This is a genomic window from Mesopusillimonas faecipullorum, from assembly GCF_020539505.1.
GTDB lineage: Bacteria > Pseudomonadota > Gammaproteobacteria > Burkholderiales > Burkholderiaceae_B > Mesopusillimonas > Mesopusillimonas faecipullorum.
Genome location: NZ_JACDXW010000006.1, coordinates 113,113 through 228,455, shown reverse-complemented (window position 1 = coordinate 228,455; position 115,343 = coordinate 113,113). Strand labels below are relative to the sequence as shown.

Genomic DNA, 115,343 nt, shown 5'->3' with positions numbered 1-115,343 from the left:
TTTACCCAGCAAACCGCCCGAGGTGATGACTTCGTCGCCTTTGGTGAGGGCGGCAACGAGGTTGCGGTGCTCTTTCTGGCGCTTCATTTGGGGGCGGATCATCAGAAAGTACAAGATGACGAACATCAAGATGATGGGCAGCATGCCCATCAGCGCGCCGCCTTCGCCGCCGGCTGCTTGGGCGGGAATCAGCGTCAGAATATCGGTAACCTGCATGGTTGGAGCTCCTGGGTGGGATGTTTAAGATTTGTTGACTGGCTATTGACTATATGTACGGCGCCCCGCGGCGCCTGCATCGATGTATTTTTCGACTGCACAACCTGTCTATTGTAGCGATAGTTCGTGCTTGTCTCTTTACTCTATGCCTCGCGCCCGATCTGCCAGGAACTGCGCACGCCATGGTTCGAATCGGCCTTCGGCAATGGCAGCCCGCATTTCACTCATCAGGTTCAAATAAAAACGCAGATTATGAAGGGTGTTCAGGCGGGCGCCGGTGATCTCGTTTGCGCGCTGCAAATGATGCAGGTAGGCGCGTGAAAAATGTCCGCAGGTATGGCAGTCGCAACTGGGGTCTAATGGCCGGGTGTCGTTGCGATACCTGGCGTTACGTATCTTGATGTCGCCGTAACGGGTAAACAGCCAACCGTTGCGTGCGTTACGGGTGGGCATGACACAGTCGAACATGTCTATGCCGTTGCGTACGCCTTCCACCAGGTCTTCGGGGGTGCCTACGCCCATTAGATAGCGAGGCGCCTGTTGGGGCAGTCGCGGCGCAACATGCGCCAGAATGCGCAGCATGTCTTCTTTGGGCTCGCCAACCGAAAGCCCCCCTATGGCATATCCGTGAAAACCGATGTCCACCAGCCCGGCCAAGGACTCATCGCGCAGATGTTCGTACATGCCGCCCTGAACGATACCGAACAAAGCGTTGGGATTGCTTAGCTGCTCGAAAGCATCGCGCGAGCGGCGCGCCCAGCGCAAAGACATGCGCATGGACTGGGCGGCTTCTTCTACGGTGGCGGGGCGACCCTTGATAAGGTAGGGGGTGCACTCGTCGAACACCATCGCGATGTCGGAATTCAAGGCATGCTGGATGCGCATGGACTCTTCGGGCGTCAGAAAAAGTCTGGCGCCATCGATGGGCGAGGCGAACTTCACCCCTTCTTCGGTGATCTTGCGCAGGCCATCCAGACTGAACACCTGGAATCCGCCGGAGTCGGTCAGGATGGGTTTGTTCCATTGCATAAAACCATGCAGACCTTTGTGGGCGCTGATGACTTCGGTGCCTGGCCGCAGCCAGAGATGGAAGGTATTGCCCAGCACGATCTGGGCCTCAATGTCGTCCAGTTCATGAGGCAGCATGGCCTTGACGCTGCCATAGGTGCCAACAGGCATGAAAATAGGGGTTTCAACCACGCCGTGATTCAGCGTGATGCGACCACGGCGGGCTTGGCCGTCGGTGCGTAGCAATTCGAAAGAGAGACCGTTCATGGCTGAGAGGAGGGGGCTTCGATGAGCATGGCGTCACCATAGCTGAAGAATCGGTAGCAGCCCTGGACCGCGTGGGCGTAGGCCTGGCGTATGGGCTCTATACCGGCAAGGGCAGACACCAGCATCAGAAGCGTGGAACGAGGCAAGTGGAAGTTGGTGATGAGGGCGTCCACATAGTGGAAGCGGTAGCCCGGCGTAATGAACAGGCGAGTATCGCCTTCCAGAGGGTCTTGTGGGCCAGGTTGGGCGGCGGCAGACTCCAAGGCACGTACGCTGGTGGTACCCACGGCAATGACTCGCCCGCCTGCTGCGCGTGTGGCTTGGATGAGCGCGAGCGTGGATTGCGGCACGGCATACCATTCGGAATGCATTTGATGGGCGGAGAGATCCTCGGTACGCACAGGCTGAAATGTGCCCGCGCCTACGTGTAGGGTGACGAACGCTTGGCGTACCCCTAAGGCTTCGAGTTTGGCCAGCATGGCTTCGTCAAAGTGCAAGCCCGCCGTGGGGGCTGCGACTGCACCGGGTTTGTCGGCATACACCGTCTGGTAGCGTTCGGTGTCGTGAGCGTCAGGAGTATGTGTGATGTAGGGGGGGAGGGGCACTTGGCCGTGGGCCTCGAGTACGTCCATGACGCGTTCTGGAAAGCGCAACTCGAAAAGTGCGTCCTGGCGCCCGGTTACGGTGATGGAGCAGCCCTCACCCACCACAAGCGTGCTGCCTGCCTTGGGCGATTTGCTGGACTTGATATGGGCCAGGGCGGTGTCAGGGCCGGTGAGGCGCTCAATCAGGATCTCGATTTTTCCGCCAGAGGCTTTATGACCCAGCAAGCGCGCCTTGATGACCTTGGTATTGTTGAAAACAAGAAGGTCGCCGGCTCGCAGCAGCGAGGGCAGGTCGGCAAACTGACGGTCGTGCAACTGCGAAGCGGCATCAATATGCAATAGGCGGCTGGCGCCACGGGATGGCGCGGGCGACTGGGCAATCAGCTCAGCTGGCAGTTCGTAATCGAATTGGGAAAGCGTTAGCAAGGGCGTAGCCACGGAAAGAAAACGACCCGACGACCGGGGCGTGCAAAACTGACGAAACCAGCCATTGTAAAGCGTCGCCAATCCAACACTACTTTCCGGTATGCTGATAGGGTTTTTGACCGCCAGGGTGTAGCAAACCAAAGGCGCAGCGTGGGTATTTATATGGTTGGGGAGCGCGTGTGGGGCAAGTCGTAACGAAAGCGGGCAAGCAGTCGTGGCAAAAGCATTGGCAGCGTTTCGTCGTAGCTCTGACCATGACGCTGCTTGCCAACATGACATGGGCGCAAAACCTGCCTGAACCCTTACGTCAACCCTGGCGCCAAACCCGGTTGCAAGCCGCGGACGTTTCCCTACTCGTAAAAGAGGTCGGCGGCCCGACGCTGATTTCCCTCAATCCCGAAGTCCCGCGCAATCCTGCTTCAGTCATGAAGCTCGTAACCACGTGGGCAGGGTTGTCGGGGCTGGGACCCGCCTATCGCTGGCGCACCTCCCTGATGGCCCGGGCGGACGCTCAGATAGGTGCCGACGGAACCCTGCAAGGGCCTTTGTATGTCAAGGCTTCGGGCGACCCGTTTTTTACCGTCGAACAACTTTGGGCCTTGCTGCGCGAACTGCGTTTGCGCGGCGTTAAAAACCTCAATGAAGTGGTGGTTGACCGCTCCTTGTTTGGCAAAGTGGAAATCGACCCCGAAGCTTTCGACGCCTCTGGTGATCGCCCCTACAATGCCAGCCCTGATGCCATGATGGTGGGCTGGGGGGCGGTACGTGTGCTCTTCTTGCCCGATGAGGCTGCGCGCAAATGGGTGCCCGTTGTGGATCCCCCCGTGCCGGGCGTGCGCTTTGATGGGGAAGTCGCTTGGAGCCGCGGTCAATGTACGGGGTCTCCCACCGCTGGAATCCGTTTGTACAGCGAAGGTGAGCAATTGCGGGTGGCTTTGTCGGGGACGGCGCCCGGGGCCTGCGGCGAGTTCAGCGTGTATAGGCTGGCCCAGTCGCAAGGACAGCATTTCGAGACATTGTTTCGCATGCTTTGGAAAGAGCTGGGAGGCACGCTTGGGCGAGGGTTTACCGAGGGGCGGGTTCCCTCGCGTGGGCGTACCTTGGTTTGGCACGACTCGGTGCCGCTGGCCGATGTGATTCGTCTTATCAATAAGCAAAGCAACAATGTCATGGCGCGCATGCTGTTGTTGACCTTGGGTGCGGAAGTCAATGGTAGCGGTGCGACTGCATCCAGCGGAGCTAAGGCGGCAATGGCCCTGCTGCGACAGCAGGGCGTAGACCTTCGCGGATGGCAATTGGAAAATGGTTCTGGTTTGTCTCGTGAGGAAAGGCTGACGGCCTCGGGGTTGGCGGCCATGCTGGAGGCCGCCTGGAAATCGTCTTCCATGCCTGAGTATCTCTCATCCCTGGCGATTTCCGGCGTAGACGGAACCATGCGTCGCCGATTGCGCGATGAGGAAGTACGCGGGGCTGCGCATCTCAAGACCGGTACATTGCGTGATTCGCGTGCACTAGCCGGCTATGTGCTGGGCGCCAGCGGCAAGCGCTACATTGTTGTTAGCTTGGCCAATGGGCAGCAATCGGCTGGCATCAATCCATTTCATGACACATTGATCGCCTGGCTGGCCTCTCAATAACGCTGGGCTATCGACAACAGAATCTCATCATTGCTCGCACAACCTTTATTTTCCAATTGAACTTGCCATGCCTATTCATGAAATCCGCCACCCGCTCATTCGCCACAAGCTAGGTTTGATGCGTCGTGCCGAGCTAAGCACCAAAAATTTCCGCGAAATGTCACAGGAAATTGCGGCGCTTTTAACCTATGAAGCAACCAAAGACCTGCCGCTGGAGCCCGATGTGGCGCAAGGCTGGTGTGGCGATGTGCAGGTCGAAAAACTGGCCGGCAAGAAGGTTACCGTAGTGCCTATCTTGCGGGCTGGCATGGGCATGCTAGAGGGAGTGCTGATGCTGGTGCCGGGTGCCAAAGTCAGCGTGGTGGGTATTGCGCGTAACGAAGAAACCTTGCAAGCCCACACTTACGTAGAGAAATTGGTGGGTGGCCTGGACCAGCGCCTGGCTTTGATCATCGACCCAATGCTGGCGACTGGCGGCTCTATGGTTGCCACCATAGACATGCTCAAAAAAGCCGGTTGCAAGCACATACGCGCCTTGGTGCTGGTGGCCGCGCCCGTGGGCATAGAGGCCGTAGAAAAAGCGCACCCCGATGTGCACATCTATACCGCTTCGGTAGATAGCCACCTTGACGAAAACGGCTACATCGTACCGGGCCTTGGTGATGCCGGAGATCGTATTTTCGGTACCCGCCATCACAATGCGTAAACGTCTTTACTTACGGCTTGTTGCCGCGTTTTGCCCAGCCCGGGGTACAATTGAAACATCGTCTTTTTACTACCTTAGCAAGGAGCAGGAAAATGGCCAAAGCCCGAAATACACGTATTAACGATAGAGATGAAGACGGCTTGATGGAACAGCTTCGCTCCAGCCTCGACGAGGTCGAGAAGCTGTTGGGTGACGCGGCTCACGCTGGAGAAGATAAAGCAGGCGAGCTTCGCGAGAAAGCGATGGACGCCCTTCGCAACACCCGCCTTGCATTGCACGACACACAAGACGCCGTCATTGCCAGAAGCCGTCGTGCGGCTCGTGTCACCGATGAATACGTACACGATAACCCTTGGCAGGCCATAGGTTTGTCGGCGGTGGCAGGGCTGTTGCTCGGTGTGCTTATCAGCCGCCGCTAAACCCCTCTTTACTCAGCCACCTGAGACCCTGGATGTCCACCGCGTCAAGCGGTGGCTTCCTGTCACTTCAAGGAAGGCCGCATGGGTTTAAGACAATCTGCCGGAGAGCTCGGTGCCGCGTTATTGGCTACTATCAGTACGCGCCTCGAGCTGTTCTCTATCGAGCTGTCCGAACAGAAAGAAAGCATCATTAAAGTAATGTGCTTGTCATTTGGGGCTTTGCTCTGTCTGGCATTGGCTTTGCTTATCTTGACGCTAACGGTTGCCTTGATGTTCTGGCACACCGAGTATCGGTTTTTGGCGTTGCTGGTGGCCGTGCTGGTTTATGCCGTGGCTGGCGTGATAATGCTGCGTATTGTTTGGCGTACGCTCACGGCCGGGCCCCCGCCATTCGAGGCCAGTCTGGCAGAGCTGCGCAATGACATGGCTTGTCTGAAGCGTTTAGGCGACGATGATCCAGCCGAGGATGCCAGGCGCGGGGGGCCAGACCATGTCTAAGTCTCGACTTTCCGAAAAAGAGCTGCGCAGCCTCCGTAAAGACATGCTGCGCGCGCGCGTTCAGCTTGAGCGCCATAGCTTGGCGCGTGGTTCGCGGCACTTGGCTAACGATCTCAGCCCGGGCTCTTTATTGCGCAGTGTGTTGCCTGTGGGCCTAACCAGTAAAAGGCCTAGCGACTGGCTCTTCGAAGGGGTGGGGCTGGTGCGTCGTTACCCCTATTTGTTCTCTGCGGCGTCGGCAATATTCTCCGGGGTACGGCGCCGCCGTCGCTTGTGGCATATAGGCGCCGGCCTGGCGCTCAGTTGGGCGCTTACGCGAGCCAAACGCAAAGAGTACGACGACGAGCACGCTTGACTGCTTCGGCGTCAGCACATGAATGGCGCATGCGTTTACATGCGCCATTTCATGTGTGGGCTGTCACAGCCCCAATTCCTGCCACATCTGATCAACCTTATGCTTGACCTTTTCGTCCATGACGATGGGGCGCCCCCATTCCCGGTGGGTTTCACCCGGCCATTTATTGGTGGCGTCCATGCCTATTTTGCCGCCCAACCCAGATTCGGGTGAGGCAAAGTCCAGGTAATCGATGGGGGTGTTGTTAACCAACACGGTGTCACGCACTGGGTCCATACGTGTGGTCATGGCCCATACCACCTCCTTCCAATCGTAGGGGTCGATATCTTCGTCTACCACGATGATGAACTTGGTGTACATGAACTGCCGCAAAATGCTCCATAGGCCGAACATGACCCGTTTGGCGTGGCCGGCGTACTGTTTGCGTATCGAGACGATGGCCAGGCGGTAGCTGCAGCCTTCGGCGGGAAGATTGAAATCAACGATTTCGGGCAGTTGGCGCTTTAATAAAGGCACAAATACCTGATTCAATGCCACCCCTAAAACGGCGGGTTCGTCGGGTGGTTTGCCCGTGTAGGTGCTGTGATAAAGCGGATTGCGCCGCATGGTGATGCGGTTCACGGTAAAAACCGGGAACCAGTCTTGCTCGTTGTAATAGCCGGTGTGGTCGCCGTAAGGGCCTTCCAGTGCGACCTCGTAAGCGGTGTCGCGAGGGGGCGTGACACCTGGCGGCACATGGGGGGGGAGTGCGTGCGGGTCGCTGGAAGGCAGTATGTGGCCCTCAAGAATGATTTCGGCGCGCGCAGGCACCGAGAGCCCGCTGCCCAGTGCGGAGGCGACCTCGGTACGGCTGTCGCGTAGCAGCCCGGCAAATTGATATTCGGAAAGGCTGTCTGGCACAGGGGTGACGGCAGCCAAGGTGGTGGCGGGATCAGCACCGAGTGCTACGGCAATGGGAAAAGGCTGGCCAGGGTGCGCCAATGCATGATCGCGAAAATCCAGCGCGCCGCCCCTGTGCGACAGCCAGCGCATGATGAGTTTGTTGCGCCCCAGAAGTTGTTGACGATAAATGCCCAGGTTCTGTCGGCGCGCTTTGGGGCCACGGGTGATGACCAGGCCCCAAGTCAATAGCGGTGCGGCATCTTCAGGCCAGCAGGTCTGCAAAGGCAACTGGTTGAGGTCGACATCGTCGCCTTCTAGAACGATATCTTGGCAGGGGGGCGATTTGACTGTTTTGGGGCTCATATCCCATAAGGCCGACTTCAGCATGGAGACCTTGCTTAACGCGTCGCGCAGCCCTTGGGGCGGTTCGGGTTCTCGTAAAGAGGCAAGCAAGGTACCGATATCCCGCAAGGCCGACACATCGGGCGCTCCCATGCCGCGCGCCACGCGATCAGGCGTGCCAAAAAGGTTGGCCAGTACGGGCATGGAAGCGGGTTTGCCTTGATGGATGGCATTTTCAAATAGCAGCGCGGGCCCCGCCTTGCGCAGGACGCGGTCGCTGATTTCAGTCATTTCAAGCGTAGTGTCGACCGGGTGGGAGATGCGTTTGAGGTCGCCGGCTTGTTCCAGCTGAGCGATGAATTCGCGCAGGTCTTTGTATTTCAAGGAAACTCTCGCGGGTTGGTATTGTCAATGCAGTAAGGTTAACATCGACTTTCTCTTTCATAACATCGGATTCAACGGATGGCAGCAGACGCTGGCCCTACTCCGCCCGGTCGACCTCCAGACGACAAAACGCTCATTGGGGAGCAATCGGGCCGGGCTTATTCTTCTCGTGCGCGTCGTGCGACGCGGCAATTGGCGGCCGTAGCCCATGTGGCTGCCGCGTACATCGGTATTGCCGTACTGGTTGCTGTGGCATTTGGCGTATTGGTGCCGTCCATGCGAGATCAATCACGTCAGATGTACGACGTTCTTTTGTCCAGCCTGAAAACAGGCGATGTTCTGACCGAGGGTGAAGCGGTCGCAGTCGCACAACGCAACCCGGCGGCGCTAGGTCAATCTGTGGCTGAAACTGATGTATTCGTGGGCCTTGCCGGTGGTTTGGCTCGCTACGATGATTTTCGCGTGCCTGGCGTTACCCCTACTCAAGCGATAGCGCTGCGCAGCTATATCGCTCGCAAATACCGTATTGCCCATGATGTGGCGGGTACGCTGATTCAGACCACTTACGAAGTGGGGCGCGAGAAAGATCTCGACCCCTTGTTGTTGCTGGCGGTGATCGCCATTGAATCGCGTTACAACCCGTTTGCGGAAAGCCACGTGGGGGCTCAAGGGCTGATGCAGGTCATGACAAGAGTGCATCGTGATAAGTTCGAGGTTTTTGAGCTGGGCACAGACGCTGCCTTCCATCCTGTGGCCAACATCAAGGTTGGCACCCAAATCCTGCACGACTGCATACGTCGTCGCGGCTCTATTACGGGGGGGTTGGCCTGCTATGTCGGGGCTTCGGGCCCTTCCGATGGCGGATATGGTGCCAAGGTGCTTGCCGAGCGCAGGCGCATGTCTTTGGCCTCGGGTATTGCACCGGGTTCGCCCTGATCGAGTTTCCCCATGAATCAGCCTTCGCCATTTCGCCGTGCCTTCTTGATGGGCCGACGTGCCCGTCGTCACCCATGGGAAGCTTTTATCCGTAGTCTGCAAGGGCAAGTGCAGGGTGAGGTGCTGGATTTTGGCTGGCACGGCGGTTCGGGCCGTGCCAGTTGGACGCCCATCGATGATAGTGATGTGGCGACTGCAGCCGCACTATGCCGTGAGTACGGGATATTGTTGGCCTTGGATGGTTTGGATTACGTCAACACTTTGTCCAATGAGTCGGTGCTGTGGGTGGTGCCTCAGTCACCTATCGCGGCATGCCAGGTCATGCCCGGCCCCACTCGGCGGTGGTTGGTACAGCCCGGTTGCTTGGTCGCGCAGGCGCGTGCGGCGGGATTGATGCAGTTCGAAGCTCAGTACGATTATCTGACGGTGGCGGCCTGGCTGGCCGATCGTCGTATCTGTGCATGGCCGACTGGGCAAACCGCGCATTCGGGGTTGATGTTGGCCAATGTGCTTTTGGCTGATGGCAGCTCGGCGGTGCTGGGGCCCTTTGGGGCAAATAGCCAAGCAAGCCTGGACACCCTGTTTCTGCAGCGCGCCATTCCACAGTTGTTTCAATTGAGCAACGGCCTGCTCGCACAGACCTGCCAAGAAAACTCGACTTGGCCCGCTCGTTATCGGCTGGATGCCATGAAGCCGCAGGCGCCGCAGCAGGTTAACTTGGCTCACCTGCTGCTTGGGCATGGTGGTGACTTGGCCTGGGTGCAGTGGATGGTATTCGAGCCAGTACCGGTTTTGCCCCAAATCAACACCAGTGAACCGTTTCGGGCGCCCGAGACCCTGGCGGATGATGACGCCGTGGCACTTGCGGCAACTGAATTGGATGCTGCTGTTAAGGCCTTGTTTGACCCGGTAGGGCTGTTTCCGCATCCTGGCCAGCAACTGGATTAAGCCCGGATTTGCAGGGCGTGTGCGCTATGGCGCGGCGAGCCTGCTCCACCCATTAGCTGACCTGATCGTCGCTAAGCGATAGAATTGCTGCTTCTTCGGCATTATCCGGTATCGTCCGGTCAATCAGGCAGGCACCATGGAAGACAATCTTCGCAACTCGGCTTTGGCATATCACGCACAGGGCCGGCCCGGCAAAATCTCCGTCACTCCGACCAAGCAGCTTTCCAACCAGCGCGATCTGGCTTTAGCTTATTCTCCCGGCGTGGCGGCAGCTTGCGAGGAAATTGTCGCCGACCCCACTAACGCGTTCCGCTATACGGCGCGAGGCAATCTCGTGGGCGTGATCACCAACGGCACAGCGGTGCTGGGGCTGGGCAATATTGGCCCGCTGGCCTCCAAGCCGGTTATGGAAGGCAAAGGGGTATTGTTCAAGAAATTTGCCGACATAGATGTGTTCGATATTGAAATCAATGAAAACGACCCAGACAAGCTGGTCGACATCATTGCAGGCCTGGAGCCGACGTTTGGCGGTATCAACCTGGAAGACATCAAGGCGCCCGAGTGTTTCGAGGTCGAACGCAAGCTGCGCGAGCGCTTGAAGATTCCTGTCTTTCACGACGACCAGCATGGCACAGCCATTTGCGTAGCATCGGCATTTCTTAGCGCCTTGCAGGTGGTGGGCAAAGACATCACCCAGGTCAAGCTCGTGGTGTCCGGCGCCGGCGCTGCCGCGTTGGCCTGCTTGAATCTCTTGGTCGATTTCGGTTTGCCGCTGGCCAACATCTGGGTTTCCGACATTGAGGGTGTGGTCTACAAAGGCCGCCAAACCTTGATGGACCCGGCCAAAGATGTCTTCGCACAAGATACTGACGCACGTACGCTTTCCGACATCATCGCTGGGGCGGACGTCTTCCTAGGGCTTTCTGCCGGCGGTGTGCTCAAGCCCGAGATGGTGGCACGCATGGCGGCTCGTCCCGTCATCCTGGCATTGGCGAACCCTACGCCTGAAATTCTGCCGGAAGTCGCTCAGCAAGTGCGCGGCGACATCATTATGGCAACCGGGCGCTCGGATTACCCCAACCAAGTCAACAACGTCCTCTGTTTTCCTTACATTTTCCGCGGTGCACTTGACGTTGGCGCCACCACCATTACGCGTGGCATGGAAAAAGCCGCTGTCAAAGCCATCTCGCGTCTGGCCCAGGAAGAGCAAGACGAAACTGTGGCCGCTGCCTATGGCACGCTCAACCTGTCGTTTGGGCCCGAGTACCTGATCCCCAAGCCTTTCGACCCGCGCCTGATTTCGCGTATTGCACCCGCTGTGGCGCGTGCCGCCATGGAAGACGGTGTGGCGACTCGCCCCATCGAGGATTTCGATGCCTATGTCGAGAATCTGCAGCGCTTTATGTACCGCTCGGGTTCTTTCATGAGCCCCATGTTCGCTACGGCCAAGTCCATGGTGCGCGAAGGCGCTAAAACGCGCATTGTGTTCGGCGAAGGCGAAGAAGAGCGCGTGTTGCGAGCTGTGCAGATCGTGGTCGACGAGAAACTTGCCAAGCCTATCCTTATCGGGCGTCGCAAAGTGTTAGAGGCGCGCATCAAACGCTTTGGTTTGCGCCTGCGTTTGGGCGAGGATGTCGAAGTGACCGACCCCGAGTACGACGAGCGCTTTCACCAGTACTGGACCACCTACTGGGAACTCATGTGCCGACGTGGTATTAGCAAAGAAATGGCACGTGTTGAAATGCGCCGCCGCATGACCCTGATCGGTGCCATGATGATACGTCTTGGTGATGCCGACGGCATGATTTGCGGCACGGTGGGCTCGTATGCCGACCACCTGCGTTTTGTCGACGAAGTCATCGGTAAGGCCCCAGGTGCTCGCACGTATGCGGCTATGAATATTCTGTTGCTGGCCGAGCATAGCCTGGCGCTGGCCGACACGCACATCAACGATAATCCCGACGCGGAACAAGTCGCCGAGATAACGCTGGCGGCAGCCCGCGAAATGCGGCGCTTGAATATCGAACCCAAGGTAGCACTGCTGTCGCGTTCCAATTTCGGTGCCAGCGCGTCGTCATCGGGTCAGAAAATGCGTGATGCTCTGGCCATCGTGCGCGAGCGGGATCCCGAACTTGAAGTCGACGGGGAAATGCACGGCGACTGCGCCCTGGATGCGGCATTGCGTGAGCGTATCCTGCCAACGACCACGCTGAAGGGGTCAGCCAATTTGTTGATCTGCCCTAACGTGGACTCGGGAAACATCGCCTACAACCTGCTTAAAACGGCTGCGGGCGGTAATGTGGCGATCGGCCCGTTCTTGTTGGGCGTGAATGCACCCATCCACATTCTGACGTCCAGCTCCACGGTAAGGCGCATTGTGAACATGACGGCATTGACGGTGGTGGATGCCAACTTGCCGTCGCGGTAAACGTCGCGTCTACACAACAATCCCGGTGTCCGGCATGCGAAGTAAGCATTTGCCGGACACGACAGGCCCAGGCCGGCTTGCTTGAGCTTAATACCTGGGTTAAAAAAGCTGCCGCTTAGGCGTGTCGTTGTGGTTTTGCAGGTATATTTCCGTTAGCCTGATCCATGCATGCACACGCTTAGGTAAACATGGGCGCGGCCCGCCCGGTAGTTCAGGTCCCGGGGCATTGGATCCTGTATGCGTTTTTCAGGGAGACGCGAATCTTATGACTCAGGCATTGCAGAAAAAACTCCAGAAAGGTGGCTTGGTCGATGCCTCCAAGGCAAACTGGACCGAGCTGACAGAGCCGGCCCAGGCCTTGGAGCTGACAACGTTCGTCGTCGATTGCGACCGTGCGCGCAGTCGCTCGGCCATACTCCGGGCGGTGGTCAAAGCCGTCGACTTTCCTGAATTCTTTGGTGGTGATCTCGACGCTTTCTACGACTGTCTATGCGACACCATTCGCGACCAGAAGACCGGCGTTTTGATGTGCTTCGATAATCTGCACTCGGGCGACCCGGCCTTGGCAGACGATGCAGCTGCCATTATTGCGGTGTGTGAAGATGCGGCCGATTTTGCACGCAACAACGAAAAGATCTTTGCTTTTGTTGTCGAGCATGCTGGCAAGCATCCCGACCCCGAGCCTGGTTTGGCGCCTACGCCTTATTCGGGTAGCCGCGACGATATCTAAGTGTTCCAGCCTTGCAGCGCGGTGATCGCGCTAGCCAAGGCAATACCTGCGGTTTCGGTACGCAGCACGCGCGTACCGAAACGCACGGCCCGGGCGCCGTGTGCCAGGGCGTCGGTTTGCTCTTGCGGCGACCAGCCCCCTTCCGGCCCTACTAAAATCACGATATGAACGCCAGCTTGTGGCAGTAGACTGTGCAAGCTGTCTTTAGCGTCGGGGTCGCAGAACAGCACCAAGCTGTCTGTGGTTACATGCTGAGCAAGGCATTGGTTTAATGTCAGAGGGGCTTCGACCGGCATCAGCCGATTGCGCCCGCATTGTTCGCTGGCGGCGCGTGAAATGCGACGCCAATGTTGCAGGCGTTTTTCCAGTCGTGGGCCCGACAGCTGCAGCACACTGCGCTGAGCCGCGACGGGCAGTACGTTTGTTACGCCGATCTCTACCGCTTTTTCTACCACCCAGTCCATCTTGTCGCCTGAAGGCAGACCCTGAATCAAGGTGAGTTGCCCTGCCAACTCTGCTTCTATGGGGGCGTGGGCGATCACGGCGGCGGCGGGAGGCCCATCATCAAGCAAAAGCTGGGCGGCGAATTGCCCGCCGTTGCCGTTGAACAGGACGATATCGGTGCCGTGACGGAGTCGCAATACCCGCACGGCGTGATGAGCAATGTCGTCGGGTAAGACCATGCGTTGGCCGGCCTGGAGGTCAGAGGGGCAGAAAAAGCGTGGATGTGCCATGGCGGACGCGCGAGATGGGTGGGGTTGGTCTGCGTATAAGCGTGGGGGAGAAAACTGCTGGCAATGGTAAAATGCCAGGCTTTGTCATTTCTTCAGGAAATGGAATCAGTATATCCTGCCGATTCCTAGGCCTGCCGGCGCTAAAACGCCTAGCGGCCACCCCGATTCCGCGAGTGATCATGAGTTCAATGCCAGCCCAAGACCAAATTTTGGCAAACGCCGTCCGTGCGCTGTCCATGGATGCCGTTCAACAAGCCAATTCCGGCCACCCCGGCGCGCCCATGGGCATGGCCGATATTGCCGAAGCGCTATGGACGCGCCATCTGCGCCATAACCCCAGTGATCCTTCTTGGCCTGGGCGCGACCGCTTCGTGCTGTCGAATGGTCACGGGTCCATGTTGTTATACGCCGTACTGCATCTGTCGGGCTACGACCTGCCCATAGAAGAGCTCAAACGCTTCCGCCAATTGCATTCGCGCACGCCGGGGCATCCCGAGGTCGGCATCACCCCTGGTGTCGAGACCACCACCGGCCCCTTGGGGCAGGGGTTGGCCAATGCCGTTGGTATGGCGCTTGCCGAAGCACTGCTGGCCCAAGAGTTCAATCGTCCTGAGCACGAAGTGGTGCGTCACCACACCTATGCCTTTGTGGGCGACGGTTGCCTTATGGAAGGCATCTCGCACGAGGCATGTTCGTTGGCCGGCACGCTCAAGCTGTCTCGCCTTATTGTGCTTTACGACGACAACGGTATTTCCATAGACGGCAAGGTAGAGCACTGGTTTGGCGATGACACCCCCAAGCGCTTTGAAAGCTACGGCTGGAACGTGCTGCGGGATATCGATGGTCACGATGCCAATGCCGTAGACCAAGCCATTGCGCAGGCCAAGGCGCTGGCAGAAGAGGGCAAGGGCCCCACACTGATTTGCTGCCGCACCGTTATCGGCAAGGGCTCGCCGGGCATGGCGGGTACCGAAAAAGTGCATGGCGCCCCTCTGGGTGCCAAAGAGATCGAAGCTACACGTGCTCAATTGGCTTGGGCACACCCGGCTTTCGAAGTGCCTCAAGAGGTCTATGAGGGCTGGGATGCGCGCGAACGAGGCGGGCAGTACCAGGCCGAATGGCAAGCCCGTTTTGACGCCTATGCCAGCGCTTATCCCGCTGAGGCCGCCGAGTTGACGCGCCGTTTGGCGGGTGAATTGCCGGCTGACTTTGGCGCGCGTATGCAAGCCTATGTCGAGTCTACCGTGCAAAAGGCCGAAACCGTGGCCAGCCGCAAGGCTTCGCAGCACGCACTGACCGCACTGGCTGATATCCTGCCCGAATTGCTAGGCGGGTCGGCTGACCTGACCGGCTCCAACTTCACCGACTGGCCCGGCGTTGGCGCGGTGCGTGCCGGTGAAAACGGCTTGCAGTTTGGTCGTCACATCAACTATGGTGTGCGCGAGTTCGCGATGGCTGCAATTATGAACGGCATGGCCCTGCACGGCGGCTACCTGCCATTTGGCGGTACCTTCCTGACGTTCTCCGATTATTCGCGCAATGCCTTGCGCATGGCGGCGCTGATGAAGCAACGTGTTGTGCACGTTTTCACGCACGACTCCATCGGCCTGGGCGAAGACGGCCCCACGCACCAATCCATAGAGCATGCGGCCAGCCTCAGGCTGATTCCTAATCTTCATGTCTGGCGTCCTTGCGACACCACAGAAACTGCGGTTGCCTGGCAGCAGGCGGTTTCTCGTCCTGCCAGCGTCGGTATGGCTGTCCAAGAAGGCGGCCCCTCAGCTTTGCTGCTGTCGCGTCAAAACCTGCCCTTCGTGGCGCGTGACGCCCAAGCTGTGGCAGGCATTGCACGCGGTGGTTATGTGTTGCGAGACGCGCCTGATGCGCGTGCCATCATCATTGCAACCGGCTCCGAGGTGGCGCTGGCTTTGCAGGCCCAAGAATCATTGGCCGCCAAGGGCGTGGCCGTGCGGGTGGTTTCCATGCCTTGCACGAATGTGTTCGATGCTCAGCCCAAGGCTTGGCGCGAACAAGTATTGCCCAAGGCTTTACCGCGTGTGGCCGTTGAAGCCGGTACTACAGGTGGTTGGTATAAATATGTTGGCCTTGAGGGCGCTGTAGTGGGTATCGACACCTACGGCGAGTCCGCCCCGGCCGGCGTACTTTTCGAACATTTCGGCCTGACTGCCCAGAATGTGGCGGCAGCGGTCGAGCAGGTTTTGAATCAGGAGAATCCATCATGACTATTCGCATTGCGATCAACGGCTATGGGCGCATTGGCCGCGCCGTTCTGTGGGCACACTACGAAAGCGGCAAGCAGCACGACATAGAAATCGTCGCTATCAACTATTCGGGCACCTTGGAATCCAATGTGCACCTGACGCGTTACGACACGGCTCATGGCCGTTTCAACGCCAAGGTTGAAGTGGATGGCGATCACATGGTGGTCAATGGCGATCGCATTCGCCTGTTCTCTACACGCGACCCCGCCGAATTGCCCTGGAAAGAGCTGGGCGTCGACCTGGTCATGGAATGCACGGGCGCCTTTACCAGCAAAGAAAAAGCCTTGGTTCACCTGGAGAGCGGTGCCAAGAAAGTCCTGATTTCCGCGCCCGGTAAAAGCGATGTCGATGCCACCATTGTTTATGGTGTGAACCATCAAGTGCTCAAGGCTACGGATACCGTTGTTTCCAACGCCTCTTGCACCACCAATGGCTTGGCTCCTGTCGTTCAGCCTTTGTTGCGCGAGATCGGTTTGGTGAACGGTTTGATGACGACCATCCACGCCTACACCAACGATCAGGTCTTGACGGACGTGCATCACAAAGACCTGCGTCGGGCACGCTCTGCTTCGATGAACATGGTGCCTACCAAAACGGGTGCTGCTTCGGCGGTGGGCTTGGTTTTGCCCGAAGTCAAAGGCAAGCTGGACGGCTTTGCCATCCGTGTACCCACCATCAACGTGTCGCTGGTGGATCTGTCCTTCGTGGCAGAGCGTGATACCTCGGTGGAAGAAGTCAATGGTCTGCTCAAGGCTGCCGCTGAAGGCCACCTTAAAGGCATTCTTGATTTCACCACCGAGCCGCTGGTTTCCAGCGACTTCAACCACACTTCGGTTTCGGCGACGGTGGATGCAAGCCTGACGCGTGTTTCGGGGCGTTTGGTCAAGGTCGGTGCATGGTATGACAACGAATGGGGCTTCTCCAATCGTATGCTCGATACCGCCGTTGCAATGATGCAGGCCAAGTAAAAGGCACTGGATAAGCAACATGGCAGAGATTCAAACCCTTTCGGCCTTGGCTAGCTCGGGTGCCTTGGCCGGTAAGCGAGTATTCATTCGTTCCGATCTTAATGTGCCTTTTGACGATGCCGGCAAGATCACCGAAGACACTCGCATCCGAGCCTCTTTGCCGGCTATTCGCCTGGCACTTGAGGCAGGCGCCGCCGTCATGGTGACGTCCCATCTGGGGCGGCCCTCCGAAGGTGAACTGTTGTTGTGCGATTCACTGGCACCGGTTGCAGAGCGTCTCAGCAGCCTGCTTGGGCAGCCCGTTCAACTGCTGGCCAATTGGCTGGATGGCGTGCAGATCGAGCCCGGCCAAGTCGTACTGCTGGAAAACTGCCGTTGCAATGTGGGCGAGAAAAAAAACAACGAAGCGCTGTCTCGCAAGATGGCTTCGTTGTGTGACGTGTACGTCAATGATGCGTTTGGCACGGCGCATCGCGCCGAGGCCACCACGCACGGCATTGCCAGGTTTGCCCCTGTTGCTTGTGCCGGGCCTTTGCTTGAGGCCGAACTCGATGCCCTGGGCCGCGCTTTACAGCAGCCCAGTCGGCCCATGGTGGCCATCGTTGCCGGCTCCAAGGTCTCGACCAAGTTATCCATTCTGCAATCCCTGGCAGACAAGGTCGATCAGTTGATCGTGGGCGGCGGCATAGCCAATACCTTCATGTTGGCCCAAGGCTTGCCCATAGGAAAATCTTTGGCCGAGCCCGAGCAAATCGAACAAGCTCGTAAGGTCATGGAAATCATGGCCAAGCGCGGAGCCGAAGTGCCTATCCCGGTTGATGTCGTGTGTGCCAAGACGTTCGCCATCGATGCGCCGGCGCAGGTAAAAGCGGTTCAAGATGTCGAAGCTGATGATCTCATCTTGGATATCGGGCCAAAAACGGCTGCCGCGCTGGCAGCTTTGCTGGAAAATGCGGGTACCATCGTCTGGAATGGTCCGGTGGGCGTGTTCGAGTTTGAAGCGTTCTCAAAGGGCACCGAGGTATTGACCAAGGCGATTGCTCACTCCCCGGCTTTTTCCATTGCTGGGGGCGGCGACACCTTGGCGGCGATTGCCAAATTCGGCGTCGCCGATCAAATCGGCTATATCTCCACGGGCGGCGGTGCCTTCCTGGAGTTTCTCGAAGGCAAGGTTCTGCCGGCCGTTCAGGTCTTGCAAGAACGAGCGCAAGGTTAGTATAGATATGGACACCAAGGTTTCGCAGCGGTCCCACCCAGACGAATTGCGTATCGGTCTGGTGTCCGTCTCCGACCGGGCCTCCAGTGGTCAATACGAAGACGAAGGCATCCCTGCGCTGAAAGCATGGCTGGATGAGACGCTTATCGGCGCGCCTATATATGAGGTACGCGTCATACCGGATAATGCCGAGACGATTTCGGCGATGTTGGTAGAGCTGGTTGACGTGCATCAGTGCGACTTGGTGTTAACCACGGGGGGAACCGGGCCGGCGCGCCGTGATGTCACCCCGGAAGCCACGCTGGCAGTCGCCACGCGTGAAATGCCGGGCTTTGGCGAGCAAATGCGCCAAGTCAGTCTCAAGTTTGTACCTACGGCTATTTTGTCGCGGCAGGTGGCCGTGCTGCGCGAGATCGAAAATCACGCGGCTTTGATCATTAATCTGCCGGGACAGCCCAAGGCCATACGGGAAACGCTTGAAGGCCTGAAAGATGATCAGGGAAATACCATCGTTTCCGGTGTTTTCGCCGCAGTACCGTACTGTATAGATTTGATCGGCGGGCCTTATGTTCAGACGCACGAACACAAGGTCAAGGCTTTCCGTCCCAAGTCGGCGCGGCGTCCGTAGTCCCCCACTGAACCCTCCCGCAGGAGACGCTCATGTCGTCCGCGCAGCCTAACGACATCCCCGCGACTCAAGTCGACAGCGCTTTGCGCATGGGCTTGTCGTCCGTTTTCGATTTGCTGCCCACCAGCTTATTGCTAGAAGACTACAGCCAGCTGAAAATTCTGTTTGATGTCTGGCGAGCACAAGGCGTTACCAATTTGCGGGAACATCTACGCATGAACCCGGAATGCATCACGCAATGTATACAAAGTATGCGTGTACTGCATGTCAATCAATGTACCTTGGATTTGTTCGGTGCCGCTAGCCAAGAAGAGTTGATGTCGCAGTTGGATGTGGTGCTGCGGAACGATACCTTTGATGCCTATATCGGTGAGATCGAGCAATTGTGGCAAGGCCAGACCGGCTTTCATGGGCAAACCGTCAATTACACGCTAGATGGTCGCCGGTTGGACGTCTTGATCAAGGGCAGGCTCTTGCCTGGCTACGAGCACGACTGGTCGCAGGTGTTGGTGCTGCTGGAAGATATTACTGAACAGGAAAACGCCCGCCGCTTGTTGGCTGCCAGCGAGAACTACGCGCGCGGCATCTTCCGGTATGCGCCCGTCTCTTTGTGGGTAGAAGATTTTTCTGCTATCAAGCGGCTGTTGGATGAGTTGCGTAGTCAGGGCATCGTCGACTTTCGTACTTTCATTGATGTGCATCCTGATTTCGTCGAGCGCTGCCTGAGAGAGCTGCGTGTGCTGGACGTTAATCGTCACACTTTGAACCTATTTAAGGCGTCGAGCAAAAAAGAGCTCTTGCGGCGCCAAGTCGAGATGTTTCGCGACGAAACGAACATGACGTTTCGCGAGCAGTTGATAGATCTCTGGGAGGGCAAGCTGTTTCAGCAGCGCGAGGTCATCAATTACGCCCTGGATGGCAGCCTGATCAATTTACATATGCAGTTTTCGGTTCTTGACGGCTACGAGAACGACTGGGGCATGGTGTTGGTGGCCTTGACCGACATCACGGCACGCAAGAAAGCGGAACAGTATCTGGAATATCTGGGTAAACACGATGTTTTGACTCAGCTGAAAAATCGTTCCTTCTTTGTGGATGAGCTGAACCGGCTTAAACGCAAGGGGCCGTTCCCGGTGTCTGCTATTGCCATAGATTTAAACAACCTCAAGGAAACCAACGATGCGCTTGGGCATGCTGCAGGCGACACGCTGTTACGTCGCATGGGCGAGGTTCTGTCTAAAGTCGTCGACGGCGTGAGTCAAGCCTCGCGTCTGGGTGGCGACGAATTCATCGTTTTACTGCCAGGCACCGGTGCCAAGAAAGCACGACAAGTCTGCGATGTCATCAAGCAGCTCATCGCCATGAGCAATCAGTATCATGTGGGCACCCCGCTCAGTGTTGCCTTGGGTATGGCGACTTGTACGGACGGCAAGGATATGGATGACATGCTGCGCGAAGCAGACATGGCTATGTACGAAGATAAGCGTCAATATCAGGCCACGCCTGGCGGTGCTGTGCCAGAGTAAGTGGCTATCGCCCCTGAAGGGGCAGTCCATCGGGTAAAATCCTCCTTTTACTTGTTCTAATACTGGAGGACCTTTCATGGCCCTTGTTTCCTTGCGCCAGCTGCTGGATCACGCCGCCGAGCACGGCTACGGCATTCCGGCCTTCAACGTCAACAACCTCGAACAGGTCCAGGCGATCATGGAGGCAGCGCACGAAACCGACAGCCCGGTCATCATGCAAGCTTCGGCCGGCGCCCGCAAGTATGCTGGTGAAGGTTTCCTCAAACATCTGATCCAGGCCGCCGTTGAAAGCTATCCCCACCTGCCCGTCGTCATGCACCAAGACCACGGTCAGTCTCCCAAAATCTGCCAAGGCGCCATCGATCTGGGCTTTTCCAGCGTCATGATGGACGGCTCCCTGGAAGCGGATGGTAAAACCATCGCCGATTACGAGTACAACGTTGATGTGACTCGTCAGGTGGTGCAAATGGCCCACAAGTTGGGCATTACCGTCGAGGGCGAACTGGGCTGCCTGGGCTCTCTTGAAACCATGCAAGGCGACAAAGAAGATGGTCACGGCGCCGAAGGCACCTTGAGCATGGAGCAGCTGTTAACCGATCCGGAACAAGCCGCCGATTTTGTGCGCCAAACCCAGCTTGATGCCTTGGCCATTGCCATCGGCACCAGCCACGGCGCCTACAAGTTTTCGCGCAAACCCACGGGCGACATCCTTTCCATTAAGCGCATCAAAGAGATTCACGCCCGCTTGCCCAATACCCATTTGGTCATGCATGGCAGTTCCAGCGTGCCGCAAGAGCTCTTGGCCGAAATCCGTGCTTTCGGTGGCGACATGAAAGAAACCTACGGTGTGCCCGTAGAAGAAATTCAAGAAGCCATTAAATACGGCGTGCGCAAGATCAATATCGACACCGATATTCGTCTGGCCATGACTGCTGCAATCCGCCGTTTCCTGGCCGAGAACCCTGCCAAGTTCGATCCGCGCGAATATCTTAAGCCTGCCAAGCAAGCCGCCAAGGAAATCTGCCTGCAGCGCTACCAAGAATTCGGTACTGCCGGTCACGGTAGCAAGATCAAACCTATCGCACTCGACGAAATGGCTAAACGCTATGCTTCGGGCCAGTTGGCTCAGCAGGTGCAATAAAAATGCAGGCTTTGCACCAATCCAGCATCCAGTCCTTGCCCTTGCTTGCGCGTGGCAAGGTGCGCGACATGTATGCGGTGGGTGATGACCAATTACTCATCGTTGCCTCCGACCGCATTTCAGCGTTCGACGTCATTCTTGACGACCCGATTCCAGGCAAAGGGGCAGTGCTGACCCAGCTCACCGACTTCTGGTTGGGTAAGTTGGGCCATATTGTGCCTAATCACAGCACGGGTATTGATCCCGTCGACGTCGTGGCGCCCTCCGAGCGTGATCAGGTCGTAGGGCGGGCGGTAGTGGTCAAGCGTCTGCAGCCCGTACTCATAGAAGCCGTGGTGCGCGGCTACATTATCGGATCGGGCTGGAAAGACTATCAAGCCAGCGGAAAAATATGCGGCGTGGCCTTACCGGCGGGTCTTCATCTTGCCGGGCGTTTGCCTGAACCCATCTTTACCCCGGCGGCAAAAGCCGAAGTGGGCGAACACGACGAGAACGTCAGTTTCGAACACGTGGAAAGCGTTATCGGTAGCGCACTGGCCCAAGAGATCCGCAAGGTGTCGCTGGCGCTTTATGCCGCTGCGGCAGACTACGCCTCGTCCAAAGGCATCATCATTGCAGACACCAAATTTGAGTTTGGCCTGGATGCCCAAGGTAAGCTGCATTTGATGGATGAAGTCCTGACGCCTGACTCCTCACGGTTTTGGCCTGCCGACCAATACCAAGAGGGCATCAGTCCCCCTTCGTTCGATAAGCAATTTGTGCGCGACTGGTTGGAAGCCCAGCCTTGGGGCAAAACAGCGCCTGCGCCGCGCCTGCCTGCCGAGGTGATCGAGAAGACCGCCGCCAAGTACCGCGAGGCGCAAGATCGCCTGGTCGGCTAGTCTCAGAGTAGATCATCATGTCAGATATCGCTAAATCTGCTACGCCCTCCACCGATAGCAAACCGCTGGTGGGCATCATCATGGGTTCTTCCAGCGATTGGGATGTCATGCGCAATGCGACCCAAATTCTGGATGAGTTCGATGTGCCCTACGAAACCCGTGTGGTTTCGGCGCATCGCATGCCTCTTGATATGGTCGAGTATGGTGCTCAGGCCGGCCCTCGAGGCTTGCGTGGCATCATTGCCGGTGCAGGGGGGGCAGCCCATTTGCCCGGCATGATGGCTGCGCTGACCTCGGTGCCGGTTTTTGGTGTGCCTGTTCCCTCGCGCTATTTGCGCGGAGAGGATTCTTTGCTCTCTATCGTGCAGATGCCCAAGGGCGTGCCCGTGGCCACCTTTGCTATTGGCGAGGCCGGGGCGGCAAATGCCGCATTGCATCTTATCGCTTGCATGGCGGTTACCGACGAGCCTCTGCGCATCCGACTCGAGGCGTTCCGAGCGCGGCAAACCCAGGCAGCGCGCGACATGATCGTGCCGCCACCCGCTGTCAACTAGAGACTCATTCATGGCTACGAATTCCCACGAGGCGTCCTCCAACGAGGGAGGGTCCTCTTCCGCCCTTGCTTCAGCCACGCAATCCATTTTGATGCCGGGCAGTTGGCTAGGCATGATGGGGGGAGGCCAACTGGGGCGCATGTTCTGCCATGCGGCGCAAAGCATGGGCTACCGTGTAGCCGTGCTTGAGCCACAGGCGGCCTGTCCTGCCGGTGCGGTGGCCGATCATCACATCCAAGCCGGCTATGCCGATCAACAAGGCCTGGACGCCTTGGCCAGGCAGTGCGGCGCCGTCACGGTCGAGTTCGAGAACGTGCCGGCTGACAGCCTGGCTTATTTGGGCGGGCATCTGCGCGTGGCACCGGGGGCATATGCCGTCGCCATTGCACAAGACCGCCTGGCTGAAAAAGATTTTTTCACCCGCGCAGGCGTGCCGGTTGCTCCGTATGCGCCGGTCTTGACCCCAGCAGACATCGAAACCCTGCCCGATACGCTTTTCCCGGGTATCTTAAAATCTGCTCGCTTGGGTTACGACGGTAAGGGGCAAGTACGGGTCAACGACCGAGAGCAGCTTTTGCAGGCTTGGCGAGAGTTGGGCGGCGTACCTTGTGTGCTGGAAGCGCGGCTGGCTCTGGCCTCCGAGTGGTCAGTGGTGTTGGCGCGTGATTCGCTGGGGCACAGCGTGGCTTATACGCCTTCCTGCAACACCCACATAGACGGTATCTTGGCTGTTTCCTGGGTTGATGACGCGCGTGTCTCTTCCCGCTTGCGCGACACCTTGCAGTCGTCCGCAAAGGCTATCGCAGACGCATTGGACTACGTGGGCGTGTTGTGCGTCGAGTTTTTCGAGCTACAGGATGGCCGCCTGATTGCTAACGAGATGGCGCCTAGGCCGCACAACAGCGGCCACTACACCATTGATGCCTGTCGTAGCAGTCAGTTCGAACAACAGGCGCGGGTCATGGCAGGCATGCCTTTGGGGGATCCGGCCTGCTTATGTCCTTCCGTCATGCTCAATGTATTGGGCGATGTTTGGTTTGACGAGTCCGGTACCATGCGAGAACCTGACTGGGCTGCCGTCTTGGCGGTACCCGGGGCCAAACTTCATTTGTATGGCAAAGAAGAGGCGCGTCATGGCCGAAAAATGGGCCACATCACCCTATTGGGTGACACGGGCGAACAAGCCTGGGCGGCGGCCCGCCAGGTTGCCACCATTTTGGGCATCGCCCTAGAGGTCTGATTATCATGGCGGCCCAGCTCACTGACGATATCGAACGGGCGGCACGGCGTTTATACGAAGGGGGTTTGGTCGCCTTTCCTACCGAGACCGTTTATGGTTTGGGGGCTGACGCAAGCAATCCTACTGCTGTCAGCCAAGTCTACGAAGCCAAGCACCGCCCCAGTGGGCATCCGCTTATTGTGCATGTGGCGCCAGGTGCAGCCCTTGAAGACTGGGCGGGCGCCGTGCCCGAAGCCGCCCACTTGCTGATAGAGGCTTTCTGGCCAGGCCCTTTGACTTTGATTCTGCCGCGGGCCGAACGCGTCTCGCTGGCCGTTACGGGTGGGCAAGCCTCTGTAGGCTTGCGTTGTCCGGCACATCCCGCCGCTCAAGCTTTGCTGACTCGTTTTGCCCAACTTAAGCAGGAGCCTGCCGGCGTGGTTGCGCCGTCTGCCAATCTGTTCGGGCAGGTTTCGCCAACCACGGCAGCTCATGTGCTCTCAGAGTTTTCAACGTCCAGTCATGACATTCTCGTGCTGGATGGCGAGCCCTCTGAGGTGGGTATAGAGTCGACCATTGTTGATGTGTCGCGCTTAGATCAAGGCATGGGTCCCGTGCTGTTGCGCCCAGGGCACGTGACGCAGGCACAGCTGGAAACCGTATTGGGCGTGCCTGTACACGCGCCAGATTTTGCCGCCCCCCGGGTGTCGGGTTCGCTCAAGGCGCATTACGCACCGCGTACGCCTTTGCGTGTATTGCCGCGTAGCGAGCTGTTAAAAATTCTGCAGGCCTGGCCTTCACAGGCCGGTCGTGTGGCGGTCTGGTGCTTTGACCCCAAGGGTATGCCAGCCTCTGGTGCCATCGACCTGGCGCCTGCCCCTACGCATCCGCAAGCCTATGCGCGGCAGCTCTATGCGCAGCTTCGTGCTCTGGATGAAACGGGAAACTACGCCTGCCTGCTGCTAGAGCAGCCACCTGCGGGCGCTGAGTGGGCAGGGGTGGCTGATAGGTTAGGGCGGGCTGCAGCCGCTTTCGAATAAGCCCCCAGAGCGGAATTCCCAGCCTTGGCCTGCCAGTTTTAGGCTGAGGTGGGGCGCTGCCAGGCCAACAGTTCAAGTTTGGGTGTCTATGGCAGGCGTCATACGCCCAAGATTGACCTCTATCCAGTCGGCCAGCGCTTGCACATGCTTGGCCGCTTCGTGCCCGAGCGGCGTCAAAGAGTATTCCACATGTGGTGGAACCACCTTATAAGCCTTGCGAGCGACTATACCGTCGGCTTCCAGCCATTGCAGGGTTTGAGCCAGCATGCGCTCGCTGACACCCCCTATGCCGCGGCGCAGATCGCTGAAGCGCTGTGTACCGGGCAGCAGGGCGATCAATATCAAGACACCCCACCGGCTGGTTAAATGACGCAGGATCTCCCGGGAGGGGCAGGCGGCAGCCATTAAGTCACCCCTTTGGAGTTTGCCCGACAGTGTGGGTGCTTGGCTGCCATTGGCAGCAGAGGGGACGACGCTGTCACCGGCTTGGCTGATTTCGTTCATCTTCATACTTACGTTTATGTGCGTACTTACTAAAAATAAGTAAAGGTATTACAGTATAGCTGTCACCGAGTCGTAATACCATTCTAAGGAGTTCAAGATGACTATCGCCGTAACCGGGGCTACCGGTCAATTGGGTCGCCTCGTAATAGAACAACTCAAGCGTAAGCTTGCCGCTGACGAGCTTGTCGCTTTGGTACGCTCGCCCGAAAAGGCAGCTGACCTAGGCGTCGCCGCTCGCCAAGCGGACTACAGCCAACCCGGGCAACTACAAACCGCCTTGGCCGGCGTTGACACACTGTTGTTGATTTCTTCCAGCGAGGTGGGCCAGCGCGTCCCGCAGCACCAGAATGTACTGGAGGCGGCGAAACTGGCAGGAGTCAGGCGGGTGGTGTACACCAGTTTGCTGCATGCCGATACCTCGCCGCTTAGTTTGGCGGCAGAGCATGTGCAAACCGAGGCTGCGATCAAAGCCTCCGGCCTGAGCTATACCTTGCTACGCAATGGTTGGTATACCGAAAACTACACGGGAGCGATTCCCGGCGCCTTAGCCGCTGGGGCTTTGGTGGGGAGCGCAGGCAACGGTCGTATTGCTTCTGCAACACGTGCGGATTACGCAGAGGCGGCAGCCGTCGTGCTGACTACGTCTGGGCATGAAGGAAAAACTTACGAGCTGGCGGGTGATCAAGCCTGGACATTGGCGGATTTGGCTGCTGAGGTCTCGCGTCAAGTGGGGCGTGAGATCCCCTATCAAAATCTACCTGAAGCGGAATACGCCAAAATCCTTGAAAATGTGGGCTTGCCGCAGGCTTTAGCGGCGGCGATCGCGTCTTGGGATGTCGGCGCCTCCGAAGACGCCTTATTTGATGACGGTAAGCAGTTATCTGTGCTGATAGGTCGTCCTACAACGCCCTTAAGCGAAGCGGTGCGCGTGGCGTGCCAGTAAACGGCGCAAGACAGGGCTGAGTCCCTGGACCAGCGGGAAACCGGGAGTACGCCGGTTTCCCGCTAGGTGTTTCAAGCGGGCTTGTGGCTCAAGCCCGCATTCTTAAACACCCAGGTAACGAGTCAGTAGCTCGGTGTTTTGCGCCAGGGTCACGCTATCGCGTGTTTCCACTACGTGCCCTTTTTCCAGAACCACGCAGCGATCAGTGTGCGCCAATACCTTGCGGTAGTTGCGGTCTACGATCAGGGTTGCCACGCCGGCCTCGCGGATAGTGGCGATAATGCGCCAGATTTCTGCCACGATGATAGGGGCCAAACCTTCTGTTGCCTCATCCAGGATGAGTACGTCGGGGTTGGTCATCAGTGCACGACCAATAGCCAGCATCTGTTGTTCGCCACCCGACAGCTGCTGGCCGCCATGGCTCAAGCGTTCCGTTAACCTTGGGAAGGTTTCCATGACGCGTTCGTAGGTCCAGTCTTGGCGACCATCGAAACCTGGGCGGGCGGCAACCAGCAGGTTTTCGCGTACGTCCAGGTTAGGGAAGATGCCTCGGCCTTCAGGAACATAGGCCACGCCCATGCGTGCAATTTGATGAGGGGCGGGCTGCGAGCGTGAGCGCCCGCGGTATTGAACGTGTCCGCGTGTGGGCGTGATGTGCCCCATCAGCGTACGGATGAGGGTGGTCTTTCCCATGCCGTTACGGCCTAGCAGCCCTACTGACTCACCCGGTTGTATGGCGATGTCCACGCCAAACAGGATATGGCTGGCACCATAATACGTGTGCAGGCCTTCTGCCTGTATAAGGGCGGTCATTCGTCGTCTCCGAGATAGGCAATTTGCACTTGCGGGTCGTTGCGGATAGCGTCGGGGTCGCCGTGGGCGATGACGGTACCGTTAACCATGACGGTGATAATGTCAGCGATACGGAAGACGGCTTCCATATCGTGTTCGATCAGAAGGATGGCGTGCTCGGCTTTCAGGGTAGCTAGCAGGTCGAGCATGCGTTCGGTTTCTTCGGGGCCCATGCCGGCCAGAGGTTCGTCAAGCAGCAGCACTCTAGGATGAGTCGCCAGGCTCATGGCGATCTCCAGCTGACGCTTGGCTCCGTGTGACAGCAAGCCGGCTGTGCGAGTGGCTTCGTTTTCGAGGCCTGCAAGCGCCAGGGCGCGGTCAGCGGCACTATTGCTTTCTTTACAGTGACTGGCGGGTTGAAACCAGCGCCAGAAATGCTGGTGATTGGCTTGTGCGGCAATCCGGCAGTTCTCGTGCACGGTAAGGCTGGGGAAGATGGTCGTGCGCTGGTAGCTGCGGCCCATGCCGGCTTGTGCACGGCGAGGTTGCGGCCATTGCGTGATGTCGTTGTTGCCCATCATGATGCGGCCCTCGTTGGGAGGAATCTCGCCAGAGAGCACGCTGACCAAGGTGGACTTGCCTGCGCCGTTAGTACCAATGACGGCGTGAACGGTACCTTGCGTCAGTGTCAACGACACGTTATTGATGGCGGTAAGCCCGCCGAAGCGGCGCGTGATATTGCTTGCGGTGAGTAATGCTTGGCTCATGATGCAGAGTCCTGTGCTGCGCTGGCGGCGCGCAGTTGCGCCTTACGGGCGCGGCGCGTGCGCAGTTGTTCGGGTAGGCCGGTGAGCCCGTTGGGCAGCAGGGCAACCAGGGCGATGATGGCCAGGCCATAGGGCAGGTGCCAGTTCTTGGCGAACTCGCCGAATATCGATTGCGACTGGAAGAGTTCTTGCAGCATGGTCAGTACCACGGCCCCGATGATGGCGCCCCAGAGACGGCCACTACCGCCCAGAATGACCATCAGCAATACCAGGCCCGATTGCTCCCAGGCCATGAGTTCGGGGTTAACGTAGCCATCTTTAGCTGCGTACAGAAAGCCGGCTACGCCGGCCAGCGCGGCAGCGATGATGTAGGCTGTTAGCTTGTAGCCAAAGGTTGAGAACCCTGCTGCGCGCATACGTTGTTCGTTGACGCGGATGCCGGTAAGCGCGGCACCGAAGCGAGAGCGCATGAGTACGGCTAAAAAGGCCCACGACAGCAGCAAGCAGCCTAGTACGAACAGGTAAAACACATAGGCGTTGTCGATGTTCAGGAGAGTCCAATCGCCTATGCGTAGTTCGGGACGGAAGTACAGGTAGATCCCGTCAGTACCACCACCTACCTTGGTGTCGTGGAACACGTAATAGGCCATCTGTGCGAAGGCCAGTGTCACCATGATGAAGTAGATGCCCTTGGTGCGCAGCGCCAGGGCCCCGGTAACAGCTGCGTAGGCCATCGTGACGATCAAGGCGCCTGCCAGCAACACGAAGAAGTTGCCGGCGCCGGTGTCGGGGGTGAGCAGCGTCACAAAATACGCTGCAATGCCGAAAAAGGCCGCGTGGCCCAAACTGACCAAACCGGTTCCGCCCACCAGCAATTGCAGGCTGAGCGCGAACAGGGCGTAGATCATTATTTTGACCGTCAGACTCGCGTAATAGTCGGTGGTAAAAAATGGCAGCACAGCGACTAGGCCGATCAGTATCAGCAGCAGAAGGCCGCGTAAGGTATTTTGCATGGTGTTCAGCCCTGTTTGAACAGCCCTTCGGGCTTGAAAAGAAGAATGGCAGCCATCAGTAGGTAAACCAGCACGCCGGCGGCGGCTGGGAACAGAATTTGACCGAAGGTGTCAACGAAGCCGACCAGCATGGCGGCCAGAAACGCGCCTCGGATAGAGCCTATGCCACCGATAACCACCACCACAAAGCAGATGATGAGTACGGATTGGCCCATGCCGGGATAGACCGAAGACACCGGTGCCGCGATGGCGCCGGCAAGCGCTGCAAGGGCTACGCCCATGGCAAACACAATACGGAACAAACGGTTGATGTCTATACCCAGCGAGTTGATCATCTCGCGGTTGCTGGCGCCCGCACGTATCATCATGCCCAGCCTGGTACGGGTGAGTACCCAGTACAGCAAGCCCGCCACGATAATGCACACCACCGATATGAAGAGCCGGTAGATGGGATATGTCATGACGTCTGCCAGCGAAATCGAACCCTGCAGCCAAGCGGGGATGGGAACGCCATGCACGTCGTTACCCACGAGCAGACTACGCAGCTCTTCGAAGACCAGGATGAGGCCGAAGGTCATGAGCACCTGCTGGAGATGGTCGCGATGGTACAGATAGCTATAAAAGGCCCATTCGAGGAAGTAGCCTAGTATGGCCGCCAGCGCGACGCACGCCAGCAGGGTCAGAACGAAGCTCTCGCCGGCATACTGGGAGATCAGGGGCTGTAAAGCGAAAGCCATGTAGGCCCCGATCATGTAAAAGCTGCCATGTGCGAGATTGATGATGCCCATGATGCCGAAAATGAGCGTCAAGCCGCTGGCCACGAGGAACAGCAGCAGGCCATACTGGATGGCATTCAGGCACTGGATCAGGAAAATGATCGGGTCCACAGGAACTCCTTGATTACTACGGGATTACAGCTTGCAGCCGCGAGCGGGGTCGGCCAAGTCCTTGACGGCAATACCCTTGTTCACGTTCTGTGTGCCTTGAACTTCACGCAGATACATGTCTTGCACGGGGTTGCCGGCGGCGGACAGTTTGAACGTGCCGCGTGGGCTGTCGATGGTGGCGTCACGCATGGCGTCGCGCATGGCGTCTTTCTTGGTAACGTCGCCGTCTACGGCTTTCAGGCCGGCGGCCAGAAGCTGAGCAGCGTCGTAACCTTGGACGGCGTAGACGTCAGGCGGCAAGGCCGGGAAGTTCTTGCTGTAGCTTTCACGGAAGGCATTGTCGCGTTCGGTATTCAAGCCGTCGGCGTAATGCAGCGTGGTCAGCAGGCCTTGGGCAGACTCGCCTTGGGCTTCCAAGGTGCCGTCAGTCAGGAAGCCGCTGCCCAGCAAGGGGATGGTCTTGTTCAAGCCGGCTGCGTAGTAATCTTGCACGAATTTGACAGCACCGCCGCCTGCAAAGAAGGTATAAACAGCATCAGGCTTGGTCGCTGCGATTTCGGTCAGCAGCGGCTGGAATTCCACGTTGGGGAAGGGCAGAGTCAAGTGCTTAACGACTTTGCCACCCCCTTTTTCAAAGGATTCTTTGAAGCCGTCGGTAGATTCTTTACCTGCAGCGTAGTTCCAGGAAATGGTGATCGCTGTTTTATGGCCTTTGTCGAGTGCCACAGGGCCCATGGCATAGCCAGGTTGCCAGTTCGAGAACGAAGAACGGAAGATGTTCTTGCTGCACAGAGGACCGGTGATGGCATCGGCGCCGGCGTTAGGGATGATCAGCGTGGTGTCGGAATCTTTGGCAGCTTTGGCCAAAGCCATGGCGACGCCGGAGTGTACCGTGCCAACCAATACATCGACCTGGTCGCGCTGTACCAAACGATTGGCGTTTTCCGGGCCCTTCGAGGGGTTGGATTCGTCATCGACCTTGAAGTATTCAACTTCTTGGCCAGCCAGTTTGCCGCCTTGCTCTTGTACATACAGCTTGAAGCCGTTTTCGATGGCTTCGCCCAGCTTGGCGTAGGTGCCGCTGTAAGGCAGCATGAAACCGACCTTGACGACGGCATGGGCTTGACCTGCGGCGCCCAAGGCGAAAAAGGCGGCCAGGGCCGTATAGGTGAAAGTTTTCTTCATTGTCTGCTCCTGTTGGTAGTAGGGGGTAAGTATTGTGGTTTTGTCCCGGGATATGTCAGCTACTGAAGCTGGCGTAAAAAATCCTGGACGTTAAGAACGACAGCGTTCGTCTGATCTTTATGGGGTGAATGTCGACAGTTGGCTAGAATACAGGGCTGTGCGTGAGACACAAGCCGGACTATCCCTTGGATTTGCGCCAAAGTGCCGTACTCGTCGTCCTCGCCCTGGATGGCCAGAACGGGGCAGCGAATTTGAGGCAGGTAAGGCTCGATGTTCCAGTGACGGAACTCGGGATTCAGCCAGACGTCGTTCCAAGCACGGAAGGTGGCGTCGGCATCCTGATGGAATTTGCCCAGACGTGAGGGCAGGTCGGTGTTCGCATAGGCAATGCGGGCGGCTTCTATGCTGGCGATGGTGATGTCCTCCACAAATATGTGGGGCGCCGCCACCACGATGCCTTTGACAGCATCTGGGTATAGGGCGGCGTACAGCAAAGCAATGGAGGCGCCGTCGCTGTGGCCGTAAAGCACAGGACGTTCGTTTTGCAGGCCCAGCTCGGCCAGCAAAGCGGGCAAAGCCTCGATGGCCTGCTCGTGCATATACGATACTGGCCAATTTTCGTCGGCTGCTTTGGGCGTGCTGCCACCGTAACCGTAACGCGAATACACCAAGCCGCGCGTTTGCGTAGCGGCACAGAGTAGCTCGGGAAAGTCACGCCACATCGCGACCGATCCTAGGCCTTCATGTAAAAAGACAATCAGATCGGCGTCGCGTTTTTCGGCGTTGATCAACTTATATTCGATGTCGATCAGACGCCTTTGCATGGAGATGCGAGTCAGCGCAGCAGCCTTGTTTGTCATCGTTTGCCCCATGGCGTTTACCTGGCTCTAGCCTTAATCCTCGGACTGTTGACGCAGGCGGAAGCGTTGGATCTTGCCTGTAGCGGTTTTGGGCAGATCGTCGACGAAATGAATGGCGCGAGGATACTTGACCGGGGTCAATTGAGATTTGACGAATGCCTGGAGCTCCACCTGCAGGGCGTCGCTGGCTTGTTGGCCGCTGCGCAGCACCACGTAAGCAGCTGTTTTGGTAAGGCCTTGATGATCAGTAACTCCAATGACGGCGGCTTCCAATACAGCCGCGTGCTGAATAAGCACGTTCTCGACCTCAATGGGCGAAACATATTGGCCGCTGACCTTGATCATGTCGTCGCTGCGACCCGAGTAGGTGTAGTAACCGTCTTCGTCGCACACGTACTTGTCGCCGCTTTTAACCCAGTCGCCCAAGAACGTTTGGCGGGTTTTTTCGCGGTTGTTCCAATACATCAAAGCGGCGCTGGGGCCTTTGATATAAAGGTCGCCGATGACGCCCGCAGGAAGAGGCTGGCCGTGATCGTCGCGCAACTCCACTTCGTAGCCGGGCACGGCCTTACCGGTGGTGCCATAGCGCAGATCATCCAGCCGGTTCGAGAGGAAGATATGCAACATTTCGGTCGAACCTATGCCGTCCAGAATGTAGCAGCCAAATTGCTGTGAGAAACGGTCGCCGATGTCTTTGGGCAAGGCCTCGCCTGCCGATGCACAGATGCGCATGGCGACTTGTTCTTTGCTTGGCATGTCGGCATAAGCCAACATGGCGGCATACAAAGTCGGTACGCCGCAGAATACGGTGGGTTTGTGATCAACCAAGCGCTTGTAGACGGCGGCAGGCGTTGGGCGCTCGGCCATGAGTACCGTGGTGGCACCAACCGCCAGCGGGAAGGTCAAGGCGTTGCCCAGGCCATACGCGAAAAACAGCTTAGCGGCCGAAAACACGATGTCGTCTTCACGCACGCCCAGAACGGGCTTGCCGTAGAGTTCGGCGGTATGCCAAAGGTTGGCATGGGTGTGCACGACGCCTTTGGGCTTGCCAGTGGAGCCCGACGAGTACAACCAGAAAGCAATTTCGTCGGCCAACGTTGGGGTAGCGGGGACGGGCTGGGCTTTAGACATCAGCGCTTCCAGCGCCAGTGTGCCTGCCGGCAAGGCCTGCTCGGGACGAGCGACGATGACGTGCTCGACTTCGTGGCGCGCCTCGCTCATGGCTTCTTGTATGGTTTCCAGCAACGGCCCCGAAATGAACACGGCACGGCTGCGGCTGTGCTCGAGCATGTAGGCGTAGTCTTGCGGGGGCAGCATGGTGTTGATGGCTACCGGCACGATACCAGCGTGCAGCGCGCCCAGAAAGACGACCGGCCAGTCATTGGTATCGTGCAGGGAGAGCAGAATGCGCTCTTCGCGACGTATACCCAGTTGACCCAGCAAGTCGGCAAAACGAGCGACCTGATCGGCCAGCTGACCATAGGTCAGGGTGCCTTGATCGTCGATGTAGGCGGCTTTATCAGCGCGGGACGCATTGGTCTCGGTAATGAACTGTGCAAAGTTGAATTGTTCGGGGCAGGCTTGCATGGAAGGGTTGTCTCCGGCTGCGATGGGAAGGGCGCGGGCACGCCACGCGCCCGCTACTTCATGACTTTATTTTGTGGGGTTCAGTCGGTCGATGACGGCTGGCGGGGCCTGAACGGCCGCTAAACGATGGTAGAAGGCGAGAGCACGCAGACCACCAAGCTCTTGACCGCCACCGGCGCGACCGGGGCCGCCGTGGTTGGACTGAGGCATGGCGTTGCCGTGGCCGGTTTGAACCTTGGCCACACTTTCGTTCACCAAGTGAACCCGGCCATGACTCTCAGCCAACTGTACAGCGGCCTCGAACAGGAAGTCGGTGTCTTCGCCATAGACGGAAGCTACCAAAGAGCCCTGGCCGCGTCGTGCCAAAGCGAAAGCGTGATCTGCATCGCGATAAGGCATCAGGGTGGCCACAGGGCCAAACACTTCCATGTGATGGACCAGGGGGTGGGTGTCGGGATCGCGCACGCCAAAAAGCATGGGGGGCACGCAGGCGTGTTGATCACCCTCGACCTTGAGGGTGCTTTGCGTGCGACCATCGAACAGCGTGTCGCAGGCACCAGCCAGTTGTTCTATGCCTTGCTTGATGGCTTTGCACTGGCTGGGGCTGACCAAACTGCCCATGCGCACGCCTTCAAGACGCGGATCACCTACCACTACGCCAGCCAGTTTGGCGGCAATGGCTTGAGCGGCCTGCTCATATAAAGCTTCGGGCACCAGAATGCGGCGGATTGCCGTACATTTCTGACCGGACTTGATAGTCATCTCGCGGACGACTTCGCGTACAAGCAAGTCCAGGCCTGTGCCTTTAGGGTCAAGGATGGCGCTGTTCACGCTGTCGGTTTCAGCGTTGAAGCGCACGCCGTCCAGACGGATGCGGGGATGTCGGCGCAGCTCGGCGGCGGTGTCGGCCGAGCCCGTAAACGAGACCACGTCCAGGGTATCAAGGGCGTCCAGCATACCTTCTGGGCGACCGCAAATGATGTTCAGGCTACCGTTGGGCAAGATGTCAGCTTCGATGACGTCCTTGACCATCTCATGAGTGAGCCATGCGGTTGCGCTGGCTGGTTTGACTACCACGGGTACCCCGGAGAGCAGGGCGGGGGCGGCTTTTTCCCAAAGGCCCCAGGCGGGGAAGTTAAAGGCATTGATGAAGAGTGCCAGGCCGCGAACAGGGACTTGAATGTGTTGGCTGGCGTAGGCGTTGTCGCGTGCCAGTGCATCGCTCGCGCCGTCGGCGCGCCATTGGGTGTCGGTAAGGCGCGAGCCAAGTTTGGCGTAATAGCCCAGGGTGTAGAAACTGCCATCTACGTCGACGGCCGTGTCGTTGGCGACGGTGCCGGAGTTTTGCAGCGAGATATCGTAGTATTTGTCGCGGTTAGCTTGCAGAACCTGGCTGATCTTTGCCAGCAAACCGGCGCGCTCAGCGTAAGTCATGGCGCGCAATGCGGCGCCGCCTTGCTCGCGGGCATAGCGGTATCCCGCAGCCAAGTCCAGGCCTTGAGCGCCTAAAGCGGCCAAAGGGGTGCCAAGTACGGGGTCTACCAGTACGGCGTCTTGGCCTTGGCCATTCTGCCAACGGCCTTCCAGATAGTTTGCAAGCGTTTTCATAGTTTCAGTTGTCCAGGGCTGGAAGCGGCTGTTCTGCTACCGGATGTAAATGGATTGGAGGTGGAGGGCAGCCGGCTTAGAGGGATCAGTGGCGAGTGAACTCGATCTTGCCTTCGGGCAGCAAGTACAGCACAAGGGCACGCCCTTTTGAGACAGTAGGGCTATGGGCCGAGTCAGGGCCGTAAACCAGCCAGCCGGCCGGGTTGCCGTCGAACTCTGCCGTCTCGTCCAGAGGCATGATCAGATCGATTTCGCCATTTGGGTGGCGATGGTGGGGGCCTGCAATGTCTTGCATGTCGACGACATCGACCGAGTAACCGTTGATGGCTGGAGTGGGTTTGATGACGCGTCCGTAACGCACGCCGCCGCCTTCGTACTGGCACATCCAGCCTTCGCTGATGCCTGTACGACAGGTGTCGAAAATACGCTCGTAGACCTCGCCCTTACAGGGGAAGCGCTCATTCAGTTGCGCTTGCAGGGAACGGTCGAGCGGCTTGTCGCCGATGAAATCGGTTATTTCCTGGATCAGGGTCTGGAATTTTTCGATTTGGCTCATGGGGGCTTCCTATTACGGGAGGTCGGCGCTTACACTAGCGCAGAATCAGCGCGTGCAGACACCGATGGACCTCATCTACATCTTTTGTCACCCACTTAGGGCAGAAGGAGGAAAAGTAGGCCTTTTGTTTCCGTCTGTCAAGCACTATAATGCATACCGAGCCATTTCCTAGGGTTTATCTGGGTGAAAAATAAATCACAAAACGTGAATGACACGATTGCGGTGTCCTTGGCGGAGGCAGACAAGGATAGTTATCTGTTCGCTTTGGGCGAACGGGTGCGCCGGTTACGCGCTCGGCGTGGAATGACGCGCAAGGAACTCGCCGTTGCGGCCAGCGTCTCTGAGCGTCATCTGGCTAATCTCGAGCGCGGCATGGGTAACGTGTCGGTGCTGGTGCTGCTGCAGATTACCAAGGCATTTAACTGTGAAATGGCGGAGCTGGTGGGCGACGTCACGACTTCGTCGCCAGAATGGCTGCTCATCCGCGAATTGCTCATCAATCGCAGCGAGGCCGATTTGCAGCGGGCACGTGAGCATCTTTCCGAGTTGTTTGCCGGTCAATCCGCTGCACAGCCACGCGATCGCATGCGCCAGATTGCTTTGGTTGGTTTGCGTGGCGCTGGCAAATCCACCTTGGGTCGTCTGCTGGCCGAAGATATCGGTTATCCCTTCATCGAACTCAGTACCGAAATCGAGCGTGTCGCCGGTTGCGGCATTCTCGAAATACATAGTCTTTACGGGCCCACGGCCTATCGTCGTTACGAGCGTCGTGCGCTCGAAGAGGCGCTTCAGTTATACCCTGATATGGTGTTGGCAACGCCAGGGGGCTTGGTATCCGAACCGGCCACCATGAACTTGATGCTGACCCATTGCTACAGCATTTGGTTGAAAGCTTCACCCGAAGACCACATGGCCCGCGTTCAGGCTCAGGGTGACTTCCGGCCCATGGCGGGTAATAGCGAGGCCATGGACGACTTGCGCCGCATTTTGGCCAGTCGCGAGGCTTTCTATTCCAAGGCGGATTTCGTTTGCTCTACCAGCCAGCCTGGTGGCCTGGAGGCTACCTTTGTTCAATTGCGCACCCATGTGCGCGAGTTGGTAGGCTTGCCTGCATAGGGCAAAAAGGGCGGCGGCGTGAGGTTTTTTGCTCTTGCCCCATTCACATGCATGAAACTGCACGAAGGTGCATGCAGTGATAATGCATTTTTATGCATGAAATGGCTTGACCTGATGTTTTGTTGGCATTATCATGCATCCTGCACACCCATCTGGCGTGATGTCAAGCCGTCAGGCTGAGCCAGATCCAGCCATCAAGGAGACCTCTCATGAATCAAGCTGTCAATGCCAATGCCGAACAAAATGCGGCTACGCGTGTTGATTTTCGCACCGACCCCAGCCAATACAAACATTGGAAACTGACGTTCGACGGCCCCGTTGCCACTTTGGCAATGGATGTATCCGAAGACGGTGGCCTGCGCCCGGGCTACAAGCTTAAGCTCAACTCCTATGACCTGGGTGTTGACATCGAATTGCACGACGCTGTGCAACGCATCCGTTTCGAACACCCTGAAGTTCGCACGGTTGTCATGACCAGCGCCAAGGACCGGATTTTCTGTTCCGGTGCCAATATTTTCATGCTCGGCTTGTCTTCCCACGCCTGGAAGGTCAATTTCTGCAAATTCACCAACGAAACCCGTAACGGTCTCGAAGACTCCAGTCGCTACAGCGGCCTGAAGTTCATCGCAGGCGTTAACGGTGCTTGCGCCGGCGGCGGCTACGAGTTGGCCTTGGCTTGCGACGAAATTCTGTTGGTGGATGACCGTTCCTCCGCTGTGTCGCTGCCTGAAGTTCCCCTGCTGGGCGTTCTGCCTGGTACTGGTGGGCTGACACGCGTCACCGACAAGCGCAAAGTGCGTCACGACCGTGCCGACATTTTCTGCACCCTGGTCGAGGGTGTGCGCGGTCAACGTGCCAAAGACTGGCGTTTGGTCGATGAAGTCATCAAACCCGCCCAGTTCGCTGAAAGCGTGCAAAAGCGTGCGCTTGAATTGGCTGCCCAGAGCGACCGTCCTGCCGATGCCAAGGGTGTTCAACTGACGCCAGTGCAGCGCACCGATTCTGCCGATGGCTTGGAATACCAATTCGTCAGCGTTCAAATCGATCGTAGCAAGCGTCTGGCTAACATCACGGTGCGTGCGCCTGAAAACGTACCTTCCAGCCTCGAAGATATCCTGGCTCAAGGTGTGGCTTGGTGGCCGCTGCAAGTTGCACGCGAACTTGACGACGCTATCTTGCAACTGCGCACCAACGAACTGGAAATCGGTACGTGGGTGTTCCGTACGCAGGGCGATGCTGCCAAGGTCCTGGCTGCTGACGCTACGCTGGTTCAATACGCTGATAACTGGTTCGTTCGTGAAACCACGGGCATGCTGCGCCGTACGCTGGCTCGCCTCGATGTCACCTCGCGTTCCTTGTTTGCCCTGATCGAGCCCGGTTCGTGCTTTGTCGGTACTTTGCTTGAATTGGCCTTGGCTTGCGACCGCAGCTACATGCTGGACGATCCCGATGCCGAACAGCCCGCCAGTATCGCTGTTGACGAAATCAACTTCGGCACCTTCCCGATGGTGACTGCGCAAAGCCGCATTGCACGCCGCTTCTACGAAGAAGACGAGGCCATCAACGCCATCAAGGCAACCCTGGGCAAACCCCTGTCGGCCAACGAGGCCGAAGCCCTGGGTCTGGTCACCTATGCAATGGACAGCCTGGATTGGGAAGACGAACTGCGCATCATGTTCGAAGAGCGCGCTGCTTTGTCACCCGACTCCTTGACCGGCCTTGAAGCCAACTTGCGTTTCAACTCCAAGGAAACCATGGAGACCCGTATCTTCGGTCGTCTGTCCGCATGGCAGAACTGGATTTTCTATCGTCCGAACGCATCGGGCGATAAAGGGGCCCTGAAGTTGTACGGCAAGGGCGAAAAACCCAGCTTCGACTGGAACCGTGTCTAACGCTGGTAAGGCATTGCGCGCCGCCCCGTGCGGCGCGTCCCTTCATTACATAGATAAATACCGGAGCACCTCGACATGTCAGGCATTAATTACTCGGAAAAAATTCCCAATAACGTCAACCTGTCCAGCGACCGCACGTTGCAGCGCGCCCTGGAACACTGGCAGCCCAACTACCTGCAATGGTGGCAGGACATGGGCCCTGAAGCCTCGCAGAACATGGACGTCTACCTGCGCACCGCAGTCAGCGTGCAGCCCGACGGCTGGGCCCACTTCGACTACGTCAAAATGCCCGAGTACCGCTGGGGCATCTTCCTGACGCCGCAGGACGGCCAGCGCAAGATCCACTTCGGCGAGCACATGGGCAGCGACGTGTGGCAGGACGCTCCCGGCGAGCACCGCGCCAACCTGCGCCGCATCATCGTGACGCAAGGCGACACCGAGCCTGCTTCGGTCGAACAGCAACGTCACCTGGGCCTGACCGCGCCCTCGCTGTATGACCTGCGCAACCTGTTCCAGGTCAACGTCGAAGAAGGCCGCCACCTGTGGGCCATGGTCTACCTGCTGCACCGCTACTTCGGTCGTGATGGCCGCGAAGAAGCCGATGCGCTGTTGCAGCGCAACTCGGGCAGCGAAGACAGCCCCCGCATTCTGGGCGCCTTCAACGAGAAGACCCCTGACTGGCTGGCCTTCTACATGTTCACGTACTTCACCGACCGCGATGGCAAGTTCCAGCTCAGCGCGCTGGCCGAGTCCGCCTTCGATCCGCTGGCCCGCACGACCAAGTTCATGCTGACCGAGGAAGCGCACCACATGTTCGTGGGCGAATCGGGCGTTTCGCGTGTACTGCAGCGTACGGCTCAAGTCATGAACGAGCTCAAGACCAATGACCCAGAAGCCCTGCGTAAAGCCGGCGTCATTGATCTGCAGACCATTCAGCGTTATATCAACTTCCATTACAGCGTCACCATCGACTTGTTTGGTGCGGATCAGTCTTCCAACGCTGCTATCTTCTACTCGGCTGGTCTGAAAGGCCGCTACGAAGAAGGCAAGCGCACGGATGATCACCGCCTGAACAACGACACCTACAAGATTCTGCAGGTGGTCAACGGTGAACTGAAAGAAATCGAAGTGCCTATGCTCAACGCACTGAACGAAGTGCTGCGCGACGACTTCATCAAGGATACCGTTGCCGGCGTTAGCCGCTGGAACAAGGTTCTGGAAAAGCACGGCATCGACTTCCGTCTTACCGTGCCGCACAAGGCGTTCAACCGCAAGATCGGTTCGCTGTCGGGCGTCAAGGTTTCGCCAGACGGTCAAGTGTTGAGCGAAGATCAATGGAACAACCACGTCAATGACTGGCTGCCCACCGATGAAGACCGCGCTTTTGTGGCTTCGCTGATGGGCCGTGTGGTCGAACCAGGTAAGTTTGCCAACTGGATCGCTCCTCCCGTCATCGGCATCAACCGTCAACCGATTGATTTCCAATATGTGCGTTTCAACTAAGCATCTGCGTTCCTGTTGAAGCGGAAGTATTGCTTCCGGCGGGCCTAGAGGCCCGTTGTGAAGCTGTAATTCCAGGCCGGCCTGGCGACGCTGGGGTATGCTGATGTAGGATACCCAAGCCCAGCCGGTCGGCCTTTTGGGTCAGGTTGGCCAGACCCTTAGGGCATGCCGGGCCTTGCTCGGAGCCGCCCCAAAATGGACAGCGTCGGAGAAACAAAAATGACAGTACAAACAGAAAGCATCGTCATCAAGCAGCATTTGATCGACCCAGAGGTCTGCATCCGCTGCAACACGTGCGAAGAAATGTGTCCCGTCGACGCTATTACGCACGACTCGAATAATTACGTCGTAGACGTTGATATCTGCAACCATTGCATGGCGTGTGTGTCCCCCTGTCCTACGGGCTCCATCGACCACTGGATACGCGTGCGAGCCGAGGCTTCTTATTCCTTGGAAGACCAGTTCAGTTGGACGTCTTTGCCCGAAGAAGAGGCTGATTTGCCGGAAGGCGGGGATACTGCTGCAGCGCCGGCGCAGCAAGCAGCGACTAGCGATGACCCCAATGCCGACCTGGAAGGCCTGCCTTCTACGGCTGCCGGTGCCAATGTGCCGCCATGGTCCGCGGCGCACCCGTATGTGAATCTCTACACTCACAAAAACGTCACCACCGCCACGGTTGCGGGCAACTATCGTCTTACAGACGACACCACCGATAACGCCATCCATCACATCGTGCTGGATTTCGGCAACACGCCTTTCCCTGTGCTGGAAGGCCAGTCTTTGGCTGTCTTCCCTCCTGGCACCGATGATTCCGGTCGTGGCTTCCATGCCCGCCAGTACTCCATTGCCAGTCCGCGCGACGGCGAGCGCCCCGGCTATAACAACTTGTCCCTGACAGTCAAGCGTGTAACGTCCGACTACGATGGCAATCCCGTGCGTGGGGTGTGCTCCAATTACCTGTGCGACCTTAAAAAGGGCGACACGGTCAAGGTGATCGGGCCGTTTGGCAGCACATTCTTGATGCCCAATCGTCCTAACTCCAATCTCATCATGATCTGCACGGGTACCGGTTCGGCTCCTATGCGCGCCATGACAGAGCACTGCCGCCGCCTGGTTAAAAAGGACGAGTTCAACGGTAAGCTGATGTTGTTCTTTGGTGCGCGTTCTGAAAAAGAGCTGCCGTATTTCGGCCCTTTGATGAACCTGCCCAAAGATTTCATCGACATCAACTTGGCCTTGTCGCGTTCGCCCACGCAGCCTAAGCAGTATGTACAAGACCTTATCCGCGAGCGTGCCGACGATGTCGTCAAACTGCTCAACGACGACGAGACCTGCCTGTACGTGTGTGGCTTGAAAGGCATGGAGAAAGGTGTGCTCGAAGCTTTGCGTGATATTGTCACGCAAGCCGGGCAGAATTGGCCCCAATTGCATGAGCAACTCAAGGCACAAGGGCGCTTGCATTTCGAGACCTATTGATCTCGTTTGTTTGCTCACCCCAGAAGGGCCACGGCAGTTTTGTCGTGGCCTTTTTTCGCTGAATTCACGATAGACAAGTTTATCCAGGAGAGACAAGCATATGAAGTTCGCAGCGTTTAAGGAAGGCATGGTCATCACCCATCCACCTGTCGTGGTCGGAGAAGAAGAAATGTTGGCGTTCTCCAGACGCTACGACCCACAGTGGTTTCACACCGACCCACAGCGTGCCCAAGAAGGTCGCTGGGAAGGATTGATTGGTAGTGGCTGGATGACCTGTGCCTTGGCCATGCGCATGCTGGTGGACGTGGCTTTACATGATTCAGAGGCTTTTGGGTCTCCGGGTATTGAAGACTTGCGATGGACTAAGCCTGTGCGGCCCGGCGATGCGCTACGCATGGAAACCACGGTGTTGTCTGTGCGTCGTTCCACGTCCCGTCCCGAATTGGGAATACTGAAATGGACATGGAGATTGTTTGATCAGCACGATGAACTGGTGCTTGAGCTGACGGCTACCAGCTTGTTTGATCTAGCTGATAAGCCACAGGCTTGACCTAAATTTCTTACAGAACGGTACAATTATCGGCTTCGGTGCTACGGGAGTAGGGCGTGTCTTTGATCCAGAAAATGTTAATGAGCTGCCTGGCAATATGGCTGGCTATGGCAAGCGGTCTAACCATGGCGCAACAGGTCACCGAGGTCGATGGTACGCCGTCGCGCGGCGCCACCATGGCGGTGACGGGGGCAGCGGTTAGCGCGGTCGGCCCTGGCGATGTGCTCAATATCGTGGTTTTCGGTCATCCCGACCTTACTTCCACCGTCACTATCACCGTAGACGGCGAAATCACTCTTCCTTTGTTGGGGGTAATGCGTGTGACCGGCGAATCGCCCAGCGCCATTGCACGCCGCATAGAAAAAGGGATGAGCGATGGCGGTTATTTACGCAATCCCAGGGTTTCGGTCGAAGTTGCACAAGTACGTAGCCAAGTGGCCTCCATACTGGGCGAAGTTCATCGCCCAGGGCGCTATGCCATAGAAGGCAAGTTGTCCCTGCTAGAGCTTTTGGCATTGGCGGGCGGTGTGCGGCCTGGTGCCAGCGAGCAAGCCGTACTGGTGCGGCGTGGCGCTCATCCTGGTGATGCCGAGCAGCGCATTGAAATGACCATCGGCACCCGCGACGCGCAAACCCAAGCGCTGCAAGACACCGATTTACAGTCGGGCGACGTCTTATATGTGCCATTGGCCAAGCGGTTTTTTGTTTATGGCGAAGTGCATAACCCTGGTGCTTACCCCATGGAAAACGGCATGAACGTCATGCGTGCGGTGGCGTTGGCCGGAGGGCTTAATCCCCGAGCCTCCGAGCGCCGCATTTCTATTAAGCGCACGGATGAAAAAACGGGTGCTACCGAAAGCATTAAAGTGGGCCTGGACGATGTAGTTCAGGCAGGTGATGTGGTTTACGTCGACGAACGTTGGTTCTGATCATAAAGGCAAAAAAATGGCCGTAACCGCTGTAAGCGCAACTTTGGCTGGGCTAAGCTTTTTGGTACTGGGCGAAAGCCACATGATTTACGAGCTGCGGGATACTTTGTATGCTGATCTTGATGCGCAAGGCGCTTCGCAAGTGCATATTGTGGGAGCTTGTGGTGCCAGCGCTATCGACTGGGTCAAACCCAAAACCGTAGATTGCGGCGCCGAGAAAAAAGGCAAAGAGGTCGCCAAGGTAAGCGGCCCTGGTACCCAAACCCAGCCTATAGGCCAGTTAATTGCCCAAGACAAACCCGATGTGGTGCTGGTGATCATAGGCGACACCATGGGTTCGTATGACAGCCCCGCTTTTCCCAAGGCTTGGGCATGGCAGGGTGTTACCAGTCTGACCAAAGCCATAGCCTCTACCAAGACCACCTGCGTCTGGGTAGGCCCTGCTTATGGCAAGGCCGGCGGCAAATACAATAAGCTGGATGACCGAGTCGAGCGCGCTTCCAAGTTTTTGTCTGGCAATGTGGCACCTTGCGTCTATATCGACTCCCTGAAGTTTGCCAAACCCGGCGAGTGGCGCACCTTCGATGGTCAGCATTTCACGCCCGATGGCTATGCCGCCTGGAGCAAGGCTATTGTCGGCCAGTTGGGGCAACTACCTCAGGTTCAGGCCTTGCGGGCTAAGTAGCAGCATAGCTAGGGCAACGTGTTTTAAGTGTTGGCACTTTAATCCCTTAGGTTTCTGTCAATTCTTTGCGTTTAATAACTTGGCGCCCCATGCTCCAAGCTATTACTCGTTAAGAATTCATGCAAAAATTGCACACAGAGCCCACTTTTTGCTGGAAAGATTATGACGCTTGCTGTAGCCGCCCTGCGCGCCGTTTTGCTTGTGGGTGGGTCGGGTACTCGGCTTTGGCCATTGTCGCGCGAGCAATATCCCAAGCAATTCCTGCCCTTGCTAGACAGCCGTTCTCCGCTTCAGGAAACCTGGTTGCGTGTGGCCCAGATTGCGCCTCAGGCCCCTATCGCCGTTGCCAACGAAACCTATCGTTTTTTGGCAGCCGAGCAACTGCGGCAATCCGGCTTCCCCGGCGACGGTACATTGATGCTGGAACCCACCGGTCGCAATACGGCGCCGGCTATAGCGCTGGCGGCTTTACAAGCCGTCCAACATGGCGATGATGCCGTTCTATTGGTCTTGCCATCGGATCATGCACTTGGCGATAACGAGGCTTTCGCACAAGCCGTTCAGCAAGCGCTGCCCGCAGCCAGGGCCGGAAAATTCGTTACTTTCGGCGTCGTGCCTGATTATCCAGAGACCGGTTACGGTTATATACGTGCCGGGCAAGCTCTGGGTGGCGAGGCGCCATCTGTACTCAATGTTGAAGCCTTTGTAGAAAAACCAGACGAGCAACGCGCCCTCTCGTACATCCAAGAGGGCAGTTATTTCTGGAACAGTGGTATGTTTCTGTTCTTGGCCTCGCGCTACCTCGAAGCGCTTGCTGTCTATCGGCCTGACATCCTTCAAGCCTGCCGAGCCGCCATGGCGCAGACTCGATCAGACGGTGATTTCACCCGCATTGACGAGGCCGCTTTCAAAGCCTGTCCCGCAGAATCCATCGATTACGCCATCATGGAGCGCACCCCGGATGCTGCTATGGTGCCCTTGCAAGCGGGTTGGAGTGATATAGGTTCGTGGGATGCCTTAAGGCGTATCGGCAAGCCCGATGCAGAAGGTAATGTGCTGCATGGCGATGTCTTGGCTCAAAATTGCCGTAACGTTTACGCTCGTGCAGACGGACGCTTAGTGGCTTTGTTGGGCCTTGATGATGTCGTGGTCGTCGATACGGCTGATGCCTTGCTGGTGGCTGCCCGCGACAAAGTGCAAGATGTGCGCAAGGTCGTGGATAAACTGCGCGAGCGTGGCCGCACCGAAGCTATCGCGCCACGCCGTGGTTTTCGACCATGGGGGCACTACGACTCCATCGACGACGGAGACCGGTTTCAGGTCAAGCGCATTACCGTGCACCCCGGCGGAAGGCTATCGTTGCAATTGCATCACCACCGTGCTGAACACTGGGTGGTAGTCAGGGGGACGGCAAAGGTGACGCGCGGCGAGGAAACCTTCTTGCTGACAGAAAACCAGTCTACCTATATCCCCTTGGGCGTCATGCATAGGTTGGAGAATCCCGGCGCCATTCCGCTGGAACTGATAGAAGTGCAATCCGGCCCCTACCTTGGGGAAGACGATATCGTGCGTTTCGACGACGCTTACGGTCGCTAGGGGGGAGTATGTTTCAGCCGGAAAAACTGGGGCGGCATAACCATGCCTTTCTGTTGGCGTCCGGGCTTGTATCCGCCCTAATCAATGGTGGTGCCAGCTGGGTGTTGGTTCATTATTATGGGCTCATTGGCGATATCTACCTCACCATTACACCGTTGATGCTGGGGTTAACGGCCTTCTTGGCGTTTTATTCGTTTCAGCTGATGATCAGCGCACGCAGTGCGCTTTGGATGCTGGGCCAAGGCCTAGTGCGTTGGACGCGAGTGCTGCTGGTGGGCATGATCCTGTTCTTCTTCTTTTTATACGAAGACGTACACCAGATTGTGTTGCGTACCATGATGCTGCAATGGGTTATTGCGGTCTTGCCCTTGCAGTTGCTGTTATTGATTACCTTACGCCAAGCGGCGCTCAAGATTAACAACTCGCCATCAAATCGACGCAGGGCAGTGTTTGTGGGCTTGGGCCCCGAGGCTTTGAAGTTGGCCCAGCGATTGCAGCGTTCGCCCATACTGGGTATAGAAATCGTGGGCTACTATGCATCGCAGCCACAGCCTTTGGAAACCGCAAGTGGCAAGGTCGAGCTGCGTTACCTTGGCAACTATAGCGATGCGGTGCCCGAGGTAGAGCAAAATAGTTATGCGATCGTGTTCGTCACCTTGAAAGAGCGTGAGGGTTTGCCAGACTTTGCCGCCTTGGTGGATCGCCTTTACGACTCCACGGGTTCCATCTACTTCTTACCTGAACCCCGCCTCTCAGAAGGTTTTTCCGTGCATGGTGCCGAGATTGCAGGCGTCTCGCTACTGGCTTTGCACGAAACTACCATGTTGGGTGCCTCGCGCTACGTGAAGCGCGCCATGGATCTTCTACTCTCGGGGATAGCGCTTGTGTTGCTGTCGCCGGTTATGCTTTTGGCGGCCTTGGCCGTCAAGCTTAGTAGCCCGGGGCCGATACTGTATAGGCAGAAGCGCTACGGGGAACGCGGCAAACCCATTACTGTGTACAAATTCCGCTCCATGTATGTCCATGCCCCCCAAGACGGCGTATTGCGTCAAGCCAGTCAAGGGGATGCCCGTGTGACCAAGGTGGGATGGTTTCTGCGCCGCAGCTCTTTGGATGAGCTGCCTCAGTTATTCAATGTGCTGGAAGGCACGATGAGCCTAGTGGGCCCCAGGCCGCATGCCGCCTCGCATAACGAGTTTTACCGGCATCAGATTCGCGGCTATATGCTGCGCCATACGGTGAAGCCGGGTATTACCGGGTGGGCGCAAGTCAATGGCTTACGTGGTGAGACCGACACCCTTGACAAAATGCAGCGGCGTGTTGAGTATGACCGTTACTACATTACCCACTGGTCATTGGGGCTAGATATACGCATTTTGTTTACGACGGTATGGCGCTTGGTTTGGGACAGGAATGCGTATTAAACCTAGCTACAAAGGCCTAGGAGCTTTAGGGGCAAAGGCTGGCTTCTTGATAAGCCCAGCCGCAAGCCAGCGGATTTAGTAGCGGTGCAACACGTTCATTACCACTATCTGTGTAAAGCACTATACCCAGGCGCACCACGTTTTGCGTATAACGGTTCCAGGGATCTGCCCCTCTTTTGCGCGCATGGTAACCATCCAGAATGACATCCAGATTCGGGCCTGCCTTCCAGCTCAGACGAGATCCGTAGCGAGTCAGTGGGCTACGTACGTGCTGGTTGTCGAAGCGCGTGTCTTCCTGGTTTTCGTAGACAGCTTGGAGTGTTAAAGAGAGCTTCGGGGTAGCTTGCCACAGGGCCGTCAGGCCAAGGCCTCTGCGGGTAGAGTATGAAATGCTGGGGTCTTCGTCGTTGGAGTAGGGACGTTGCCACAGGCCTAGGCGAAGCTCTGTCTTGGGTGAGTATTGCCAGATTGCCTGGGTGTCCAGGGTTAATAGGCTAGTGTCGCGTTCGGAAAAATTTTGGTAGCGGCGCTGCAGCCAACCAGCCCTGACGTAGAAAGACGTTTTGACACTGTATTGCCAATAGGCTTGTGTAAATAGTTCGCGGTCACGGTAGGCATCGTCTAGGTCAGTGCGGTTAAGTGTGTGACGCAGCGGCAACGTGGTTCGGCTTTGCGCCCAGCCCAGGCTGAGGGATGAGCCATGTCGTGCTTGATAGCGGGCTGATACTTCCCAGCCCTTTTCATTACGGTTGAAGAGTTGCTGGTTGGGTAGTGCGCCATAGCGGGTGCTGCTGTCAAACAATCTGAACAACGGCAGGGTCCAGTCTTCCGAAATGTTCATGCCCGCCTCGCCCTCCCAGCGACGCGTGGAAACCGTGTCGCTTTCGGGCCAGAGTCTGTCAGACTGATAGCGCTCGCGGTGATATTGGTAACCAGTCTTGCCACTGAATAGGCGGCCAATACGCCAGTGCAGCGTGCCGTCGAACAGACGTGGCTGATAGTCAAGCTGATGTTGGTTGCTGAAGTGTGCGTTGCCCACCACCCCTGCGAGATCCAGGCGTGTATCCTCAGACAAAAGTGGGATGCGGGCCGCTATCCCGAGTGTATTGATGAGCGCGGTGCTAGATTGTGGATTGCCATTGGACTCTGTGATCAGAGCTGGGTTGCTGTTCGATTGGACGCTGCTTTGCAACTGCATGACGTAGTCCATGGCTTGAGGAAACACCTGGGCCATGGCCTTGAGTGGCAGAGTCAGAGTCAAACTTGCGATAGACAACTGCGTCAGCGTTGATCGCATCAGGTGCGCTCTTGTTTGAGGGCTCGCGCTGCGCGCCATTCGCGCCAGCAGAGCACGAGAAAGTAAGGGTCGTCCACCAGATAGCGGCGCCATAGATGTCTGGGGTTGGACAGTAGACGCCAAAGCCATTCTAGACCTAAGCGCTGTACCCGCATTGGGGCGCGCGACTGCAGGCCGAGCGCGAACTCCATGGCTGCACCTACGCACATCAGGACGCCACCGGGTAGCAGGGCAGCATGGTGTAGCGCCCAGCGCTCTTGCTTGGGTAGGCCTAGGCACACGAACACGAGATTGGGTGCCAGAGCGCGTATCTGCTCAGCCGCTTGGTGGCCTTCTTCGCCTAGAGGGTCGAAGCGCATAGAAGGGCTAATAATTTCAATATTCAGGCCGGGGAAGCTGGTTTGAAAGCGGCTCTTGAGTTCGTCCTCGCCGCCTGGCCTGCCACCTAGCAGTACAACACGCCATTTGAGTTCGATCGCTTGATGACACATTGCGACGAACAGATCAGCACCCGTGACGCGTTCAGGTAACGGTTTGCCGAGTAAGCGGCTGGCCCAAACAACAGGCATGCCGTCCGCGAAAATATAGTCAGCTTTTCCATAGAGATCTTTCAGGTCAGGCTTGTGCTCGAGCTTGACAATGTGGTCGACGTTAGGCGTGACAACGACGCGAGCGGGGGCGGAGTAAACGTTGCCAGCTCGGGTCAGCAGATCAACGGCTTGAGCAAAGTTGACCGCCATGATGTTCAGGCCGAACAGTGCTTGAGTAGGTGTCTGTAGGCAGGGTCGGCTCATGGGCGTGTCGTCAGCGGCATGCTGGTATGGGTAGGAGGGTGGGTTCGTCTACCTTTGGCGTGCCGTTTGGCACATAGTGTCGCTGGTAAATCGGATCCTGAAAGGCTGTCAGTGGATCAATGACATGCCAGCCGTTTTCTTTGAGGAGCTGCAGCAGGTCGGGCAGGATGGCAGCATTCAGGTGATTAGCGTGCAGCAACAGCACATGAGGGGGGCTGCGGCCCAATTCCTTGCGCCAATTGGCTTCCTGCGTTTGTGCTTGTGCCCATAACTGTTGTAGATAATCTTGCCTAAAAGTCATGGCCTGATGTTCTGAGCCAGATTGTAAGGTTTCTAAATAGTGCCTCGCGAAATCCCAATCTGGTAATGCAATGGTGACCGCTGCTACGCCGTAATCATGTTGTGCCAGCCATTGGTAAGCTAAGTTGCGTTGTTTGTCGTCGCCGCCTTCGTCTAAGTAGGGGAAACGCAGGCGAGGACACCAGCCCGGTAAAACTTGCAGAAGATTTTGGGCACGCAGAACATCGTCAAAATAGAGCGCTGTGTCGGTCTGGCTTAGTGACTCATGCTTATAAGTGTGGTTGCCAATAAGGTGGCCAGCTTGGCTCCATGCGCGCACCAACGCCATGTTTTCCGCATTGTCTGCTACTACACCGGCGGGGAACAGCATGGCGCGTACTTTTTGCTGTTTCAGTGCCGCTAGTATTGCTGCATTGTCCTCGACAGCCTGGGAGTTACCTTGAGTAGCATCGAAGCCGTCGTCGAAGGTGATGGCCAAAGTTTGGGCGAAGATGGCAGGGGCAAAAGGTAAAAATGAGACGACGAACAAGACGCTCAGCAAGTATGCTCGAGCCGTGCTATGGGTTATGTCGGACGGAGTCGAAGCCATGGCAACCTATGTGGGATTGGCAAGCGATGCAATCTTAGCATTTGTCCGATGGGTCAATGCCATTCCCTCCAAGTTATCCGCTATTATGTCGACAAGATAGAGCGCGGGTATAGATTTTGCGTCTCTGTCGGCAAAACATGGCCCGGGTGGATTCGCACGTAAGCGACCAATATTTTTGGCGATGCGCTAGAGTTACCGTCAGCGCTGAACGCACATGCAAAGAACCGTAATGGAAGCTTTACGATGAGAACCGATGCCAACACCATTGCGCAAGGTAGCCGTTTGCATGCGGACTTGTGCATAGTGGGTGCTGGCGCAGCAGGCATCTCGCTTGCGCTCGCGCTAGGGCGCAGTGGGCTGGATATTATTCTGCTCGAAAGCGGTACAGAGCATCATGATCCAGCGACTCAGGCTTTATACGAGGGCACCGTCGCGGACGAGCGCTTACACAGCGCACCTGACACTTACCGTGTGCGTCGTTTCGGCGGCTCGACGACGCTGTGGGGTGGACGCTGCATGCCAATGGACCCCATAGACTTTGAGCGCCGCGATTACATACCTGATAGTGGTTGGCCTTTCGATGCAGTTGCGCTGTTGCCTTATTACAAGCGTGCCAACCGGTTGTGTGAAGCAGGGGAGTTCGCCTACACGGCCGAAAGAGCTTTTCCGCATGGTATGAAACCTATGATCGGTGGCTTTGAAAGCCCCGAGTTTTCTTCTGACCAATTGGAGCGTTTCAGTTGCCCCACTGATTTCGGCCGACGTTACCGACGTCGCCTAGAGGAAGGGTCCGTGCGTGTGTTGGTCAATGCCAACTTTTATGGGTTCGAACGGGGTGAGCAACCCGGCAAGGTAGGTGCGGCGATGGTGCGCACGCTCAAGTCAGTTTCGTTCTCCGTGCAGGCTCGCGCTTACGTGATTGCCGCTGGGGGGCTGGAAACGCCGCGTTTGTTGCTTTCTACACCTGGCGAGAGCGGTAGGGGCCTGGGCAATATGCACGATGTGGTGGGTCGCTATTACATGTGTCATCTGGCGGGTACGATAGGCACGGTGGATTTGTCCACTGCGCCCTCGGTATGGCACGGGTACCAGGTTTCGGACGATGGCGTGTATTGTCGACGCCGTCTGGCTCTAACTCCACAGGCGCAGCGCCTTTATGGTGTAGGCAATTTCATTGCGCGCTTACATCATCCGCGTATCCCGGATGCAGGTCATGGCATCGGCATACTATCGCTGCTTTACTTGGCGCGTCCGGCTATTCCTTACGAATATGCTAAACGCTTGTACGAAGACACATCTCAGCCCGGTTCACGACTGGCGCATCTGAGCAACGTCATTACGGGCATACCGGGCACAGCGGCGTTTCTATGGCATTGGTTACGGTATCGCACGCTGGCTGAGCGCAAATTCCCGTCTATTATTGTTACTCCCAGGAACCTACGTTTCAGTCTGGATTTTCATGCTGAGCAGGTACCCAATCGTGCCAGTCGTGTCACCTTAGGCTCGGATACCGATGCCTTGGGCATGCGCAAGATACGGGTTGATTGGCGCTATACGCTTGAGGATGTAAGGACCGTCAGCATAGCCCTAGAGCGTTTGGCGGTTGCCTTGCAGAACAGCGGTCTAGGGCGTTTCGAATACGATCCGCAGCTGATAGAAACTGAGATGACCCGCTATGGTGCTTACGGTGGGCACCATATCGGAACTGCACGCATGGGTACGGATCCTCGCCACAGTGTTGTCGATACCGACTGTCGTTTGCACGAAGCTGACAATGTATTCTTGGCTGGCGCGTCGGTGTTTCCTACGTCCAGTCAGGCCAATCCCACATTGACAATCGTCGCGCTTGCCTTGAGGCTGGCAGACCACCTGCATGGACAGCTGTCCCCTGAGCCTATCGTGGCTTCAGGCGGCATGAGTGCAAGACAAGGAAATGACTAAGATGACATGCAGAGTGTTGGTGTTGGGTGCGAGAGGCTACTTCGGTACGCTTCTGCTACAGCGATTGCGGCAGCTACCTTGGGTCCAGGCAGTGGGTGCTGGGCGTCGTTACCCGACGCAGCATGATGGGGGGTTCCGTGTGTTTGATGCCGTCGATGCTGAGGCACTAAGGTGTGAGCTTGAAGACTTCGATGCAGTGATCAATTGTGTCAGTGGCTCCGCTGATGTGATTAGCGGTGGTGCGCGTGCGCTACGTGAAGCCATTGGCACGAAGGTCGGAGCGGGCCCTCGTCTGGTGCATTTCAGTTCGATGGCGGTCTATGGTTCGATACAGGGTAAGATCCGAGAAGATTGTCCCCTGAATGGCGATCTTGGCCCCTACGCCAGTGCGAAAGTCCGTGCCGAGCAATATCTGTCGGACATGCCCGATGTTTTTATTCTGCGCCCGGGGTGTATATACGGTAAGGGCAGTCCGCAATGGACGTCGCGTATCGCTAAGCTGTTGCGTGCTGGACGCATTGGAGACCTTGGCGCCGAAGGTGACGGCTGCAGCAACTTGGTATTTGCGGATGATGTGGTGCAAGCCGTTATAGCGGCGCTGCGCGCGCCGGCTGGACAGCGTGGTGCCTATAATTTGGCCATGCCGGATGCACCCAGCTGGAATCTGTATTTTGAGCGCATGGCTTGCCGAATCGGTGCCGTACCGCTCAAGCGTATCAGCGCGCGCCGCTTGAAGCTGGAAACGAAACTACTGGCCCCTGCATTTAAGGTGGCCGAATTGGTCGGTGGTCGCGCCGGACTGCGTGACTTGCCACCGCCCATTCCAGCTTCGTTGGCACGCCTATGGCGTCAAGATATCCAGTTAGATACCAGTCGCGCTAGTAATGCATGGCAGTTGTCGTGGACATCTCTGGATGAGGGGCTGCGACTATCGTTCGAGTCTTAGTGCCTCGCCTAACTCCAATTTTTCTTGCTCAAGCTGCTGTTGTTTTCTATATGTCGGTACGAGATGAGCCAGCATAAATGTGCGTAGTGCGTTCAGGGCTGGGAGCGATAATGGCTGATGGCGCTGGCTACGGGCAGTATCAGGCTGCCAAGACTCTGCGCAGCCTCGATAAAAGTTGCCAAATCCGTCGGCGTGCAGCCATAGGTGCCACAATCGAACTCGACTTCGTGAGTGTTGACGATTAGCCAGTCACCTGGCTGCATGGTGTTCAGCAGCAATTGCCATTGGTTTTGTTGACGTCCTGGGCCATACAGACGGTGGCAACCAAGCAGGTTGAGATCGGCGCGCTGGCGGTGCAGTCCATTACCTAGAATGCGACAGGAGCTGTGCGCGCGAGCTGTTAGCAGCTTGCTGCGCAAATCGTATTGTCCGAAAGGATAGGCGAAACTGCTCCCCGCTGACTGGTTTAGATGGGACTGCAGAAAAGCTAGGTTTTTGCTTTGATCGGTATGAATTTCTGCGTTGACGGCCTTGGCATAATTGATGTGTCCCCAGCCATGGCTACCGATTTCGTGGCTGCGAGCTTGCAAGTCCAAGATGTCTGACAAAGTGTGGGCAGGACGACCTTCCTCCTGTCGTGAGGTCAGGCTGCCAGCAATGTAGAAAGTGCCGCGACAGCCGTACTTTTCTAGGATGCGCGCACCCTCATGTGCTGCGGAGGCTAACACGTCGTCGAAGGTGATGCTGATTACTGGCTGTTGGCCTGCCAACGTCAGCCAATTCTGTAAGCTGTGACGGGCAGCATACCGGCTGAGCTTGTCGCAATATGTTGGAAGTCGCCCCATTCCTGCGCCTTAGCCGTGCAGCCCGATGGCTTTGCGCAGTTTGGCCAATTGCCATTTTTTCAGTTCGCGCCGGAAGTGCTCGCTTTCATATTGAGGTAGACCCCGGATGGCGGCGTTGAAGTAGCCTATTATCATTAGCAGGCCACCGATAAAATAAGGTTTCTCACGCATGCGGTTGATGCCTGCTGCAATGGCGTAAAGGGGGTGATAACCCATATACCAATTGCCTCGGCCCCAACGCAGGCGGCCTACATACAGGCTGCGGTCGGACGAACCCATAATTCTATGGTGCCAGAGCCAAGCGTCGGGGTCATAGTAGCTGAGTGTCTGCCAGCCCTTGAGTCGTGCCTCATGTATATCTATGCCATCCCATGCAAGATGCTCGATGAAGCCTCCTATGTCTTCGAAGGCCTCACGCCGGTATAGCTTGAACTGCCCCGCAACCTGCTCTTCTAAGTGGCGTTCCTCAATGAATTTGCCCCGCTCTTCACGATAGACCTTACCCGACACCGAGGCCAATTTCGGCATGGCTTGCAGCTTGCTCAACATGTGCTCTATGTAGAGTGGTCCAAAAGACATGTCGCCGTCGAGTTTGGCGATATATTGATAGTCTTGGTGCGTGATGTGGGTTTTACCGAAATTGAAGGCGACGATTACACCTCCGCCCAGTTTGCGATACCCGCGATTAGCGTTGTGAACGAGGCGAATGAACGGATACTTTTCGGTGTATTCCTTGATGATGTCTGGAGTGCTGTCGGACGAGCCGTCGTCCACCAGTATCCACTCGATTGGTCGACGGGTTTGGGCCACGATGGAATCCAGAGTGCGACGTAGATACTTGGACTCATCCCGGACAGGCGATATGATGACCAGCGGTACGATGATCGGGTTCTGAGCGGGCTCTGAAGTGATCGGACGTAGTGGTGTCGTTGCTTGAGTCATGAGGCCTTTGTTGCGAGTTGCGATGAGGTCTTGCACACGTAGAAATTCTAAGGGAAAAGCAGGGCAAAAGGGGGCGATAAGCGGCTGAGGTTCATGCATCATCGCTGTTTTGACAGATCTTGTGTCGTTTTCCCAAAAGACTGGTATATCCTTCCAGACACCGATGATAATGCTAAAGCTGCGATCTTCCAGGCTACTGAGTCAGGCCTTTTTATCTTTGTTCGACCAGGCTTGGTTAAGTGCCTTGAATCTGGCGCTTGGGCTCGTCCTGATCCGCATGGTCAGCAAGGAGAGTTACGGCGTCTATTCCCAACTCTTCGCTGCAGGGCTGTTCGCCACCAGTTTGCTGGAGGCGCTCGTCTCCAATCCGCTGGTCAATGTGGTCTCAGGTAAGTCCGGTGACGAACGGGCTGTGATCATTCAGCACATCAGCCGATATCAAGGGCGTGCGAGTAGCCTGATTGCCGTTTTGCTGGGCCTGGGCTGTGCCTGGGCATCAAGCCTGACGGCTCAGCCGTATCCCCTCTTGCTGGGTGTGGTTTTCGGGCTGTTCATCAAACTCAATGCCATGCGCGAATATGCCAGAAGCTTAGCCTTCCTGGAGGGGCTGCCTACCAGAGTGCTGCGCGTCGATCTTTGGTACGGGATTAGCGTCTTCCTGGGGGTTGTGGCGCTGTATTTGTGTACGTATTTGCAACTCGTGGGCATCTTCGGCGTATTTGCGCTCGCTAATATCAGTGCTTGCTTGTTGGCTGGCCAAGCGCCAGGTCGAACCGTGAGAGCGGGCGGAGAAACGTATGCGGAGACTGTGCGGCAGGTTTGGCGACGCGGTCGGCTGGGCTTGCCGGGTGCGGGTCTGGCTTGGGGAGTGAACTATAGCTATCTTTATCTAGTCGCAGCTTGGTTGGGTGCAGCCGCGGCGGCGGAACTGGCCGCGTCCCGGCTGCTTCTGATGCCGGTCTCGCTGCTAGTAGTGGCGTGGTCACGCGTGGCGCGACCACAAGTAGGTAGATTGGTGGTGGCCGATGCCCACCAGGATTTGAATCGGCTACTGTTCAAGTCGCTGCTTGCTCTGTTAGCCTTGGCGGCGACGTATGTATTGGCAGCTTGGCTGCTGTTGCCTTGGTTGCAGACCTACGTGCTGGCTGGTAAGTACGATGCCGCTGGGCCTTTGTTGCTTTGGTGGGGGGGGTACTTCGCTATTTACACCATACGGTGGGTCGGTACCATCGCCTTGATGGGCAAGGACTACTACGGTTTCATGCTGATCGAGTCCGTGATGAGCTTTGCCGCCATGTTCGGCGTTTTGGCGCTGGCGGTACCGCGATACGGAGAGCGTGGTGCGATTATCGCTTTAATCGTGGTGGAACTCTTTAGCCTTGCGATGACCTGGGGGCGATACTTGTATCGCGAGCAAACTTAATATGCAGAGCAAATTATTGATGGATGAGGAGAGCTTTAGGTGAGCGAGGTTGACAAACATATGTCTTCTCGGGCTGTCCCAGATTTGCGCATCGAAGTATATAACGCGCTAGCGGATTCGGAGGTGGCGTGGACGGCATTAGAGCAGCGTTGTGAGTGCTATGTTTTCCAGACTTGGAAGTGGAATGCCGCATGGCAGGCGCATGTTGGCGACGTACAAAGCGTACGACCCCGCATTGTGCACGTCACCGATGCATCAGGCTCGACGCTGGGGATTTGGCCTTTGGGTATCTATCGTCAGGGCAGCCTGAGAGTGCTGGGCTTTCTTGGGGATGTCGTCTCCGACTACCGAGCACCTTTGCTAGCGCCGGAGTGGTTCAAGTCTGTAGACCCGAAGCAGTTTCCTGAGTTTTGGCAAGAGTGTTTGCGATTGATCGGAGAGGTTGATTTGGTAGCGCTTGAACGCATGCCAGAGCAGCTGGGGGGGTGGACGAATCCCATGGTAGGTTTACCGGACGCGGTACAAGCGGAAAATGCTTACGCGATTCGCTTGCCCGACTCGATGGCAGAGTATCTTGCGGGTCGTTCCAAACAGATGCTGGCGCATAACCGTCGAGGCGTGCGCCGTTTGCAAGAGCTCGGAGACTATACGTTTACACCCGAGCATGGCCAGGCAGAGATGGAGGAAATTTTTTCTGCAATCGTCAGATTGAAGACTAGGCGTTGGCAGGAAACTGGCAGCGAAGGCCTGTTTGCTCAACAAGCCTACCTGAACTTCTATCGTGTGTTGACGCAGAGCGAACTCCAGGATGGAATGGTGGCCTTATGTAGCCTAAAAGTTGGGAGTACCGTAGTGGCTGCCCAGTGGGGCTTGCGCTTTCGAGGGCGATACTACTGGATACTCCCCTGCTATGAGACCGGGCCGTGGGCTAAATACTCCTGCGGCAGGATACTGTTGCAATCCATGATTGAATGGGCTTCTGAACAGAAATTGAGCGTTTTCGATCTAACAGTGGGGGACGAAAGCTACAAGAAAGACTGGGCCAACGAGCACTTACCCCTGTGGCGCTGGCGTCAGGCGCGCAGCCCGCGCGGTCGCGTTTACCTAGCCTATGTGCAACTGCGCGCTAGAGCGCGGGGTAATGAGACGTTACGCTGCTGGGTGCAGCGTCTCAAGAAGCTTATACGAGGTGGCAGGCATGTCGGGTAACGCTGTCCCTGCTCCTTGTGTCAGCATCTGCGTCTGTACTTATAAGCGTCCTCATCTTATCGACGGTCTGATGCAAGCGCTGCAATCCCAGAGTGCTTTGGGGCGAGTGCTGGAAATCATTGTTGTCGACAATGATCCGCAGCGTTCGGCCATGCCGGCCCTCAAACGATGGCAGGCACAGTCCGTCGTTCCCCTTGTGGCTTTGAGTTGTGCTGAACCCAATATTTCCCTGGCTCGCAATACAGCAATTCATCAAGCCGCTGGTATATGGCTAGCGTTTATCGACGACGATGAGCTACCGGTAGAGACATGGTTGGCTCAACTGCTGAAAAGCGCAGAGGCAGGTGGAGTGGACGCCGTGTTCGGCCCGGTGCTGCCCAGGTATCCCGAGACCGCGCCACAGTGGGTAGTGCAAGGCGGATTTTTTGAAAGACGACGTTTGCCCAGTGGTGCCCCAGTAGGCAAGGAAGACGTGCGCTCTGGCAACGTGCTGATCCGGCGCGAAGCACTGTTGGCGGAAGCTGGCCCGTTCGATGCTGCGTTTGGGCGCACGGGCGGGGAGGACACTTTACTGTTTTCACGCATGCTGGACCGGCAGGCCAGCTTCGTCTGGAACGACGAGGCAGTGGTGTTCGAGCCTGTCGAGGCGAACCGAATGAATGCGCGCTGGCTGTTGCGTCGCGCTTATCGTGGTGGTCAGACTTATATCCGCGTGGTCATGTTAACCCGTGCCGGAGCGAACAGAGCTGGCAGCATCGTGTATTTGCTGTCGCGGGCAGTCGTGCAACTGGGGCTGGCAGGGGTACTGGCGGTGTTGACGTTTCTTTGGAGTCCAACACAAGCTTTCCGTTGGCTGCGCATTGCGGTGGCACAATGCGGAAAAATCAGCGGTGCCATAGGATTTCGACATCAAGAATACAGGCATTGATGCTAGACATCAGCAAGTTTTTTTCAGTTTCTTCACGCGGAATGATCATGAAAATAGCCATAGCGGGAACGGGATATGTGGGCTTGTCCAATGCGGTGCTGCTCGCCCAACACAACGAGGTTGTAGCTCTGGACATACAGTCATACAAGGTTGAGCTGATCAATGCGGGACAGTCTCCGATAGAAGACCATGATATCCAGGAGTATCTGCGCGACAAACCACTGAACTTGAGCGCTACGCTTGATAAAGAGCAGGCCTACCGGGATGCAGAATTTGTCATCATAGCGACACCTACCGACTACGACCCTCAAACCAACTTTTTCAACACTAGTAGTGTCGAGGCGGTCATCTGCGACGTGAAAGCGATAAATCCCGACGCTGTCATGGTGATTAAGTCCACGGTGCCCGTCGGCTTCACGCAGAAGGCGCGAGAAGCCTTCGGCACTGATAAGCTGATCTTCTCGCCGGAATTCTTGCGCGAAGGGCGGGCTCTGTACGACAACCTCCATCCGTCGCGCATTGTCGTGGGCGAGGATTCCGAGCGGGGTCGGTGCTTTGCCGCGCTGTTGCAGCAAGGAGCCATCAAGCAGGACATTCCAGTGCTGTACACCGGCTCCACCGAAGCGGAGGCCATCAAGCTGTTCGCCAATACCTACCTGGCCATGCGCGTGGCATACTTCAACGAACTGGACTCGTATGCGCAGACCTTCGGTCTGGATACACGGCAGATCATTGAGGGAGTGGGCCTGGATCCGCGTATCGGGACGCACTACAACAATCCGTCCTTTGGCTATGGCGGCTATTGTCTTCCCAAGGACACCAAGCAATTGCTGGTCAACTACGATAAGGTGCCCAACAACCTAATCCAGGCCATCGTCGATGCCAACCGGACGCGCAAGGATTTCATCGCGGAATCGATATTGGCGCGCGAGCCCAAGACGGTGGGCATTTATCGGCTGATCATGAAGAGCGGTTCAGACAATTTCCGCGCCTCGGCTATCCAAGGGGTCATGAAGCGTCTCAAGGGCAAAGGTATCGAGGTCGTAGTGTACGAGCCGAGCTTGCCAGACGAGCTTTTCTATGGCTCGCGCGTTATACGCGACCTAGAGGAGTTCAAGCGTATCAGCGACGTCATCGTCGCGAACCGGATATCCTCGGAAATCAGCGATCAGAAAGAAAAAATATATTCCCGCGACCTGTTCGGCAAAGACTGAGCTGTCTGACGTTCAAGGGGCGTGAGGGGCTGCGTCCAGCACTAACTCGTACCAGATGCTGGCATTGTCCGGTGCTTGCTGCAGCTCGACGAGAATACCTGTGCTGTCCGGGTCGGTGTGAGTTTGTAGTGGCAGAGCAGCCTCGCGCCGACCTGCGGCATCAAGCGGGTAAATATGCACTTGAGCTGGCAGAGCAGGGATGAGCATCCGTACGGGGGTGCGCTCGACCCAGGTGGGAGGCGTGGTCGTGAGGCGACCGGAAGGTTTGCGCGACAGGGGTTCGGGTTCCAGCGTGATCCGGTCTTGTTTGGCCTGCGGATAGGGGCGGGTCGTCTTGGGACGTTTGGGCAAGGAGCCTGGCTGGCTACCTGTGGTGAAGCCGGCGAGTGTCAGCAGGATGTGTGAGGATTGCGGCAGCTCCTGGCTGTCTAGGGAAGTCATTAACAGAGCGACGGGCTCGGCGCTTTTCTGTATGCCACTAAACTGGAAGCGGCCCAGTGCCACAGGGGTATCGTCGAGGCTCCCGAAAAGCCCATATGCCTTGGGGCTGACGAATTGAATCCGGCGCTGTTCCCTGTCGTGAACGACGAACGGTGAGGCTTCGCCGTAGTTGGCGAGCGCGGTCGTGTCGCCTGGGGTGGGCTCCATCGTGGCAGAGAGATCCTGGGACAGTTGTGTTTTCCAGGCTAGACTGGGTGTTTGTCCGAACACCTGCTCCAGCCGTGTTTCCAGTGTGCCGGAGCGGATGGGGCCCTGCAGTGCCGTTGTCAGGCGGGCTGAAGCGGAAAAAGGCAGGGTAGTGCGGAAAGGAAGGGGCGGTAGCAAATACTGCCGGAAAATTCTTGCACTTTGACCGCTGAACGCATACTTCCCCCAGTCTCCGCTCAACGAGAACTGGTTGGGTGCATGGTAGGGCTCCGGTTCGTCGGAGTACCCGAAGAAAAACAAGCCGTCCCAGTCTTGCAAGGCGCCGACAGCGGCCATCATAGGCAGAATCTCCGCGCTTGTACGGCTTGGATAAGGTTGGTTGAACTCGCTGACGACGAAAGGTTTGTCTGCGGCTCGGCGTAAGGACAGGCTCAGCAGGGTATCGACTTCAGTGGCAGAAATGGCGACGTTGGGAATGTACCAGTCCTCCGACTGCCAGTTGGGGCTATTGAAGATGGGGTGGCCGATGTAGGTGTGCTCGTCTATGTAGTCCATATCAGCATGCGAGTCGAAATTGAGCACACCGCCATAGATAACTTGCGTGCCTGTCACGGGCACGTTCCAACCCGCTGCTTCCTGAACGACGGCTTTCATCCTGTCCAGGTAGCGTTTGTCCATAGTCGCTAGAAAGATTAGGAAGTCACGGTGGCGAGCGGTATCGTCCTCATTTTGAGAGGCTAGGCCGACACGGGACAGCAGCTGTGTCAGTTTTCTCTGGGGGGGGCTACCTTGATCAAACAGACTGTAAGGAAGTAATTGATCACCGGGCAGCGCACCACACCCAGCCCAAGCTTTACAGGCAGCCTCTATCGAGCCGTAACGTTTGAGTACCCATACCTCCCACTCGTCGCGTAGCACCCCAGCGTAGGCTGAGGGAAGGGCATCTTGCCACTCCTGAGTCTGCCAGGCATGCAATAGAGAGGATTCATTATTGATCTCCACCATGGCCAAGGCTGGATTTTTTACCAAACCGAGCTGACTAATCAATTCGCGGGCATACGTCTCTTGACGAGTAATAAGCGGCGGGAAATAGACGTGTATTGGTGAGCCGAGGAATTTCTGGGTAGAGGCTCCGTCATCCAGTGCCGGCAGGCCATCGATAGCAGGCCGAAAGCGATAGCCAACTCTTAGATTCAGATTGACGTAAATTCCTTGGCTGGATAGGGCGTTGATCAGTGAGCGTAGTCTGCCAACGGCCTCTTGGTTGAACGTTGGGTAAGGGCCCGTGCTGAGAATGCCATTGGGATGCTCCTTGCCGTCATCCAAGTGGAAGTCTAAATGGTGCAAACGTACTGCATTGAAACCGGCTTTACGCAGCCTGGCGGCAAGGTCTGCCGCAAGAGACTCGTCAGGGAAGTTGGCAGCGAAACTAAGGTTGGCGCCGAACAGCCTGATCCGTTGGTCGTCACGGGTGGTGGGGTTCAGGTCGGGACCGACGCGATAAAAATGACGACCGTTAGCGATGATTCTGTCGGCAGGGGTTAAGGGCGAGTTGAGACCGGCCGCGCTGGGAGGGCCCTGGAGTTCGGATTCGTCAACTTCGAACGAAAAGTACTCGCGGTCGTCCGCTCCCTGGGTAAAAGCTGTGCTGGCATTTAGTGGTCGCATCAGGAGGATGCTAAGGATCAGCAGCGTCAGAAAAAACGGCTTGGTTATCATGAGTAAGCGGGGCAGTGCCTCATGCGTTCGTCTAACCTAGGAGGACGTAGAGCTGGATGACGTCAGGCTACGTCTGCGTGTTATTGTCAATTGGAAGGGAGCTAGAACGCAACAATAGATGAACAGAATGTTTGGGAACGCGGTGGAATTGAGCAGCGAGGTTTCGCTGAGGTTGGAGGTTAGAAAAATCACAAAAAACATACTGTGTATTGCAGAGGCCTCTCGTGCAAAATATGAGAGACGAACAATAGTGATGCCGTACCACACCAGTGTCGCGAAGAGGATGATGCAACCGGCGATTCCCAGTTCGTTCCAAGCGTCTAGGTAACCGTTATGCGAGTGGGTGAGTACCCAGCCCAGGCTGTCGATGATGTACTGCGACGGGCTACCTTCTCCCAGCCAGAAAGCGCCATAGCCGATTCCTAAAATAGGGTGTTGCTGAATGGCGAGCAAGGTGTAGCGCCAGATGTCTGTTCTGCCAGTGAGATCGATGCCTTTGCCAAATAAGGCAGCGATGGGTGCGGCAACATCACGCCATTCCAACATGCGGCCCATAGAGACATAGAAAAAGTGCAGACTCAGGCCGAGGGCTGTTAAAGCTAACAGAGCGATGATGAAGCCGAGATAGCGACCTCTGAACCATTGGCGATGAAACAGGATATAGGTGCCCAGCCCCAGCACCGTCATCAGCAGTGCGGTTGAACTTTTGGCCATAACGAGTACCACTAAGCAGAACAGGAGCGCTAGAAGAGTGCTACTGCGGTGGCCGCCATGAACCATCCATTGTCGGAACCACAGCAGGGCCGCGTAGGAAGCGGTCGAGCCCAGCGTGTTTTTCTGCCAAGTAATCCCACGCCACGCACCGCCGAGTATGTAGTCGACGCCTATGCTGGGCAGGGCCAGCGCCATAAGGGCAGACAGCAGACAGACGATGGTGAGGGTCCAGCGCATGACGCGTAGGAAATGTTCGAATGATGCGGTGGGCGGAGAAATCGCCAAGCCGATTAGTGCAAGCCCTGCGAAGACGAATGTCCTTTTAAGTGTGACGACAGGGAAGGGCGACCAGACAGCTGAGACGGCGCAGTAGGCAATAAGCAGCAGTAAAAAAGGATTCAGACGGCGTAGCCGGTTAAGGGCTGTGGGGCCTTGGAGATAGAGTACCCAGATTGCGGTGCTGAACAGCAGTAGGAGTAGTATTTGTCGAAAAGAAGAGCCGTCGGCAAAGTTGGGGTCAGTACTGACACTGCCGAATGAGAGGCTGAGTGGCACCAGCGAGAGAGTGAAAGTGACGGCAACCAGTAGACCCGCCAAAGCATTAAGCAGTAGAGAGTTTGTGCTGTCAGCCTGGGCAGAGCTCATAATGGAGTACCGTGGGACGCGACCAGGCGCTCAGCGCTGCAGTTTTTGTAGCCAACGCTGGATGAGCGTAGACGAGGGGTTCATCTGGAAACTGTTGTAAATAATGCCCGTAATAGGTACTGCCGCGCTGTGCAGGGTTTCCTGAAGCAGATCTATGTCGCTCAGGAGCGTCAGGTGCTGTCGAGCCACTAAAACGGCGGAGTCGACTTGCCGCGCTATGATTTGCGCGTCGGGATAGTGCTTGGCTGAGGGGGTGTCGACGATGAATATATCGAAACTCTCGCGTAGCGTATTTATCATGTCTTTGAGTCTGGGTTCGCGCAGAATTTCAGCCGGGTTAGGAGGACGAGGGCCTGCGTCGAGGGCATGCAATAGAGGGAATGAGGCCACAGCTTGTGTATGGCCGACAATGCCGCGTCCAGCAAGAATAGTGGATAGGCCGATACTTGTTTTGGTACCGAGCAGAGAGCCTTTTTCAGGTGAACGTAGATCTGCGTTTATCAGGAGGGTGCGATAACCGTTCTGGGCGAAAGCCAGGGCCAGACTCGCTGAGAGATGGGTTTTTCCTTCACCGTCATTTGGGCTGAGAACTGCGATAGAAAAGGGTTGCTGCCCCTTGTGGCGCAGCATGATTTCAGTACGAAGTTTTCGAATGGACTCAGCAGCTTCGCCAAAAGGGGCCGAAGCAATAGCGAACTGTGTCAGGGCACTGTTGTTCGATGCAGTAGGGTAGCGGTATTGCTGTGAGACAACACTCTGCAAGTCTTCTGTGGTCAGTAGCCCCAAGGCAATGGCGGCTTCACCGAAACGAAGAGAGTGGCTTTGTTGATAAGCCAGAATGCGTTGAGCATCTTCCGTCGTCAATCGGCCTGCACGTATCAGAATGTCGCCCATTCGGTTTTCTTTAGGCGCTGAGGTTGGGGCCGCGATGGAAGCGGAGGTGGTCTCTAGCGAGGGTGTGTCGTCCCAGAGCTGGCAACTACTGGGTGTTGAGGTATCGGAGACTGCGTTGTTGCGATCTTCGGAAGCAGAGGGCTCTGAAGCTTTTTTAGGAGCGGGGGGGGGCGACGAATGCATCGGTTTTTGACCTCTTACGCTCAAATGGCTTGCCCAAGCAGTGGTAACTGATTGCGGTAGCCGCGCAAGTCTTCAATACAGCGAACACGGCGGTTCAATAGTTCCAAAGTAAGTGCTAAGCAGCATGCGACCAAAACACCGATGAACAACCCCAGCAACAGATTGAGCATGGGCCGGGGGGAGCTGGGAGACGTAGGTAGCTCTGCAGCCTGCAAGAGCGTAGCGTTGGTTACGCTGATATTACCAGCCATGGCCAAGCTATCATACTTTTCAAGGGCGGCCCTATAGACTAGCTGGGCGCTGGCCAGCTGTCTTTGGTATGTGCTAATACGGTCGCGTTGATCCATTTGGGTCAGCATTTTCTTTCGCTGTTGCTCGATTTCTTGCTCAAGACTCTCGGCTTGTTGCTGCAGACTAATGAGCTCGTTATTCTCAGCATCCAAACTGGCGGTGACCTCGCGTTGCATATCGTTTAATAACCGCCTCCGCTCGGTCTGTAAGCCACGTACTGTAGGGTGATTAGGGCCCATTGAGCCTTGCACCGAGCCTAGCTGCCTGTCAATATTGGCTAGATGCTCTTTAAGCTTGAGCAAGGAAGGAAGCTGAGTGATTTGGGGAATATCCTGTGCTTGAATACCTGAATCCAAAAGTTGCTGTGTAGAGCGATTTCGGGCACGTACATCTTCTATGCGGTTTTGAACCTGCAGTAGGGTGCTAGTCAGTTCTTTCAGTTTTTGAGACTCAAGGTCGCCGTGCTCTTGTACGTTCAGCATGCCGGTGGATTGCTGGTAGTTTGTCAGCGTATTTTGTATCCGGTCGATTTCATTTTGCAGGTTTTCAAGTTGCGCGCTGTACTGTTCGAAACGCTGTTGTCCCATGCTCATGGCGACTTTTTCACCGAGCTCTATATAGGCGTTAGCTAATGCGTCTGCGAACTGCTGAGCCTGCTGGGGGGAGTTTCCAAGATAACTGATGGAGACAACTCGGCTGCCATGGGCCCGCTGAATATCGATGTTCTGGCTGATGCTTTTGATAAGTTCTTGATCAGCGCGTTGCTGGCCATGCTTGGCTTGCAAGCTCAGATATTCACGCCCCGTGCGTAATTGTAGGGAGTCGATAACGAGATCTACTACACGCTGGCTGTGCATTAGATCCATTTGGGTCTGCATGTAGCTGTCATCAAGAAAAGGTGAAATTGTGCGTCCGCTGAGCTGGTCGTTTTCACGATAGTCTATATAGATGTCGGCGCTGGCAGTCCACACTTTTGGGGACAACAGAGTAATGAGTGCCGTCAAGCCTAATATTGCACCTGTGAAAAACAGGATGAAATGTCGTCGGGCAGATAACATAGCCAAGATTTGCCTTGGCGATAGGAAACCTGGTTCCATAGGGGGAGCATTCACGGTGTTGAGCTAGTGGTGAACATAACGTCAAATGTATCAGGAAGCTTGTCTGCACACCGATTTTACACGTGTATGTCCATGCCAAATTTTGCTTAGGTGACAAGCGTGCCCGCTCAGCGCCATATCTCTTTATCTTTGTGCAAAGGCGCATCCAGATCTCGCTCAGGGATTTCCCAAATAATGATTTTGGGTGGGGTTTGCTTAAACGCCTGGCTATCAAAGTACTCTTTAGCCGAACCCGAGAACTCACCGCCATCCTTGGCGAAGCTGGCGACGGGGGTTTCTAAGGCATGGGATAAGAAGTCGGTAAAGCCAGAGGTGCCCGAAAACGAGGTGCCGATCAGGGCAACGGTGGGCAGCTCGGCGTCTCCGAAGAGATCGTCATCTGACTCTTCCACCTCTTGGGGGCCGGCGTTGCTGGGCGGGTCGGAGGCCAGGATGCGGAACTTGCTCTGGCTGACGACTTCGGGTTTGGGCTGCAAAGCGAGAGGTAGCCACTCTATACCGGCCAGGCGCACCAAGTCGCCAGGGCGCATCTTGGGCTCTTGGGGCTCTATTGTGCTGGTCTGGTGAGGTGTGAAGCGATCTGAAGGTAGTTTGAGGGCTTCTGCTGCAATAGCTTGCGCAGCGAGTTGCGCACCGTGTTCATTCCAATGGGTGTCGGTACGCAGGTAAGTGTCCTGATCCGGTTGCTGCAAGGTCGGCGTCAGGTCTATGGCGGCAACTCCCGCCTGTTGCAAGCTTTGCACCCACGATTGCGCGCGGGTGCTTAGTGCAGTTGGTCGCTGCTGTTCGCATAGTTGTGCCGACATGATGCGACTTTTGTCCGGGACGACGGCAACCAGTAGTTTGATCCCGGCGTTGTTCAGTTTCTTTTGTATGTCCTGTACAGTTTGAAGGCGGGCTGCGGCATTTTCCGTACGGTGTGGGTGCACGACCAACTCATCGGCCAGAAACAGCCAATTTGGGCAGCCTTGTCGCACCTTAGGCCCCAGGTCGCCGGCGAGCAGCCAATTCAGGCCGCGTTGCCACTTGGCCATTTCGCCGGGAATAGCGGTCTTGGCCAAGTTTGCTGCGATTTCCTTGCTGGCGGTGCCGTCCAGCATTTCTTCAACAGTTGTACCTGGGGGCAGGAGTTCGGGTTCGCCCGAAAAAATAGCGTAGCCATTCAGCGCCAGGCCTATCGCCATAAACAGCGCCATCCCCGCTGCGGCAAGCGTTCCGGGCCTGGAGGATGCCGCTGCCTGCCCTGGGGGTGAGATCAAGGTAGAGGGAGCGTTCATCAGAATTGGAAATATAGAAAGGGAGTGGCGCCGCGACTGGCGATCAAACTATAGGCAAACAGGAATGCCGCCAATGGCCAGAGGCCGCGTATGACAAGCAATGGGCGGCTGAAGGTTTGGCGCTCAAACCAGGGTTGAATCGCGGGCGCAATCACACACAGAATACCGCCTATCGCGGCAAACCAATGGGAGGGGCGCCAGACTAACACCATGGCGTCGCTTAAGGCTAAACCATTCAGACCAAACTGGCCCGAAAACATGTTCAAGGCATTGTCAAAGGTGGTGGCACGAAAGAGGGTCCAGGCCAGCATGACAAACACCAGCGTAACAATGCGAGAGAGCACGAGGGGCAGATTGGGCAAGCCATGTTGGTTCCAGGCCCGCTCTACGCTTAATGCCGTCCCATGAGCGATACCCCACAACAAGAAGTTCCAACTGTCGCCACCATGCCAGAGGCCGGCAATGGCCATGGATAGCAGCAGGTTGCGGTAGGTTTTCCAGACCCCATGCCTGTTACCGCCCAGGGGGATATAAAGGTAATCACGAATCCAGCTAGACAGCGACAGATGCCAGCGTCGCCAGAAATCTTGGATGCTCCGCGCCAGATAGGGGTTGTTGAAGTTCTCGGGGAAATGAAAACCTAGCATGAGCCCCAGGCCAATCGCCATGGCGCTATAGCCGGCAAAATCAAAAAACAGCTGCAATGTATAGGCGCCGCAGCCTAACCAGGCATCGGCCATGGATGGGTTGGATAAAGCGAAGGCGGCATCGGCGATAGGTGCCAGCGTGTCTGCAATGAGCACCTTCATGCTCATGCCTATCATGAATCGGCGTGCCCCCAGCCGAAAGCCCGGCCAGGTGATCTGACGCGACACCAACTCTTTCTGCACCCAGTCATAGCGAATGATAGGACCGGCAATCAACTGGCCGAACATGGCCTTGTAGGCACCGAAATCGATGAAGTTGGGATGGGCGTGGACAGTTCTGCGTTGAACATCGATCAAGTAAGAGATGGCCTGCAGAATGAAGAAAGATAGCCCGGCGGGCAAGATCACGCGCTGCCAGGCAAGCGGCATGGCGCCGGCCCAAGCCGCGTGATCGTTATAGGTTTCAACGATGATGTTGGAATATTTGAACCAGCACAAAATGCCGACGTTCACTACTAGCAGCGCGGTAAGCCAAAGCTTCATGCGGCTGGCGCGCCCCATCTGGAAATCCCTTTCCATGGCAAGGCCACCCAACCAGGCAATCAAGGTAACGCTGACCAGCAGCGCCAAGAAAGCCGGGCTCCACCATGCATAAAAAAGCCAGCTTCCAAATAGCAGGACGGCGTTGCGCCAAGCGGGCCGCGCCAGCATGTAGATCAGCAGGAATCCCGGCAAAAATAGCGTCAGGAATTCCAGAGAGGTGAAAACCATATTTACCTGCTATGGCAGTGGCTCAGGGAATAGGGAATTTAGAAGCTGACGGTATCGACGACCGGGATCAAGCGGGCGCCACTCTCCGTGGGTACAAGAAACAATGTGTAGCGCTCGCCCGCCTCCAAAGTGCCCAGGGATACCGGAGCACCGGTTTCCTGATCGGCGCAAAACAGCTGCACGCTAAGTGGCACAGGGTTGATCTGGAGACGATTGGCCGCCTGGCCTGCTGGGACATTGCCAAATAGGACAACCTTGCGCCCAGCGGCTCTGATGGTGGCGTCGGCGCAGGACGGGGAGAGGTTATATAGACCGACCGAGGCTTTTAACGCGTTGAAGTCGTCTGGGGTTTCACGAATGGTGAGTGCCGACAAACCGTTTTTTGCATCGGGAAGTGCCACTACCGTGACAAACTCACCGGCCTCTACTGTGGTTTCGGTAGGCACCACGACCGTCGCTTGCACAAGTTCGCCTTTTAGCGCACGTTTGGCGGGGGCGGGCAAGAAGTTGGAGGCAGGCTGCTCGGGGCTTAAAGCCAACGTGGTTTTGGCGCCGGCAGCTTTGACCTCAATGGGGGCATCGGTGGCGTTGACGAAACGGATGAAAGCCGAGTCTTCGGCCGGGCCGGTTTCATACAAGGGGATGTCCATGGCAACAGCCGCGACAGGCATGGCTGCCAAGGCAAGCAGGCAAACGCGTAGAAATTTTTTCATGGTTTTTTCGAAGACTGGATTGCGGGGGAATTGAGGATAGCTTGTGTCAGCGCATTACCCCAAGCCTGGTAGCCTGACTCGGTAAAGTGTTGACCGTCCACCGTAGCCCACTCGCCAGGCTTGGATAGATCGAGAGAGTTGATGTAAGTGCAGGGTTTGACGTTGCTCGCCAGAAAACTAGAGACCTGTTGCACCCTGGCGAAGTTCTTCTTGTACTTACCCCCTTCCGTGCCCCAGGCTGGGCCTATCCAGACGCAAGTCGTTCCACTGGCAGCAATGGCTTTGGTGAACTGCGTGGTGTTTTGCCAAGCCCATGTTTTCATGAAGGCCCCTTTATCGTAGCCAGCCAAGGTGTCCCCCATAACCACCACGACCAAATCGGGTTTCTCTGCTGCAATCAACTCTGCAATAGGGCGTGTTTGAGCACCGCTGGGCTTGAACGTGGGGGCATTCTGACCTTTACGTTCGCCTTCGCCGCAGTCGGCTGGAGTGGTTTTCAACCAAGTTCCCGGATTGGAGCCGCACACGCCTATGGTGTGTACGATGGCACCTTGCTGGGCCAAGCCATCATGCAGCGTAGTAATAAGGTATCCGGGAGCTGTCAGGTGGCTGTCGCCCACGATAAGTATCGTCAGGCCGGCAAGAAGGGAAGTAACCATAAGTCGTCTTTCGCTGCAAAATTTTTTTAGAGGAAACCGTACTGGCTAGTTTCCGTAAGGGCCACGATAAGGGGTCACAGGCAAAGCCATCAGGCCTGAGCTTGGGTACAAGGTGTAGCGTAAGTACAGCCCACCCGCCCACTGCCGGTAATCCTTGGCGTTGTTGAATGCAAGCGCGCTGCCCAGCACTAAGTGGTCGGTCAAGCGGTACTCTGCCGCTGCTTGCAAGCTGTACCCGACACCCGTCTTGGACTGGCCCGCGTAAGTGGCGGTGGCTCCTCCAAATCCCATCGCGCTGGCGTACTGAGCCGCAGTGATGGCGCGGGCTTGCATGCCGGCGTCGGTGGGGAAGTAGTCGGCCTCGTCTTCCTTGAAATACTGTAGGCCGATGGCGCCTTGCAGTTTGTAGGTAAAGCGCCCGCTACGCTGCGCCCAGGTAAAGGGCACACTGAACGAATACATGGATTGAGGGCTGAAATAGCCGCCGTGGCCGTAGGTGAAGAAGCGCTGGTTCTTGCCGTAGAAAGTGCCACCCAGATTCAGCCCTGCAGTGAAAATGCGGTCTTCCTCGCGCAACAGATGCCAGTAAACGCCGCCGCCGACATTCGCACGCCAGTTCGAAGCGACGTTGTAGCCGCGCAGGGCATGTGCGCCACCGTAGCCATAGAATCCGAAGCGGTCGCCGTCTTGCCCAGCTTGGAACTGCAGGCCGGTGCTGGTGACGCCGCCCCAGGTCTGGCCGCTGCGACTATCGTAGGCACCGGCGAAGGAGGTCAGGCTGTCTGTCACGGCACGACGTGATAGTTCCACGCTGTACCAGCTACGGGTGCGCTCATCAAACATGCCGTCGTACTTCAGCCCGCCGACGACGTTCACGCGGCGAAAGCCAAGAGGGGTAGAACCGATGTCCATACGAAGGCGCTGCATTTCATAGGCGATGGATAATCCGACGCCACTGTCGCGCTGCTTGCCTGTGGGCGCAATCGTGTTAAGTGCTTGCGGATTGCCCCATTGGCCGGTCTGGGCAATCGTGTCGTAAATAGCGACTGATCCGCCACCAAATCGGCTATGGCTGTAAAAATCCTCACCTATGGAGCCTGCGTTCAGCTGTACCGCTGTGGCCTGCAAAGCCAACATGCCGTCCCCGACGGGCATGCGCACCTCAAGCGGTGTCTGAACTTCGGTCAGCTTGCCGAGGCCTTCTTCGCCGTTGTTGCCACGAGCGAAAGTGCCCAACTTGACCTCGGGGTTACGGGTTTCAAGCAAGGAGGCCAACTCTTCGCGCAAGCGACTTGCTTTGTCAGTCCTTAGGCCCAGCATGGTGCCGCTGTCCGCAGGCGCCGCCAGTGGGGTTGGGTCTGCTTGTCTGGCTACAGGAGGCTGAGAAAACCGTTCGGACTGAGGCAGTACTTCAGCTGCGCGATAGGGGGCTGCGCTGGAAGGTGGTAAATCTTGTGGCAGAGGCTCAGGTGTTAGCGCCTGAGGACTAGCTGGTACTGTGTTTACTACTGCAGATGTCACTGTCCGCACAGATGGGCTCTCGTATGCCGGTGCTTGGGCTAGCGTGACAGGCGTCGGGATAGCGCGAGGCGCCTCTGCGACTAAGGGTGCTGCCGATTGCGGTGAGGACTCGCCGAGGGCGTCAGCCATGGCTTGGCGCGGAAGGGTGGAACGTCCCGCTTGCGCAGGTAGCGGGACGAAGGTGTTTTGATGATTAGCGCCGGTGTTGGACGCGACTGCGATCGCAGGCTGGGATACGCTAGCCAGTTGCTTGTCTTCTGCGGCGATAGCGGCGGTGAATAGCTCTATTGCCTTACCCGTTTTACCGCGAGCCCGATACAGACGAGCCGCATTCGCAAGAATGTCAGGGTTGTCGGGGGCAATGCTGACGGCATGATTGATGGCGCCTTCAGCGTAGCCGTACTCCCGTAGTTGCGTGGCAGCCATGGCCGCGCCCATCTGCAGATCGGCGTTATCAGGGTCGTTACGGATTAAGCGCTTGTACTGTTCAAGTGCTTTCTCGTCATCGCCATTGGCGGCATACAGACGCGCTTGAGCGCTTAGGGCGGCGGGGTCGTTGGGCCGTTGAGCCAACGCCGACGCAAGCACTTCTTGAGCTTTGGCGTAGTCACCGCGTTCTCGCAGCAGGTCGGCTTGTCTGACCGTATAGAGGTAGACAAGATTATCAAACGCCTGTCTTTGCGCCGTGTTTAAAGGACGCTCTTGCAGGGCGCGTAGGTTGCTGGCCGCCTCCACGTCTTGGCCCGTCTTGAGTAACAGGCCCGTGTATGGCAGCAGGACGTCTGCGTTGGGCTGAGCATTGCGCCCAAGCTGTTGGCGCATCAGACTTAAGCCGCGGTTGGCATCGCCTGCATCAACATAGGCGGAAGCCACTACGCCCAGCAGTGCGGGGTCGTCGCCTGCTGCTTGCTCCAAGCCGTACAAGATACGGCGTGCCTCGTCGGCGCGGCCTATCTTAGCCAATTTGGTCGCTTGCGAGGCCTGTGCATGTATCCATAGGCGCTGTTCCAGCGCAGCCATTTCCGGGCTGCGATTTGCCTCGGGGATGCGCAGCAAGGTGGCGTAGGCTTTGTCCCATTCGCCTAGTTCGGTAGACAGCAATGCGCTGGTGTAGATGGCGTCAGGGAGATTGGGGTCGGAAGCTAGCAAACCGTCAACCAAGCCTCGGGCTTCGGTGACCGCTCCTTGCTTAATGTACAAACGGGCCAACTCCAGACGTATCCATGGGTTGGTTGGGTCTGTGCGCATGGCGTCTTCCAGAGCTCGTTGCGCACCTGCCAGATCGCCGCGTTGCTGGGCGGCTTTGGCTTGGCCCGACGCAATAGCGGCGCGTAGGCGGCCCATATTGCCAATGCTGGCTTGCTGTTCGGGTGTTAGCTTCTCTATCAGTTGCGCTGCTTCTGTATGTCGACCGCTTTGGGCTAAGGCGCTGACCAGCCCACTCAAGGCTTCCGTGTTTTGTCTGTCGCGCTTGAGAACCTGCGCAAAGGTTTGTACCGCTTGTTCCAGCCGGCCTTGATCGGCCTGTATGTGGCCTAAAACATTGTGGGCGGCAGGGGTACGGCTATCCAAGCGAATGGCCTGCTCGGCAAGCTGTTGGGCTCGAACCCAATCACCACTGGCCCTAGCGTTGCTCGCTTGATTAACCAATTTCCAGTAACGAGTCGAGGTGAGCGTTTTGTTCCAGCTTGCTTTGCCGCGTGCTGCGCGCTGTAGCAGTTGCTCGGCTTGAGCATGGTCGTTTTGCTGCATACGGACCAGACCTAAACCTCCCAATGCGTCGGCGTCGTTGGGGCTGCGTTGCAAGCGGGCACTGAAAGCCTGTTCGGCGGTCGCGAGGTCTCCGCCATCCAGAGCTTTGAAGCCGCGCGCAAGATCAGGGTCTTGGCGCCAAGGACGCGCGCTAGGTTCGGCATTGCCACCGGCGGTTCGTACGCCGGTCTTGCCTTGGGCAAGCAATTGGCGAATTTCGTCGTCGTTGGGGTTGGCTTTCAGGTAGGCCTCAAAGGAGGGCCTGTAGTCTGGGGCCGGCGGACCTATCCAAAGTAAAGCCGAGCGCCAAGCCTCAGTGGCTTCGCTGGCGACCTCTGGTTTGCTGGAAAGTCGTTGTAGCAGAGCCATGCCTTCGGCGCGTCGTGTCGTGCTTCGTATCAGCTGTTTGCCCAGCGCCAATTGGGCTAGCAAGTTACTGGGCGAGGTGCGGACTATCCCCTCCAGACCGTCTATCGAACGATCCAGGCCATGAGTGCTATAGCCTAGGTAGTTGTAATACTCCTGTGCTAGCGGACCTTGCGGCGTACGGCCTTGTAGAACCTTGTCGTACTGAGCAATGGCTTCGTCCATCTGGCGCGAGGCAGCCAAAGATCTCGCTTTGTCCAACTCGGCGGCGGGTCCGGGCTGACTCAGGTAAAGATTCTGCTCGAGCAAAGAAACCAACGGGCTACGGGGGGCAGCTTGGCGCAGTTTGTCCAGATAGCTTCTTGCTGTGGCTGTATCTTTGGCGTCCAAGGCAACGGCGGCCATGCCATAGAGCGCATCCGGGTTGCTCGGTGATGCCAGCAACAGCTTCTCCCAGATCTCAGCCGCACGCTTGTAGTCCCCTCGGCTTTGCCAATATTGGCCTTGCTCGACCAGCTTGTCGAGGGAGGAGGGCTGGGCCTGTAGTTCGGCGTGCGCAAGAGCGGCCAGCAGACTGAGCGCTATCGTGTAGTGGCGTGCGGACATGATTCATCCCAACTAAGTTGTAGGCTTCCTGAAGCCTGGAACTGGTAATGGCCTTGCTGCCAGCCCGTGCAAAAAAGGCTGAGCACATGGTCGTAATAAGCGGGTTGTTGCGAGTTTTCCTGCGATAAGCGCAGGCCGGACTGCCACAAGGCGGTGGCACGTTGGTACTGCGCTTGCATAAGCGAAGGTTCGCTGCGTGCGTGCAGATAAGGCACTAACGCTGCGGAAAACCCGGCGGGGCCTGTATTCACGGTCTGCCCGGTAAGCGTATGAACGATTTCGGGAGGGGCGCCTGTTGTGGCCACGGCGGTGGACATGCCGTACATGACTTGTAAAAGGGTGCGCGCGTAGGGGTCGGCTGCCGACGTAAGACCCGCCCATAAATACACACGGATAGCGTCGTAGCTGCCGATATCCCCCTTCTCGGGGTCAACGATGAAACGTCCCGTATTTTCAACCTCGCCGGCTTGATAGCAAACCCAATCGGCTGCGTATCCGAACGGGCTGATCGCCTTCAGCATGGTGACGGTGTTGCCGGCGATCTCACGCCAAGGGCCTTGCGGAGACTCTTCGGCCAGTCTGCGCAGCACCGGCATGGGCAGGTAGCTGGGGTTCAGGCGCCAAATGTTGTCGGGTAGAGCGAAATGTTTGGGGCCGGGCAGCAGCATTTTTCCCAAGCCGGGCAGCTCGGTGACTTCTTCTGCCTCGACTTTAGCAAGTAAGGCACGAGCGTCGCGCAGATAGTCGTCGCGACGCCAGCGGCGGCCCGCTTCGAGCAGGGCATAGATGAACCACAGCTCAGCATCGGAAGCCGAGTTGTCATCCATAACCCCCCAGTTCCCCTGTTCGTCGCGTCCCCAGATCCAAGCCGGTAGGTGCTTGCCAATATCGCCCTGAGCAAGGTTATCCACCGTCCAGCGCCACATGCGTTCAAAGGTCTGGCGGTCATTCGCCACCAGTGCGAAGAACATGCCATAAGATTGGCCCTCAGACGAACTGTGTTGCTTGGAGGTGCTCGCGTCCAGTACTCGACCATCGGCTTGCAGGAAATGATCGACGAAGACCTGCCACTGCGGCCACTTGACGGCTACCTGGCAGGCTTTGTCCACCGTATTTGCAGTGGCCCACGATTGGCCGCTCAAAGGCAGAGCACAGAGTGCGGCTGTCATCAAGCGGCGGCGGCCTGGCTGCGAGCAGCCGGGCCTATAAGCGTAAGAGTGGGTGCGGCGCCCGAACATTAGCTGTCGGAACGAGTCGCGCGTCTCCCGCGCAACAGGCGGCGAATAAGCGCTGCCACCAGCCACACTAGCAACAGCAGTACCAGAACCCCTATCAAGATTGCCACCCAAGGCTTATGAGGGAGGTACGGGTCGAGCATCCACTGTATGCGTTTGAAAAAGCCTAGTTGCCCCATGTAATAGGTTTGGTCTGCGATCAGCGGGTCTACTCGTTTGTCGCGAATGATAGAAAGACTGCCTGCAATGCCTGTCTCGAAACCCGGTTCGGCACGTATGGCGGCAGAGGCGCTATCCAGGCCTTCCGGTTTATTGCTGGCGACCAACACCACGCTTCTGCCGGTGCTAATGGGCGACTCGAAGCCCGCAACAATGGCGTTAACGCCGTCGCTGTCGTAGGCCAGCAGCGCACGTTGGGCTTCCTCGTTGTAACGAGGGTTGGGATTCTGCCAATTCAAGGTTTTGTAGATCAGGTCAGAGGTGCCGAAGCGCTTGCCATCCTGGCTGGTGTAATTGCCGGTCAGCGTATCGGCCCATTGCTTGAGCAGGGGTTGATCGGTGCCACCGGTGATGACCAGAATGTCCTTGTCGGAGACGTTATCGATCTGTTGTGGCTGGGTGATAGTCACAGCCAGCGCGGGATAGCCCGTCGACTCGCCCATCATGCCCATCAGGTCCAGATAGGTGGTGAGCTCAGGCGTGCTCGCATTGGCGTCCAAGACGACCGCAGTTTCGGAAAGATCAGCTAAACGCGTGAACGGCCAGCCGCTTTCGGCGAACGAGGCCAGATCAGGCATGGCTTTGTAATGGGGGTAGGCCGTGAGGTCTATGGTGGATTCCGGATCTATATAGCCACGTACGTTATCAATGATGATGTCGCGGCACTCGCCCTGCTTGATGTAGTCGTACATATAGCGAAACTGCAGCTGGGCGCGAGACAGCAGTGTCTCCAGAGGCACCCTGATCATGGTTTCGCTAGGCAGGCTTTCATCAGGCAAAACCTGGGCACGGACGCTTTCGCCGTGATAGAGATTGTCCAAAGAAAAAAGCGGCATGGACTTGACGAACAGGTCGTCGACGCTGAATAGCAGGGACGAGTTCACCGAAGTCGGCTGTGGCGTATAGCGATACTTCAGATGAATAGGTACCCGGTCTTCGCGCCAGCCAAACAGGTCGGGCGGAACGCGTACATTCAAGCGTATGAGGTCAGGGCTGTAGCCGGTGACGTTCATTTTCTTTTCGTCGGTGATTTCACCGAAGCTGACGGGGCGATCCGTGCGCAACCAGTTGGGGGCGTCGTAAGGCACTCTGGGCTTTAGCGCCGCGAGCTGAGTGATAACGGCGGCCTGACCGCTGAAGGTCTGATTTCCACCCGCCAAGGCAAGAGCGGCTTGTTTAAGCTCATTGCCGTCGCGCCCCATGACCAGCAGCAACTTGCCGCTAGGGTCTTGAGGGTTGGCGACTACCGCCAGGGTGGGCCCGGTTAACGCGACATCGTAGAAATGGCGAGCCTGAGCGGCGCCATTGACCAACACGATGGCATTCCCGCTTGCGGGGGCCATGTCTTTTGCCGCAGGGAAGCTGGCGCCGCGGCTACCGGCTAGTGCGCCAAACCAGGAAGCCAAGGCGCCGGCCCCTTCCAGTACCTGATTGTCTGCCACACCGCTGAAAACGAAGGGCAACGTAAGGCGGCGCTCGTCGCGAGGGTCAAAAAAAGGCACTGGCAAGAGCGCCAAATCGTTAGGCAGGAGTAGAGGGTCGACGGCTAGATCCAGCGTGCTGTGATTACTGATGTTGGCCCAAAGACTGGAGTGCAGGGGATCTTCGCACTCCAGGGTGTAATGGCCAATCAACTGCAGGCGCAGTTGGTTGTTAGCGGTAATGAGATGGGAGGGGAGCTCGACCATTCTCTGCAAGTTGACACCCGCCGTGTCGCGCGGAACCGGTATGGTAGCGGCGACTTCGTCGTTTATCAGGACATTGATGTGGGACAAGTCGCTCAGCAAGGCGGGGGAATAAGCATAATTGAGGCTGACCCTGGCACCCTTGACGATTTCGTCGCTGCGGATATTGAAAGGCAAACTATTACTGGCATCAACCCCTCGCAGATTCAAAGGGTAGCGGGCACCGAGTTCCTTGAAACTAAGTGTGCGGTTGGGCACGAAAGCGGGGACGATCTCTAGTTCCTCAACGGCTTGCACTTGCTCAAGAGCCTCGGCAGATTGAGACGGCTCTGCCGAGGCTGGCGACGATAGCGCCATGGCCAGCATGCACCAACCGGCTAGCAATGCGGACAAAGACTTGCGCTCCAGCCGAGAGTGGGGGACTAAGTGCCTATGAGTCATGGAGGCCTCTGCTCTTGGGGTTTTTATGAAATCGGTGATCATTGTTTTGATGTTCCAGTCGGATTCGACACGCCGGAGTGCCGGTCGGTGGAGTGTCGTGTGATCCAGCCTACCCAGGTCAGTATGTCCTGATAGGCGCGGCTGGTTTTGTCATAGTCAACAATGCTTAAGCCGTGAGCGAGGGCCTCGCTGACGGCCTGATCCAGACGCACCACTCCCACCGTATGCTCCGGGCGGTCATCGCGCATGGTTTGTAGTACGTCCTTGGATAAAGCTTTGGTACCGTCGTATTGATTGATCAGAAACGCATAGCCTAAGAAGTCGGCACGAGTAGTGCAGTAGTGGCTGATCAACTTGTCCATCTGTGGCAGCGTTGCATACGAGGCTGCATCTGCCAGCGTGACGATAATCACGATGTCAGCAGCGCTTAAGGCTTGCTGTAAATAAACGGAAGGGCCGGGCGGGGTGTCGATGATGACGGTGGTTTCGCTGACCAAGGGCAGCTTTTCCAAATTGCGGCTTAGCCACGCCGGATCTGTGGCAAGCAGGGTTTCGAATTTACGCCTATCCGTCTCATTGACGTGCCCGTATGGCAATACGGTGAAGCCAGGGTCCAGCTGATGGCCGACCTGACGCCAGTCACGTCCTTCCAAGGTAGCGCGCGACAGCCCATCCAGCTTGTAGTCATGCTCACCCAAATGTAGGCGCAAAGAATTTTGTGGGTCTAGGTCTATACCCAGAACAGGATGGCCGGTGCGTAACAGTGCCATCCCGAGGCTGGCGCTGATGGTGCTTTTTCCTACCCCGCCTTTGGCAGAAACAATTGCGACTTTCTTCACTGTACCGTTAGTTCCGCGATTGGAAAGGATGGGAGGATGACGTTTCACCTTCGGAACCTGCTGCGAGACGACCGAACAGACGCTTCAACGGCGAGGCAGGTGGGTGCGAAGGGGGGCGGATATCCGGTATCGTGGTTTGATGATCAGGAGCAGGCGGGGCGACTGGCTGCGGAAGCGGAGCGGCATCGAGCGGTGCCGTCGTTGGAGGCGCGGCGACTACGGCCTCAACAGCAGGTTCAGCGATCGGCGTAACAGTAGGTGCAACAGTGGCTTCAACAACAGCGGGGCTCTCGGAGACAGCTGCGATCAGCTTATGAGGGGCGGGCGTAATGAAAACCGCTTCGCCGTGATCATGAACCTCGGGCAAAGGGGGCAGGCTGGCCGGCGTATCTTGAACCGCATATTCAATGGCGGGCTCAGCGACCGCAGAGGGTGGGATAGGCTCGCGACGCGTGCGTATGGCATTGAGCAGCGGCCAGCGGCTCTGGGCGGAATGCGACTGCTCGGTTCTGGATATCTCTTTGTACTGTTCGGCGTGGCCGCCAAACTGTTGAAAGAGATTGCGAATATCGTCGTCCTGATTCATGAGTCATCTCCTGCCCGGTACCGCTTGGGGGGGCTAAGTAAATGGTGAGTGCGGCGTCAAAACAGGGGGGTTACTTGCCAAAGCTGTATTCGACGGTACCCAAATCGTCCGCCAATCGGGATTGCGTAACGTGCAGCGATAGGTCGGCGCCCGACTGATGCATCCACTGCTCATAGACGCCTTCAAGAAAGCCGCTTGCCCATGTGGCGCCTTCGGGCATGCCGGATTGCAAAGGGGAGAGGTAGTGTTTGATGATCAGCCGTGTGCCATCTTCAACGATAGATGCGCCTCCCCAGTTTTGAGACCGCCACACGACATTAATGGCCTCTTGCAAGGCAGCAATGGTTTCGGTGGCAGGTAGTGGGTGCTGATTGGCGAATCTTTCGCCACTACGACGCATCAGGCCACGCAGGTTGGTGACAGTCAGTTGCTGAGTCAGTTCTTGCGAAAAGACTTCCAGGAAGGCGCGCCACTGCACGGAACATTGCTGCGCGCTTAAATACTTGATGATCTCTTTTTCCATGTGAACCTCTGGTGTCGTCATGAGCGGATAACCGAGCGCGCACGAGCGCACACCGGCACGCTGCGGGATGCAGTTTGCGAAAAATTTGGCAGGGGGAAAGAACGCAACAGCAGCTGACCAAGGGAGGCGCCGGCTGAATATACCGATGGACCTGGGGTGGTCGAGACCGGTTGAATAAGGGAGCTGACGTGCATGACAACATGCCCGTTGGCAAGGCGGAGCTGCGGGTTTCCGGCCCACATTCTTGACGCATAACCTTGCTTCTTATGTGTGCAAACTAACGACGAATATCGAAGTATTTCGCAATTTTGGATATTCTAGTCTAAAACATGCGTTTTTTAAAAAGATTTAACATTATTTTATAAAGTACAACAATGATTTGGAGAAGGTCGGGCGGCTAAATGCAAATGCTTAGACGTCCAAGCGCATACGAGCCCGAGCTCGCAAAGTGAGATACAAGAGTAAACCCAGCACTGTTACTGTCAGGGCTGCCAGCAATATGAAGACGATGGGGTGTTGCTGGAAGAACCAAAGCGTGTGCCGTACCAGGCCCAAACTGCCGGCGTGATACCGTGTTCTGTCTTCCAGAACACGGACACTATCAGCATAGATACCTACGCTAGAACCATGCACTTGACGCAGGAGTTCTGGGTTGAGCAAAGCCGTGGTCGCAAGCTGCAGCTCGCCAGGCTGGGCGGAAGCAACGACAACAACACTGCGACCGCGAGACAGCGGTGATTCGAAACCCGATAGCAAGGCGGCTGGTCCGGTGCTTTTGGGGCCGTCCTGCGCGACAGCCTCGCCGAAGGTTTTATGCCACAGGCGTTCCCAAAGTGTTTCGGGTGTGGTGTTTTGAGTGGGTAGAGCGTCAGGTTGAATAGGCATATGTGAAGCCCAATCCCCCAGGGTCTGCCGGGCGTCCTGGCCCGAAATGACCAGTATGTCTTTGCCGTCCAGCGTGCCTAGCTGCTTGGTGGTGGCCACCTGTACACGTGTGGCGGGATAACCGGTAGAGGCGCCCATTACGCCTAGCAAATCCAAGTAAGCGGATTGCTCTTGAGAGCCTGATGTGTCGGGCAGGACGACGGCGGTTTCGGATAGATCGGCGAGCCGTGTGAATGGGAAGCCACCGTTGCCGAAGGCCGCCATGCTGGGCAGGGCAATAAACCGTGGTAGGCCGGAAATGTCCAGGGTGGACTGCGGATCAATACGGCCACGCACCGTATCCGTCAGAACATCCTTGCACTCCCCACGAGAGAGGTATTCATAGTTGAACAAAAACTCCAATTGTGACTCTGCCGCGAGGGTGCTCACCGGCAGCAATAGTCGTGCTTCGGCGGGAACGGTGTCGTCCCCACGGCCTAGCTGTGTAGACCACGGATAGTCGGTTTTACCGGGCACCGCCTTTGGGATAGGCAGATCAGCCAACTGCTGATGGTTCAAGCGTACTTGCAAGGTTGAACGCTCGGAGTTGGTGCGTGGCGTATAACGATAACGTAAGTTCAATGGCACTTCGGCATCGCGCCAAGCGTACAAATCGGGGGGAACGCGGAAGCCGACGGTGATAGCTCCTCCTGAAAACCCCCGTACTTCCATCGCTGCTTCGCGAGCCAGGCTTCCCAGCGGCACTGGCCGATCTCCGGGGAGCCATCGGGGAGCATCATAGGGTTTGCGAGGGGCGGGCAGCTCAAGCTGGGTCAGCCTGGCCGGATTGCCCGAAAACGTCTGCCCCCCGCCCACCGCGATGGCTAGCGCAGCTTGCTTTAGCTCCTGAGCCTGCCGACCCATGACGAGCAGCAGCTTGCCGCCTTGTCCGCTAGGGTGGTCCATCATTGAAACTGACGGGCCAGTAATGGGGGGAAGGGTCAGCCCAGTTATGCGTGTGTCCGAGGTGACCAGTACGACGGCATTACCTGATGCAGGCAGCTCTCCATGAGCTACGGGGAAACGAGCGCCGCGGTAATCCGCCAAAGCACCAAACCAAGAGGAAAGTACCCCAGCCGCTTCGAGTGTAGCGGTGTCGGGAGACTGGGCAAAAACGAACGGTAACTCTAATAAGGTAAGCGAGCGCGGATCGAAAAATGGGCGTGGTAAGCGGTTAAGATCATTGCTGCGGGGGCGCGGAAGGACTTCGAGCTCAAGCTCACTTTGATTATCAACGTCAGCCCACAGGCTAGGGTGGCGAGGATTTTCGCAACGCAGTGTGTAGTGACCAATCAGCTGTAGACCCAGCTCGGCATCCTCCTGCAAAGCGGTGGCCGGTAAGGGCACGATGTGCTCTCTAAAATCCTCTTCCTCGTCTGTGCTAAGCGGCACGCTGGCCACGTGTTTACCGTCCAACTGCACATTAAGGTGCGACAGCGTTTCCAGTAAATCGGGGGAGTGCTGATAGCGCAGCTTCAGATTAGCGGAAATGACCTGCAGATCATCGGGCAAATGCAGCGGTAGGCTCTGGAAGCCATCTACGCCACGCAAGGCGAAGGGGTAGCGGGCCCCCAGCTCTTGCAGCGTGAAGCGCAGTGTACGCGGTTGTGCCGCCTGCGCTTCGAGGGCGGAGATAGGCGCCGGGTAGGCTGTTGCTGCGGGGGGAACAGTGGCTGAGTCGCTCGCTACGTTTGCCAACGCACTGCATGCGTAAAACAGGCTAATTAAACCTATGCGTCTACGCAGCTTAAAGAGAGAGCGCATCATCGTTCAGCCTTCAGCTTGGTGGAAGACTTATCGCTGCCGCTCTGTGTGCGCGTCATCCAAGAACGAGCGTTCTGCACAACGACAGCCCCAAATAGCCCCAAGCCGCGCACGCCTATGCGTAGAACCTCATGCAGGGCTTTGAGTGGGGCGTCGGGCGTCTTGGTGTTCCAAGAGCTGGCCCAAAGGTCTGCACGGGCGAACGTCATCTGGGTGTAATGAAAGGTTTGTTCCGGCGTCAAATCATCCAGCTTGACGCCCATACGTCGACCTTGCCGCAGCACGACGTGAGTCGGGACCGAGGCTTCGTCGTCACCACGTCTTAGCGTAATCTCAACTTTTGTGCCCACCGGAATGTCTATGTCAGGCGGCAAGGTAATCCCCAGGCCTTGCTCAGAAAAGTCGTAGGTGCTGCAACGATAGGCCAGGCCTTCCGATGTGCGCACCATGGCAGGCAACTCGGCCTCTACTCGGGGTGAGTGCCGCACTTGCCGAGTCTCTAGCGAGACGGCTACGCATGCGCCAGTTAATACTACGTTGAACAGTGTCCACAGCAGGTTCATGAGGATGGTCATGACCTGATCAGGGTCGTCAAAATTGAAGGCCAGCATGACCAGCCCTATCGCCATGCCCAGCAAATTGAGCGAAAGCAGAAGGATGTATGGCCTGGCAATATTGGCATCGAAGAAAGATTTTTCTATGATGCCGCCCTTGGCGGTTACGTTGAAAGCGCCACGCCGTGGGTTGATGAAGGTGCTAAGCACTGGCCGCAGGATATACCAAGCCAACACCGACTCGTAAACTTCGTTCCAGAACGAATGCCTGAACCGGCCTTGTAAACGCGAGTTGGTCATATTGCTTTGGATGATGTGCGGCAAGGCGTAAGCCGCAATCATCAGTGCCGATGCCTGGAACACATGGGCACCAAAAAACAGGTAGGCCAAAGGGGCGGTCAAGAAGACCAGTCGAGGCAGGCCGAAGAAAAAATGCAGCATCGCATTCAGATAGCAAAGCCGTTGCCCCAGCTTTAGGCCTGGGCCCAACAGCGGGTTATCCAGCCTGGCAATCTGCGCCATCCCCCGAGCCCAGCGCATACGCTGCCCAACGTGTGCAGACAGGCTCTCGGTAGCCAGTCCTGCTGCTTGCGGGATACCGAGATAGGCAGTGTTGTAGCCTTTGCGATTCAGCTTGAGCGCGGTGTGGGCGTCTTCCGTCACTGTTTCTACGGCAACGCCGCCAATTTCTTCTAGCATGCTGCGCCGCATGATGGCGCACGACCCACAGAAGAACGAAGCATTCCAGAGGTCATTGCCTTCTTGGACAACGCCATAGAATAAATTGCCTTCATTCGGCACGCTTTGGAAGGTGTTTAGGTTGCGTTCGAAGGGGTCAGGCGAGAAGAAATGGTGGGGCGTCTGTAGCATAGCTAATTTGCTATCGCGCAAGAACCACCCCATGCTTAACTGCAGAAACGAACGGGTAGGAATGTGGTCGCAGTCGAAGATGGCAATGTATTCACCATCAGTTCGAGCCAAAGCGGCATTCAAGTTACCGGCTTTGGCGTGACGGTTGTCGTCGCGCGTCATATAGCCGCAGCCGATTTCCTCACAGAGCTCTCGAAACTCAGGGCGACGACCGTCGTCCAGCAGATAGACGCGTAACTTGTCTTGGGGCCAATCTAATGCCAACGCGCCGTATAGCGTTTGGCGCACTACACTCAGCGGTTCGTTGTAGGTCGGTACGTACACGTCCACGGTAGGCCAGACATCGACGTCTTCAGGCATGGGCACGGGCTTGCGGTGCAGTGGCCAAGCCGTCTGCATATAACCCAGCAGCAAAACAAGCAGAGCGTAGATTTCCGCCAGCAGCAGGCCATAACCGAAAAGCGCGTCTAACAAGGAGGTAAAGCCCAGGGTTTCGGTAATCCGCCAATACATGTAGCGCAGCGAGATGACGACCGAAAGCGCAATCAGAATCTGCGAAACGAGTCGGCCACCGGATGGCCGGAGAACCAGTGCCAAACCCAGCATGCATGCGGAAAATAGAACCTGAGGCCAGAAACCCAGAGGCACCATGATCAGCGTACCGAATGCGATGAGAGCCAGGATGAGCAGGACTATACGTACGAAACGATGACGCCACAGACTCAATCCTGCAGCTTTTTGTGCGGCGGCTTCAGCACGTTGGCGCCATGTTCTAGAAGTGGCTGAGTTCATGGAGATACCGTCCCTGTGCGCAGCTGCTGCGTGACGACGCGCGCGAAGTCACTGACGTCTTGCGCTGACTGTGAGTAAGGGGCAAAACGCAAGACATCTTGGCCATTGGCCAGGGCTTCGGGCATGAATTGATCTTTGTGTATGCGACCGATGATGTCAGCGCCGAGTTCAGTTTTGAGGAGTGCGGCCACGTCGCGCGATAGGGGCTGACTACTGTCTGCCTGGTTGATGACGTAGTGTGTGCCCAGAAAGCCCGGGCGTGGTCGGCTGTACTCATCAAGCAAGCCTTCCATAATGTGTAGCGTGGCGTAAGAAGCGGCATCCGGCAGGGTGACAACCACCGCCAGCTGAACCAGACACAGCGTTTTACGGGCGTAAGTGGAAGGGCCGGGTGGGGTATCGAAAATCACTAAGGTGCCTGGCGCAAGTTGCATGTCCTGCAAAGCGTTTAAAGGCCATCCTGTTTGTAGATCTATGGTGGTTTCGAAAGCGATGCGCTCTAGTTCGGAAGGTATGCCATATGGCAGTACCAATACGCCTGACTCAGTTTCTACTGCTGCTGTGCGCCAGTTTTGGCCGCGCAGAGTAGCGAGCGAGATCCCAGGACCGGCGTCTGGCGCAATGCCAAAGTGATGGCAGACGGCATTTTGGGGGTCGAGGTCGATGAGCAGGACAGGCTGCCCGGCTTGGGCCAGGGCGACTGCCAAATTACTTGCCACAGAGGTCTTGCCAACACCCCCTTTGGCCGAGAGAACAGCTAGCGTTTTCATGGGGATGTCTGAGGGGCGCAGCCGAGAGGAACAAACGGCGTGGATTGCTTCAGTACATGAGCAATCAAGGCGACCGAACTTGAGCAGAGGGGAATAAATACGTGCATGGGCGGCATGCTCGTTGGCAAGGCGGAGCTGTGGGCTTCTGGCCCACATTCTTGAGGCATGACCTTGCTTCTTATAATGTTCGCGATAGAACTCAACCAGGTTCAATACGCATGATCGTTGTGATTCTAGTCCAAAAAATGAATACTATTAAAAAGATTTGTTAATTATTTATATAAATTATCAAAAAATACGCCCTCGCGCAAAAGCTGCGCGAGGGCGTAAGCGGTACTACGCAACAGGAACGGCGCTTTAGAAGAAAGCTTGCAGCCCCGTTTGTGCACGGCCCAGAATCAGGGCGTGGACGTCGTGAGTACCTTCGTAGGTGTTAACGACTTCCAGGTTGACCAGGTGGCGAGCCACACCGAACTCGTCGGAAATACCGTTACCACCCAGCATGTCACGCGCCAGGCGGGCGATGTCCAGCGACTTGCCGCAAGAGTTGCGCTTCATGATGGAGGTGATTTCGACGGCGGCGGTGCCTTCGTCTTTCATGCGGCCCAAGCGCAGGCAGCCTTGCAGTGCCAGCGTGATCTCGGTTTGCATGTCGGCCAGTTTTTTCTGGATGAGTTGGTTTTGAGCCAGGGGGCGACCGAACTGTTTACGGTCTAGCGTGTACTGGCGAGCGGTGTGCCAGCAGAACTCGGCAGCGCCCAAAGCACCCCAGGCGATGCCGAAGCGGGCGGAGTTCAGGCAGGTGAAGGGACCGCGCAGGCCGGTGACGCCGGGCATCATCTGGGCGTCGCTGACTTCGACTTCGTCCATGACGATTTCGCCGGTGATGGAGGCGCGCAGGCCGACCTTGCCGTGAATGGCGGGAGCCGTCAGGCCCTTCATGCCTTTTTCGAGGATGAAGCCACGGATCTTGCCGTCGTCTTCACCGCCGACCACTTTGGCCCAGACCACGAACACGGTGGCGATGGGGGAGTTGGTGATCCACATCTTGGCACCGCTGATCTTGTAGCCGCCGTCGATCTTGACGGCGCGGGTTTCCATGCCGCCGGGATCGGAGCCGTGGTTGGGTTCGGTCAGGCCGAAGCAGCCTATCCATTCACCCGTTGCCAGCTTGGGCAGGTATTTCTGCTTTTGCTCTTCGGAACCGAATTCGTTGATGGGCACCATGACCAGCGAGGACTGCACGCTCATCATCGAGCGATAACCGGAGTCGACGCGTTCGACTTCGCGGGCAATGAGGCCGTAGCTGACGTAGTTAAGGCCAGAGCCGCCGTAGGCTTCGGGGATGGTGACGCCAAGCAGACCGAGTTCGCCCATTTCAGTAAAAATGGCAGGGTCGGTTTGCTCGTGACGGAAGGCCTCAAGCACGCGGGGCATGAGTTTGTCCTGGGCGTAGGCATGGGCGGCATCGCGCACCATGCGTTCGTCTTCGGTCAGTTGAGTGTCGAGAAGCAGGGGATCTTCCCAATTGAAAGAAGGGGCCGATGACATGATGGTTGCGCTCCGTTGAGAGAGAAAGTTTTAAGTCTAAAGTAATTTTTGCCGAAATCCGCGAAGTGATCAAGTCGGGGATTACGCGGGTGTCGTCGCGGCTTTTTGACGTGGCACTGATCTGACGAACGACTTTGCTAGCATAATGTGAATTAATCGCAAGAATCAATTGATAAAATTGCACAATCTAGTGTGCGTGAAGCACGAAATGAGGGTGGAATGAGAAACGGAGTACCCAATCTGGGGGCTTTGCAAGCGTTTGAGGCAACCGCGCGCTTGGGATCGTTCTCGCGGGCGGCAGAAGAATTGGCGCTTACCCATAGTGCGATTTTTCGTCAGGTCGAAGGCTTGGAAGCCCGGCTGGGTGTGCAGCTGTTTACGCGAGTGCGCCGGCGCTTGGCATTGACCGATGCGGGGGCAGCCTATGCGGCGCGGGTGCGGCACCACTTGGAGCAGCTCGAGAAGGACACTTTAGGTCTGATTTCGCGGGCAGGCATGGGGCGCAGCCTGCATATTGCTGTTTTGCCGACTTTAGCGACGACTTGGCTGGTGCCGCGCTTGCCCAGTTTTCGCCAAAGGCATCCTGATGTCAGCGTCAGTCTGTCTGTACGCACCCGGCCTTTCCAGTTCGACGACCAGCCTTTTGACGGTGCCCTTTACCATGCTGCGCAGCTGTGGCCGGGTACAACTGGGTTCAAACTTTTCGATGAAGAGGCCCTGGTGCCGGTGTGCCGCAAGGATGTCTATGCGGTGCTGCAGAGTGGGCCCGAGGGATTAGCCCGCATCCCCCATCTACACATGATGTCGCGCCCCGACGTCTGGCGTGCCTGGTATCAAGCGCGGGGGCGCGAAATGCCTCGCTCGGTCGAGGCGGGGCCAAGGTTCGAGCTGTTTACGATGTTGCTGGCAGCCGCCCAGGCAGGGCTGGGCTTGGCCCTGATACCACGGTTCCTGGCCTTGCAGGCCCGTGCAGACGAAACGCTGGTTTTGCCATTCGAAGAAGACTTGCCCGTGCAGGACGCCTACTATTTTAGTTATCCGACTCGGGCCGAACCTGGCGAGGCCTTATTGAGCTTTGAGCGCTGGCTCAGGCACGCGGCCTTGGCCATGCGCGGTAGTGGGGCCGTCGGCGCCTCTGGCCTTAGCTGAACACCACCGTGCGGTGGCCGTTACGCAAAATGCGGTGTTCAACATGCTTGCGTACGGCGCGCGCCAACACCAGGGATTCCACATCGCTACCCACCTGGGTCAGTTGATTGACGTCCATGGCGTGATTCACGCGTTCAACGTCTTGCTCGATGATCGGGCCTTCGTCCAGATCGGAGGTCACATAGTGTGCCGTGGCGCCGATGATCTTGACGCCGCGGGCATGGGCCTGATGATAGGGGCGCGCACCTTTGAAACTGGGCAGGAAGCTGTGATGGATGTTGATGGCGCGGCCTTCCAGAGCGCTGCAAAGCTCGGGCGACAGAATCTGCATGTAACGCGCCAGAACCACCAGATCGATTTTTTCGCTCTCGACCAGGTTGAGAATCTGTTGTTCTTGCTGGGCTTTGGTTTCGGGCGTCACAGGCAGGTAGTGGAAGGGAGCCTGATAAGAGGCTGCCAGACCTGCATAGTCGTTGTGGTTGGAGGCAATCGCGGCAATCTCGACATTAAGCTGCCCGCTATGCGTACGGAACAAGAGGTCATTCAAGCAATGGCCTTGGCGGCTGACCAGAATGAGCAGGCGCGCTTTGCGCTCGGCGTCATGGATCTGGGCTTGCATGTCAAAGGCGCTGGCGACGGGCTCAAAGCTTTCTCGTAATGACACGGGCGTATGCTGGCCTCGTGCAATCTGAAAATGCACGCGAAGGAAAAAACGTGCGGTGCCGGCATCACCAAACTGTTGGGCATCGACGATATTGCCTTCGAGGTCAAGCAACCACTGCGTAACGCGGTGCACGATGCCGACACGGTCGGGGCAGGAAAGGGTCAGAATGAAGTCTTGCATGAGGCGTCTAGAAAAATTTGCCGCCATGATAAACCAATGGCGAAAGAGCGGGGTGGGATCAGGGTGCCAGGCGCACCAATCGCCAGCCGTTTTCAGCATCGCGTTCGTATACGATGCGATCATGCATGCGTGAGGGGCGGCCCTGCCAGAACTCCAAGCGCTCTGGACGCAGCCTATATCCTCCCCAATGCGAAGGGCGCTGAGGGGTGTCGCCCAATTCGGCGGCAAACTGCAGCCAGCGTGCTTCGAGAGCATCGCGTGAAATAGCTTGGCTTTGCGGCGAAGCCCACGCGCCGATACGCGAACCCAAGGGGCGCGAATGGAAGTAGGCGTCGGATTCGCTGGCTTGGATGCGTTCGACCCGGCCTTCAATGCGAACCTGGCGCTCAAGGGTAGGCCAGAAAAACAAAAGGCTGGCGTGAGGGTTATCGGTAAGCTCGCCACCCTTGCGCGACTGGTAGTTGGTAAAGAACACCAAACCTTGTGGGTCGACACCTTTAAGCAACACGATGCGCGCCGATGGGCGGCCTTGGTCGTCGGCCGTCGCCAGTGTCATGGCGTTGGGCTCGTGGTCTTCACCTGCCAAGGCCTCGGCCAGCCAGGCAGAAAACTGCGTCAGCGGGTCGGATGCGACGTCTGATTCCAGCAAAGTGTGTTTGTCGTAGGAGGTACGCAGGTCGGCAATGGACATAAGGGCGGCTATTGGCGATAAATCAGGGTGTGCCGAAGGGCGGCGCAACGGAGGCCTTAGTGTACTCTGCCGGCCTAGAGGCATGTAGCGCCCCCACGACGGATTCCAGCTTTTGATCGCAGATGCCCGCAGCACGCAAAGCGTGCACGGTTTCCAATACGTATTCGGTGCAAGGGCCGTATTTACCATGAGCATCAAGCACAATGTGAGCCTGTTGTTGAGCAGTCAGGCCTTGGGCATAGGCGGGCTTGCTGCGATCCATGACAAACACCAAGGCCTGTACGCGCCCTTTCTGGGTGGCGCAATTCAGCCAACGGGGCAGATAGGCGCCAGAGGCCATCTCGCGACGCCAAAGCGCGTCCATGGTTTCGGGCACTTCTTTTCCAGCGACGCGGTAAGCCACGCCTTTGCAGGCGCCGCCGGCATCCAGTCCTAATACCAGGCCGGGGCGCTCCGGGGTGCCGCGGTTGATGCGTGACCAAAGGCACAAAGATCGATGATAGCCACGTAAAAGAGCTTCGCGCTTTTCTTCATAATCGAATTCGGGGCGCCAAATCAGCGAACCATAGCCAAATACCCAGATATCGCTGCCGGGTTGCCATGCGTGCATGGCGGCATCGCGCGAGGCAATAAGCTCTTCTTCGGTGTAAAGGCGAAATGCCGAAGCGCTGGCGCTAAAGAGAGAGGCAAGGGAGTCGGGGCTTTTCATGGCAGGGCGCAGCGGTCGGGGCCGTGCTTAAATAACGGGTGTAACAAGTGACGAGCGGGGCGCCAGCCTAAGATGACGCCCCGCCATAGCATAACGAATTTGCCATCATGTCGGACTCTTCTCTTTCCTCTTTCGACCCCGAGCGTCGTTTTGGCGGCATGTCGCGTCTGTATGGCCCAGAGGGTGCGCGTCGCCTTGAAGAGGCTCATGTGGCGGTTGCCGGGCTGGGCGGGGTGGGGTCTTGGTGCGCCGAGGCGCTGGCGCGATCCGGGGTGGGGCGGCTCACCCTGATTGATCTGGACCACGTGGCCGAATCCAATATCAATCGTCAGGTACACGCCCTTGACGACACCATAGGCCAATCCAAGGTCCAGGCCATGGCTGATCGTATCCGAAAGATCCATCCGGGGTGCCAACTGACCCTCATAGATGACTTTGTGACGCCCGAAAACGTGGCGCAAATGCTGGATTCCTGCACTGATTTGCACGCATTGGTGGATTGTGTGGATGACGTTTCCGCCAAAGTGGCGATGATTTTGGCTGCTAGAGCGCGTTCACTGCCTTTGTTGGTATGTGGGGGGGCGGGTGGCAAGACCCAGTCGCTCATGATGCGTCATGCCGACTTATCGCTAGCCACCAACGACGCCCTGTTGGCGCGGCTGCGCAATGTGTTGCGTCGTCAGCATGCTTACCCCAAGGGAGGGCAGCCCGGCAAACCCAAAGGGCGGGTGCCGCGCATGCGAGTGCCCGTATTATGGGTAGACGAACCCGCTTTGCAGCCCGATGCCTGGCAGGTGTCGGGTGAGTCGGGCGGAGGACTGTCTTGCGCCGGTTATGGCTCTTCAGTGGTCGTGACGGCTGCGATGGGGCTCGCAGCCGCCGGGCAGATCATGCAGTGGCTGACCGCAGGCGCTCAAGAAACACCTTAAGGGCCTCACCGGTATGGCTTTGCGTAACAGCCATGACACTACTGGGCGGACCTGCGACGACTAGCCTGCCGCCGCCGGTACCGCCCTCGGGGCCCATGTCCACTATCCAGTCGGCTTCAGCTATCACGTCCAGGTTGTGCTCGATGACGACCACGGTATTGCCCGCGTCAACCAACTGGTGCAAGACGTGAATGAGTTTTTCGACATCGGCCATTGCCAAACCCACTGTGGGCTCGTCCAAGACATACAGCGTGTGTGGCAGCCTGGAGGCTCTGCCTGTCTTGAGCAAACCATCGGTCAGTCTGGCTTTGTTCAGTTCCGTAACCAGCTTGATGCGTTGAGCCTCGCCGCCGGACAAGGTTGGCGAGGGTTGGCCCAAGGTCAGATAACCCAGGCCTACGCTTTGCATCAGCTTTAAGGGGCGCAGCACTTTTGGGTGAGCGGCGAAAACCTCTATGGCGTCGTCGACCTCCATGTTGAGTAAGTCGCCGACGCTGTGACCTTGCCAACGTATGCCCAGCGTGTCGGGGTTAAAGCGTTGGCCTTCGCAGGCGTCGCAAGGAACCTTGATGTCGGGTAGGAAACTCATTTCCAGCGTCCGCATACCCTGGCCCTCGCAAAGCGGGCAGCGGCCATCGCCGGTGTTGAACGAGAACCGTGAAGCCGTCCAGCCACGCAAGCGGGCATCGCGCGTGTCTGCGAAGAGTTTGCGGATGTCGTCCCAGAAGCCTATATAAGTGGCTGGACATGAGCGTGGGGTCTTACCTATCGGCGTCTGATCGACTTCGAGTACACGCTCTAGTTTCTGCCAACCGCTTATCTGTTCGCAGCCCGACCACTGTGGTGTGGGTTCGCGGGCGCCCACCACGCGGCTGAGGTTGTCCAATAGTACGTCTCGTGCCAGGGTGGACTTGCCTGAGCCCGACACGCCGGTCACTACGGTAAGGTGGCCTACGGGAATGGCTGCATCAACATCAAGCAGGTTATGCAGCCGAGCGCCATGCACGGTCAGCATGGCGGCATCTGATGGGACCGGGCGATGGGGGTGTTCGGGGTGGGGCAAGGGGGCACGCAGATAGCGCCCGGTTTGTGACGAAGGTTCGTCCATGATGCTTTTCAGATCGCCTTGCGCCACCACTTGCCCGCCGCGCACACCGGCGCCAGGGCCGATATCTATGATGTGTTTGGCGCGGCGTATGGTGTCTTCATCGTGCTCGACAACGACCAGGGTATTGCCGTTATCCTGCAAAAGCGTCAGGGCGTCGAGCAGTATTTGGTTATCTCGCGGGTGCAGGCCTATGGTGGGTTCGTCAAGCACATAGCAAACGCCCTGAAGGTTGGAGCCCAGCTGCGCAGCCAATCGTATGCGTTGGGCCTCGCCACCAGACAAGGTGGGGGCGGCGCGATCCAGGGCCAGGTAACCCAAGCCCACTTTCTCCATGAACCCTAAACGGCTACGGATTTCGGCCAAGATGTCACGGGCGATTTCTTGCTCGCGACCGCGGGTGACCAGGCCTGCAAAGAAAGTGTGGGCATCTTGTACCGACTGAGCCGTTAGCGCGCAGATGGATAGATTACGCCACAGAAAGGCGCGTGCTACGAGGTTCAGGCGCTGACCATGACAAGCGGAGCAAGGTAAGGCCTCGCCTTCGTAAGAGGCGTTCCAGCTGTTTTCCTCGCCGGTTTGCTCGGCGTCGAAACCTTTGAGTTCAACGCCGGTACCGAAGCATGCTGGGCACCAGCCATGTTTGGAGTTATACGAAAACAGACGTGGGTCGGGTTCTGGGAAGCTGGTGCCGCAACTGGGGCAGGCACGCTTGATGGAGAAATGTAGTTGGGTCTGGCCCAAAGCCTGGTTGTCGGTGTTGCGCCTATCGTCCAATGCGGCGTCGGTGTCAGGGGTGAGCTGCGTCAGCACACTGAGTGTGCCGTGCCCGTGTTCCAGTGCCGTGTGTATCGCTTGGCGCAGCGCGGCTTCGTCTTTGGCATCCACCAAGAGGTCGGCAACGGGCAGCTCTATGGTGTGCTCTTTGTAGCGGTCGAGGCGGGGCCACGGCGCAACGGGGATGAATTCGCCGTCTACGCGCAAGTGCGTGTGCCCTTTGGCTGCCGCCCACTTGGCCAAGTCGGTGTAATAACCTTTGCGTGCGCTCACCAGCGGCGCCAGAATGCCGATGTGTTGCCCTTTATGGTCGCGCAAGAGTTGTGCGGCTATCTGCGCGGGGCTTTGCGGTTCGACAGGAACATGGCAATCCGGGCACATCTGCGTTCCCAGCTTGACATACATCAGGCGCAAAAAGTGATGGATCTCCGTCATGGTTGCAACCGTAGACTTGCGGCCCCCACGGCTGGTGCGCTGCTCTATGGCTACGGTAGGCGGAATGCCATAGATGGCATCTACATCGGGTTTGCCGGCCGGCTGCACGATGGCGCGTGCATAAGCGTTAAGGGATTCCAGATAGCGGCGCTGGCCTTCGTTGAACAGGATGTCAAAAGCCAGTGTTGACTTGCCGGAACCCGAAACCCCGGTAATGACGGTAAAGGTGTCGCGCGGAATGGATACGCTGACGCCCTTGAGGTTGTGTTCGCGGGCGTTGATGATGTCGATGCCGTTGGCATGCCCCATTGCCTGGCGTTGTGCCAGCAAGCGCGATTGCAGGGGCGTACCTGCGACGCTTTCAGTCGGGCTTGCCAAGTAAGAAGGCCTGGGCTCTGCTGCCAGTAAGGTTTGAGCCGACTGGCTTGCATAGGCGGCTTGTTCTTTACCCATCGCGGGCTCTTGCTCGGCAAAAGTCTGGCCGCTGTGCACAATTTCATTTTCGTATTCGAGCAAGGCCTGACCGGTGTGTGAAGCCTTCAGTTGCATCAAGTCGGCAGGGGTGCCGACTCCCACCAATTGGCCGCCGGCATCGCCGCCTTCAGGACCTAGATCAATCAGCCAATCGGAGGCGCGAATGACGTCCAGATTGTGTTCGATGATGAGTAAAGAGTGCCCAGCGGCCAACAGCTTGCGGAAGGCGCGCATGAGGCGTGCGATGTCGTCAAAATGCAGGCCTGTGGTGGGCTCGTCGAACAAAAACAAGCTGCCTTTTTTAGCGACTCTTGCCGTGCTGACCCCACTGCGTGCGGCTTCTGCCAGATGGCCGGCCAGTTTCAGGCGCTGTGCCTCACCCCCCGAAAGGGTGGGCACCGGCTGGCCCAGCTTAAGGTATTCCAGGCCTACGTCGGCCAAGGGAGCCAAGGCGTATTGCACATCGCGCAAGCCACTGAAAAACGCCAGGGCTTCGTGCACGGTCATGTCCAGCACTTCGTCTATAGAAGCGCTACGCCCTAGGTGTTCGACGCGTACTTCAAGTATTTCAGGGCGGAAGCGCTTACCGTCGCAGTCGGGACAACGTAAATAGATATCGGACAGGAACTGCATCTCGACATGCTCGAAGCCTGTGCCCGAGCAAGTGGGGCAGCGGCCATTGCCACTATTGAAGCTGAAGGTGCCCGGTGTGTAATCGCGCTCTTTGGCCATGGGAGTTTGCGCGAAGAGCTTGCGGATGGGGTCGAAAGCCTTCACGTAGCTGGCCGGATTGGAGCGTGCGGTTTTTCCTATGGGAGTTTGATCCACCAAAACGACTTGAGCGATTTGCTCGACACCCAGCAAACGTGCGTGAGCACCCGGCGCCTCGGTGGGTTTGCCCTGCTGCTTCAAAATAGCCGGATAAAGAACGTCTTGAATCAGCGTGGACTTGCCAGAGCCCGAAACGCCGGTAATGCATACCATGCGCCCGAGCGGGATTTCGACTGACAGGTTTTGAAGGTTGTTTGCCGTGACCCCTTCTAGCAACAGCCGGGGCGTGTTGGCACTGACAGGCATGGCACGGGGGGCTTCTACCTTAAGTCGACCTGATAAATAGCGACCGGTGAGCGTGTCGCTGGCACGTAGCTTTTCGGGGGAGCCGTCGAAGACGATCTGGCCGCCACGTTCGCCGGGGCCGGGGCCGATTTCGAGTATGCGGTCTGCAGCCACCATGGCTTGCGGGTCGTGCTCGACCACAACCAAAGTATTGCCATTGCTACGCAGGCGGTGCATCACTTCCACGATGCGGTGCATGTCTCGCGGGTGTAGCCCGATAGAGGGTTCGTCCAGGACGAACAAGGTATTGACCAGCGAGGTACCCAAAGCGGTGGTCAGGTTGATGCGCTGTACCTCGCCTCCTGAGAGTGTTCGGCTCTGACGATCCAAAGAGAGATAGCCCAAGCCCACATCACACAGAAAGCGCAGACGCGCGCGCACTTCGTCGAGCAACAAGGCCAGAGCGGCGTCCATGGCGGCGCCGAAGCTAAGCGTATCGAAGAAGGCCCGGACGCGATCAATGGGCAAACGCATCAGGTCGTGTACGTTCAAACCCGGCAGGGCATTCAGTTGGTCGAGAGACCATTGCGCATGAACAGGCTTGAAGCGTGGGTAGCGGTTATCAACGGGGATAGCTTCATCACCCAATCGCCATAAGGTGGCATCGGGTTTAAGGCGGGAGCCGCCGCAGGCCGGACAAGCGGTGTAGCTTCGATACTTGGAAAGCAGCACTCGAACGTGCATCTTGTAGGCGCGGGATTCCAGCCAGTCGAAAAAGCGCTGCGCCCCATACCACTGGGTTTTCCAGGCTTGATGGCCGCCTTTCCAGGTAGGGTCGCCGTGTATGACCCAGTCTTTTTCTTCGGGTAAGAGCGAGTTCCAGGGGGCGTCCAGGCGGATGCCGGCCTTGCGCGCGTACTGCTCCATCTCGGATTGGCATTCTTTGTAGCTGGCGGTTTGCCACGGCTTGATCGCCCCTTCGCGCAGGGTTTTGGTTTCGTCAGGGATGACCAGCCCGTAATCTATGCCCATGACGCGGCCAAAGCCCCGGCAGCTTTCGCAGGCACCCAAAGGCGAATTGAATGAGAAGGTACTGGGCAAGGGGGAGCTATAGGCGATATCGCAATGGGCGCAATGCAAGCCGCTGCTGAAATGCCAAGGGGTTTCTTCTTCGGAGTCAGCCTGTGCGGCGTAAACCACCAGATGGCCGGCCCCTTGGTTAAGCGCCGTTTCAAGGGCTTCCATCAATCGCGCAGGTTCGGCCGTACCCAAACGCAGCCTGTCTTGCACCACGTGCAGCGTGCGTAAGCGCGTAGGCGACGCGGACGCCTTCTTGCCGCGCTTGGCAGCCCCGATTGTCTCGGCTTCGGGCGGTGTCTCGTGGGAGGTAAGGTCGCGATGTATGCGCGTATAACCTTGTTGGGTCAGGTAATGGAGGACTTCGTCTTCGGTGAAATTGGTGGGGATGGGAATGGGAAAAGTGATGATCAGGCGTGTGTCGGGCGAGACCATCAGTGGCAGGCGTGTGGCAATGTCGTGAGCAGAGTCGCGCGTAACGGGGCGCCCGCAGCAGCGGCAGAACAGCCGCCCCATGCGTGCATACAAGAGCTTGATGTGGTCGTTGAGCTCGGTCATGGTGCCCACGGTACTGCGCGAATTGCGCACGGGGTTGACCTGATCGATGGCAATAGCGGGCAAAATACCTTCGATACGGTCGACCTGGGGCTTGTCCATGCGGTCCAGGAACTGTCGCGCATAAGGCGAGAAAGTCTCTACGTAGCGGCGCTGACCCTCGGCGTACAGGGTGTCGAAGGCCAGAGAGCTTTTGCCCGACCCAGACACGCCTGTCAGGACAGTGAGTTGGCCGGTTTGGATGTCTACGTCCAGATGCTTGAGGTTGTTCTGGCGGGCGCCAAAAATTCGGATGCTTGAGCTCATGGATGCGTGATGGGGGGCAATTGTGGGCGTTTGGAGGGCGGCATGCGCATGCGGTAGAATAGCGGGTTAGCCGCTGACGTTCAGTGTAGTTTACTGGATATCAAACCAGTGCATGCGGGCACCACGATTCAGCAGAAACCACTGCAGGAACACTCGGAGAAATCATCATGGCAGAAATCAAGCGTACGCGCCGCAACACCATCGAGCGCCGTTGCCTGGGCAAGGCTTTCAAACGCCTGTTCGTCAACGCCCCTCGCGGTGTCTTCAAAATGCTGGAAAAAGTTAAGCGCGCCTAAGCGTCTGATTTTTTCTTGGCAAGAAACCATGGGCTCCTATTGGTCCCATGGTTTTTTTTCGGCTTGCCCCAGCCGACCGCAGCGTCGGGAAAAGTACGATTATCCCGGCGTCAGGGGCGTCCACCCATTGCCTCCGTTACCAGATAAGTGAATCATGACGACTGTTATTCAAGAAGCCGACCTCATCCAGTCGATTGCCGACGCCGTTCAATTCATCAGCTACTACCACCCAGCCGACTACATCCGTCATCTGGCTCGTGCTTACGAGCGTGAGCAAAGCCCGGCGGCTAAAGACGCTATTGCCCAGATCCTGACCAACTCGCGCATGTGCGCTCAAGGTCGTCGGCCTATCTGCCAAGATACGGGCATCGTCAATGTGTTCCTGAAGCTGGGCAACAATGCCCGCTTGAACCTGAATCGCAGCTTGCAAGACGCCTGTGACGAAGGCGTGCGCCGTGGCTATACCAACCCCGAAAACCCGTTGCGCGCCTCGGTGCTGGACGACCCCTTGTTTGCGCGGCGTAACACCAAAGACAATACGCCCTGTATTGTGCACGTCGAGCTGGTCGAAGGTGACAAGCTTGACGTGCAAGTAGCAGCCAAAGGGGGCGGTTCCGAGAACAAGACCAAATTTGTCATGCTCAACCCCAGCGACTCTTTGGTCGATTGGGTGCTCAAGACCGTGCCCACCATGGGTGCCGGCTGGTGCCCGCCTGGCATGTTGGGCATAGGCGTAGGCGGTACCGCCGAGAAAGCCATGCTCATGGCCAAGCAAGCGTTGATGGACGACATCGATATGTTCGAGTTGCTGCAACGCGGCCCTCAGAACAAGCTGGAAGAATTGCGCATAGAGCTGTACGAAAAGGTCAATGCCTTGGGCATCGGTGCACAGGGTTTGGGTGGCTTGACCACCGTGCTGGACGTCAAGATCAACACCTTCCCCACCCACGCGGCTTCCAAGCCAGTGGCCATGATCCCCAACTGCGCAGCGACGCGTCACGTGCATTTCACGCTTGACGGCTCCGGCCCGGCGCAACTAGAACCGCCGGCATTGTCTGATTGGCCGGACGTCAGCTGGGCGCCCGATTACCAGCAGTCGTTGCAGGTGGATTTGAACACGTTGACCAAAGAACAAGTTGCCAGCTGGAAGCCAGGCCAGACCCTGTTGCTGTCCGGCAAAATGCTGACTGGCCGCGACGCGGCCCACAAGCGCATCCAAGACATGCTGGCCCGGGGCGAGCAATTGCCGGTTGATTTCACCAATCGCGTCATTTATTACGTTGGGCCGGTCGACCCCATCGAAGGCGAGGCGGTAGGCCCTGCAGGCCCAACCACGGCCACGCGCATGGATAAGTTCACCGAGATGATGTTGGCCAATACGGGCCTGATTTCCATGATAGGCAAGGCCGAACGAGGCCCGGTCGCCATCGAAGCCATACGCCAGCACGAGTCGGCTTATCTGATGGCGGTAGGTGGTGCAGCCTACCTGGTTTCCAAGGCTATTCGTGAAGCCCGCGTGGTGGGCTTTGCAGACTTGGGCATGGAAGCCATTTACGAGTTCGAGGTGAAGGACATGCCTGTGACGGTAGCGGTGGACGCCCGTGGAGTTTCGGTTCACGAAACCGGCCCGCGCCATTGGAAGCTGCAGATAGAAAAGCTGGCAGCAGAAGCCGTGTAGTCAGCGTCAAGCGTAAAAGTCCCAGTTGTTTTTGCACTGCCTCCAAAAATTGGATATCCCAATTTGGAGGCAGTGCTTTTTTCAGTTGGGTTTTTCTTGCCGAAGGCAGACAAAGTCAGGCCTTGGTATGCGGCAGCTTTTCCAGCACCTGATCAGCGCAGTCGGCTATCAGCTCGTTCAAACTACCCTGAGCCAGGCGTAAATGGGGGGCCAAGTCGCGCAGAGGGTAAAGCACAAACGCACGCTGGTGCATACGCGGGTGAGGTACTGTTAAGCGGTCGGTGTTTATTTGCCTGCCGCCAAACCACAGCAAATCCAAGTCTAAGGTACGAGGGGCATTGCGGTAGGGGCGCTCGCGCCCGTGTGCCAGCTCTATGGCTTGCAACGCATCCAACAGCGACTCGGGGGCGAGTGTGGTTTCCAGCTGCGCCACAGCATTGGTGTAGTCGGGGCCGCAGGCATCGACAGGGGCGCTGCGATAAAAAGGCGATATCGACAACGCCAGTACGCCAGGCAGCGCAGACATCTGCTGAGCAGCCTGTCTTAAGGTTTGAACCGCAGTGCCCAGGTTGGCTCCCAGGCCGACGTAGGCGGTTACGCTGTCAGCCATGCTTGCTACCTTAGGTCTGTTGCGGTGCCGGGCGGGTGCGTGGACGCCGACGGCGGCGCTTGGTGGCGCCTTCACGCGAACCTGCGGGCGGCTGATAGTTCTCGATCAAGATGGCACGACTGTCGTAGTCGGCATTGGCCAAGTCCATCCACCACTGCGCTTGCACACTGTCTACCTCGTGGGCTTGGGCGCGCATTTGCAGAAAATCCACCGCCGCGCGAAAACGAGGCTGTTCTATCATGCGCCATATGGCGCGAGGCGTGACACGTTCGAAGCGTGGCTGCATCGCCCAGATGTCTCGCATATCTGCCTGGAACCGGCGCTGTATGGTCAAAGGTTGCTTGCGGTCTTCCAGGATGTCGTCTATGGCCTGCATCAAGGCTTGTTGACGCGGCTCGCCCGCCGACACCAAAGACTGCCAGCGTTGGCTGACGAGCTTCCAGAGCAGGCTGGCGAACAAGTAGCTGGGGCTGGTGGACTTGCCGGCATGGATGCGCGCATCGGTACGATTCAAGGCCATATCGATGAAGGCGGCTCCGTCGGGTTGCTCAAGCACGGACTCAATTTGCGGCAACAAATACCGCAACATGCCCAGTTCGCGGGTTTGCTGCAGACATTGCATGGCACGGCCGCAGGTAAGCAACTTAAGCACTTCGTCGAACAGACGGGAGGAAGGCACGTGGGCCAGCAGCGGAGCCAGCTCGCGTATAGGCGCGAGCGTGGCAGGGGCAATGGTGCCGTCTAGCTTCGAGGCAAACCGTACCGCCCTCAGCATCCGAACCGGGTCTTCACGATAACGCAGAGCGGGGTCGCCTATCATGCGCACCGTGCGTTTCTTCAGGTCGTTGACGCCATGGTGAAAATCTATGACTTCTTCTTTGAGGGGGTCATAATAAAGCGCGTTCAGGGTGAAATCGCGTCGTGCGGCGTCTTGTTCGTGAGTGCCATACAGATTGTCGCTAATGATGCGGCCATGTTCGTCGGTGTCTTCGCCTTGATCAGCAGGTGCGCGGAAAGTCGAGGTCTCGATGATCTCTTGGCCGAATACGATATGTACCAGTTTGAAGCGCCGGCCTATGATGCGCGCCCGGCGAAACAGCGGCCGGATCTGCTCGGGAGTGGCGTTGGTGGCGACGTCGAAATCCTTGGGAACCAAGCCTACGATGAGGTCGCGCACGGCACCACCGACTATGTACGCCTTGAACCCATGTTGATCCAACACTTCACACACCTTGATGGCATGTCGCGAGACATTGCGTCTGTCTATGCCGTGCTGTGAAGCCTGGAAGCGTTGGGTGACACGCTTGCGAGACAGTATCAGGCGGGAGACGAATTTTTTTATTGTTGCTGTGACCATGTCGTGAGTACTCAGGATTTGGCGTCGAGGATGGCGTCGAACAAGTCCAGTACTGGCCAGCCGCGCTCTTGCGCAAGTTGTCGTAGGCTAGGGCTAGGGTTGGTGGCCATGGGGTGAGTGACGACTTCGAGCAAGGGCAGATCGTTCATCGAGTCGCTGTAAAAATGGCTGCTTGCAAAGTCGCCAAGTGTCAGACCCATGTCGGCTAGCCAGGCGTTCACACGAGTGATCTTGCCTTCTTTGAAGCTGGCGACCCCTTCGATGGCACCGGTATAGCGGCCATTGCGCCAAGCCGGCACAGTGCCGATCAGGTGCGGGATGTTGAAAGCTCTGGCGATGGGGGCTGTTACGAAGGTGTTCGTAGCGGTCACGATGGCGCACAGGTCGCCCTGTGACAGGTGCTCGTTCACCAGCTCTATGGCTTGCGGACGAATGCCGGGCCGAACGACTTCTTGCATGAAGTCCTCGTGCCACGCTGCCAGGTCGACTGGGTCGGCAGCGGCCAGCAGGCCCAGCATGAACTCGGCAGCCTCTTGGGCGCTAAGTTCACCGAGGTTATAGCGATGCATCAAGTCGTCGTTGCGGCGCCGAGCCTCGGCTGGATCGCCGGCGCGACCCGTGCGGGCCAAGTAGTCAGCCCATTGATAATCGCTGTCCAGTGGCAAAAGCGTGTGGTCCAGGTCGAACAGGGCGAGTCGTCTTGTTTGTGTCATGCCAAGTCAGAATGAGAAGGAGCGGGCGCTTGAGAGGCCAGCAGTTCCTTGAGCAAAGGAATCGTAATGGCGCGGTGCCGCGCCAGCGAGTAGCGGTCCAGGGCGTCTATCAATGCGCTCAGTTGCCCCATATCGCGCGAATAATGAGTCAGTATCCAATTAATGACTTCAGGCCCCAGACGCAAGCCGCGTTGATGTGCCTGGCCGGCCATCGCCGTGGCGCGATCTTCGTCGGATAGCTGCTCTAAGCGAATGACCAGATCCCAGCCCAGGCGTGTGCGTAAATCTTCGCGCAGCGGCATGCCCAAGGGTGATTGATCACCCGCCAGCAGCAAGGGGAACGCACTCGCACCACCCGCCGCTTCGCGCCACAGATTGTACAAGGTAAAAAGGGCGGCCTGACGAGATTCATCCAGGAGATGGACGTCGTCTATGGCGACCAGAGCCGAAAGCGGGGTGTCGCCCTGCGTGAGTTCGGTGTAGTCATGCAAAGGGCTTGCTGCGTTCAGGTAGCTTCCTTGGCCTGCTGAAGACTGGGCGCATAGCGCCTGCAGCAGATGGCTGCGACCGCTACCGCTGGGGCCCCACAGATAAAGGGCGCGACCAGGCTGTAACTGTTTCAGCGCATCAAGTGCGGCGGCATTACCACCCACCACATAGCCGGAAAGCGTAGGGGCGGGGGCAGCTGGCAAATCGAGTATCAATTGTTGGGTCATGCGTGGCCTTGCTTCGACCTTGCTGTGGCCTTGTCTGGGGGGCCTTGCGTCGGGGGCTGCGGCTGTGCCGGCCGGAGTAGTGATTAAAAGGGTTCAGGTTCTGCTCTGCTTATAAGGCTTAACTAAAAAGCGTAAAATGCGCCTTTAAGCAAAGTTCAACCCGCAATTCTTGCATATCTTACGGTTTTTCTCATGGCGCAAAAGCAACCCACTTCGTTGACCTACCGCGATGCGGGTGTCGATATCGATGCCGGCGAGGCATTGGTAGACCGGATCAAGCCGCTTGCGGCCCGCACTATGCGCGCTGGCGTGCTCAATGGTATAGGCGGTTTTGGCGCCTTGTTCGAAATGCCCAAAGGCCTGCGCGAGCCCGTGTTGGTATCGGGCACAGACGGCGTAGGTACCAAGCTGCGCCTTGCCTTCGATTGGCAACGTCATGACACCGTGGGCATAGACCTCGTGGCCATGAGCGTCAACGACATCCTGGTGCAAGGGGCCGAGCCCTTGTTTTTTCTCGATTATTTTGCCTGCGGTAAATTGTCGGTAGAAACTGCGGCCCAGGTCGTGGGTGGCATCGCCAAAGGCTGCGAGCTCTCGGGCTGCGCCTTGATAGGCGGTGAAACCGCGGAAATGCCTGGCATGTATCCCGAGGGCGAATATGACTTGGCAGGTTTCGCGGTAGGCGTTGCCGAAAAATCCGAGCTGATCGACGGCAAATCCATTGTTGAGGGCGATGTGCTGCTTGGCCTGGCTTCCAGCGGTGCGCATTCCAATGGCTATTCCTTGCTGCGCAAGATTCTTGCCCATGTCGATGCCAAGCCCGAGCAAGATTTCCATGGCCAAGTCTTGTCCGACGTGGTCATGGCCCCCACACGTATTTACGTGAAATCGGTGTTGGCGGCGCTTAAGGCGCATGGCCGAGGCATCAAAGGGTTGGCACATATTACCGGTGGCGGATTGCTCGATAACGTACCGCGCGTGTTGCCCAGCAATGTTCAAGCCCGTATCCATCGCGACTCCTGGACCCTGCCGCCATTATTCGCCTGGTTGCAACAAAGCGGCGGTGTTGCCGATGCCGAGATGCACCGCGTGTTCAACTGCGGCATTGGGATGGTGGTGGTTGTGGCTGCCGATCAGGCCGATGCCATTGCTCAAACGCTGAAAGCGCAGGGTGAAACGGTCTATCAGCTTGGCGAAATCGTCGAGCGCCCAGACGAGCAGGCTGCTCAGGTAGACGTCGTTTAAATTTTCTTAAGGTACGTAAGTGCCCATTAGCATTGCCACAGTATTTGGCAATGCTAATGGGCACTTTGCTTTAAGGCCTCCTAGGCCAATGCCGGCCACCAACGCGCGGCTTCCTGCAAGACTTGTTGGGGGGCATCCCCTTGCAAACTGTCGACGACAATCCGCTCGGGTTGGCTGCGCAGCCAAGTCAATTGGCGTTTGGCCAATTGGCGCGTGGCGGCAATGGCTTGCTCTACGGCAGCTCCCAGATCAACTTTTCCTTCCAGGTGCTGCCATAGCTGCCTATAGCCTACGCAGCGTACAGAGGGCAGTCCGGCATGCAGGTCTTTACGTTCATACAGCCGCCGCACCTCGTCTAAAAATCCGTCTGCCATCATCTGCATGAAGCGTTGAGCAATGCGGTCGTGCAGCACAGCGCGATCGCTGGGTTCCAGGCTGATGGTGATGTAGTCATAAGCTGCATCGACCCGTGCCGCCTGTTGTTGGGCCAGCCATTGTGACATCGGGACGCCTGACACCCGGTAGATTTCAAGCGCGCGCTGCAGGCGTTGGCTGTCATGCGGCGCTAGCCTGGAAGCCGTGGCAGGGTCTACGCGCATCAGTTCTTGATGCATGGCCGGCCAGCCCTGCTCGTGCGCCTGCTGCGCGATGCGCTCTCGTGTTTCAAGGTCGGCCTGAGGTAAATCTGCGAGCCCGTCGCGTAGCGCCTTGAAGTACATCATGGTGCCACCGCACAACACGGGTAAGTGCCCGCGAGTCAGAATGTCAGCGATGATGCGTTCGGCATCGGTCACGAACTCTGCGACCGAATAAGTGTCGGAGGGATCGAGGATGTCGATGAGGTGGTGCGGAATGCGTTCGCGCTCCTCCTGGCTGGGCTTGGCAGTGCCTATGTCCATCTGGCGGTAGATGGTGGCTGAGTCCACCGCAATCACTTCTATCTGTGTGCGTGCAGCCAAGGCCAAAGTGGTGGCGCTTTTACCGGAAGCGGTGGGCCCCGCCAAGCAAAGAATGGGGGTTTTCATTGGCCGCGCAAAAAACATTTGTCCAGATCGTTCAATGTCCATTGGAACCACGTGGGACGACCATGATTGCACTGGTCTGCCCGAGGTGTGTTTTCCATTTGGCGCAACAGCGCGTTCATTTCTTCCAGGGTGAGGCGCCGATTGGCGCGCACAGCGCTGTGGCACGCCATGGTGGCCAGTAACTCGTTGCGGTTGTTCTCTAGTAACAGAGAGCTTCCCACGCGATCCAAGTCGGACAGCACGGCGTGCGCCAAAGCCTCGATGTCGCCCTGTGCCAGTAAGGCAGGTACGGCTCTCACGGCCAGCGATGCCGGACCAGCAGGGCGCAAGGACAGGCCTAAAGCCTCCAGGGTGTCGGCATGCTCTTCAACTAAAGCGACTTCTTTTTCGCTGGCATTGAAGACCACCGGCACTAAAAGTTCTTGGCGTGGTAATTCGCGACTATTCATGGCCTCTTTGAGGCGTTCATACATGATGCGTTCGTGCGCGGCATGCATATCTACCAAGATCAGCCCTTGGCGATTCTGCGCCAGGATGTAAATGCCATGTAATTGCCCCAGCGCCATGCCTAGCGGGAAAGCATCGTCGCTGCTGGGAATTGGGCGAGGCTCTACGCTTGTCAAAGCGCTTGAAACCGGTGTTTCAAGTGGCTGATACAGTTGCTTCCAGTCACCTGATGGCCTGGGCGTGTGCAGCGGCATGGAGGCCTGACTGCGATAGGCGGGAAAATCCGTGCCGGCTGGCGCAGACGGCACCGGGAGAGGGGGCGCGCTTGTCGCGGGTGCCGAGGGGAACCCCGGAGCCGAATGCTGCGAGGGGTCTATGGAGGCTGAAGTAGCGCCTGCGGATGTCGACTGGGCCAAAGCTTGTTGCAGTGCGTGCAGCACGAAGCGATACACCGCACCGCCGTCTCGCAGGCGAATTTCATGCTTGGCGGGATGCACGTTGACGTCCACGGTGGCCGGATCCACTTCCAGGAACAGCACGTACGCAGGCTGACGGTCGCCATGGAGTACGTCGGCATAGGCCTGACGGATGGCGTGGGCAACGCTTCGATCTTTAACGTAGCGGCCGTTCACATACAAGTACTGCCTATCGTCACGTGGCCGAGCGGCAGTCGGGCGAATGATGCGGCCCTGCAGCGATATCAGACCATGCTGAACCTCTATGGGCAGACTTTGTTCGCAGAATTCTTCGCCCAGCACGTCGACGATGCGTTGCGTGCTGTGGGTGGCGCGCCATTGACGCTGTGGCCTGTCGTTATGAAACAGTCGGAAGGCGATATGAGGATGCGCCAAGGCAATGCGCTGCAGGGTCTCCAGGCAGTGTGCGTATTCAGTTTGTTCTGCACGCAGAAATTTGCGCCTGGCCGGGACTTGGCTGAACAGTTGGCGAACGTCTACCGAGGTACCGTAGCTTCCGGAGGCGGGTTGGGCTGGCGCAGCAGGGCCGTCAATCTGCCACGCATGTTCGTCTTGAGCGGTGCGCGATGAGAGCGTGACTTGTGCGACCGATGAGATCGCGGCTAGTGCCTCGCCGCGAAAACCCATGGAAGCCACTGCTTCCAGCTCATCCAAATTGCGGATCTTGCTGGTGGCGTGGCGAGTCAAGGCCAAGGGTAATTCGTCGCGGGGAATGCCACCGCCATCGTCGCTGACCAGAATGCGTTGAATTCCGCCTTTCTCCAGGCGGATTTCCAGGGCGCCGGCTTGCGCATCAATGGCGTTTTCCACCAGTTCTTTGAGCACAGAGGCAGGTCGTTCCACGACTTCGCCGGCAGCGATCTGGCTGACGAGCAAGTCTGGTAATGGGGCAATGGGACGGCGGGTAGACATGGTCGGGGGGTCAACTTAGGAGAGCAGCGCCAGCGTGCCAAGCCCCGTAAATCAACACGGAGAAATAAATCACGGTGAGCAGCGTTGCCAAATAGCCTAAAGCGACAAAGAGACCATCACGTTGCAGCATGCCTATGGTAAGAAACAAGATACCTATGGCAGGGGCTGTATTAGAGAGCGGGACGAAGCCGAAAGGCGCCATCAGCAAGACGCCGCCAAAAATCAGTGTCAGGCCGTTCAGGCGCAGCATATACCCCGAGGTTAAACCCGGCGCGCGTGGTCGAACCCAGGCATCTATGCGTGAGACGATGCGCACGCCTTTATGCAATGCCGGCACGAGCTTGGCGGTTTCCAGCTGCCGGTCGAGTATGCGCTGGGGCAGCCAAGGCATGCGATTCAGTGTGATGGCAACCGACAGCAGTACGATTGCCGCGCCAAATACCGTAGAGACCCCGGGAATGGAAACCGGGATCAAGAAGGGCAGGGTGGCAATGGCGCATAACATCAGCAAACCCTGTTCGCCTATGGCGGCCATCAGCTGCCGCAGGGTGACGGTTTCGCCCTTTATGCCATCGATGGCTTGGCTAAGTGTGGTGCTAAGAGGAACAGAGGTATCGTCAAAATGCATGAATCAGCTGCGTTGGGCCAGTGTGGGGCTGGCGGCGAAATAGCCTGTAATGCCGGTCAGCAGAGCCCTGGCAAGCTTGTCTTGGTGAGCCGGGCTGCGCAGCAGGCGTTCTTCCTCAGGGTTACTGATGAAGGCGGTTTCTATCAGTATGGAGGGAATGTCCGGCGCTTTCAACACGGCGAAGCCCGCTCGTTCAACTTTGGACTTGTGCAAGCGGTGGATGCGGCCCAATTCGCTCAGAATCTGGCCGCCTACACGCATGGAGTCGGTAATCTGGGCGGTAGTGGAAAGATCGAGCAATAGCTGCGCCACCTGCTTGTTGTGGTCGCCCAGGTTAAGGCCACCGATCAAGTCAGCATTGTTTTCCTGTTGTGCGAGCCAACGGGCGGCGGTACTGGTGGCGCCGTTCTGGGACAACGCGTAAATGGACGAACCCCGTGCCGAGGGTTTGATCCAGGCATCTGCGTGAATCGAGATGAACAAATCGGCTTTGACGCGCCGCGCCTTCTGCACGCGCACGTGCAGCGGGACGAAGTAGTCTTTGTCCCGAGTCAGATAGGCACGCATATTGGGCTGAGCATCTATCAGACGTTGCAGCTTTTTGGCAATTGCAAGCACAACATCTTTCTCGCGGGTGCCGGCAGGGCCTATGGCACCAGGGTCTTCACCGCCGTGGCCAGGGTCGAGGGCGATAAGCAATGGCCGCCGCCGACCTGAAGGTGCGGGAGCCGCAGGCGCGGAAGGCTGGGCGACCGGCGGTGCCGCAGGGGTCTCTCGAGGCTGTCTTGCAATGGCGCGCGGCGCTTGTTGACCGGGCTCTAGGGGTACAGGGGCGCTGTCTTGCGGCGTATTGCGAGCAAGGTCTTCCAGTACCTCGGCCAACGGGTCGTTGTCCTGGGAAGACTGCATGATGGCAAGCAAAGGGTCCTGCGCAACCTTGGGGTACAGGTCAAGTACCAGCCGATACTGGTATTCGCCAATAGGCTTCAGGGTGAAAAGTTGCGGGGCGATGGGCTGCTTCAGATCGAACACCAAGCGTAGTACGTCGGGGCGATTCTGTGCGACGCGCACGGTTGCTATGTACGGATCATTCGGCCGGATCTTGGAAACCAGATCATTGATGGCGCGTGTCATCGTCAGGCCGTCTATGTCAACGACCAGCCTGTGAGGGTTGTCCAGCGTGAAATGCTCAGCCTTAAGCTCGGAATCCAATTCCAGCGTGACGCGTGTGTATTCGTCTGCCGGCCACGTGCGTACAGCCAATATGGTCGCTGCATGCGCTAGGCGTGGCAGCACGGGCAAGGTCAGGAGCGTGGTGGCGGCAAGCAGCCGGCGGCGTCCCGGGCGCTGCGGGGAAGCGGAAGTATCAGGGAAGTCAGCCATGTTCGTCCTTTTTCGCTATAGGCGACAAGTTGTGCCTGTCGTCCGGCGTCTGCATGAATCAGGGTCAACTCGATATCGGGCGAAGGCAATTGCGTGCCCGCTTGTTCCGGCCATTCGATGAGTACAACCGCCTGTTTTTGCAGGATATCCCGGAATCCAGCGTCCTCCCAATCTTGGGCTTTGCTAAATCTATAAAAATCAAGATGATAGAAGTATAAGTTAGAAACTTTATAGCTTTCAAGCAGGGCGTAGCTAGGGCTCTTGATTCTGCCTGTTACACCGCATGCCCTAAGCAGTGCGCGAGCGAAGGTGGTTTTGCCCGCACCCAGGTCACCTTTCAGGTGTATACGCCCGCCTGCGTGGGCTCCGCGCTCGGGACCCATGAGCGCGGCGAACTGTTCTGCCAATGCTTGCGTCTGTTCATCGTCTTCCAAATAAAGCTCGATGGACTGTGGTTTTTTTGTATCTTCCATGGATGAATACCTGAGAGGGGACGAGGGAAAGGTCAGTTCGCCAATAAGTTTTGGGCTTGGCAAGCGGCCATCCATTCTTCATTGGTAGGCTCGACGCCGACCACTACGGCGCTGTCGACCGAGGAAATGAGCGGTGCGTTGTCTTGATTCGCTTGCGAGTTCAGTTGGATGCCTAACAGCCCTTCCAACGCCTCGCATACCCGGCGCCGGATTTCGGGCAAGTGTTCACCTACCCCTGCGGTGAATACCAGTAAATCCAAACCACCCAGTACTGCTGCCAGCGCACCGATTTCGCGCACAATACGACGAACATAAAGCGCCAATGCCTGCGCCGCGTGCTCGTCCTGATCTTCGCAGGCCAGTAGAACTCGGGGTTCTGCGGAGCGCTGGGAAACACCTAAAAGGCCTGACTCGTGATACAGCATGTGAGCCACCTGCTCAGGTGAGCAGGATCGAACTTGCATCAGGTAAAGCAGTACACCCGGGTCTATAGAGCCGGTGCGCGTGCCCATCATGAGCCCCTCCAAGGCAGAGAACCCCATGGTGGTGGCGACACTGCTTAGGTTCTTGAGGGCACAAAGACTGGCTCCGCTGCCCAAGTGTGCAACGATGGTGCGTCCGCGCGCCAGGTCGCCGTGACGTTGCGCCAGCGCGACGGCCATGTACGCATAAGACAAACCATGAAAGCCATAACGTCGTAGCCCTGTGTCGTTGCATAGTACGCGGGGCAGGGGCAAACGCTGTTCCACATCAGGCAGATGACGATGAAAGGCCGTGTCAAAGCAGGCAACCTGCGGCAGCGTCGGGCTTTCGCTTAAAAGGATTTCCATGGCTTCCAAAGCAAAAGGCTGATGCAAGGGAGCCAATGGAATATAGCTGCGAAGGTCGGCCACAACGTCGGCGCTGACTCGCACCGGTTCGAAGTATTTGTTGCCCCCATGGACGACGCGATGAACGATGACGCCAATGCTGCGCCCTTCTAGCCTGGCCAGTACGCGTTCGCGTATGCACTGCAGTGCGCCGCGATAGGGGTATTCGGCATCGAGTGTGATGGGGTAGGGCGTGATCCCGGTCTCACCGAAGTCTGGCTTCGGCCCCCCTATGCCCTGAACTTTGCCGTTCCATACCGGCTCGGCCAACAAGTTTAGTTGGTCGAAGAGGGCAAACTTGATGCTGGAGGAGCCGCAATTCAGGACAAGAATAAGCTCGCCGCGTGTTTGGTAACGGTCGTGCAGAGCGGGTTTGGCGATGGGCCCGCTACGGGTATAAAAAGTAACAGTCATGATGAGCGTTTATGTGTCAGTAACACAGCCAGGGCGCAGGAGGCCAAGCGTGTCTTACGTCCGTCGGCACGACTGGTTAGCATGATTGGCACTTGGGCACCCATCACAATCCCTGCACTGTCGGCTTGCCCCATGAACTCAAACTGCTTGGCTAACATATTGCCGCTTTCCAGGTCGGGTACGACCAGAATGTCGGCTTGTCCCGCCACCTGCGAGATGATGCCTTTGATTTGCGCAGCCTCGGGCGAAACAGCATTATCAAAGGCAAGGGGGCCGTCCAACAGAGCCCCTTTAATTTGGCCTCGATCGGCCATCTTGCATAATGCCGCCGCATCAAGCGTAGCGGGCATGTTGGCATTGACGGTTTCTACGGCTGCCAAAATAGCTACCTTGGGCAGCTTAACGCCTATGGCGTGGGCCAAGGTAATGGCATTGCGTACGATGTCTGCCTTGTCCTCCAGCGTGGGTGAGATATTGACGGCAGCATCGGTAATGATGAAAGGTCGCGGATAAGCCGGGGTTTCCATTAGAAAGCAGTGGCTCAAACGCCTATCTGTGCGCAACCCCGTGCTGCGATTCAGCACCGCCTTAAGCAACTCGTCAGTGTGCAGGCTGCCCTTCATCAAGGCTTGGGCTTGCCGTTGACGAACCAACTCTACGGCTCGCTGGCTGGCGGCGTGACTATGCGGGGCATCTTCTAGCTGCAAATCACTGATGTCCAGTTTCGCCTCAAGGGCGGCAGCACGTATTTTTTCGGCTGGCCCTACTAGAATGGGCTCTATCAGCTTAGCGCTTCGGGCGTCTAGGGCAGCGGCCAAGCTCAGCGCATCGCACGGATGTACCACTGCAGTGCGGATAGGCCCGAGCGGCCTTACATGCTCCAGCAGTCGACTCAGACCGGTGAGCGTCTCGGCACGCGTCGTCTGATTCGGTGGGAGAGAAGAAAGAGACGTTGAGTTCATATGAGGTGTGAGCGTGTTCGGGGCTATGCGGGTTGAGGGTGCTGCGAATCTGTCTTGGAACGTGTTCAGGCCGTATCGTACCGATAAGTCCGGAGCCGAGGAAACCCACGTGGGCAAAAGTGGATTGATGCGGGCCCACCCTTAACGACTAAAAGGTCGGTAAGATGATATATGCGCTTTTAATCATGGGGGATTATTTCTGTGTCCACGCCACAACTCAAAAAAAAACGCGTACGGCTCTCACCCGAGGTGCGTAAACAAAAAATACTGGAATCCGCGCTGATGGAATTCAGCGAATATGGCTATGGTGCGGCCACAGTAGAGCGCATCGCTGGTTTGGCGGGCTTATCCAAAGCCGGTTTGTACGCGCATTTCTCCAGCAAGGCCGATATTTTCGAGGCTTTGCTGACGCAAGTCTTGCGCCCCCCCTTCGAGGCTGAACAATGGCGGTTACTTGAAGGCGAAAGTCTGCGCGATGCCATCGATCGTTTCATCGACGTTTCTTATGAGCGTTTACTAGAGCCAGGCACAGTCGCCACGTTGCGGCTATTGATAGGCGAAAGCGCGCGGGCGCCTGACGCCATCCGCCGCTGGCGCGAGACCATCGTGGTGCCTTATCAGCGCTCACAGCAGGCGATGGTAGCGCAATGTGTGGCCCAAGGCTGGATGAGAGAAAGCGCGCTGACGCGAAATTTTGATCTTGTCAGCGCGCCCACGCTGTATGCCGCATTGCAGTTTGTGCTGCTGCAAGACGAAGAAGGTCTGCGGCAAGTGCAGACATTACGCGAAGCGCACCGCGATTTGCTTTACGAGCTGTTGCCGCATCCGGCCTCGAGCGCAAACCCCGATTGATATAATCGCGACCAAGCTGCCGGTAGCCACCAGGCCGTCGGCCCCCCGTTTTTTGAACTGCGGAGACTTTTAGCATGGCCTACGACAACAACAACGTTTTTGCAAAAATTCTGCGCGGCGAACTGCCTTGCATACGACTTTACGAAGACGAGCTCACCTTGTCTTTCATGGACATCATGCCGCAGTCCGAAGGCCATTTGCTCGTCATTCCCAAAGAATCGGCAGAAACCTTGCTCGATTTGTCCGAGGAAGGCGCACAGGCGTGCATCCGCACGACGCAGCGTATGGCCAAGGCGGTCAAGGCTGCTTTGCAGCCCCCCGGCATCATGATTGCGCAGTTCAATGGCGCGGCTGCCGGCCAGACCGTACCGCATTTCCACTTTCACGTCATACCGCGCCACGATGGTTTAGCGATGGTGGCACATGGTGCTGCCCGCGCAGACGACGTTAAATTGCGCGAACTGGCCGAGAAAATCAAAGCCCATATCGTTTGATCTGGGCTTATAGTCCGGCATTGTCGGCCTAAGTGTCTCTGTAGGTCATGTGGGAGACGAAAATAATCAAGAGAAGGCAGTGAGTAAAAGCGATTACGGGCGTGTGCGGTGGGTGCACTGGGTGGGCTTTCCGGTGCTTGTGTTGGCGCTTGGCCACACCTTGTCCAACTTGTTGCGGACCATGCCGGCCGTGGCCGCAGACGTGCTTGCTGATGATCTGCTCATATCGACAGGGGCTGTTGCCAGCTTGGCGGGGGCCTACCATTTTGCATTTGCGGCAGGTCAGATTCCTGTAGGCATTGCCTTGGATCGCTATGGCGTTCGCAATGTGTCCTTGGTCATGCTGGCGGGCGTTACGCTGGGCACCTTGATGGCTACCCTGATCAGCGGGCCGTTGGGTTTTCTGATGGTTCAGATTGTGTTGGGGCTGGCTTGTTGCGGCATGCTGTTGGCGCCGATGACGTTATTGGCCAAGACCATGCCCGCCAACAAGTTTGCCTCATGGTCCGGCTTGGTCCATGGTATTGGTAACGCGGGCATGCTGATTTCCGCCAGCCCTTTGGCGTGGTTGATCGAACACTACGGCTGGCGCAGTAGTTTTGTCTTGTCGGCAGGCATTGCCGTATTGCTGGGTGTTGGGGTCTATGCCTGGGTGCCGCGTATCCCCGAAAATCTGCGTAGCGCGCGCGGCGCCTCTTTGTTGCAAGAGGCGCGTGAAGTCATTCGCATTGGGATCTCGCCGTCTTTACGCGCCGTGGTGATGTTGGCGCTGATGGCGTTTGCAAGCATCATCAGCATTCGCGGCTTGTGGGGCGGGCCTTGGCTCATGGAGCTCCAGGGACTAGACCGTGTGCAGGCCGGGCAGGCCATGCTTCCCATGACGGTGGCTTTGGTCCTGGGCCCCATCTGCTATGGGGCCTTGGTGCGTCGTGTGGGGCATGCCGCCCATTTCCTGCTGTTTGGCTTTTCTATCGGGGGGCTGGCGCTTCTGATCATGGCGCTCAGCCAAACCCCGCTGTGGGCTTGGTTGGGCGGTACGGCCACATCCAGTCACTTTGACGTTGGCATGTTCCTGCTATTTGGTATTGCCATGGGCTGCACGCCCTTGCTCTTTGTCATGGCGCGCGCCCAGATAAACGCTGGTCAAGCCGGCAAGGCCCTGGCTGCGGTCAACCTGGTGTTTTTCGTTGGCGCCGCAGTCTTGCAAAGCAGTACCGGCCCTGTGGCCGAATGGGGCGGCATCCCTGCGGTGTTCGCCTATGTAGGCGTGATGATGTGGATAGCGGTAAGCTACTTTGCCTACCGTGTGTGGTGGCGGCGCGCCTGAACCTGGGTTTGATCATCATATTTTGCATGGTGGGGGCCAGCACTTCGACGAAACCACCGTCTTCCAAGTGGCAGACGCCGTTCACCAAGGCTAATGACGGCTTGAGACCAGGAAAGGCGGCGGCTGCGCTGGGCGCTGTTAAAATCAGCACAACTTCTGCCTTTACCAAGACGTTTTTATCATTGCGCCATGGAATTTGAATCCGAAAACCTGGAAGACCGGGCTCTGGTCGAGTTGTATACCCAGCCTGGGCACTTGCTTCGCCGTGCGCAGCAAATATCAGCTTCCATTTTTCATGACGAGCTTGGTCAATATGTCACCCCTGTGCAATATGCCATTTTGCGGGTGCTGGTTGAATATCCCGGCATAGATCAAGTCACGCTGGCTGGCTTGGTTGCCATAGACACCTCTACGGCGGCCAGTGTCGCTATTCGCCTGGAAGAAAAAGGCCTGCTGCGTCGTTACCTCGACCCCAATAATCGGCGTCAGAGAGCGCTCTACCTTACCGATGCCGGCACAGAACTCTTGAGCGCTACCGTGCCGGGTATCAAGCGTCTGCATAAGCGGGTTTTCGAAGGTTTCTCCGAAGAAGAAGAGTCCCAGTTCATGCATTTGTTGCAAAAATTGGTGCACTTGAATAACGACCAAAGCCGCGCACCTCTGGCAAAACGTATTCAAGCCGGCACCAAGCGTGCTGCGCCGCAACGACGCGGCACCAAGGCGGCATCCACCTGAAGAACACCTGCGTAAATCCCTGAATTACGTTGCGACGCAACAAGATTCAGTACGCTGATAAAGTCACAATACTAGGGTAAACACTGATGTGTGTTTTCACTATGCGAGGATTAGAATAAACCCATATTCAGTGTGCTGAATCAGTGTTCTGGATCTACCACTGGCATTACTTCGAAAGTCGAGGCGCATATGTTCCCAAAAAATACCTGGTACGTTGCCTGTACCCCTGATGAAATCGAGAAAAAACCTCTGGGTCGCCAGATCTGCGGCGAGCGCATGGTGTTTTTCCGTGGTGCTGCCGGCCAAGTCAGCGCGCTAGATGATTTCTGCCCCCACCGAGGCGCCGCCTTGTCTTTGGGCTATGTCCACGGCGACACACTGGTCTGCGGCTATCACGGCCTGGCAGTCGATTGCGACGGTAAAGTGGCTTCCATGCCCATGCAGCGCGTCGGCGGCTTCCCACGTACACGCGTTTTCCCCGTGGTTGAACGGCACGGCTTCATATGGGTTTGGCCTGGTGACCCTGCTTTGGCCGACGACACCCAGATTCCTTTCCTAGAATGGCACGACAATCCCGAATGGGCATACGGCGGCGGCTTGTATCACATCAAGGCCGACTATCGCCTGATGATAGACAACCTGATGGACCTGACGCACGAAGCCTACGTGCACACCACTAGCATCGGTCAAGACGAAATCGACGAAACCCCGGTAAACACCAGCGTAAATGGCGATACGGTCGAAACCAGCCGCTTTATGGAAGGCGTTATTGCTCCGCCGTTCTGGCAGGCGGCTTTGCGCTACAACGGTCTGCCCGCAGACCAACCCGTCGACCGCTGGCAGATCTCCCGCTTTACGCCTCCTAGTCATGTGCTGATCGACGTGGGTGTCGCCGTTGCAGGCAAAGGTGGCCGTGATGCCGATCCCAAATACCGCGTTCGCTCGACGGTTGTCGACTTCATTACCCCCGAAACTGAAAGCTCACATTGGTACTTCTGGGGCATGGCGCGCAACTTCCAAGCCAACGATCACGTCCTTACTCAAACCATCCGCAGCGGACAGGGTAAAAT

General features: G+C 57.3%; 97 protein-coding genes and 1 pseudogene (2 of these 98 only partly in view). 45 read left to right on the top strand and 53 right to left on the bottom strand.

The annotated features are described in order from the left end of the window. The 3 genes from yajC to queA form a co-directional block, all read right to left on the bottom strand. A protein-coding gene (yajC, locus tag H0484_RS12735) for a preprotein translocase subunit YajC (RefSeq protein ID WP_226955016.1) crosses the window boundary here: on the bottom strand, nt 1-216 show its 5' portion. The gene continues 129 nt to the left of window position 1, outside the view; 216 of the gene's 345 nt are visible here — the first part of the coding sequence; it begins with the start codon at nt 214-216; its stop codon lies beyond the left edge, outside the window. Between the two features lie 138 nt (nt 217-354). Further along, entirely contained in the window at nt 355-1,491 is a 1,137-nt protein-coding gene (gene tgt / locus H0484_RS12730) for a tRNA guanosine(34) transglycosylase Tgt (RefSeq protein WP_226955015.1), read from the bottom strand. Continuing rightward, nucleotides 1,488-2,534, bottom strand: a complete 1,047-nt coding sequence (gene queA / locus H0484_RS12725) for a tRNA preQ1(34) S-adenosylmethionine ribosyltransferase-isomerase QueA (protein WP_226955014.1) — start codon at nt 2,532-2,534, stop codon at nt 1,488-1,490. The genes tgt and queA overlap by 4 nt, the downstream gene beginning before the upstream one ends. Nucleotides 2,535-2,776: 242 nt before the next feature. Here queA and dacB point away from each other — a divergent pair, with 242 nt between their 5' ends. The 5 genes from dacB (at nt 2,777) to H0484_RS12700 (ending at nt 6,137) form a co-directional block, all read left to right on the top strand. After that, nucleotides 2,777-4,159, top strand: coding sequence for a D-alanyl-D-alanine carboxypeptidase/D-alanyl-D-alanine endopeptidase (dacB, locus tag H0484_RS12720; RefSeq protein ID WP_390624837.1), 1,383 nt, complete (start codon nt 2,777-2,779; stop codon nt 4,157-4,159). 67 nt (nt 4,160-4,226) lie between these two features. Next, the gene (gene upp / locus H0484_RS12715) at nt 4,227-4,865 is read left to right on the top strand and encodes a uracil phosphoribosyltransferase (protein ID WP_226955012.1); all 639 of its coding nucleotides are present in this window, start codon (nt 4,227-4,229) and stop codon (nt 4,863-4,865) included. A gap of 92 nt (nt 4,866-4,957) precedes the next feature. Then, the gene (locus H0484_RS12710; RefSeq protein ID WP_226955011.1) at nt 4,958-5,284 is read left to right on the top strand and encodes a DUF883 family protein; all 327 of its coding nucleotides are present in this window, start codon (nt 4,958-4,960) and stop codon (nt 5,282-5,284) included. A gap of 81 nt (nt 5,285-5,365) precedes the next feature. Continuing rightward, on the top strand, nt 5,366-5,782 hold the full coding sequence (locus H0484_RS12705) for a phage holin family protein (RefSeq protein ID WP_226955010.1): 417 nt from the start codon (nt 5,366-5,368) through the stop codon (nt 5,780-5,782). Next, nucleotides 5,775-6,137, top strand: coding sequence for a hypothetical protein (locus H0484_RS12700; RefSeq protein ID WP_226955009.1), 363 nt, complete (start codon nt 5,775-5,777; stop codon nt 6,135-6,137). Before H0484_RS12705 ends, H0484_RS12700 begins: the two co-directional genes overlap by 8 nt. A 63-nt stretch (nt 6,138-6,200) precedes the next feature. On the opposite strand, the gene H0484_RS12695 is transcribed toward H0484_RS12700, so the two are convergent. Further along, nucleotides 6,201-7,745, bottom strand: coding sequence for a UbiD family decarboxylase (locus H0484_RS12695; protein WP_226955008.1), 1,545 nt, complete (start codon nt 7,743-7,745; stop codon nt 6,201-6,203). A gap of 78 nt (nt 7,746-7,823) precedes the next feature. Between H0484_RS12695 and H0484_RS12690 the strand changes: the two genes are divergently transcribed. The 4 genes from H0484_RS12690 (at nt 7,824) to H0484_RS12675 (ending at nt 12,787) form a co-directional block, all read left to right on the top strand. Then, nucleotides 7,824-8,681 (top strand): lytic transglycosylase domain-containing protein, encoded by an 858-nt coding sequence (locus H0484_RS12690; protein WP_226955007.1) that lies wholly within the window; start codon nt 7,824-7,826, stop codon nt 8,679-8,681. Between the two features lie 12 nt (nt 8,682-8,693). Beyond that, nucleotides 8,694-9,629: an FAD-binding protein gene (locus tag H0484_RS12685; RefSeq protein ID WP_226955006.1), complete on the top strand. Its 936-nt coding sequence runs from the start codon at nt 8,694-8,696 to the stop codon at nt 9,627-9,629. A 136-nt stretch (nt 9,630-9,765) separates the two neighbouring features. After that, nucleotides 9,766-12,057, top strand: coding sequence for an NADP-dependent malic enzyme (locus H0484_RS12680; protein WP_226955005.1), 2,292 nt, complete (start codon nt 9,766-9,768; stop codon nt 12,055-12,057). Between the two features lie 265 nt (nt 12,058-12,322). Then, nucleotides 12,323-12,787 carry a barstar family protein gene (locus tag H0484_RS12675; protein WP_226955004.1) on the top strand — a complete coding sequence of 155 codons (465 nt, stop codon included), beginning with the start codon at nt 12,323-12,325 and terminating at the stop codon, nt 12,785-12,787. Here H0484_RS12675 and H0484_RS12670 read toward each other — a convergent pair. Then, a complete protein-coding gene (locus H0484_RS12670) occupies nt 12,784-13,521 on the bottom strand; it encodes a 16S rRNA (uracil(1498)-N(3))-methyltransferase (RefSeq protein WP_226955003.1) in 738 nt (245 codons plus the stop codon). The two genes, H0484_RS12675 and H0484_RS12670, sit on opposite strands and share 4 nt — an antisense overlap. A 179-nt stretch (nt 13,522-13,700) precedes the next feature. Between H0484_RS12670 and tkt the strand changes: the two genes are divergently transcribed. The 10 genes from tkt (at nt 13,701) to H0484_RS12620 (ending at nt 24,976) form a co-directional block, all read left to right on the top strand. Then, nucleotides 13,701-15,764: a transketolase gene (tkt, locus tag H0484_RS12665; protein WP_226955002.1), complete on the top strand. Its 2,064-nt coding sequence runs from the start codon at nt 13,701-13,703 to the stop codon at nt 15,762-15,764. Beyond that, nucleotides 15,761-16,771 carry a type I glyceraldehyde-3-phosphate dehydrogenase gene (gap, locus tag H0484_RS12660; RefSeq protein WP_226955001.1) on the top strand — a complete coding sequence of 337 codons (1,011 nt, stop codon included), beginning with the start codon at nt 15,761-15,763 and terminating at the stop codon, nt 16,769-16,771. Before tkt ends, gap begins: the two co-directional genes overlap by 4 nt. A gap of 19 nt (nt 16,772-16,790) precedes the next feature. Then, nucleotides 16,791-17,987: a phosphoglycerate kinase gene (locus H0484_RS12655; RefSeq protein ID WP_226955000.1), complete on the top strand. Its 1,197-nt coding sequence runs from the start codon at nt 16,791-16,793 to the stop codon at nt 17,985-17,987. Between the two features lie 7 nt (nt 17,988-17,994). Continuing rightward, nucleotides 17,995-18,615, top strand: coding sequence for a molybdopterin adenylyltransferase (gene mog / locus H0484_RS12650; RefSeq protein WP_226954999.1), 621 nt, complete (start codon nt 17,995-17,997; stop codon nt 18,613-18,615). A gap of 32 nt (nt 18,616-18,647) precedes the next feature. Continuing rightward, complete coding sequence (locus tag H0484_RS12645; RefSeq protein WP_226954998.1) at nt 18,648-20,141, top strand: sensor domain-containing diguanylate cyclase; 1,494 nt, start codon at nt 18,648-18,650, stop codon at nt 20,139-20,141. Nucleotides 20,142-20,217: 76 nt separating this feature from the next. Beyond that, nucleotides 20,218-21,282 carry a class II fructose-bisphosphate aldolase gene (gene fba / locus H0484_RS12640; protein WP_226954997.1) on the top strand — a complete coding sequence of 355 codons (1,065 nt, stop codon included), beginning with the start codon at nt 20,218-20,220 and terminating at the stop codon, nt 21,280-21,282. Between the two features lie 2 nt (nt 21,283-21,284). Then, nucleotides 21,285-22,163, top strand: coding sequence for a phosphoribosylaminoimidazolesuccinocarboxamide synthase (locus H0484_RS12635; protein ID WP_226954996.1), 879 nt, complete (start codon nt 21,285-21,287; stop codon nt 22,161-22,163). 17 nt (nt 22,164-22,180) lie between these two features. Next, entirely contained in the window at nt 22,181-22,717 is a 537-nt protein-coding gene (purE, locus tag H0484_RS12630) for a 5-(carboxyamino)imidazole ribonucleotide mutase (protein ID WP_226954995.1), read from the top strand. Between the two features lie 10 nt (nt 22,718-22,727). Beyond that, nucleotides 22,728-23,957 carry a 5-(carboxyamino)imidazole ribonucleotide synthase gene (locus tag H0484_RS12625; protein WP_226954994.1) on the top strand — a complete coding sequence of 410 codons (1,230 nt, stop codon included), beginning with the start codon at nt 22,728-22,730 and terminating at the stop codon, nt 23,955-23,957. A 5-nt stretch (nt 23,958-23,962) separates the two neighbouring features. Then, the gene (locus H0484_RS12620) at nt 23,963-24,976 is read left to right on the top strand and encodes an L-threonylcarbamoyladenylate synthase (RefSeq protein WP_226954993.1); all 1,014 of its coding nucleotides are present in this window, start codon (nt 23,963-23,965) and stop codon (nt 24,974-24,976) included. A gap of 72 nt (nt 24,977-25,048) precedes the next feature. Here H0484_RS12620 and H0484_RS12615 read toward each other — a convergent pair whose 3' ends face one another. Next, nucleotides 25,049-25,381: a winged helix-turn-helix transcriptional regulator gene (locus H0484_RS12615; RefSeq protein ID WP_226955031.1), complete on the bottom strand. Its 333-nt coding sequence runs from the start codon at nt 25,379-25,381 to the stop codon at nt 25,049-25,051. Nucleotides 25,382-25,577: 196 nt separating this feature from the next. Here H0484_RS12615 and H0484_RS12610 point away from each other — a divergent pair, with 196 nt between their 5' ends. Continuing rightward, nucleotides 25,578-26,423 (top strand): SDR family oxidoreductase, encoded by an 846-nt coding sequence (locus H0484_RS12610; RefSeq protein WP_226954992.1) that lies wholly within the window; start codon nt 25,578-25,580, stop codon nt 26,421-26,423. Nucleotides 26,424-26,525: 102 nt separating this feature from the next. Here H0484_RS12610 and H0484_RS12605 read toward each other — a convergent pair whose 3' ends face one another. From H0484_RS12605 to H0484_RS12565, 9 genes are all read right to left on the bottom strand, one after another. After that, entirely contained in the window at nt 26,526-27,236 is a 711-nt protein-coding gene (locus H0484_RS12605; protein WP_226954991.1) for an ABC transporter ATP-binding protein, read from the bottom strand. After that, nucleotides 27,233-27,982, bottom strand: a complete 750-nt coding sequence (locus tag H0484_RS12600; RefSeq protein ID WP_226954990.1) for an ABC transporter ATP-binding protein — start codon at nt 27,980-27,982, stop codon at nt 27,233-27,235. The genes H0484_RS12605 and H0484_RS12600 overlap by 4 nt, the downstream gene beginning before the upstream one ends. Beyond that, nucleotides 27,979-28,995, bottom strand: coding sequence for a branched-chain amino acid ABC transporter permease (locus H0484_RS12595; protein ID WP_226954989.1), 1,017 nt, complete (start codon nt 28,993-28,995; stop codon nt 27,979-27,981). The genes H0484_RS12600 and H0484_RS12595 overlap by 4 nt, the downstream gene beginning before the upstream one ends. 5 nt (nt 28,996-29,000) lie before the next feature. Next, nucleotides 29,001-29,882 (bottom strand): branched-chain amino acid ABC transporter permease, encoded by an 882-nt coding sequence (locus H0484_RS12590; protein WP_226954988.1) that lies wholly within the window; start codon nt 29,880-29,882, stop codon nt 29,001-29,003. Between the two features lie 24 nt (nt 29,883-29,906). Then, nucleotides 29,907-31,067, bottom strand: coding sequence for an ABC transporter substrate-binding protein (locus H0484_RS12585; protein WP_226954987.1), 1,161 nt, complete (start codon nt 31,065-31,067; stop codon nt 29,907-29,909). Between the two features lie 59 nt (nt 31,068-31,126). Then, nucleotides 31,127-31,939 carry an alpha/beta fold hydrolase gene (locus H0484_RS12580; RefSeq protein WP_226954986.1) on the bottom strand — a complete coding sequence of 271 codons (813 nt, stop codon included), beginning with the start codon at nt 31,937-31,939 and terminating at the stop codon, nt 31,127-31,129. A gap of 21 nt (nt 31,940-31,960) precedes the next feature. Then, nucleotides 31,961-33,514: a benzoate-CoA ligase family protein gene (locus H0484_RS12575; protein ID WP_226954985.1), complete on the bottom strand. Its 1,554-nt coding sequence runs from the start codon at nt 33,512-33,514 to the stop codon at nt 31,961-31,963. 66 nt (nt 33,515-33,580) lie between these two features. After that, nucleotides 33,581-35,122: a 3,4-dehydroadipyl-CoA semialdehyde dehydrogenase gene (locus tag H0484_RS12570; protein ID WP_226954984.1), complete on the bottom strand. Its 1,542-nt coding sequence runs from the start codon at nt 35,120-35,122 to the stop codon at nt 33,581-33,583. An 85-nt stretch (nt 35,123-35,207) separates the two neighbouring features. Beyond that, nucleotides 35,208-35,678 carry a DUF4863 family protein gene (locus H0484_RS12565; RefSeq protein ID WP_226954983.1) on the bottom strand — a complete coding sequence of 157 codons (471 nt, stop codon included), beginning with the start codon at nt 35,676-35,678 and terminating at the stop codon, nt 35,208-35,210. 204 nt (nt 35,679-35,882) lie between these two features. On the opposite strand from H0484_RS12565, the gene H0484_RS12560 reads away from it, so the two are divergent. From H0484_RS12560 to H0484_RS12520, 9 genes are all read left to right on the top strand, one after another. After that, nucleotides 35,883-36,794: a helix-turn-helix transcriptional regulator gene (locus H0484_RS12560; protein WP_226954982.1), complete on the top strand. Its 912-nt coding sequence runs from the start codon at nt 35,883-35,885 to the stop codon at nt 36,792-36,794. A 209-nt stretch (nt 36,795-37,003) separates the two neighbouring features. Then, entirely contained in the window at nt 37,004-38,686 is a 1,683-nt protein-coding gene (boxC, locus tag H0484_RS12555; RefSeq protein WP_226954981.1) for a 2,3-epoxybenzoyl-CoA dihydrolase, read from the top strand. 75 nt (nt 38,687-38,761) lie between these two features. Beyond that, nucleotides 38,762-40,189: a benzoyl-CoA 2,3-epoxidase subunit BoxB gene (gene boxB / locus H0484_RS12550; RefSeq protein WP_226954980.1), complete on the top strand. Its 1,428-nt coding sequence runs from the start codon at nt 38,762-38,764 to the stop codon at nt 40,187-40,189. A gap of 219 nt (nt 40,190-40,408) precedes the next feature. Then, nucleotides 40,409-41,665 carry a benzoyl-CoA 2,3-epoxidase subunit BoxA gene (gene boxA, locus H0484_RS12545; RefSeq protein WP_226954979.1) on the top strand — a complete coding sequence of 419 codons (1,257 nt, stop codon included), beginning with the start codon at nt 40,409-40,411 and terminating at the stop codon, nt 41,663-41,665. A 100-nt stretch (nt 41,666-41,765) separates the two neighbouring features. Beyond that, entirely contained in the window at nt 41,766-42,215 is a 450-nt protein-coding gene (locus tag H0484_RS12540) for a MaoC family dehydratase (RefSeq protein WP_226954978.1), read from the top strand. Between the two features lie 125 nt (nt 42,216-42,340). Further along, on the top strand, nt 42,341-43,144 hold the full coding sequence (locus H0484_RS12535) for an SLBB domain-containing protein (RefSeq protein WP_226954977.1): 804 nt from the start codon (nt 42,341-42,343) through the stop codon (nt 43,142-43,144). Nucleotides 43,145-43,160: 16 nt separating this feature from the next. Then, nucleotides 43,161-43,829, top strand: a complete 669-nt coding sequence (locus tag H0484_RS12530; protein ID WP_226954976.1) for an SGNH/GDSL hydrolase family protein — start codon at nt 43,161-43,163, stop codon at nt 43,827-43,829. A gap of 162 nt (nt 43,830-43,991) precedes the next feature. Continuing rightward, nucleotides 43,992-45,425, top strand: a complete 1,434-nt coding sequence (locus H0484_RS12525; RefSeq protein ID WP_226954975.1) for a mannose-1-phosphate guanylyltransferase/mannose-6-phosphate isomerase — start codon at nt 43,992-43,994, stop codon at nt 45,423-45,425. 8 nt (nt 45,426-45,433) lie between these two features. Next, complete coding sequence (locus tag H0484_RS12520) at nt 45,434-46,849, top strand: undecaprenyl-phosphate glucose phosphotransferase (RefSeq protein ID WP_226954974.1); 1,416 nt, start codon at nt 45,434-45,436, stop codon at nt 46,847-46,849. A gap of 25 nt (nt 46,850-46,874) precedes the next feature. Here H0484_RS12520 and H0484_RS12515 read toward each other — a convergent pair whose 3' ends face one another. Genes H0484_RS12515 through H0484_RS12505 form a run of 3 tightly spaced genes read right to left on the bottom strand, consistent with a single transcriptional unit; the run spans nt 46,875 to nt 49,769 of the window. Beyond that, entirely contained in the window at nt 46,875-48,146 is a 1,272-nt protein-coding gene (locus H0484_RS12515; RefSeq protein WP_226954973.1) for a hypothetical protein, read from the bottom strand. Next, nucleotides 48,146-48,940 carry a WecB/TagA/CpsF family glycosyltransferase gene (locus tag H0484_RS12510; protein ID WP_226954972.1) on the bottom strand — a complete coding sequence of 265 codons (795 nt, stop codon included), beginning with the start codon at nt 48,938-48,940 and terminating at the stop codon, nt 48,146-48,148. Before H0484_RS12510 ends, H0484_RS12515 begins: the two co-directional genes overlap by 1 nt. A 10-nt stretch (nt 48,941-48,950) precedes the next feature. After that, nucleotides 48,951-49,769, bottom strand: a complete 819-nt coding sequence (locus H0484_RS12505; RefSeq protein ID WP_226954971.1) for a polysaccharide deacetylase family protein — start codon at nt 49,767-49,769, stop codon at nt 48,951-48,953. A 303-nt stretch (nt 49,770-50,072) separates the two neighbouring features. Between H0484_RS12505 and H0484_RS12500 the strand changes: the two genes are divergently transcribed. Together H0484_RS12500 and H0484_RS12495 are read left to right on the top strand one after the other, a co-directional pair. Next, nucleotides 50,073-51,770: an FAD-dependent oxidoreductase gene (locus tag H0484_RS12500; protein ID WP_226954970.1), complete on the top strand. Its 1,698-nt coding sequence runs from the start codon at nt 50,073-50,075 to the stop codon at nt 51,768-51,770. Between the two features lies 1 nt (nt 51,771). Continuing rightward, nucleotides 51,772-52,716 (top strand): NAD-dependent epimerase/dehydratase family protein, encoded by a 945-nt coding sequence (locus H0484_RS12495; protein ID WP_226954969.1) that lies wholly within the window; start codon nt 51,772-51,774, stop codon nt 52,714-52,716. Nucleotides 52,717-52,808: 92 nt separating this feature from the next. Here H0484_RS12495 and H0484_RS12490 read toward each other — a convergent pair whose 3' ends face one another. Both H0484_RS12490 and H0484_RS12485 read right to left on the bottom strand, forming a co-directional pair. Continuing rightward, nucleotides 52,809-53,561 (bottom strand): polysaccharide deacetylase family protein, encoded by a 753-nt coding sequence (locus H0484_RS12490; protein ID WP_226954968.1) that lies wholly within the window; start codon nt 53,559-53,561, stop codon nt 52,809-52,811. Nucleotides 53,562-53,570: 9 nt separating this feature from the next. After that, nucleotides 53,571-54,503, bottom strand: coding sequence for a glycosyltransferase (locus tag H0484_RS12485; protein ID WP_226954967.1), 933 nt, complete (start codon nt 54,501-54,503; stop codon nt 53,571-53,573). A gap of 169 nt (nt 54,504-54,672) precedes the next feature. Between H0484_RS12485 and H0484_RS12480 the strand changes: the two genes are divergently transcribed. The 4 genes from H0484_RS12480 to H0484_RS12465 all read left to right on the top strand — a co-directional run bounded on the left by H0484_RS12480 (nt 54,673) and on the right by H0484_RS12465 (nt 59,277). Further along, on the top strand, nt 54,673-55,926 hold the full coding sequence (locus H0484_RS12480) for a lipopolysaccharide biosynthesis protein (protein WP_226954966.1): 1,254 nt from the start codon (nt 54,673-54,675) through the stop codon (nt 55,924-55,926). An 84-nt stretch (nt 55,927-56,010) separates the two neighbouring features. After that, the gene (locus tag H0484_RS12475; protein WP_226954965.1) at nt 56,011-57,135 is read left to right on the top strand and encodes a GNAT family N-acetyltransferase; all 1,125 of its coding nucleotides are present in this window, start codon (nt 56,011-56,013) and stop codon (nt 57,133-57,135) included. After that, nucleotides 57,125-58,063 carry a glycosyltransferase gene (locus H0484_RS12470; RefSeq protein ID WP_226954964.1) on the top strand — a complete coding sequence of 313 codons (939 nt, stop codon included), beginning with the start codon at nt 57,125-57,127 and terminating at the stop codon, nt 58,061-58,063. Before H0484_RS12475 ends, H0484_RS12470 begins: the two co-directional genes overlap by 11 nt. A gap of 47 nt (nt 58,064-58,110) precedes the next feature. Next, nucleotides 58,111-59,277: a nucleotide sugar dehydrogenase gene (locus H0484_RS12465; RefSeq protein ID WP_226954963.1), complete on the top strand. Its 1,167-nt coding sequence runs from the start codon at nt 58,111-58,113 to the stop codon at nt 59,275-59,277. 12 nt (nt 59,278-59,289) lie between these two features. Here H0484_RS12465 and H0484_RS12460 read toward each other — a convergent pair whose 3' ends face one another. From H0484_RS12460 to H0484_RS12375, 18 genes are all read right to left on the bottom strand, one after another. Continuing rightward, entirely contained in the window at nt 59,290-61,644 is a 2,355-nt protein-coding gene (locus H0484_RS12460; protein ID WP_226954962.1) for a capsular biosynthesis protein, read from the bottom strand. A gap of 36 nt (nt 61,645-61,680) precedes the next feature. Beyond that, a complete protein-coding gene (locus H0484_RS12455; protein ID WP_226954961.1) occupies nt 61,681-63,003 on the bottom strand; it encodes an O-antigen ligase family protein in 1,323 nt (440 codons plus the stop codon). 30 nt (nt 63,004-63,033) lie between these two features. Then, nucleotides 63,034-64,080: a polysaccharide biosynthesis tyrosine autokinase gene (locus H0484_RS12450; RefSeq protein WP_226954960.1), complete on the bottom strand. Its 1,047-nt coding sequence runs from the start codon at nt 64,078-64,080 to the stop codon at nt 63,034-63,036. Nucleotides 64,081-64,100: 20 nt separating this feature from the next. Beyond that, on the bottom strand, nt 64,101-65,429 hold the full coding sequence (locus tag H0484_RS12445; RefSeq protein ID WP_226955030.1) for a GumC family protein: 1,329 nt from the start codon (nt 65,427-65,429) through the stop codon (nt 64,101-64,103). A gap of 167 nt (nt 65,430-65,596) precedes the next feature. Continuing rightward, nucleotides 65,597-66,748: an alginate O-acetyltransferase AlgX-related protein gene (locus tag H0484_RS12440; protein WP_226954959.1), complete on the bottom strand. Its 1,152-nt coding sequence runs from the start codon at nt 66,746-66,748 to the stop codon at nt 65,597-65,599. Between the two features lie 17 nt (nt 66,749-66,765). Continuing rightward, nucleotides 66,766-68,184 carry an MBOAT family O-acyltransferase gene (locus H0484_RS12435; protein ID WP_226954958.1) on the bottom strand — a complete coding sequence of 473 codons (1,419 nt, stop codon included), beginning with the start codon at nt 68,182-68,184 and terminating at the stop codon, nt 66,766-66,768. 38 nt (nt 68,185-68,222) lie between these two features. Then, nucleotides 68,223-68,897: an alginate O-acetyltransferase AlgF gene (locus tag H0484_RS12430; RefSeq protein WP_226954957.1), complete on the bottom strand. Its 675-nt coding sequence runs from the start codon at nt 68,895-68,897 to the stop codon at nt 68,223-68,225. Further along, entirely contained in the window at nt 68,894-69,556 is a 663-nt protein-coding gene (locus tag H0484_RS12425; RefSeq protein WP_226954956.1) for an SGNH/GDSL hydrolase family protein, read from the bottom strand. Before H0484_RS12425 ends, H0484_RS12430 begins: the two co-directional genes overlap by 4 nt. Before the next feature lie 45 nt (nt 69,557-69,601). Further along, nucleotides 69,602-73,801, bottom strand: a complete 4,200-nt coding sequence (locus tag H0484_RS12420; protein WP_226954955.1) for a cellulose biosynthesis protein BcsC — start codon at nt 73,799-73,801, stop codon at nt 69,602-69,604. Beyond that, complete coding sequence (bcsZ, locus tag H0484_RS12415; RefSeq protein WP_226954954.1) at nt 73,777-74,970, bottom strand: cellulose synthase complex periplasmic endoglucanase BcsZ; 1,194 nt, start codon at nt 74,968-74,970, stop codon at nt 73,777-73,779. The genes H0484_RS12420 and bcsZ overlap by 25 nt, the downstream gene beginning before the upstream one ends. A 68-nt stretch (nt 74,971-75,038) precedes the next feature. Then, nucleotides 75,039-77,381: a cellulose biosynthesis cyclic di-GMP-binding regulatory protein BcsB gene (bcsB, locus tag H0484_RS12410; RefSeq protein WP_226954953.1), complete on the bottom strand. Its 2,343-nt coding sequence runs from the start codon at nt 77,379-77,381 to the stop codon at nt 75,039-75,041. Nucleotides 77,382-77,419: 38 nt separating this feature from the next. Then, nucleotides 77,420-78,220, bottom strand: coding sequence for a cellulose biosynthesis protein BcsQ (gene bcsQ, locus H0484_RS12405; RefSeq protein ID WP_226954952.1), 801 nt, complete (start codon nt 78,218-78,220; stop codon nt 77,420-77,422). Nucleotides 78,221-78,227: 7 nt separating this feature from the next. After that, the gene (bcsP, locus tag H0484_RS12400) at nt 78,228-78,806 is read right to left on the bottom strand and encodes a cellulose biosynthesis protein BcsP (RefSeq protein WP_226954951.1); all 579 of its coding nucleotides are present in this window, start codon (nt 78,804-78,806) and stop codon (nt 78,228-78,230) included. A gap of 70 nt (nt 78,807-78,876) precedes the next feature. Then, entirely contained in the window at nt 78,877-79,350 is a 474-nt protein-coding gene (bcsD, locus tag H0484_RS12395) for a cellulose biosynthesis protein BcsD (protein ID WP_226954950.1), read from the bottom strand. A gap of 390 nt (nt 79,351-79,740) precedes the next feature. Continuing rightward, nucleotides 79,741-82,020: a cellulose biosynthesis cyclic di-GMP-binding regulatory protein BcsB gene (bcsB, locus tag H0484_RS12390; RefSeq protein WP_226954949.1), complete on the bottom strand. Its 2,280-nt coding sequence runs from the start codon at nt 82,018-82,020 to the stop codon at nt 79,741-79,743. Further along, nucleotides 82,017-84,233: a UDP-forming cellulose synthase catalytic subunit gene (gene bcsA, locus H0484_RS12385; protein WP_226954948.1), complete on the bottom strand. Its 2,217-nt coding sequence runs from the start codon at nt 84,231-84,233 to the stop codon at nt 82,017-82,019. Before bcsA ends, bcsB (H0484_RS12390) begins: the two co-directional genes overlap by 4 nt. After that, nucleotides 84,230-85,003, bottom strand: coding sequence for a cellulose biosynthesis protein BcsQ (gene bcsQ, locus H0484_RS12380; protein ID WP_315859964.1), 774 nt, complete (start codon nt 85,001-85,003; stop codon nt 84,230-84,232). Before bcsQ (H0484_RS12380) ends, bcsA begins: the two co-directional genes overlap by 4 nt. A gap of 357 nt (nt 85,004-85,360) precedes the next feature. After that, on the bottom strand, nt 85,361-86,554 hold the full coding sequence (locus H0484_RS12375) for an acyl-CoA dehydrogenase (RefSeq protein WP_226954947.1): 1,194 nt from the start codon (nt 86,552-86,554) through the stop codon (nt 85,361-85,363). 219 nt (nt 86,555-86,773) lie between these two features. On the opposite strand from H0484_RS12375, the gene H0484_RS12370 reads away from it, so the two are divergent. After that, nucleotides 86,774-87,703, top strand: coding sequence for a LysR substrate-binding domain-containing protein (locus H0484_RS12370; protein ID WP_226954946.1), 930 nt, complete (start codon nt 86,774-86,776; stop codon nt 87,701-87,703). Here the strand turns inward: H0484_RS12370 and purU are convergent. Genes purU through H0484_RS12355 form a run of 3 tightly spaced genes read right to left on the bottom strand, consistent with a single transcriptional unit; the run spans nt 87,696 to nt 89,947 of the window. Next, nucleotides 87,696-88,547, bottom strand: coding sequence for a formyltetrahydrofolate deformylase (gene purU / locus H0484_RS12365; protein ID WP_226954945.1), 852 nt, complete (start codon nt 88,545-88,547; stop codon nt 87,696-87,698). The genes H0484_RS12370 and purU overlap by 8 nt on opposite strands. Nucleotides 88,548-88,605: 58 nt before the next feature. After that, entirely contained in the window at nt 88,606-89,238 is a 633-nt protein-coding gene (gene pdxH, locus H0484_RS12360) for a pyridoxamine 5'-phosphate oxidase (RefSeq protein ID WP_226954944.1), read from the bottom strand. Between the two features lie 22 nt (nt 89,239-89,260). Beyond that, on the bottom strand, nt 89,261-89,947 hold the full coding sequence (locus H0484_RS12355; RefSeq protein WP_226954943.1) for a gamma-glutamylcyclotransferase: 687 nt from the start codon (nt 89,945-89,947) through the stop codon (nt 89,261-89,263). Between the two features lie 107 nt (nt 89,948-90,054). Here H0484_RS12355 and H0484_RS12350 point away from each other — a divergent pair, with 107 nt between their 5' ends. Continuing rightward, complete coding sequence (locus tag H0484_RS12350; protein WP_226954942.1) at nt 90,055-90,876, top strand: tRNA threonylcarbamoyladenosine dehydratase; 822 nt, start codon at nt 90,055-90,057, stop codon at nt 90,874-90,876. Here H0484_RS12350 and uvrA read toward each other — a convergent pair. Beyond that, entirely contained in the window at nt 90,836-96,661 is a 5,826-nt protein-coding gene (uvrA, locus tag H0484_RS12345; protein WP_226954941.1) for an excinuclease ABC subunit UvrA, read from the bottom strand. The genes H0484_RS12350 and uvrA overlap by 41 nt on opposite strands. A gap of 167 nt (nt 96,662-96,828) precedes the next feature. Between uvrA and H0484_RS15190 the strand changes: the two genes are divergently transcribed. Both H0484_RS15190 and H0484_RS12340 read left to right on the top strand, forming a co-directional pair. Then, nucleotides 96,829-96,957: a hypothetical protein gene (locus tag H0484_RS15190; protein WP_255644943.1), complete on the top strand. Its 129-nt coding sequence runs from the start codon at nt 96,829-96,831 to the stop codon at nt 96,955-96,957. Between the two features lie 154 nt (nt 96,958-97,111). Continuing rightward, a complete protein-coding gene (locus H0484_RS12340) occupies nt 97,112-98,635 on the top strand; it encodes a fumarate hydratase (protein ID WP_226954940.1) in 1,524 nt (507 codons plus the stop codon). Between the two features lie 115 nt (nt 98,636-98,750). Here H0484_RS12340 and folK read toward each other — a convergent pair whose 3' ends face one another. The 4 genes from folK to hda are packed head-to-tail and all read right to left on the bottom strand — an operon-like array spanning nt 98,751 to nt 102,031. Continuing rightward, on the bottom strand, nt 98,751-99,245 hold the full coding sequence (folK, locus tag H0484_RS12335; protein WP_226954939.1) for a 2-amino-4-hydroxy-6-hydroxymethyldihydropteridine diphosphokinase: 495 nt from the start codon (nt 99,243-99,245) through the stop codon (nt 98,751-98,753). A gap of 10 nt (nt 99,246-99,255) precedes the next feature. After that, nucleotides 99,256-100,602 carry a polynucleotide adenylyltransferase PcnB gene (gene pcnB / locus H0484_RS12330; protein ID WP_226954938.1) on the bottom strand — a complete coding sequence of 449 codons (1,347 nt, stop codon included), beginning with the start codon at nt 100,600-100,602 and terminating at the stop codon, nt 99,256-99,258. 11 nt (nt 100,603-100,613) lie between these two features. Then, on the bottom strand, nt 100,614-101,315 hold the full coding sequence (locus tag H0484_RS12325) for an HAD family hydrolase (RefSeq protein WP_226954937.1): 702 nt from the start codon (nt 101,313-101,315) through the stop codon (nt 100,614-100,616). After that, the gene (hda, locus tag H0484_RS12320) at nt 101,312-102,031 is read right to left on the bottom strand and encodes a DnaA regulatory inactivator Hda (protein WP_226954936.1); all 720 of its coding nucleotides are present in this window, start codon (nt 102,029-102,031) and stop codon (nt 101,312-101,314) included. The genes H0484_RS12325 and hda overlap by 4 nt, the downstream gene beginning before the upstream one ends. 192 nt (nt 102,032-102,223) lie before the next feature. On the opposite strand from hda, the gene purM reads away from it, so the two are divergent. Beyond that, nucleotides 102,224-103,276 carry a phosphoribosylformylglycinamidine cyclo-ligase gene (gene purM, locus H0484_RS12315; protein ID WP_226954935.1) on the top strand — a complete coding sequence of 351 codons (1,053 nt, stop codon included), beginning with the start codon at nt 102,224-102,226 and terminating at the stop codon, nt 103,274-103,276. An 80-nt stretch (nt 103,277-103,356) separates the two neighbouring features. Here purM and miaA read toward each other — a convergent pair whose 3' ends face one another. The 7 genes and pseudogenes from miaA to H0484_RS12280 all read right to left on the bottom strand — a co-directional run. Next, nucleotides 103,357-104,301: a tRNA (adenosine(37)-N6)-dimethylallyltransferase MiaA gene (gene miaA / locus H0484_RS12310; RefSeq protein WP_226954934.1), complete on the bottom strand. Its 945-nt coding sequence runs from the start codon at nt 104,299-104,301 to the stop codon at nt 103,357-103,359. Beyond that, the gene (mutL, locus tag H0484_RS12305; protein ID WP_226954933.1) at nt 104,298-106,136 is read right to left on the bottom strand and encodes a DNA mismatch repair endonuclease MutL; all 1,839 of its coding nucleotides are present in this window, start codon (nt 106,134-106,136) and stop codon (nt 104,298-104,300) included. The genes miaA and mutL overlap by 4 nt, the downstream gene beginning before the upstream one ends. Before the next feature lie 10 nt (nt 106,137-106,146). After that, nucleotides 106,147-106,764: an exopolysaccharide biosynthesis protein gene (locus tag H0484_RS12300; protein ID WP_226954932.1), complete on the bottom strand. Its 618-nt coding sequence runs from the start codon at nt 106,762-106,764 to the stop codon at nt 106,147-106,149. A 3-nt stretch (nt 106,765-106,767) separates the two neighbouring features. Beyond that, nucleotides 106,768-108,147: an N-acetylmuramoyl-L-alanine amidase gene (locus tag H0484_RS12295; RefSeq protein ID WP_226954931.1), complete on the bottom strand. Its 1,380-nt coding sequence runs from the start codon at nt 108,145-108,147 to the stop codon at nt 106,768-106,770. Beyond that, nucleotides 108,069-108,620 carry a tRNA (adenosine(37)-N6)-threonylcarbamoyltransferase complex ATPase subunit type 1 TsaE gene (gene tsaE / locus H0484_RS12290; RefSeq protein WP_226954930.1) on the bottom strand — a complete coding sequence of 184 codons (552 nt, stop codon included), beginning with the start codon at nt 108,618-108,620 and terminating at the stop codon, nt 108,069-108,071. Before tsaE ends, H0484_RS12295 begins: the two co-directional genes overlap by 79 nt. Before the next feature lie 32 nt (nt 108,621-108,652). After that, nucleotides 108,653-109,903 carry an acetate/propionate family kinase gene (locus tag H0484_RS12285; RefSeq protein ID WP_226954929.1) on the bottom strand — a complete coding sequence of 417 codons (1,251 nt, stop codon included), beginning with the start codon at nt 109,901-109,903 and terminating at the stop codon, nt 108,653-108,655. Continuing rightward, nucleotides 109,900-110,937: pseudogene (locus tag H0484_RS12280) on the bottom strand (bifunctional enoyl-CoA hydratase/phosphate acetyltransferase); the annotation flags it as partial. The gene H0484_RS12285 and the pseudogene H0484_RS12280, both read right to left, overlap by 4 nt. Nucleotides 110,938-111,066: 129 nt before the next feature. Here H0484_RS12280 and H0484_RS12275 point away from each other — a divergent pair. From H0484_RS12275 to H0484_RS12255, 5 genes are all read left to right on the top strand, one after another. Further along, nucleotides 111,067-111,717: a TetR/AcrR family transcriptional regulator gene (locus H0484_RS12275; protein ID WP_226954928.1), complete on the top strand. Its 651-nt coding sequence runs from the start codon at nt 111,067-111,069 to the stop codon at nt 111,715-111,717. Between the two features lie 74 nt (nt 111,718-111,791). After that, nucleotides 111,792-112,211 (top strand): HIT family protein, encoded by a 420-nt coding sequence (locus H0484_RS12270; RefSeq protein ID WP_226954927.1) that lies wholly within the window; start codon nt 111,792-111,794, stop codon nt 112,209-112,211. Between the two features lie 79 nt (nt 112,212-112,290). Then, the gene (locus tag H0484_RS12265; RefSeq protein WP_226954926.1) at nt 112,291-113,538 is read left to right on the top strand and encodes an MFS transporter; all 1,248 of its coding nucleotides are present in this window, start codon (nt 112,291-112,293) and stop codon (nt 113,536-113,538) included. A 189-nt stretch (nt 113,539-113,727) separates the two neighbouring features. Further along, nucleotides 113,728-114,273 carry a MarR family winged helix-turn-helix transcriptional regulator gene (locus tag H0484_RS12260; RefSeq protein ID WP_226954925.1) on the top strand — a complete coding sequence of 182 codons (546 nt, stop codon included), beginning with the start codon at nt 113,728-113,730 and terminating at the stop codon, nt 114,271-114,273. Nucleotides 114,274-114,462: 189 nt separating this feature from the next. Further along, nucleotides 114,463-115,343, top strand: partial view of an aromatic ring-hydroxylating oxygenase subunit alpha gene (locus H0484_RS12255; RefSeq protein WP_226954924.1) — the 5' portion only. 166 nt of this gene lie beyond the right edge of the window; 881 of the gene's 1,047 nt are visible here — the first part of the coding sequence; the start codon lies at nt 114,463-114,465; its stop codon lies off the right edge, out of view.

Coding starts and splice junctions, on each gene's coding strand:
- H0484_RS12325 (WP_226954937.1), bottom strand. CDS start 101,315: ATGACACAAACAAGACGACTCGCCCTGTTCGACCTGGACCACACGCTT.
- H0484_RS12645 (WP_226954998.1), top strand. CDS start 18,648: ATGTCGTCCGCGCAGCCTAACGACATCCCCGCGACTCAAGTCGACAGC.
- H0484_RS12610 (WP_226954992.1), top strand. CDS start 25,578: ATGACTATCGCCGTAACCGGGGCTACCGGTCAATTGGGTCGCCTCGTA.
- H0484_RS12450 (WP_226954960.1), bottom strand. CDS start 64,080: ATGCATTCGTCGCCCCCCCCCGCTCCTAAAAAAGCTTCAGAGCCCTCT.
- H0484_RS12425 (WP_226954956.1), bottom strand. CDS start 69,556: ATGGTTACTTCCCTTCTTGCCGGCCTGACGATACTTATCGTGGGCGAC.
- H0484_RS12480 (WP_226954966.1), top strand. CDS start 54,673: ATGCTAAAGCTGCGATCTTCCAGGCTACTGAGTCAGGCCTTTTTATCT.
- H0484_RS12445 (WP_226955030.1), bottom strand. CDS start 65,429: ATGTTATCTGCCCGACGACATTTCATCCTGTTTTTCACAGGTGCAATA.
- H0484_RS12460 (WP_226954962.1), bottom strand. CDS start 61,644: ATGATAACCAAGCCGTTTTTTCTGACGCTGCTGATCCTTAGCATCCTC.
- purU (WP_226954945.1), bottom strand. CDS start 88,547: ATGCAAGACTTCATTCTGACCCTTTCCTGCCCCGACCGTGTCGGCATC.
- H0484_RS12605 (WP_226954991.1), bottom strand. CDS start 27,236: ATGACCGCCCTTATACAGGCAGAAGGCCTGCACACGTATTATGGTGCC.
- H0484_RS12465 (WP_226954963.1), top strand. CDS start 58,111: ATGAAAATAGCCATAGCGGGAACGGGATATGTGGGCTTGTCCAATGCG.
- uvrA (WP_226954941.1), bottom strand. CDS start 96,661: ATGAGCTCAAGCATCCGAATTTTTGGCGCCCGCCAGAACAACCTCAAG.
- H0484_RS12375 (WP_226954947.1), bottom strand. CDS start 86,554: ATGTCATCGGCCCCTTCTTTCAATTGGGAAGATCCCCTGCTTCTCGAC.
- H0484_RS12370 (WP_226954946.1), top strand. CDS start 86,774: ATGAGAAACGGAGTACCCAATCTGGGGGCTTTGCAAGCGTTTGAGGCA.
- bcsB (WP_226954953.1), bottom strand. CDS start 77,381: ATGACTCATAGGCACTTAGTCCCCCACTCTCGGCTGGAGCGCAAGTCT.
- H0484_RS12490 (WP_226954968.1), bottom strand. CDS start 53,561: ATGGGGCGACTTCCAACATATTGCGACAAGCTCAGCCGGTATGCTGCC.
- H0484_RS12705 (WP_226955010.1), top strand. CDS start 5,366: ATGGGTTTAAGACAATCTGCCGGAGAGCTCGGTGCCGCGTTATTGGCT.
- H0484_RS12670 (WP_226955003.1), bottom strand. CDS start 13,521: ATGGCACATCCACGCTTTTTCTGCCCCTCTGACCTCCAGGCCGGCCAA.
- bcsZ (WP_226954954.1), bottom strand. CDS start 74,970: ATGACAGCCGCACTCTGTGCTCTGCCTTTGAGCGGCCAATCGTGGGCC.
- H0484_RS12535 (WP_226954977.1), top strand. CDS start 42,341: ATGGCGCAACAGGTCACCGAGGTCGATGGTACGCCGTCGCGCGGCGCC.
- bcsQ (WP_315859964.1), bottom strand. CDS start 85,003: ATGAAAACGCTAGCTGTTCTCTCGGCCAAAGGGGGTGTTGGCAAGACC.
- pcnB (WP_226954938.1), bottom strand. CDS start 100,602: ATGGTCACAGCAACAATAAAAAAATTCGTCTCCCGCCTGATACTGTCT.
- H0484_RS12285 (WP_226954929.1), bottom strand. CDS start 109,903: ATGACTGTTACTTTTTATACCCGTAGCGGGCCCATCGCCAAACCCGCT.
- H0484_RS12435 (WP_226954958.1), bottom strand. CDS start 68,184: ATGGTTTTCACCTCTCTGGAATTCCTGACGCTATTTTTGCCGGGATTC.
- H0484_RS12655 (WP_226955000.1), top strand. CDS start 16,791: ATGGCAGAGATTCAAACCCTTTCGGCCTTGGCTAGCTCGGGTGCCTTG.
- H0484_RS12455 (WP_226954961.1), bottom strand. CDS start 63,003: ATGAGCTCTGCCCAGGCTGACAGCACAAACTCTCTACTGCTTAATGCT.
- gap (WP_226955001.1), top strand. CDS start 15,761: ATGACTATTCGCATTGCGATCAACGGCTATGGGCGCATTGGCCGCGCC.
- H0484_RS12295 (WP_226954931.1), bottom strand. CDS start 108,147: ATGGCTGACTTCCCTGATACTTCCGCTTCCCCGCAGCGCCCGGGACGC.
- miaA (WP_226954934.1), bottom strand. CDS start 104,301: ATGAAAACCCCCATTCTTTGCTTGGCGGGGCCCACCGCTTCCGGTAAA.
- tkt (WP_226955002.1), top strand. CDS start 13,701: ATGAGTTCAATGCCAGCCCAAGACCAAATTTTGGCAAACGCCGTCCGT.
- H0484_RS12420 (WP_226954955.1), bottom strand. CDS start 73,801: ATGTCCGCACGCCACTACACGATAGCGCTCAGTCTGCTGGCCGCTCTT.
- H0484_RS12585 (WP_226954987.1), bottom strand. CDS start 31,067: ATGAAGAAAACTTTCACCTATACGGCCCTGGCCGCCTTTTTCGCCTTG.
- mutL (WP_226954933.1), bottom strand. CDS start 106,136: ATGTCTACCCGCCGTCCCATTGCCCCATTACCAGACTTGCTCGTCAGC.
- H0484_RS12430 (WP_226954957.1), bottom strand. CDS start 68,897: ATGAAAAAATTTCTACGCGTTTGCCTGCTTGCCTTGGCAGCCATGCCT.
- H0484_RS12270 (WP_226954927.1), top strand. CDS start 111,792: ATGGCCTACGACAACAACAACGTTTTTGCAAAAATTCTGCGCGGCGAA.
- boxC (WP_226954981.1), top strand. CDS start 37,004: ATGAATCAAGCTGTCAATGCCAATGCCGAACAAAATGCGGCTACGCGT.
- H0484_RS12620 (WP_226954993.1), top strand. CDS start 23,963: ATGGCGGCCCAGCTCACTGACGATATCGAACGGGCGGCACGGCGTTTA.
- fba (WP_226954997.1), top strand. CDS start 20,218: ATGGCCCTTGTTTCCTTGCGCCAGCTGCTGGATCACGCCGCCGAGCAC.
- boxB (WP_226954980.1), top strand. CDS start 38,762: ATGTCAGGCATTAATTACTCGGAAAAAATTCCCAATAACGTCAACCTG.
- H0484_RS12625 (WP_226954994.1), top strand. CDS start 22,728: ATGGCTACGAATTCCCACGAGGCGTCCTCCAACGAGGGAGGGTCCTCT.
- H0484_RS12600 (WP_226954990.1), bottom strand. CDS start 27,982: ATGAGCCAAGCATTACTCACCGCAAGCAATATCACGCGCCGCTTCGGC.
- H0484_RS12685 (WP_226955006.1), top strand. CDS start 8,694: ATGAATCAGCCTTCGCCATTTCGCCGTGCCTTCTTGATGGGCCGACGT.
- H0484_RS12495 (WP_226954969.1), top strand. CDS start 51,772: ATGACATGCAGAGTGTTGGTGTTGGGTGCGAGAGGCTACTTCGGTACG.
- H0484_RS12520 (WP_226954974.1), top strand. CDS start 45,434: ATGTTTCAGCCGGAAAAACTGGGGCGGCATAACCATGCCTTTCTGTTG.
- H0484_RS12260 (WP_226954925.1), top strand. CDS start 113,728: ATGGAATTTGAATCCGAAAACCTGGAAGACCGGGCTCTGGTCGAGTTG.
- H0484_RS12570 (WP_226954984.1), bottom strand. CDS start 35,122: ATGAAAACGCTTGCAAACTATCTGGAAGGCCGTTGGCAGAATGGCCAA.
- H0484_RS12340 (WP_226954940.1), top strand. CDS start 97,112: ATGACGACTGTTATTCAAGAAGCCGACCTCATCCAGTCGATTGCCGAC.
- bcsD (WP_226954950.1), bottom strand. CDS start 79,350: ATGACGACACCAGAGGTTCACATGGAAAAAGAGATCATCAAGTATTTA.
- H0484_RS12700 (WP_226955009.1), top strand. CDS start 5,775: ATGTCTAAGTCTCGACTTTCCGAAAAAGAGCTGCGCAGCCTCCGTAAA.
- folK (WP_226954939.1), bottom strand. CDS start 99,245: ATGGCTGACAGCGTAACCGCCTACGTCGGCCTGGGAGCCAACCTGGGC.
- purE (WP_226954995.1), top strand. CDS start 22,181: ATGTCAGATATCGCTAAATCTGCTACGCCCTCCACCGATAGCAAACCG.
- H0484_RS12710 (WP_226955011.1), top strand. CDS start 4,958: ATGGCCAAAGCCCGAAATACACGTATTAACGATAGAGATGAAGACGGC.
- bcsP (WP_226954951.1), bottom strand. CDS start 78,806: ATGAATCAGGACGACGATATTCGCAATCTCTTTCAACAGTTTGGCGGC.
- tgt (WP_226955015.1), bottom strand. CDS start 1,491: ATGAACGGTCTCTCTTTCGAATTGCTACGCACCGACGGCCAAGCCCGC.
- H0484_RS12675 (WP_226955004.1), top strand. CDS start 12,323: ATGACTCAGGCATTGCAGAAAAAACTCCAGAAAGGTGGCTTGGTCGAT.
- mog (WP_226954999.1), top strand. CDS start 17,995: ATGGACACCAAGGTTTCGCAGCGGTCCCACCCAGACGAATTGCGTATC.
- H0484_RS12680 (WP_226955005.1), top strand. CDS start 9,766: ATGGAAGACAATCTTCGCAACTCGGCTTTGGCATATCACGCACAGGGC.
- H0484_RS12575 (WP_226954985.1), bottom strand. CDS start 33,514: ATGCAAGCCTGCCCCGAACAATTCAACTTTGCACAGTTCATTACCGAG.
- H0484_RS12525 (WP_226954975.1), top strand. CDS start 43,992: ATGACGCTTGCTGTAGCCGCCCTGCGCGCCGTTTTGCTTGTGGGTGGG.
- H0484_RS12470 (WP_226954964.1), top strand. CDS start 57,125: ATGTCGGGTAACGCTGTCCCTGCTCCTTGTGTCAGCATCTGCGTCTGT.
- boxA (WP_226954979.1), top strand. CDS start 40,409: ATGACAGTACAAACAGAAAGCATCGTCATCAAGCAGCATTTGATCGAC.
- H0484_RS12595 (WP_226954989.1), bottom strand. CDS start 28,995: ATGCAAAATACCTTACGCGGCCTTCTGCTGCTGATACTGATCGGCCTA.
- dacB (WP_390624837.1), top strand. CDS start 2,777: ATGACGCTGCTTGCCAACATGACATGGGCGCAAAACCTGCCTGAACCC.
- bcsA (WP_226954948.1), bottom strand. CDS start 84,233: ATGAACTCAGCCACTTCTAGAACATGGCGCCAACGTGCTGAAGCCGCC.
- H0484_RS12530 (WP_226954976.1), top strand. CDS start 43,161: ATGGCCGTAACCGCTGTAAGCGCAACTTTGGCTGGGCTAAGCTTTTTG.
- H0484_RS12510 (WP_226954972.1), bottom strand. CDS start 48,940: ATGAGCCGACCCTGCCTACAGACACCTACTCAAGCACTGTTCGGCCTG.
- H0484_RS12300 (WP_226954932.1), bottom strand. CDS start 106,764: ATGCATTTTGACGATACCTCTGTTCCTCTTAGCACCACACTTAGCCAA.
- H0484_RS12635 (WP_226954996.1), top strand. CDS start 21,285: ATGCAGGCTTTGCACCAATCCAGCATCCAGTCCTTGCCCTTGCTTGCG.
- upp (WP_226955012.1), top strand. CDS start 4,227: ATGCCTATTCATGAAATCCGCCACCCGCTCATTCGCCACAAGCTAGGT.
- tsaE (WP_226954930.1), bottom strand. CDS start 108,620: ATGGAAGATACAAAAAAACCACAGTCCATCGAGCTTTATTTGGAAGAC.
- H0484_RS12355 (WP_226954943.1), bottom strand. CDS start 89,947: ATGAAAAGCCCCGACTCCCTTGCCTCTCTCTTTAGCGCCAGCGCTTCG.
- H0484_RS12580 (WP_226954986.1), bottom strand. CDS start 31,939: ATGGGGCAAACGATGACAAACAAGGCTGCTGCGCTGACTCGCATCTCC.
- H0484_RS12515 (WP_226954973.1), bottom strand. CDS start 48,146: ATGCGATCAACGCTGACGCAGTTGTCTATCGCAAGTTTGACTCTGACT.
- H0484_RS12615 (WP_226955031.1), bottom strand. CDS start 25,381: ATGGCTGCCGCCTGCCCCTCCCGGGAGATCCTGCGTCATTTAACCAGC.
- H0484_RS12690 (WP_226955007.1), top strand. CDS start 7,824: ATGGCAGCAGACGCTGGCCCTACTCCGCCCGGTCGACCTCCAGACGAC.
- H0484_RS12485 (WP_226954967.1), bottom strand. CDS start 54,503: ATGACTCAAGCAACGACACCACTACGTCCGATCACTTCAGAGCCCGCT.
- bcsB (WP_226954949.1), bottom strand. CDS start 82,020: ATGATGCGCTCTCTCTTTAAGCTGCGTAGACGCATAGGTTTAATTAGC.
- H0484_RS12500 (WP_226954970.1), top strand. CDS start 50,073: ATGAGAACCGATGCCAACACCATTGCGCAAGGTAGCCGTTTGCATGCG.
- purM (WP_226954935.1), top strand. CDS start 102,224: ATGGCGCAAAAGCAACCCACTTCGTTGACCTACCGCGATGCGGGTGTC.
- H0484_RS12540 (WP_226954978.1), top strand. CDS start 41,766: ATGAAGTTCGCAGCGTTTAAGGAAGGCATGGTCATCACCCATCCACCT.
- H0484_RS12350 (WP_226954942.1), top strand. CDS start 90,055: ATGTCGGACTCTTCTCTTTCCTCTTTCGACCCCGAGCGTCGTTTTGGC.
- pdxH (WP_226954944.1), bottom strand. CDS start 89,238: ATGTCCATTGCCGACCTGCGTACCTCCTACGACAAACACACTTTGCTG.
- H0484_RS15190 (WP_255644943.1), top strand. CDS start 96,829: ATGGCAGAAATCAAGCGTACGCGCCGCAACACCATCGAGCGCCGTTGC.
- hda (WP_226954936.1), bottom strand. CDS start 102,031: ATGACCCAACAATTGATACTCGATTTGCCAGCTGCCCCCGCCCCTACG.
- H0484_RS12565 (WP_226954983.1), bottom strand. CDS start 35,678: ATGAGCCAAATCGAAAAATTCCAGACCCTGATCCAGGAAATAACCGAT.